The organism is Paenibacillus sp. OAS669, from assembly GCF_014873645.1.
Classification (GTDB): domain Bacteria; phylum Bacillota; class Bacilli; order Paenibacillales; family NBRC-103111; genus Paenibacillus_S; species Paenibacillus_S vulneris.
In genome coordinates, this window is the sequence record NZ_JADBDR010000003.1 from 402,165 (window position 1) to 517,507 (window position 115,343).

At 44.3% G+C, this 115,343-nt stretch carries 100 protein-coding genes, 6 pseudogenes and 2 riboswitches (1 of these 108 only partly in view); of the genes and pseudogenes, 81 read left to right on the plus strand and 25 right to left on the minus strand.

What is annotated here, in order from left to right; genetic code table 11:
• Window positions 1-162: 162 nt before the first annotated feature.
• From GGC63_RS09695 to GGC63_RS09720, 6 genes are all read left to right on the plus strand, one after another.
• The gene (locus GGC63_RS09695; RefSeq protein ID WP_192702110.1) at window positions 163-1,122 is read left to right on the plus strand and encodes an AraC family transcriptional regulator; all 960 of its coding nucleotides are present in this window, start codon (window positions 163-165) and stop codon (window positions 1,120-1,122) included.
• Between the two features lie 350 nt (window positions 1,123-1,472).
• Entirely contained in the window at window positions 1,473-2,372 is a 900-nt protein-coding gene (locus GGC63_RS09700) for an SDR family oxidoreductase (RefSeq protein ID WP_192702111.1), read from the plus strand.
• Between the two features lie 239 nt (window positions 2,373-2,611).
• Window positions 2,612-4,090 (plus strand): copper amine oxidase N-terminal domain-containing protein, encoded by a 1,479-nt coding sequence (locus GGC63_RS09705; protein WP_192702112.1) that lies wholly within the window; start codon window positions 2,612-2,614, stop codon window positions 4,088-4,090.
• A gap of 53 nt (window positions 4,091-4,143) precedes the next feature.
• On the plus strand, window positions 4,144-4,602 hold the full coding sequence (locus GGC63_RS09710; protein WP_192702113.1) for a GNAT family N-acetyltransferase: 459 nt from the start codon (window positions 4,144-4,146) through the stop codon (window positions 4,600-4,602).
• A 410-nt stretch (window positions 4,603-5,012) separates the two neighbouring features.
• Window positions 5,013-5,867, plus strand: a complete 855-nt coding sequence (locus GGC63_RS09715) for a GNAT family N-acetyltransferase (RefSeq protein WP_192702114.1) — start codon at window positions 5,013-5,015, stop codon at window positions 5,865-5,867.
• 315 nt (window positions 5,868-6,182) lie between these two features.
• Window positions 6,183-7,271, plus strand: a complete 1,089-nt coding sequence (locus tag GGC63_RS09720) for an MBL fold metallo-hydrolase (protein WP_192702115.1) — start codon at window positions 6,183-6,185, stop codon at window positions 7,269-7,271.
• A gap of 85 nt (window positions 7,272-7,356) precedes the next feature.
• Here GGC63_RS09720 and GGC63_RS09725 read toward each other — a convergent pair whose 3' ends face one another.
• Both GGC63_RS09725 and GGC63_RS09730 read right to left on the minus strand, forming a co-directional pair.
• Window positions 7,357-8,214: a sigma-70 family RNA polymerase sigma factor gene (locus GGC63_RS09725; protein WP_192702116.1), complete on the minus strand. Its 858-nt coding sequence runs from the start codon at window positions 8,212-8,214 to the stop codon at window positions 7,357-7,359.
• A gap of 320 nt (window positions 8,215-8,534) precedes the next feature.
• Window positions 8,535-9,401: a DMT family transporter gene (locus GGC63_RS09730; protein ID WP_192702117.1), complete on the minus strand. Its 867-nt coding sequence runs from the start codon at window positions 9,399-9,401 to the stop codon at window positions 8,535-8,537.
• A 198-nt stretch (window positions 9,402-9,599) separates the two neighbouring features.
• Here GGC63_RS09730 and GGC63_RS09735 point away from each other — a divergent pair, with 198 nt between their 5' ends.
• The 3 genes from GGC63_RS09735 (at window position 9,600) to GGC63_RS09745 (ending at window position 13,280) form a co-directional block, all read left to right on the plus strand.
• A complete protein-coding gene (locus GGC63_RS09735) occupies window positions 9,600-10,976 on the plus strand; it encodes a PLP-dependent aminotransferase family protein (protein WP_192702118.1) in 1,377 nt (458 codons plus the stop codon).
• Between the two features lie 200 nt (window positions 10,977-11,176).
• On the plus strand, window positions 11,177-11,509 hold the full coding sequence (locus GGC63_RS09740; protein WP_192702119.1) for an antibiotic biosynthesis monooxygenase family protein: 333 nt from the start codon (window positions 11,177-11,179) through the stop codon (window positions 11,507-11,509).
• A gap of 178 nt (window positions 11,510-11,687) precedes the next feature.
• On the plus strand, window positions 11,688-13,280 hold the full coding sequence (locus GGC63_RS09745; RefSeq protein ID WP_192702120.1) for a copper amine oxidase N-terminal domain-containing protein: 1,593 nt from the start codon (window positions 11,688-11,690) through the stop codon (window positions 13,278-13,280).
• Between the two features lie 96 nt (window positions 13,281-13,376).
• On the opposite strand, the gene gap is transcribed toward GGC63_RS09745, so the two are convergent.
• Window positions 13,377-14,387, minus strand: a complete 1,011-nt coding sequence (gap, locus tag GGC63_RS09750) for a type I glyceraldehyde-3-phosphate dehydrogenase (protein ID WP_192702121.1) — start codon at window positions 14,385-14,387, stop codon at window positions 13,377-13,379.
• Between the two features lie 443 nt (window positions 14,388-14,830).
• Between gap and GGC63_RS09755 the strand changes: the two genes are divergently transcribed.
• The 30 genes and pseudogenes from GGC63_RS09755 to GGC63_RS09900 all read left to right on the plus strand — a co-directional run bounded on the left by GGC63_RS09755 (window position 14,831) and on the right by GGC63_RS09900 (window position 50,770).
• Window positions 14,831-15,331: a hypothetical protein gene (locus GGC63_RS09755; RefSeq protein ID WP_192702122.1), complete on the plus strand. Its 501-nt coding sequence runs from the start codon at window positions 14,831-14,833 to the stop codon at window positions 15,329-15,331.
• 137 nt (window positions 15,332-15,468) lie between these two features.
• Window positions 15,469-15,696, plus strand: a complete 228-nt coding sequence (locus GGC63_RS09760; protein WP_192702123.1) for a hypothetical protein — start codon at window positions 15,469-15,471, stop codon at window positions 15,694-15,696.
• 595 nt (window positions 15,697-16,291) lie between these two features.
• The gene (locus tag GGC63_RS09765) at window positions 16,292-16,768 is read left to right on the plus strand and encodes a GNAT family N-acetyltransferase (protein WP_192702124.1); all 477 of its coding nucleotides are present in this window, start codon (window positions 16,292-16,294) and stop codon (window positions 16,766-16,768) included.
• 105 nt (window positions 16,769-16,873) lie between these two features.
• The gene (locus GGC63_RS09770; protein WP_192702125.1) at window positions 16,874-18,280 is read left to right on the plus strand and encodes a S8/S53 family peptidase; all 1,407 of its coding nucleotides are present in this window, start codon (window positions 16,874-16,876) and stop codon (window positions 18,278-18,280) included.
• A 123-nt stretch (window positions 18,281-18,403) separates the two neighbouring features.
• The gene (locus GGC63_RS09775; protein WP_192702126.1) at window positions 18,404-19,690 is read left to right on the plus strand and encodes a hypothetical protein; all 1,287 of its coding nucleotides are present in this window, start codon (window positions 18,404-18,406) and stop codon (window positions 19,688-19,690) included.
• 372 nt (window positions 19,691-20,062) lie between these two features.
• Window positions 20,063-20,527 carry a DinB family protein gene (locus tag GGC63_RS09780; RefSeq protein ID WP_192702127.1) on the plus strand — a complete coding sequence of 155 codons (465 nt, stop codon included), beginning with the start codon at window positions 20,063-20,065 and terminating at the stop codon, window positions 20,525-20,527.
• Between the two features lie 92 nt (window positions 20,528-20,619).
• Window positions 20,620-21,024 carry a nuclear transport factor 2 family protein gene (locus GGC63_RS09785; RefSeq protein ID WP_192702271.1) on the plus strand — a complete coding sequence of 135 codons (405 nt, stop codon included), beginning with the start codon at window positions 20,620-20,622 and terminating at the stop codon, window positions 21,022-21,024.
• Between the two features lie 345 nt (window positions 21,025-21,369).
• Window positions 21,370-21,777 (plus strand): GNAT family N-acetyltransferase, encoded by a 408-nt coding sequence (locus GGC63_RS09790; protein ID WP_192702272.1) that lies wholly within the window; start codon window positions 21,370-21,372, stop codon window positions 21,775-21,777.
• Between the two features lie 122 nt (window positions 21,778-21,899).
• Window positions 21,900-23,408 (plus strand): stalk domain-containing protein, encoded by a 1,509-nt coding sequence (locus tag GGC63_RS09795; RefSeq protein ID WP_192702128.1) that lies wholly within the window; start codon window positions 21,900-21,902, stop codon window positions 23,406-23,408.
• An 83-nt stretch (window positions 23,409-23,491) separates the two neighbouring features.
• Window positions 23,492-23,542, plus strand: a pseudogene (locus GGC63_RS35330) (hypothetical protein); the annotation flags it as partial.
• On the plus strand, window positions 23,529-23,840 hold the full coding sequence (locus GGC63_RS09805; RefSeq protein WP_192702129.1) for a hypothetical protein: 312 nt from the start codon (window positions 23,529-23,531) through the stop codon (window positions 23,838-23,840). The pseudogene GGC63_RS35330 and the gene GGC63_RS09805, both read left to right, overlap by 14 nt.
• Window positions 23,841-23,979: 139 nt before the next feature.
• Window positions 23,980-24,990, plus strand: coding sequence for an AraC family transcriptional regulator (locus GGC63_RS09810; protein ID WP_192702130.1), 1,011 nt, complete (start codon window positions 23,980-23,982; stop codon window positions 24,988-24,990).
• A 200-nt stretch (window positions 24,991-25,190) separates the two neighbouring features.
• Window positions 25,191-25,982, plus strand: a complete 792-nt coding sequence (locus GGC63_RS09815; RefSeq protein WP_192702131.1) for an SDR family NAD(P)-dependent oxidoreductase — start codon at window positions 25,191-25,193, stop codon at window positions 25,980-25,982.
• Between the two features lie 678 nt (window positions 25,983-26,660).
• Complete coding sequence (locus GGC63_RS09820) at window positions 26,661-27,119, plus strand: GyrI-like domain-containing protein (RefSeq protein ID WP_192702132.1); 459 nt, start codon at window positions 26,661-26,663, stop codon at window positions 27,117-27,119.
• 71 nt (window positions 27,120-27,190) lie between these two features.
• On the plus strand, window positions 27,191-27,580 hold the full coding sequence (locus GGC63_RS09825; RefSeq protein ID WP_192702133.1) for a nucleoside 2-deoxyribosyltransferase: 390 nt from the start codon (window positions 27,191-27,193) through the stop codon (window positions 27,578-27,580).
• 19 nt (window positions 27,581-27,599) lie between these two features.
• A complete protein-coding gene (locus tag GGC63_RS09830) occupies window positions 27,600-28,130 on the plus strand; it encodes a DUF1572 family protein (RefSeq protein ID WP_192702134.1) in 531 nt (176 codons plus the stop codon).
• Window positions 28,131-28,467: 337 nt separating this feature from the next.
• On the plus strand, window positions 28,468-29,757 hold the full coding sequence (locus GGC63_RS09835; RefSeq protein ID WP_192702135.1) for an ABC transporter substrate-binding protein: 1,290 nt from the start codon (window positions 28,468-28,470) through the stop codon (window positions 29,755-29,757).
• Window positions 29,758-29,795: 38 nt separating this feature from the next.
• Complete coding sequence (locus GGC63_RS09840) at window positions 29,796-32,366, plus strand: glycoside hydrolase domain-containing protein (RefSeq protein ID WP_192702136.1); 2,571 nt, start codon at window positions 29,796-29,798, stop codon at window positions 32,364-32,366.
• Window positions 32,367-32,380: 14 nt separating this feature from the next.
• Entirely contained in the window at window positions 32,381-34,507 is a 2,127-nt protein-coding gene (locus GGC63_RS09845) for an alpha-N-acetylglucosaminidase (protein WP_192702137.1), read from the plus strand.
• Window positions 34,508-34,951: 444 nt separating this feature from the next.
• On the plus strand, window positions 34,952-35,902 hold the full coding sequence (locus GGC63_RS09850; RefSeq protein ID WP_192702138.1) for an ATP-binding protein: 951 nt from the start codon (window positions 34,952-34,954) through the stop codon (window positions 35,900-35,902).
• Between the two features lie 116 nt (window positions 35,903-36,018).
• The gene (locus GGC63_RS09855) at window positions 36,019-36,336 is read left to right on the plus strand and encodes a hypothetical protein (protein WP_192702139.1); all 318 of its coding nucleotides are present in this window, start codon (window positions 36,019-36,021) and stop codon (window positions 36,334-36,336) included.
• 129 nt (window positions 36,337-36,465) lie between these two features.
• Window positions 36,466-37,668 carry an MFS transporter gene (locus tag GGC63_RS09860; protein ID WP_225948074.1) on the plus strand — a complete coding sequence of 401 codons (1,203 nt, stop codon included), beginning with the start codon at window positions 36,466-36,468 and terminating at the stop codon, window positions 37,666-37,668.
• A gap of 317 nt (window positions 37,669-37,985) precedes the next feature.
• A complete protein-coding gene (gene yycF, locus GGC63_RS09865) occupies window positions 37,986-38,690 on the plus strand; it encodes a response regulator YycF (RefSeq protein WP_192702140.1) in 705 nt (234 codons plus the stop codon).
• 98 nt (window positions 38,691-38,788) lie between these two features.
• Window positions 38,789-39,715 carry an aminoglycoside phosphotransferase family protein gene (locus GGC63_RS09870; RefSeq protein WP_192702141.1) on the plus strand — a complete coding sequence of 309 codons (927 nt, stop codon included), beginning with the start codon at window positions 38,789-38,791 and terminating at the stop codon, window positions 39,713-39,715.
• Window positions 39,716-39,822: 107 nt separating this feature from the next.
• Window positions 39,823-39,980 (plus strand): annotated as a pseudogene (locus tag GGC63_RS09875) (EamA/RhaT family transporter); the annotation flags it as partial.
• A 432-nt stretch (window positions 39,981-40,412) separates the two neighbouring features.
• On the plus strand, window positions 40,413-40,943 hold the full coding sequence (locus tag GGC63_RS09880) for a hypothetical protein (protein ID WP_192702142.1): 531 nt from the start codon (window positions 40,413-40,415) through the stop codon (window positions 40,941-40,943).
• Window positions 40,940-43,216, plus strand: coding sequence for a chitobiase/beta-hexosaminidase C-terminal domain-containing protein (locus tag GGC63_RS09885; RefSeq protein ID WP_192702143.1), 2,277 nt, complete (start codon window positions 40,940-40,942; stop codon window positions 43,214-43,216). Before GGC63_RS09880 ends, GGC63_RS09885 begins: the two co-directional genes overlap by 4 nt.
• 25 nt (window positions 43,217-43,241) lie before the next feature.
• A complete protein-coding gene (locus GGC63_RS09890) occupies window positions 43,242-48,800 on the plus strand; it encodes an RHS repeat-associated core domain-containing protein (RefSeq protein WP_192702144.1) in 5,559 nt (1,852 codons plus the stop codon).
• A gap of 16 nt (window positions 48,801-48,816) precedes the next feature.
• On the plus strand, window positions 48,817-49,215 hold the full coding sequence (locus GGC63_RS09895) for a DUF4279 domain-containing protein (protein WP_192702145.1): 399 nt from the start codon (window positions 48,817-48,819) through the stop codon (window positions 49,213-49,215).
• A 1,297-nt stretch (window positions 49,216-50,512) separates the two neighbouring features.
• Window positions 50,513-50,770 carry a hypothetical protein gene (locus tag GGC63_RS09900; RefSeq protein WP_192702146.1) on the plus strand — a complete coding sequence of 86 codons (258 nt, stop codon included), beginning with the start codon at window positions 50,513-50,515 and terminating at the stop codon, window positions 50,768-50,770.
• A 1,232-nt stretch (window positions 50,771-52,002) separates the two neighbouring features.
• Here GGC63_RS09900 and GGC63_RS09905 read toward each other — a convergent pair.
• Window positions 52,003-52,479 carry a MarR family transcriptional regulator gene (locus GGC63_RS09905; RefSeq protein WP_192702147.1) on the minus strand — a complete coding sequence of 159 codons (477 nt, stop codon included), beginning with the start codon at window positions 52,477-52,479 and terminating at the stop codon, window positions 52,003-52,005.
• 561 nt (window positions 52,480-53,040) lie between these two features.
• Here GGC63_RS09905 and GGC63_RS09910 point away from each other — a divergent pair.
• A complete protein-coding gene (locus tag GGC63_RS09910; RefSeq protein ID WP_192702148.1) occupies window positions 53,041-53,601 on the plus strand; it encodes a nitroreductase in 561 nt (186 codons plus the stop codon).
• Between the two features lie 142 nt (window positions 53,602-53,743).
• On the opposite strand, the gene GGC63_RS09915 is transcribed toward GGC63_RS09910, so the two are convergent.
• The 4 genes from GGC63_RS09915 to GGC63_RS09930 form a co-directional block, all read right to left on the minus strand.
• The gene (locus GGC63_RS09915; protein WP_192702149.1) at window positions 53,744-55,336 is read right to left on the minus strand and encodes an extracellular solute-binding protein; all 1,593 of its coding nucleotides are present in this window, start codon (window positions 55,334-55,336) and stop codon (window positions 53,744-53,746) included.
• Window positions 55,337-55,393: 57 nt separating this feature from the next.
• On the minus strand, window positions 55,394-56,272 hold the full coding sequence (locus GGC63_RS09920) for a carbohydrate ABC transporter permease (protein ID WP_079912533.1): 879 nt from the start codon (window positions 56,270-56,272) through the stop codon (window positions 55,394-55,396).
• Between the two features lie 12 nt (window positions 56,273-56,284).
• The gene (locus GGC63_RS09925) at window positions 56,285-57,250 is read right to left on the minus strand and encodes an ABC transporter permease (protein ID WP_079912534.1); all 966 of its coding nucleotides are present in this window, start codon (window positions 57,248-57,250) and stop codon (window positions 56,285-56,287) included.
• Between the two features lie 339 nt (window positions 57,251-57,589).
• Window positions 57,590-59,929: a helix-turn-helix domain-containing protein gene (locus tag GGC63_RS09930; protein WP_192702150.1), complete on the minus strand. Its 2,340-nt coding sequence runs from the start codon at window positions 59,927-59,929 to the stop codon at window positions 57,590-57,592.
• A 776-nt stretch (window positions 59,930-60,705) separates the two neighbouring features.
• On the opposite strand from GGC63_RS09930, the gene GGC63_RS09935 reads away from it, so the two are divergent.
• A complete protein-coding gene (locus GGC63_RS09935; protein ID WP_192702151.1) occupies window positions 60,706-61,821 on the plus strand; it encodes an aminopeptidase in 1,116 nt (371 codons plus the stop codon).
• A 349-nt stretch (window positions 61,822-62,170) separates the two neighbouring features.
• Window positions 62,171-62,533: a hypothetical protein gene (locus tag GGC63_RS09940; protein WP_192702152.1), complete on the plus strand. Its 363-nt coding sequence runs from the start codon at window positions 62,171-62,173 to the stop codon at window positions 62,531-62,533.
• Window positions 62,534-63,009: 476 nt separating this feature from the next.
• Here GGC63_RS09940 and GGC63_RS09945 read toward each other — a convergent pair whose 3' ends face one another.
• On the minus strand, window positions 63,010-63,189 hold the full coding sequence (locus GGC63_RS09945; protein WP_192702153.1) for a hypothetical protein: 180 nt from the start codon (window positions 63,187-63,189) through the stop codon (window positions 63,010-63,012).
• A 370-nt stretch (window positions 63,190-63,559) separates the two neighbouring features.
• Window positions 63,560-63,627: riboswitch (cyclic di-GMP riboswitch) on the minus strand.
• Window positions 63,628-63,887: 260 nt separating this feature from the next.
• On the opposite strand from GGC63_RS09945, the gene GGC63_RS09950 reads away from it, so the two are divergent.
• From GGC63_RS09950 to GGC63_RS34420, 8 genes are all read left to right on the plus strand, one after another.
• On the plus strand, window positions 63,888-64,463 hold the full coding sequence (locus GGC63_RS09950; protein WP_192702154.1) for a TetR/AcrR family transcriptional regulator: 576 nt from the start codon (window positions 63,888-63,890) through the stop codon (window positions 64,461-64,463).
• Between the two features lie 87 nt (window positions 64,464-64,550).
• Entirely contained in the window at window positions 64,551-65,768 is a 1,218-nt protein-coding gene (locus tag GGC63_RS09955; protein WP_192702155.1) for an MFS transporter, read from the plus strand.
• A 596-nt stretch (window positions 65,769-66,364) separates the two neighbouring features.
• Window positions 66,365-66,940, plus strand: coding sequence for a dihydrofolate reductase family protein (locus GGC63_RS09960; RefSeq protein ID WP_192702156.1), 576 nt, complete (start codon window positions 66,365-66,367; stop codon window positions 66,938-66,940).
• Window positions 66,941-67,509: 569 nt separating this feature from the next.
• Complete coding sequence (locus tag GGC63_RS09965) at window positions 67,510-68,202, plus strand: response regulator transcription factor (RefSeq protein WP_192702157.1); 693 nt, start codon at window positions 67,510-67,512, stop codon at window positions 68,200-68,202.
• A 35-nt stretch (window positions 68,203-68,237) separates the two neighbouring features.
• A complete protein-coding gene (locus tag GGC63_RS09970) occupies window positions 68,238-69,356 on the plus strand; it encodes a sensor histidine kinase (protein WP_192702158.1) in 1,119 nt (372 codons plus the stop codon).
• Between the two features lie 332 nt (window positions 69,357-69,688).
• Window positions 69,689-71,569 (plus strand): FAD-dependent oxidoreductase, encoded by a 1,881-nt coding sequence (locus tag GGC63_RS09975; protein WP_225948075.1) that lies wholly within the window; start codon window positions 69,689-69,691, stop codon window positions 71,567-71,569.
• Window positions 71,570-71,822: 253 nt separating this feature from the next.
• Window positions 71,823-72,656, plus strand: a complete 834-nt coding sequence (locus tag GGC63_RS09980; protein ID WP_225948076.1) for an amidohydrolase family protein — start codon at window positions 71,823-71,825, stop codon at window positions 72,654-72,656.
• Between the two features lie 17 nt (window positions 72,657-72,673).
• Window positions 72,674-72,964, plus strand: a complete 291-nt coding sequence (locus GGC63_RS34420) for a hypothetical protein (protein WP_225948077.1) — start codon at window positions 72,674-72,676, stop codon at window positions 72,962-72,964.
• Window positions 72,965-73,979: 1,015 nt separating this feature from the next.
• On the opposite strand, the pseudogene GGC63_RS09985 reads toward GGC63_RS34420, so the two are convergent.
• From GGC63_RS09985 to GGC63_RS10000, 4 genes and pseudogenes are all read right to left on the minus strand, one after another.
• Window positions 73,980-74,159: pseudogene (locus GGC63_RS09985) on the minus strand (RNA polymerase subunit sigma-70); the annotation flags it as partial.
• Between the two features lie 98 nt (window positions 74,160-74,257).
• Window positions 74,258-75,055, minus strand: a complete 798-nt coding sequence (locus GGC63_RS09990) for an alpha/beta hydrolase (protein WP_192702160.1) — start codon at window positions 75,053-75,055, stop codon at window positions 74,258-74,260.
• A gap of 87 nt (window positions 75,056-75,142) precedes the next feature.
• Window positions 75,143-75,808 carry a rhamnogalacturonan acetylesterase gene (locus GGC63_RS09995; protein WP_192702161.1) on the minus strand — a complete coding sequence of 222 codons (666 nt, stop codon included), beginning with the start codon at window positions 75,806-75,808 and terminating at the stop codon, window positions 75,143-75,145.
• A 573-nt stretch (window positions 75,809-76,381) separates the two neighbouring features.
• Complete coding sequence (locus tag GGC63_RS10000; protein WP_192702162.1) at window positions 76,382-77,581, minus strand: MFS transporter; 1,200 nt, start codon at window positions 77,579-77,581, stop codon at window positions 76,382-76,384.
• Window positions 77,582-77,704: 123 nt separating this feature from the next.
• Between GGC63_RS10000 and GGC63_RS10005 the strand changes: the two genes are divergently transcribed.
• The 4 genes and pseudogenes from GGC63_RS10005 (at window position 77,705) to GGC63_RS10020 (ending at window position 79,908) form a co-directional block, all read left to right on the plus strand.
• A complete protein-coding gene (locus GGC63_RS10005) occupies window positions 77,705-78,334 on the plus strand; it encodes a TetR/AcrR family transcriptional regulator (RefSeq protein WP_192702163.1) in 630 nt (209 codons plus the stop codon).
• Window positions 78,335-78,551: 217 nt separating this feature from the next.
• Window positions 78,552-78,965 (plus strand): annotated as a pseudogene (locus tag GGC63_RS35335) (GNAT family N-acetyltransferase); the annotation flags it as partial.
• Window positions 78,910-79,483, plus strand: a pseudogene (locus GGC63_RS10015) (chloramphenicol phosphotransferase CPT family protein). The pseudogenes GGC63_RS35335 and GGC63_RS10015, both read left to right, overlap by 56 nt.
• Window positions 79,484-79,695: 212 nt before the next feature.
• Window positions 79,696-79,908 (plus strand): bacteriocin immunity protein, encoded by a 213-nt coding sequence (locus tag GGC63_RS10020; protein WP_192702165.1) that lies wholly within the window; start codon window positions 79,696-79,698, stop codon window positions 79,906-79,908.
• A gap of 154 nt (window positions 79,909-80,062) precedes the next feature.
• Here GGC63_RS10020 and GGC63_RS10030 read toward each other — a convergent pair.
• Window positions 80,063-81,012: pseudogene (locus tag GGC63_RS10030) on the minus strand (IS110 family transposase); the annotation flags it as partial.
• Between the two features lie 12 nt (window positions 81,013-81,024).
• On the opposite strand from GGC63_RS10030, the gene GGC63_RS10035 reads away from it, so the two are divergent.
• From GGC63_RS10035 to GGC63_RS10045, 3 genes are all read left to right on the plus strand, one after another.
• Window positions 81,025-81,363 carry a hypothetical protein gene (locus GGC63_RS10035; protein ID WP_192702167.1) on the plus strand — a complete coding sequence of 113 codons (339 nt, stop codon included), beginning with the start codon at window positions 81,025-81,027 and terminating at the stop codon, window positions 81,361-81,363.
• A gap of 582 nt (window positions 81,364-81,945) precedes the next feature.
• Window positions 81,946-82,533, plus strand: a complete 588-nt coding sequence (locus GGC63_RS10040) for a sigma-70 family RNA polymerase sigma factor (protein WP_318781017.1) — start codon at window positions 81,946-81,948, stop codon at window positions 82,531-82,533.
• Window positions 82,526-83,371, plus strand: coding sequence for a hypothetical protein (locus tag GGC63_RS10045; protein ID WP_192702168.1), 846 nt, complete (start codon window positions 82,526-82,528; stop codon window positions 83,369-83,371). The genes GGC63_RS10040 and GGC63_RS10045 overlap by 8 nt, the downstream gene beginning before the upstream one ends.
• An 844-nt stretch (window positions 83,372-84,215) precedes the next feature.
• On the opposite strand, the gene GGC63_RS10050 is transcribed toward GGC63_RS10045, so the two are convergent.
• On the minus strand, window positions 84,216-84,557 hold the full coding sequence (locus GGC63_RS10050) for a winged helix-turn-helix transcriptional regulator (RefSeq protein WP_192702169.1): 342 nt from the start codon (window positions 84,555-84,557) through the stop codon (window positions 84,216-84,218).
• 152 nt (window positions 84,558-84,709) lie between these two features.
• Here GGC63_RS10050 and GGC63_RS10055 point away from each other — a divergent pair, with 152 nt between their 5' ends.
• From GGC63_RS10055 to GGC63_RS10080, 6 genes are all read left to right on the plus strand, one after another.
• Window positions 84,710-86,152 carry an MFS transporter gene (locus GGC63_RS10055; RefSeq protein WP_318781018.1) on the plus strand — a complete coding sequence of 481 codons (1,443 nt, stop codon included), beginning with the start codon at window positions 84,710-84,712 and terminating at the stop codon, window positions 86,150-86,152.
• Window positions 86,153-86,187: 35 nt separating this feature from the next.
• The gene (locus GGC63_RS10060; protein ID WP_192702170.1) at window positions 86,188-87,123 is read left to right on the plus strand and encodes an NAD(P)-dependent oxidoreductase; all 936 of its coding nucleotides are present in this window, start codon (window positions 86,188-86,190) and stop codon (window positions 87,121-87,123) included.
• Window positions 87,124-87,562: 439 nt separating this feature from the next.
• Window positions 87,563-88,171, plus strand: coding sequence for a rhomboid family intramembrane serine protease (locus GGC63_RS10065; protein WP_192702171.1), 609 nt, complete (start codon window positions 87,563-87,565; stop codon window positions 88,169-88,171).
• A 198-nt stretch (window positions 88,172-88,369) separates the two neighbouring features.
• Window positions 88,370-88,609 (plus strand): hypothetical protein, encoded by a 240-nt coding sequence (locus GGC63_RS10070; RefSeq protein WP_192702172.1) that lies wholly within the window; start codon window positions 88,370-88,372, stop codon window positions 88,607-88,609.
• A gap of 72 nt (window positions 88,610-88,681) precedes the next feature.
• Window positions 88,682-89,557: an isochorismatase family protein gene (locus GGC63_RS10075; RefSeq protein WP_192702173.1), complete on the plus strand. Its 876-nt coding sequence runs from the start codon at window positions 88,682-88,684 to the stop codon at window positions 89,555-89,557.
• Between the two features lie 645 nt (window positions 89,558-90,202).
• Window positions 90,203-90,658, plus strand: a complete 456-nt coding sequence (locus GGC63_RS10080; RefSeq protein WP_079912831.1) for a DinB family protein — start codon at window positions 90,203-90,205, stop codon at window positions 90,656-90,658.
• 183 nt (window positions 90,659-90,841) lie between these two features.
• On the opposite strand, the gene GGC63_RS10085 is transcribed toward GGC63_RS10080, so the two are convergent.
• From GGC63_RS10085 to GGC63_RS10095, 3 genes are all read right to left on the minus strand, one after another.
• The gene (locus GGC63_RS10085) at window positions 90,842-91,138 is read right to left on the minus strand and encodes a hypothetical protein (RefSeq protein WP_144027975.1); all 297 of its coding nucleotides are present in this window, start codon (window positions 91,136-91,138) and stop codon (window positions 90,842-90,844) included.
• A gap of 165 nt (window positions 91,139-91,303) precedes the next feature.
• A complete protein-coding gene (locus tag GGC63_RS10090) occupies window positions 91,304-92,323 on the minus strand; it encodes a phosphotransferase (protein ID WP_192702174.1) in 1,020 nt (339 codons plus the stop codon).
• The gene (locus GGC63_RS10095; RefSeq protein WP_192702175.1) at window positions 92,324-93,499 is read right to left on the minus strand and encodes a glycosyltransferase family 4 protein; all 1,176 of its coding nucleotides are present in this window, start codon (window positions 93,497-93,499) and stop codon (window positions 92,324-92,326) included.
• A gap of 173 nt (window positions 93,500-93,672) precedes the next feature.
• On the opposite strand from GGC63_RS10095, the gene GGC63_RS10100 reads away from it, so the two are divergent.
• From GGC63_RS10100 to GGC63_RS10120, 5 genes are all read left to right on the plus strand, one after another.
• Window positions 93,673-95,022, plus strand: coding sequence for a serine hydrolase domain-containing protein (locus GGC63_RS10100; protein ID WP_192702176.1), 1,350 nt, complete (start codon window positions 93,673-93,675; stop codon window positions 95,020-95,022).
• 107 nt (window positions 95,023-95,129) lie between these two features.
• Complete coding sequence (locus GGC63_RS10105) at window positions 95,130-95,573, plus strand: hypothetical protein (protein WP_192702177.1); 444 nt, start codon at window positions 95,130-95,132, stop codon at window positions 95,571-95,573.
• 46 nt (window positions 95,574-95,619) lie between these two features.
• Window positions 95,620-96,048, plus strand: coding sequence for a phosphotransferase (locus GGC63_RS10110; RefSeq protein WP_192702178.1), 429 nt, complete (start codon window positions 95,620-95,622; stop codon window positions 96,046-96,048).
• A 26-nt stretch (window positions 96,049-96,074) separates the two neighbouring features.
• On the plus strand, window positions 96,075-96,530 hold the full coding sequence (locus GGC63_RS10115; protein WP_192702179.1) for an NUDIX hydrolase: 456 nt from the start codon (window positions 96,075-96,077) through the stop codon (window positions 96,528-96,530).
• A gap of 178 nt (window positions 96,531-96,708) precedes the next feature.
• Window positions 96,709-97,641 carry an NAD(P)-dependent oxidoreductase gene (locus GGC63_RS10120; protein ID WP_192702180.1) on the plus strand — a complete coding sequence of 311 codons (933 nt, stop codon included), beginning with the start codon at window positions 96,709-96,711 and terminating at the stop codon, window positions 97,639-97,641.
• Window positions 97,642-97,723: 82 nt separating this feature from the next.
• On the opposite strand, the gene GGC63_RS10125 is transcribed toward GGC63_RS10120, so the two are convergent.
• Both GGC63_RS10125 and GGC63_RS10130 read right to left on the minus strand, forming a co-directional pair.
• Window positions 97,724-98,137: a MerR family transcriptional regulator gene (locus GGC63_RS10125; RefSeq protein ID WP_192702181.1), complete on the minus strand. Its 414-nt coding sequence runs from the start codon at window positions 98,135-98,137 to the stop codon at window positions 97,724-97,726.
• A gap of 193 nt (window positions 98,138-98,330) precedes the next feature.
• Window positions 98,331-98,756 (minus strand): exosporium protein C, encoded by a 426-nt coding sequence (locus GGC63_RS10130; protein ID WP_079912824.1) that lies wholly within the window; start codon window positions 98,754-98,756, stop codon window positions 98,331-98,333.
• A gap of 263 nt (window positions 98,757-99,019) precedes the next feature.
• Here GGC63_RS10130 and GGC63_RS10135 point away from each other — a divergent pair, with 263 nt between their 5' ends.
• Entirely contained in the window at window positions 99,020-99,886 is an 867-nt protein-coding gene (locus tag GGC63_RS10135; RefSeq protein ID WP_192702182.1) for a copper amine oxidase N-terminal domain-containing protein, read from the plus strand.
• 23 nt (window positions 99,887-99,909) lie between these two features.
• Here the strand turns inward: GGC63_RS10135 and GGC63_RS10140 are convergent, their stop codons facing one another.
• Window positions 99,910-100,209, minus strand: coding sequence for a hypothetical protein (locus GGC63_RS10140; RefSeq protein WP_192702183.1), 300 nt, complete (start codon window positions 100,207-100,209; stop codon window positions 99,910-99,912).
• Window positions 100,210-100,453: 244 nt separating this feature from the next.
• Window positions 100,454-101,485: a BMP family protein gene (locus tag GGC63_RS10145; RefSeq protein ID WP_192702184.1), complete on the minus strand. Its 1,032-nt coding sequence runs from the start codon at window positions 101,483-101,485 to the stop codon at window positions 100,454-100,456.
• A gap of 275 nt (window positions 101,486-101,760) precedes the next feature.
• Window positions 101,761-101,845, plus strand: a riboswitch (cyclic di-GMP riboswitch).
• Between the two features lie 131 nt (window positions 101,846-101,976).
• Between GGC63_RS10145 and GGC63_RS10150 the strand changes: the two genes are divergently transcribed.
• The 10 genes from GGC63_RS10150 (at window position 101,977) to GGC63_RS10190 (ending at window position 110,726) form a co-directional block, all read left to right on the plus strand.
• Window positions 101,977-103,689, plus strand: a complete 1,713-nt coding sequence (locus GGC63_RS10150) for a methyl-accepting chemotaxis protein (RefSeq protein ID WP_192702185.1) — start codon at window positions 101,977-101,979, stop codon at window positions 103,687-103,689.
• A 205-nt stretch (window positions 103,690-103,894) separates the two neighbouring features.
• Window positions 103,895-104,983, plus strand: a complete 1,089-nt coding sequence (locus GGC63_RS10155; RefSeq protein ID WP_192702277.1) for a low temperature requirement protein A — start codon at window positions 103,895-103,897, stop codon at window positions 104,981-104,983.
• Between the two features lie 93 nt (window positions 104,984-105,076).
• Entirely contained in the window at window positions 105,077-106,078 is a 1,002-nt protein-coding gene (locus GGC63_RS10160) for a Gfo/Idh/MocA family protein (protein ID WP_192702186.1), read from the plus strand.
• Window positions 106,071-106,328: a hypothetical protein gene (locus tag GGC63_RS10165; RefSeq protein WP_192702187.1), complete on the plus strand. Its 258-nt coding sequence runs from the start codon at window positions 106,071-106,073 to the stop codon at window positions 106,326-106,328. Before GGC63_RS10160 ends, GGC63_RS10165 begins: the two co-directional genes overlap by 8 nt.
• Before the next feature lie 51 nt (window positions 106,329-106,379).
• Window positions 106,380-106,739 (plus strand): winged helix-turn-helix transcriptional regulator, encoded by a 360-nt coding sequence (locus tag GGC63_RS10170; protein WP_079912820.1) that lies wholly within the window; start codon window positions 106,380-106,382, stop codon window positions 106,737-106,739.
• A gap of 120 nt (window positions 106,740-106,859) precedes the next feature.
• Entirely contained in the window at window positions 106,860-107,408 is a 549-nt protein-coding gene (locus tag GGC63_RS10175) for a cysteine hydrolase family protein (protein WP_192702188.1), read from the plus strand.
• 149 nt (window positions 107,409-107,557) lie between these two features.
• Window positions 107,558-108,166, plus strand: a complete 609-nt coding sequence (locus tag GGC63_RS10180) for an RNA polymerase sigma factor (protein WP_412973858.1) — start codon at window positions 107,558-107,560, stop codon at window positions 108,164-108,166.
• The gene (locus GGC63_RS10185; RefSeq protein ID WP_192702190.1) at window positions 108,141-109,289 is read left to right on the plus strand and encodes a DUF4179 domain-containing protein; all 1,149 of its coding nucleotides are present in this window, start codon (window positions 108,141-108,143) and stop codon (window positions 109,287-109,289) included. Before GGC63_RS10180 ends, GGC63_RS10185 begins: the two co-directional genes overlap by 26 nt.
• A 38-nt stretch (window positions 109,290-109,327) precedes the next feature.
• The gene (locus GGC63_RS34890; RefSeq protein ID WP_264082023.1) at window positions 109,328-109,456 is read left to right on the plus strand and encodes a hypothetical protein; all 129 of its coding nucleotides are present in this window, start codon (window positions 109,328-109,330) and stop codon (window positions 109,454-109,456) included.
• Window positions 109,437-110,726 (plus strand): ABC transporter substrate-binding protein, encoded by a 1,290-nt coding sequence (locus GGC63_RS10190; protein WP_225948079.1) that lies wholly within the window; start codon window positions 109,437-109,439, stop codon window positions 110,724-110,726. Before GGC63_RS34890 ends, GGC63_RS10190 begins: the two co-directional genes overlap by 20 nt.
• A gap of 78 nt (window positions 110,727-110,804) precedes the next feature.
• On the opposite strand, the gene GGC63_RS10195 is transcribed toward GGC63_RS10190, so the two are convergent.
• Together GGC63_RS10195 and GGC63_RS10200 are read right to left on the minus strand one after the other, a co-directional pair.
• On the minus strand, window positions 110,805-111,566 hold the full coding sequence (locus GGC63_RS10195; RefSeq protein WP_192702191.1) for an SDR family oxidoreductase: 762 nt from the start codon (window positions 111,564-111,566) through the stop codon (window positions 110,805-110,807).
• Between the two features lie 62 nt (window positions 111,567-111,628).
• Window positions 111,629-112,009 (minus strand): MerR family transcriptional regulator, encoded by a 381-nt coding sequence (locus GGC63_RS10200; protein WP_192702192.1) that lies wholly within the window; start codon window positions 112,007-112,009, stop codon window positions 111,629-111,631.
• A gap of 307 nt (window positions 112,010-112,316) precedes the next feature.
• Between GGC63_RS10200 and GGC63_RS10205 the strand changes: the two genes are divergently transcribed.
• Window positions 112,317-113,168: a hypothetical protein gene (locus GGC63_RS10205; RefSeq protein WP_192702193.1), complete on the plus strand. Its 852-nt coding sequence runs from the start codon at window positions 112,317-112,319 to the stop codon at window positions 113,166-113,168.
• A 408-nt stretch (window positions 113,169-113,576) separates the two neighbouring features.
• Here the strand turns inward: GGC63_RS10205 and GGC63_RS10210 are convergent, their stop codons facing one another.
• Window positions 113,577-114,353: a YheC/YheD family protein gene (locus GGC63_RS10210; RefSeq protein ID WP_192702194.1), complete on the minus strand. Its 777-nt coding sequence runs from the start codon at window positions 114,351-114,353 to the stop codon at window positions 113,577-113,579.
• Window positions 114,354-114,865: 512 nt separating this feature from the next.
• Here GGC63_RS10210 and GGC63_RS10215 point away from each other — a divergent pair.
• On the plus strand, window positions 114,866-115,343 hold the start of the coding sequence (locus GGC63_RS10215; RefSeq protein WP_192702195.1) for an ABC transporter ATP-binding protein. It continues 632 nt past the right edge of the window; 478 of the gene's 1,110 nt are visible here — the first part of the coding sequence; its start codon is at window positions 114,866-114,868; its stop codon lies beyond the right edge, outside the window.

Consider the following 115,343-nt stretch of genomic DNA (forward strand, 5'->3'; position numbering starts at 1 on the left):
GAGTACATCATAAACGATCTCGTTCGTAATTATTTACTACATGCTCACCACCTCCCCTGGGAGGCCCTGCAATACCAGTCCTATTGGTTAGAACCTATCAAATTAGTCGGAATTATTGGATCTTTTAATCAAAATATTTGAATAAAATGGAGATGCGAAACGATGAAGATGCTAAATGAAAATTCGCTTCCAATGGCGCAAGGTAACGCCGACGAGTCGCTGGATGCAGAAATCGGCCGTCTGGCTCGCATGATCCACACCTATACTCCTCATGACGGCACCTTTAGCCAGCGCATCCCCGGTTTGCACGTCTGTCGCTATTCACGAGTAAACGTTGACTGTGTGAGAACCTTCGATTCACCCTCTCTGTTAATCGTTGCACAAGGGGCAAAGGTCATCACTGTGGGGCAGGAGGTCTATCAGTTCGGCCGGGCGCATATGCTCATGTTCCCCGTTGCCCTGCCGATTGCTGTGAAGACTACACATGCCAGTTATTCCGAACCATTCCTGAGTGTTAAGCTGAACCTTGACCCGCAAAGGATTGCTGAATTGGCACTGAAAGTATATCCCCAGGGCCTGCCTATCGTTCGTAATTGGAGCGCCGGTTACGTCATTAACGCCGACTTAGGCATGGTCAAAGCTGTGACGAGGCTAGTGGAGTGTCTCTCCAATCCCAGCGATGCTGAATTGCTTGCCCCTCTCGTGATGGATGAGATTTTGATACGAGTCCTGCGCAGCCCCTTCGGTGTTCATATCGCTGAAATTTGTTTTGCGGATTCGGTCGTGCAGAGGGTTGTGAGGACGATTGCCTGGCTCCGCGACAACTTCTCCCAGCAGATGAAGGTTACAGACTTGGCCAAGATGGTACATATGAGCGAGTCCTCGTTTCACGAGCATTTTAAGGCAGTCACTTCAATGAGCCCGCTGCAATACCAAAAAGCGCTGCGCCTTCATGAAGCGAGGCGTCTGATGGTTTCCAACTCCATGGATGCGAACACCGCTTGCCGGCTGGTGGGGTATGTGAGCACCTCTCAATTTAGCCGGGATTACAGCCGTTTTTTCGGAAGCCCGCCAAGGAAGGACGTCGCCAGATTACGTCAACAAACGCAAATGTCGGAATGACCATAACTGGCGAGAGCTCTGCATTCCTGCAACAGCCTTAATTGGCCGAGGCATTTACGGCCTCCTACTTTTCCTGTGCAGCCCGCGGCCGTAAGGCTTGGCGGGCTATCTTTTTTATCACCTGAATACAAGTCTTATCGGATGATCACACCTACAGATTAATCCATGAGCGGCCAGAGGTCAGGGTGTGTTCTGGAGGATTAGACAAGAAGTGACGAGGAACAGGCAAAGATCCGGGTGGGATGCAGACTATAATGGGTTTATTCTTGGGGCTGGCGGTGTCAATCGTTTTGCTCGCCGCGGGTGATCCAAGTAAATCTACAGCTCAACAACTTAAGGAGGGCTTCATTATGCGTATTTTTGTTACAGGGGCGACGGGCTTCATCGGTTCCGCCGTCGTCCGCGAACTTATCGATGCAGGGCATCAGGTAATCGGCCTTGCCCGCTCAGATAAGGCTGCCGAGTCGCTGACAGCAGTCGGGGCTGAGGTACACCGTGGTGCCCTCGACGACCTCGACAGCCTGCATAAGGGCGCTGCCGCAGCAGACGGCGTCATTCACTTAGGCTTCAAGACGGACTTCTCGAACTTCGCCGGTGCAGTCGCAACCGATCTGCGAGCCGTAGAGACGTTAGGTGCAGCGCTCGAGGGCTCCTACAAGCCATTCGTGTTCACCTCGGGAACTTTGTTGGTCGCATGGTCGACCCCACCGGGGCTACTCGGAACGGAAGAGATCGCGGTCAATGCCGAAGTGCCTCGGGGAGCAGCGGAGAACGCGGTGATCGCTCTGGTGGAGCGTGAAGTGCGATCATCGGTTGTCCGTCTCGCACCGTCTGTACACGGCCCCGGCGATCATGGTTTCGTCCCGATGCTGATCGACCTTGCTCGCAACAAGGGCGTCTCCGCCTACATCGGCGACGGTTCCAACCGCTGGCCGGCCGTTCATCGCCTCGATGCGGCGCGTCTGTACCGCCTCGCCGTTGAATCTGCACCGGCCGGGTCACGGCTGCACGGGGTCGGCGAGGAAGGTGTGCCATTCCGTGACATCGCAGCCGCCATCGGCCGTCACCTAAACCTGCCAGTGGTCAGCATACCCCGCGAAATGGCAGAAGCCCACTTCGGCTTTCTCGGCGCCTTCACGTCGTCCGACAACCCGATGTCGAGTGCGCTGACCCAGTCACGATTGGGCTGGCGGCCAATGCATCCCGCATTGATCCCGGATATCGAACAGGGACACTACTTCAATAACTGAACCCATTAACACTATCTGAGTCTAAGTGGAAGGAAGTCCGTTTGACGGTAGTTCAAAAAAATATCAGGTACCGTCTAGAACTTATTTTCCTGTTCTAGACTGTCCCTGATTTTATATTGGAGTCAGTGCATAGCCATTTTCCCCAATAGAGTCAATCAAACGATTCAGGAAGGAATTTACTGGAGCACAAAGAATAGGAAGGGTATAACTCTCATCATAAAGGAGATTTCATCTTACCCATGAAGAAAACATACGCTTTGAAACTAACCATTGCGCTAACAATAGCTGCTATCGGTTTATCGGCTACGCCGGCCATGACAAAAGCCAGTGCAGATAACAGGGCAGAGATGGGGGCGCTTCCGAGCATTTCCTCCGAAGCTATAACCGTACAAGTAGATGGCAGCCCGTTAGTGCTTGAACAGCCGCCGATCATTAGGAACGGAAGTACACTTGTTCCGCTCCGAAGCATATTCGAAAGACAGGGAGCGGAGGTTGAATGGGACGGCAATACCTCGACGGTGACGGCAAGGAAGGGCCAGAATGTCATTCGCCTTACGGTGGGCTCGAGTACGGCTGCCTTGAATGAAAAGGAGATATTCCTAGAAGCTCCGCCTGTCATTGTTAATGGAAATACGATGGTCCCCGTTCGTTTTATCGCAGAGTCTCTTGGTGCGAAGGTCGATTGGGAGGCCGATACAAGAACGGTCCGGATCACACAGACCGAAGGAGGTACGGCCAAGCCGCCAGTCTCACCCCAAGTCTCCGTCGAGAAGATCGTCACCGGCACCTTTACGTATCCTTGGTACAATCCGTTAAACAGCGGCACGGCCGAAGTGACCAGACTTGATGACGGACGTTATCATCTGCATGTTTCGGTCGTTCACGGGTTCAGCCACAACTTAGGGGAGTTGGACTCCGATTTCACATATGACGGCAAAAATTTTGTGTTTTCTGACCCCGAATACAGCAAGGTTACGATGACGTTTACGGAAAATTCCATTACTATCGATTATCCGGGCTATGGATTCGGAGGATTTAATGCCGAACCTAAAGGAACATTTTACCTGCACAATTCGGGTATTCATGATGCTCCTTTTCTAACGAAGCTGTACACCCGTTTACAACTTCCCGATGTGTATCGGAACGGCTTCTCCGATGTGTTTACCTATTATATAGACAGCACGAAGGAAGCACTGCTTGTCCGGTCTTACAGCAGCATGGACCGCAACAAGGTCATTAGCGAGAATTTGGCCATCTATGATATGAACACGCAAACGATTGAGCCCCTTGGGGAAATCCAAAGCTATAACAAGCAGGAGCTTGGAAAAAAGCTTGCCGCTCTTTCCTTGAGCGAGGAATTCATATACGAGGTTCTGAACAAAGAGTACGCCGATCGCTTCATTGGATTGCAGATGGAGAGATTTGACAACGGGGACCTGACATTAGGCGACCCCGATCAGTTTCAGCTAACGGAGGAAGAAGCTTTCTACATCGTTACGGGGGAAAATAAGACAACCGCTGCCTCCCATAATGTCGGCGACCAGGATAACAACGGATCTTTATATCGGTCAGAGGTTGATCATTCCGATGCTGATAGCGTCACAATCCATATATATGAGCTGGTTCGCCATAATCCAAATGACGAACATACCGCAACTATCGACTGGCTTGAAGTGAACCGCTCCAACGGCAGGGTGAAGAGCATCTTATTTGAGTAAATGAACGACTCACTCAGAAGAGTACAGAATGAGTCAAGAAAGGATGTATTTTGATGGACATTCAAATTGAAAGAGCCTTTGTATCGGATGCTGAAAAAATCCTCTTATTGCAAAAAGCGGCTTATAGGAGCGAAGCTGAACTATACAACGATTACAGTATTGATCCTCTTGTTCAGACTCTCGAACAGCTGCAAAAACAGTTTGAAGACCACGTGGTACTCAAAGCTGTAGTTTCTGATACCATCATTGGTTCTGTTAGAGCAATTGAGCAAGACGGAACGTGTTACATTGGCAAACTCCTGGTGGATCCGAACCATCAAAATAAAGGTGTAGGAAAAAAGTTAATGTATGCTATAGAAGGGTGCTTCCCCAATTCCCGTTATGAATTGTTTACGGGGAGCAAGAGCGAAAAGAATATCGCCCTATACGAGAAGCTAGGATATAAAGCCTTTAAAGAGCGCTTGATATCCCCTGATTTCAGCTTGGTCTATCTCGAAAAGAAAAGCACTTAGGCTTTTGAACTATTGGGGTATAGTTGAGTATATAGGGAAACAAGCCGCCGCGGTGAATTGTTCCCATTCGCATTTAAGGAACAGGGGGCAGCAGTTTTCAAGATCATACGCGGTGAACCGTATCACAAATGACGGCAAAAAGTTCTCATGTATTCATTGTTCCACCTCCTCATTGTGCGCTCCGGTCAGCGTGAAGAACATCATCATGTAGTTGTTGTCGTACAGCACCGCGATTTTGTACGTCTGGAGTCCTTCATGTCGAGCAGCTCGACATACTCAGGGCAACTTCCCGGCAACCCGCCTAACTTTTTTTTCATTAAAATCCCCTTATTTTGTGATATAATCAGGCACCGAATTTTGAGTTTTAACATAATTCCGGCAAATGATCCAATTAAAAGGAGATAGATGAGATGATAGAATTATCACAAGTAGAATATGATAACGTTCTACCGCTATTAAATAATCAAGTGTATGAACCTGTGTTTGCATATTCTATTATTGATCATAATCAGTCTGGAAAAGTGTTTGTCGATCAAATCGAAAATCCTGCCTGCAGTCTTATTATTAATTCTTATGGACAGTATCTATTGGCTGGGAGTGGCGAGAATGAACGCTTCTTGAACGATGTAGCTGAATATTTGCTGAATGAGAAAAACCATTCAAATTACTATGATCTTTATGCTTCTACTCCAGAACTGATATTTCAAATGAGTGGAAGGTTAGCGGGAAAGACAGTAATATTGCACCGATCTTCTTTTGCATTCGATCTATCCAAATATCAATATCTAAAAACTATTCTTAACGAATTGCCTGAACGATTTGTCATGAATAGAATGGATGCTTCTCTCTTCAACAAATATCGGCATGAAATGGACTCTTCTTACAACTCGCTATGGAATTCGGCGAATCACTTTATGGATCGAGGGTTTGGTTATTGCATATTGAAGGACGATCATTTTGCAAGTGTTTGTAATTCTTTTTTTGTTGGTAGGGGGTACGCGGATATCGATATTGTAACTGTGGATGAATACCAGAAACAAGGGCTAGCAACTCTTACAGGTGCAGCATTTATCGAACATTGTTTGAATCATAATCTTGTGCCAAATTATAATTGCGACGCAGGCAATGAACGATCGATCAAATTAGCAACAAAGTTAGGGTTTGTAAAAAATAATGATTATCCAATGTTGTGGTGGCATCAGGACCAAAATATAATAAGTAATTATTTGAGAAGATTCAATTATTCAAACAGCGTGAACTCGTAGCACAAGGAGTTTGTGTTAACGGATAAGATAGATCTGAGGTTCAGAGTTATCTTCATTTTCCTACATTGAAAAGACCATCCTATGCATAAAGATGGTCTTTCTTTAAAACTTGCAGTTACAGACAGCGCGGTGAACCTTATCATAAGTGACGCAAATTTTTAGTCTTCCTTAAGGTTTTAATTTTTGCTCCCGCCCGACAAATGGACGATTAATTGCTTGAAGATCAAGAGACGTTTATTCAAAATTGATTATGGAGACTTGTGAAAGTAAAATATTTAATATCAAGCATCAAAAGGAAGGGATTGCGGGGAGAAAATGATTTGTTTTTTGATATTTTTATTTGTTTTATGTGCTGCAGCATTGTTTATAAATATGCACCCAGTATTCGGTGGAAACCCAAGCAGCGAGCAGAAAGAACGATACACTAAGTTTGATAATTATGTTAATGGGAAGTTTGTCAATCAGGTGCCTACCAAGATGGATATAAGTGTATATGATTACTACTCAATGATTAGGGATTCTATTTCGGGTAGTAAAGACCGCAAGCCTGCCGGTCAATTGCCCGTTTCCAAAATTGATTGGAACCGAATCCAAAGCGAAGAAGATAGTTTAACTTGGTTTGGGCATTCCACTTTTTTACTCACTCTCGATAATAAAAAGATACTTGTCGATCCGATGCTTGGGCCAGTAGCGTCACCTGTTTCTTTCGTAGGAAGCAAACGCTACAGTGAAGATATGCTGCATATTATTGATGAAATACCACTTATTGATGCGGTTTTTATTACCCATGATCATTACGACCATTTAGATTATCCATCTATACGTAAGTTGAGGGACAAGGTTGGCCATTTCTTCGTTCCTTGCGGCGTGAATGCACATTTGATCCGTTGGGGAGTTGCAAAGGAAAGGATCACAGAATTCAACTGGTGGGACGAAACGGAGTTCAAAGGTTTAACCATTGCTTTGACTCCATCCAAACACTTCTCGGGAAGAGGGCTTTTTAACCGAAATACAACTTTATGGGGCGGTTGGGTCATAATTGGAAAACGAACCCGTTTCTATACTAGTGGAGATGGGGGGTATGGTGCACATTTTAAAGAAATTGGGGAAAAGTACGGGCCATTTGATATTGCGCTAATCGAAGGAGGTCAATATGACCGGCGCTGGCCTTGGGTTCATATGACACCCGAAGAGGCTGTAGAGGCTCATGTAGATGTAAACGGGAAAAATATGATGCTCATACATTGGGGTGCCTTTACTCTTGCTTATCATGGCTGGAAAGAACCTATAGAACGTGCATTGGCAGAGGCGTTAAAAGCAAATGTGAGTCTTGTTGCCCCTCCAATTGGCGAGAGTATCCATTTAAACGGAGAGCTAGCAGCTGCTTATCCATGGTGGAGATGACCCCTTAATCTATAACAGTTATATACGGTCATGGCAGCTGGCTCCTTTCGCTGTTTTCCGGACATTAGTTTAAAGAGAGATCTCCTTATGGCGATCTCTCATTTTTTTTGTTATTCAATTCTACCCAGTCCTGTTTAGGTTGCGTTGAAAATTTAGAGTGATCAATAGTTTCGTTGTCAAAAACTATTTTTTCCATTTCCATTTTGAAAACTGGATTGTTATCTTTATCTAGGAGATTCATCTTTAACATCACTCCAGTTTTTGACTCAACCCAGTATTGATAAAAGCTTGCATGTTGTTTTTCAGCTACATAAGTATTAAGTAGGCCAATTAAAACCATTGCTTCCCGCCCAGCAATCGTTTCTTTCCCTAGTATCGTATAATTCGGCAGAAGACTTTGCTCATCGATCGTCCAAAATGCATAGTTTTGGGGAAAGACCATTTCAACTTTATCATAAGCTGAAGCTACATCTCCTCTTGTGATCCAATTCATATCTCCATTTTTATCCTTATAAAATCGTGTCTTTGGAGTATTTATTAATGATGATTGATTATTAATGGCTTCTTTTCGGTAATTTACTTCGCTTTTCCCAGAATATACTTCCAATCTAGTGCTTCCATCCGTAATAGTAGTAATGCTCTTGCTAGTTACTCCATCACCTTTTCGAACAAAGATTACTTTTTTTAAGAAATTTTTCCTTTTATAGTCATAAGCAAGATTACGGGCAATCTTAATTAACCAAGTCCTAATAGAACACTCACCGCGAAATTTCTCGATATTATAGAAAGCTTTAATAAAAGTATCTTGCGAAATCTCATCCGCTAAATCTGTACTTCCGGTTAAAAAATAAGCATAATTCCAAATATCTTGCCCGTAGGTTTGCATAACATCACGAAAGTTCTCTATCTCCAATTTTGATACATATCTTAATGTTTGTTCCAAAAGTTTAACACCTCCTTACAATATATTAGACTTATCGAGAATTGATGAGGTTCCCTTAAATCCACATTCATAGAATATTTTGTTTTCCGTAGAAGCAGATAAGAGAGTAATGATCTGAGAAGCTCCACCTTTAGGTAGGGGAAGTTGACCGAAATCAAACAAATTCAAAAAGGCAGGCAAAAGATTCTTGAATCATCACGACTTTTTCAGCTAACGGCATACAATAGCCCTATAAAAAAAACACAACACAGCTGCCGGTATGGGTTGGAGCCGTGTTGCGAATGTGTAGAATGGATTCAATTAGAGCCAACGCCGGTAAACTATTTGGTTGCAAACCGCCGTGCGACCGCCACGCACAGTACGACCCCCATATTTACAATAAAGATGGGCCAGCCAATCGATTCATGCAGAACGAGAGCTGACAGCAAGAGGCCGAAGAAAGGCTGGAGAAGCTGCAGCTGCCCGACCGCTGCTATTCCCCCCTGGGCAAGACCGCGATACCAGAACACGAAGCCGATGAGCATGCTGAACAAAGAGACGTAAGCAAGGCTCCAGAGTGCCGGACCACGGATATTGGCCCACGAAACCGGCATGAAATACAACGAGAGCAGCAGCATAACGGGAAGCGACAAAACGAGCGCCCAAGAGATGACCTGCCAGCCCCCTAGCCTCCGTGAGAGGCGAGCCCCTTCCGCATAGCCGTAACCGCACACGATAATAGAAGTCAGCATGAACCCGTCACCTACCGCCGAAGCTGCAGCCCCTTGGGTTAGGGCAAATCCTGCCACGAGAAAGCTGCCTAAAGCGGATAAGAACCAAAAGATGGGCCGTGGACGTTCACCGCCCCGAAGCACGCCGAAGATTGCTGTCGAGAGCGGCAGAAGCCCGATGTAGATCATAGCATGAGCGGATGTGACATACTGAAGTGCCAAGGCGGTCAGCAGAGGAAACCCTACTACTACGCAAAGGGCTACTAACCCTAGCGGAACGATGTCGCTTCGTACTGGACGCTGCTGCCTGAAGAGGAGGAGCAGCAGTCCTGCTAATATCCCGGCAGTGGCAGCGCGGCACACGGTAAGGAACAAAGGATCAAAATCCATCACGGCCAACCGTGTTGCCGGCAGCGAGCCGCTGAAGATGAGCACCCCTAGAAAACCATGGATCCAGCCGCTTGTTGTTGTCTTCATTACAAACACCTCAAATGCATCTTTTTTGAATACAAAAATGCACCGACACATGGAAATACAAGGTACGGAGAAAATGAAACTACACTTTTGTATGGTATTTTGTATTATAATAGGTACAGAATTGTATGAATATCGGAAAATATCCCATCTGTAAGGGTACAGAATTAGAAGATCTTTTTTGTGGCTGGAGGAAAAGGTATGACAAACAAAAAGGAATCCATTAAACAAATCATCCGTTCGGATATAGTCAATGGTCTGCTAAAACCTGGGCAGAAGCTGCCCTCCATCCGAAAGCAGAGTCAAGAATTCGGCTGCAGCCTCAACACCATTATTAGTGTTTATGAGGAGCTTGAACATGAATACCTGATTTACTCCCGCCCGAAGAGCGGTTATTTTGTCGTAGCCAAAGAAGCGCTTCTTCCCTTGCTGCAAACAAAACGAATCGATTTTGCATCGGCGGCCCCCGATCCCGCGTCCATACCTCAAACCGAATTTCGTCAATGCTTGAACAAAGCGATGGAATTATTTGAGGCGTCCATTTTCACCTATCCCGATCCACAAGGTTTGCTTTCTCTGCGCGAGGAGATCGTGAAGCTATTTCAGCAGCAGCAAGTCTTCTCTTCGTCACGGCAAATTTTTATCTTTTCGGGCGCTCAGCAAGCTCTTCATCTTCTATCCGGGATGCCTTTTCCTAACGGAAAAACGAACATTCTGGTCGAGCAGCCAACCTATTGGGGAATGCTTGCTGCGCTAAAGACACAAAAACAAACCGTCATCGGCATCGAAAGAACTCCGAACGGGATCGACTGGGCAGCACTGGAGCGTCATTTTCAAAGCAATATGATCAAGTTTTTTTATACCATTCCGCGCTTCCATAATCCGTTAGGCACTTCTTATACAGCAGAAGACAAACAGCGGCTGGCGGAGCTTGCCAAAGCGTACGACGTTTACATCGTAGAGGACGATTATTTGGCTGATTTGGAGAGCAACAGTAAAGCAGATCCTATACGCGCTTACCATGGTGCTAGTCATGTCATTTATCTCAGAAGCTTTTCCAAAGTCATGCTGCCTGGACTAAGGCTTGCCGCAGCAGCAGTGCCTGATTCATTGATTCCTTCGCTCCAATTGCATAAGCATACGGCGGATCTGAGCACTTCTGTGCTTTCCCAAGGGGTACTGGAGATTTATATGAAGTCCGGGATGTATGCTCATCATGCGAAGCAAATGAAATCGTTGTACCATCATCGCATGAACCATCTAAGGGAAATTTCGCAGCGATTATTGCCTGAGGAGTGCCTATATTCCATCCAATCCAGTGGCGGGCTCTTCACTGCCGTACGCATTCCGCCGGATTCCCATGCAGAGGAATTGGTCAAGCGATTGGAGGATCGGAGAGTGGACGTATTTCTGTCCGATCAGCAGTTCCTGTCCTCCTTCCCCAAGCTGAACTTGCTGCGTCTCAGCATCATTCGGACTGATGAGCGTGATATAGAAGAAGGCATCCGCATCATTGCCGAAGAACTGGAGCATGCCCGGCATACAAGCAGTTCCCTTAAGCCAATCTTTCGTCTATGATATTAATTATTACGGAATGAGAGGGAAGCGACCATAATTAAGATCAGTACTTTTACCAAACCAAGCTAGGTTTTAGCCTAGCAAGATGGGTTTGTGTAGCAAATAGCTTCAACAAATTTATTGCCGATGGTGAATTTCCAGCCCCTTATTCAAAGCAGCTTCTTAATCAAGTTAATCCAAACCTAATGCAGGAGGAACTTATGAGTGGAATTGCAAAAACTCCCCAGCCGCCTTACTATGCGGTTATTTTTACATCCGAGCTTACAGCCGGAGATCATGGATACGGAAAAATGGCAGACAAGATGGTTGAACTGGCTTCCACACAGCCGGGTTTTTTGGGTATAGAAAGCAGTGTCCGTGATCAAGGGGGGCTGGGCATCACAGTTTCCTATTGGGAATCCCTAGAATCAATAAAGAATTGGAAGGATCATGCCATGCACAAAGTTGCGCAGGAAAAGGGAAAAGCGGTTTGGTATCAACGATTTGCTCTAAGAGTGTGTAAGGTCGAGCGGGATAATTTCTTTGAAATGTAATCTGTCATCCAGCAATAATTGCAGCGAAATTGATTGCAGCGGCAGTCTAGGACTTAGCTCTCGTCCATGGCTGCCGCTATTCTTTGTCCGGAGGTTAGCGGTCGGGGAAACTCTATGAATCTCATAAAAACTACTTGCTAGAAGTAATATTTTCCATTTATAGTAGGAGAGATCATAGATGAAGAGGGGGATGACATTGATGTATGGTTGGAGCAAGAGGGGAATCGTTGCACTGTTGGTCGCGCTGCTTGTGCTGGCAGGCTGTCAACCGGTCGACGGATTTGACCCGGTGAAGCTGTTTGATCAGGAAATGGGGCTTGAATCCTATGAAGGGTCCACTTCTCTGAAGTTTGAATTTGATATAGACTCCGATAAGTTCAGCAAAACGGATGAGCTCGGGATTGGCTATCCGAGGCCTTATCTGGAGGGCTACGAGCTGTTAAACGGCTTGGAGCTTCGCTTGAACGAGCTGAAGGTGAATAAGAAGTCTGGTACCGTTTCCGGTAAAGGCTTGCTGACCAAGGCTCAGCTTCAAATCCCGTTTGAATATTCGGTGCAAGGGGATAAGGCGGTTGTTCAAGTGGAGGGTGCACGGCATCCGATTACCTTACAGCTTGGAACGCTTTCTGATGAGTTGCCTTACCGCGTGAGTAAATGGATGCAGTTGGGCAGGGCATCGACGCCGTTATCTGAAGCGGTCAGCGAGCGGGAACGCGATTTGACGAAGAAGGGGCTTCAGCTACTGGTCCGCAATCTGCCGAATACGGATAGCCTGTCTATTCAGCGCAATCAGGTAGTTGAGGTCCATGGCAGCCAAGCGACAGGAACAACTGTGGCTTTTGATGTTATGGGTACCCAGATGCCGGACCTGTTCAAGAAATACTTACGCTCACTAACCTTGGATGATAAAGGGCTGCGGGAGCTGGCGGGCAGCTTGTACGACTACCTCAAGGATGAGGAAGCGCTCGGGGGCCGGTACCAGGAATGGTTTACCGATAAAGAAATTTCGGTAGAAGGCATTTATGGTGCCGAGAAGTTTCTACTCGCTACACTGTCTTCCATCGTAACAGCGAAGCAGCAGGAGATTCATATTTCTCCGGATACGAAGGTGCATCTCGATATGTTCGTGGACCCGCAGCAGTTTGTAAGAAAAGCAAGCTTGAACGTCCAGTTCAAAGATGAGATCGGCGGACTTAAGGGCGGGAAGGTGCAGTTCCAGATGGAGCGTTGGAATATGAATGGCTCGGTTCAGCCTTCGGCTCTCGCCTCGCAGGATGCGATAGATATCGCCCAGCTTAGTACTCCGGAGGCGTTCATGGAGCAGGTGGATGAAAACTCCGCATTGTATACGTTCTTGAAGCGTGATTTGAAAATAACGCGCAAGCAGTTCATCCTGTGGCTGACGGAAAAGACCGAATTCGATACGATGGCAGAAGAAATGTACGATTATGATTATTTACCGTCTTATGGCTTTACCTCTGACGATGTAGCTTATGGACAAGCGCGTGAAATAGCCGAGAAGCTGGGCTATAAAGCGGAATGGGATAGCGAGAGCAGCAGCGTCGTGATCCATACAGGCAAGAAGGAAATCCGCTTTATGCCAAATAGTGCGACGGCTCTTGTCAACGGCCAACAGGTCGATATGGGTCATGAGGCGCTATTCATCCATGGAGTCTATTATGTGCCGGTTCGTTTCCTCGTCGAACAGCTGGACGGAGAAATTCACTGGAACCCGGATGAGCCTTTCATGCTTACAGTGACCAAAAATTGATGGGCTTTCCAGTGGCCAGCATAATGATGACAGCGGGACCTTAGGGTCCCGCTGTTTTTGTTTGCCGGACAGAAGTCGGCCTTCCTACGTCGCGAGTTATAAGCCTTTTTTAGCAATGTACTGGGTAAGATTAACCACACGATTGGAGAAACCCCATTCATTATCATACCAGGAGAGGACCTTTACCATCGTACCATCGGTTACTAATGTAGACAGGGCGTCTACAATAGAGGAGCGGTCATCCCCTTGATAATCAATAGAAACCAAAGGAAGCTCACTGTAACCGAGAATACCCTTCATGGAGCCTTCAGACGCTTCCCTGAGCGCATGATTGACATCATCGACAGTAACCTCTTTGGATACTTCAACGTTTAAGTCTACAATACAGACGACTGGAGTGGGCACGCGCAGAGAATAGCCATTGAGCTTCCCTTTGAGCTCCGGCAGTACGGAACCAATAGCTTTGGCTGCGCCTGTTGAAGTAGGAATCATGGAAACGGCCGCCGCCCGCGCGCGTCTTAAGTCGGAATGAGGCTGATCCTGAATATGCTGATCATTCGTGTAGGCATGGACGGTTGTCATCAGGCCATGTTTAATTCCAAATTGATCATGGAGCACTTTAACGAGGGGAGCTAGAGCATTTGTCGTGCAGGAAGCATTTGCAATGACATGATGCTCTTCGGAAATGTACTTTTCTTCATTTACGCCCATGACGATGGTAATATCTTCATTCGTTGCAGGTGCCGAAATAATGACCTTTTTCGCTCCTCCCCCCGTAATATGCCCTTCTGCCTTGGCCTTATCTGTAAATCTTCCCGTCGATTCAATGACGATTTCAACTCCAAGATCTCTCCATGGGAGCTGTGAAGGTTCTCGTTCAGCCAATACAGTGATTTTGCGGCCATTCACATAAATATGACCGTCCGACGCAGTGACCTGTGCCGATAATTCACCTTGGTTGGAATCAAATTTCAGCAGATGGGCTAACGTTTCAGCGTTAGTCAGATCGTTTACAGCTACAACCTCAATTTCCGGATGATTTAATGCTGCCCGAAACACATTACGACCAATACGGCCAAATCCATTAATTCCAATTTTGACTGTCATACCATTACCTCCATTTTTTTTTATTATTTCAAGGCAAATACGGTGATTTACCGAGAAAACAACTAAAGGGACTTATTTAGTCCATATAAGACAAATTACGTCCCACTGTGGCGTGAAGTGATCCATTCAAATGATCCGAACAATTGCATAAGGGACAATTATTGTCCCTATAAGACAAATTACGTCCCGGTTAGCTATGAACAAATCACTAAAGCAACTGCTTTATCCAAATGTAACTTAAAATTCATCTGTTGTCTACTCCCATCTGTACCGTTTTTTTTAAATACCATTTCCTTAAAAGAGCAGGTGGCTTTCAAAGGGCAATTTGTAAATAATGGATAATTTGCGTCGAAAGCAGCAACTATCTCCCTTGTCTGACGTATTTTAAAGAGAATAAGGTGACCATAGAGGAGGCGTGAACAATAGGAGCAGCGGCGATAATCATGAACGGGCTTGCACTCATTTTAGGAGTCATATTTGGAGTGCTGCTTTATAATTGGAAAAGTAAAGCGGTAAGCAAAAGGGCCGGCTGGATCTGGGCTTGCTCTGTTTTTGCTGGAATTATGATTTTCTTCAACGCCATTATAGGAATCTCCAACCATATGGACGAGAAAAGAATGCAAGAGGCATTTTCCATGCTGGACCAGCAAATGATCAAAGAAGGCAACCCTAACAAGGAATCAGGGGAAAACCTGCGTTTAACCATCAAAATGGCTACAGTAACTAGAACGATCGATCATCATGTGTATGTCGGTAATTTTAATAAAGCTAAAGCCTTCAAAGGAAAAGTACATGTCATGCTTTATAAAGATAATAAAATAATAGCAGAAGATACGTCGCTCGAATTTACGCTTATGCCGGGGGAGAAGAAGAAAGTCAACATTTTCAGCGGCCCCAGAAACTATGACTCGTTTAAATGGGAGTGGATCGGTGAGTTGAAATAAGCCGGGCTTGTCGGTAAAGTGGGTCCATATTGTCGTAAAAAAAATCAAGTCAACGAAATTGTCCTTTCGATAAAATCATTTCTAGCTGGTTAAGGAGTGATTCTACGTTTAAGGAGGTTGAAAAGGAGGGGGGTGGAGTGCAAACTTTTGATACGAGTCAAATCAACAACTTATTAACTGGAGTTGGTCTAGCTTGTGAAATCGAGTCTGTCTGCGAAAAGAATCGTGCTTTTATTAAAGTGAAGGTTATAGATCAACAAAAATATTTGAATAGGCACGAACCAGACTTGGCTAGATTTTTTTTTGAGAAAATAGATAACTTTGGAAGGTTGGCAAGTGAGTGGAAATGCGATAATCCGTTATAAGCGAAAGGAAAGATGACGGGTAGATAATTTGGCAAATACCTGGAGTTTATTCGGTATTAAATTAAGGGCGGTTAGTGTTGAGGGGGATTTCATTACGGGGACGATAGCGTAATTCCGGGCACAGAGCAATAGAATTATAAAAAGCATCTGTTCTCCAAGGAGAATATTCAACTCGTTGCCAAGGAGCTTATTCATAAACTGGTGGAGCTAAATGATTTGCGAAGTGAGATGGCCTTCAAACTTATTATGATATTGAAGCCTTCAGAAAAAAATGGAAGCATTTCCCGAATAAACTAGGGGCTTTTTATGCCCACGTGATAAATATAAGAGGAACAAAAAACGCCACATAGATGTGGCGTTATCTTTTTTTGACATAATTTAAGCAAGGGGGCCATTTTCAGCTCCTTACAATAGTATTATAAACGACAGAAAAATATAAGTCTACATTATTTTGGGAATTTTTATTATTCTTTGTTTACGGGTGAGCGTTAATTTGCCCCCAATGTTGAACAGACAAAGGAGCGTGTAACATGGACGAAAGTTTTTGGAGTATGCCAATGGAATATCTCCGTGATAATGAAGGGAGGAGCCATGCATGATTACGCTCAGGAAAATCACACTGGATAATCGGCGTGCCATATTCAACCTGGAAGTTTCGGAAGACCAACGCCGCTTCGTTGCCTCCAATCTCTCAAGCGTGGCCTCATGCTATGTCCTTGCAACCAATGGGGGACATCCATTTCCATTCGCCATATATGCGGGTGAGCAGCCGGTTGGTTTTGTTATGTTGGTTTATGGAGTCACTGGATATGATGAACCATCAATTGCTGAAAGCAGCTATTGCATCCTGCGACTGATGATTGACAAGCAATACCAGAACCGGGGATATGGTCGGGAGGCCATGAAAAAAATCTTGGAATTTATCCGCACCTTTCCGGCGGGGTCGGCACACTATTGCTGGATCCCTTATAAACCCGATAACATCCCTGCCAAAAAGCTTTATGAAAGCTTCGGCTTCCTTGACAACGGTGAAGTTTTCAACAACGAGTCAATAACGGTATTGCGGCTCTGATCCGCTGCCAAACTTCTACAGGTACCGAATCAGTAGCCTTGTTATATTACTAGGCGATTGAGAGCCAGTAGTTCATCATAATTTCACTATGGAGGATAAGCTTTAATGGTCCAAGTACCGGAACCGATATGGAAAAGAATCGGGCTTCCAAGTCCACCAAATTACCAAACAGCCGGGCAAGGTATAGGGATTATTATTTTGGATGAAATTACACCAAATTCCCTTGTTAGTCATCTCGGGAATCGTTTAATCCAAGTTTGCGTAGATGATAATTTTTTGGTTACGTACCAAGAACCGGCCATGCTTCCGGAAATCCCCTTAACTAGGTCGACAGAACATGGAATGATGGTGTTACAATTGTTAAGTCATCCGCCTTTGATTAAAGAAAATATAATTTATGCCGGGTTGGCTCCCGCAGCTACTTTTATTTTTCTTTCCACTACGTCTCCTGAAAAAATGGAAGCAGGGTTGAACTGGATCATGCAACGTAAGGGGAAATGGAATATTAAAATTCTGTTGAATTTGTTCGTTCCTGATACGACGGATATAGGAGCGATGAGACCAACGAATCAGGATTTGAGAGTAAAAGCAATACAATCATGTATCGATGAGAGTGTACTAGTTGTGGCTGCAAATGGCAACTCAAAGGCACATAATAACTTACATCCTCTAAGTTTTTTTACTATCGGGGGTTACGACGATCAGGGGAAGTCCGACTCACAGTATCATAGGCCTCATCCTTCAGTGCCCGTGGGACTTAATGGGGATGGACATTTTAGGCCGGATCTTGTTGCTCCGTTCACGTTTTTGCCTGTCCCCTTACATAAAAGGGAGGCAAGTAATGCCGCTTTTTCTTACTTTGGCGGAAGCTGTGGTTCCGCTGCAATAGTAGCTGGACTATGTGCAAGCATGCTCTCTAATTTTAAAGAAATGGATGTTAGGGATCTTCGGAAAACACTGACAGATTCTGGAGAGTTATTAACCCAAAATGTTCCACTACGGAAACTAAATGCCTTAAAAGCAATGATGAATTTACAGCGAGATGCTGGCCTGCTTGATAAAAATGATATATATGATGGAACCATTGATAGGGCAGTAGGATTAACCCGGCTTATTGACGACCATGAAATAAAACGAGAGGACTTAAAAGAAATCTTGAAGGACCCGTCACCAGTCATTAGGAAAGTTGCAATATACGGATTGGGGAAACCAAAAAACGAAGAGGAGAGAAACGCCTATTGGTATAGGTTTTGGGATTCCCCAAAAGATACGGGAGAAAGCATATTATGGCTAAACCATTTATTGATTGGAGCCGATAGGAATGAGCTTGAGAAATGGATCAATTTACTCCAGTGTAGCTTAGCAGACGTTACGATAGTGGTTAATCAATACCTGGAAAGATTTTATCCTGACGCACCCAAAATACAAATTGGCTCCGATTTGAATATATTTGATTGTGATTTGAAGGAAGTATATCGATGGTACGATGCTTTCGTGAAGGCAAAGAAGTGATAAGGAGTTCGACAAATCACTCATGGTTTGCAATAGGCAAGCAGATCTTTAGCAATCTTGAGTCTGTTCAAGGTTGCTTTTTGCTATATACTAATGGGAGAGTATGGAATAAAGAGGAGACAGATGGACGTAATGGATGATGACAAACAGAGACAAGACCGTCGTGCGGAATCGATAGATCAAGCTGCAGAGGATGCGGTAACCCGTTATTTGGAGAAAAAACGACGCGCTGAGCAGGCTACTAATGAGGTGTTCGAACGGTATAGTGCAAGAAAAGAAGAGGCTCGTCAAAGAGCGGAAGCCGTCATTCAGCGGGTCGATGAGACTCGTCGCAACACTTATGAGCATATGGAACGCCAGGCTGACCGCATCCTGGAACATCGTGAGGCGGAGAGGCTTGCCCGTGAGCAGCGCATGGAGCAGTTAATTATTCGAGTACGCGAAGCGGAGCAGCGGCTGAAGGCAGAGATTGAGCAGAGGGCGGCACTTACGCTGGAAACCGTACAGCTGGCCAAGAGACAATCGCTAGAGCGAATCGAGCGTGAGGCCGAACAAGCAGCTATGCGTTATATCGAAGCGAAAAAGTCATCGGGCGGAAAGGAAACGGCCTGGATCGATGAGGCGATGGAACGGCTCGAAATGAAGCGGCAGCAGGCGAAGGCGGAGGCAAACCGGTTGGCTGATGAGATTATTGCCCGTGTCAGGGAACTTGAGCGGTTGACGCAGTTTGATGTGCGCGATCGGTCGGCTTATTTGCGGGGAAGAACAGCAGGGATACTCAATGATGCGGACGTAGCGCAGTATGAACCTGGAATTATTGAACGGTTTGGTACCTTTTTAAGTGAAATTTTGGGAAGGCTGGTCTGCGTGCCGTTCGAAATCATAGAAGCATTGACGGGAAACAAAATGATCGGCAGGATTGGCAAAGCTGTCGGCGGCTCCGTTGAGCGTTCCGGTGTAACGGCTGCCAAAGCGGTCCAAGGTGCAGTTGACGTCATTCATGGCGTTATTGATGATGACGACGAGATGATAAGACAAGGTGCCGATAACCTAAAGGAAGCGGGCTCACGCGTCCTGCAAGGGGCGGTGAATACGATTGAACATACAGCCCGCAGCATCGGACATGTTGTCAGCGGCGATCCATCCCGTATGGGTCGCGGGGCGGAGGGATTGCTTACGGCAGCCGCCGTTATTGCAATTCCAACGGGACTAGCCCTGGATTTGGGCGACTTCGACCTTGATCTTGATGGTAACGATTCCAGCGAGGCAGGCATACATCATGTAGATCCGCATGAGGTAAGTGGTTATACGAGAGCCGATGGGACGGAGGTAGAGCCGTATCACCGCGGCGGAGATGAAGGGTATGACAGAACGAACCCTGACGGAAATCCGGATAATAATTTAAGTTAAATTCACAATACCTATGTATTTGCAAGAAAAAGGTGTCCGAATAACCAACTTAGGTGAAGATAGAATTTATAAAATTTCAGGGCTCCGCACAAAGTACCTGAATCTGCATTGAAGGCCATACATAGCCCCACTATTGTGGGGTTATTTAAGTTAAGGGGGCATTCTTTTAAGCGAATGGAAGGTACAGGACTGATTTAGCTTCAAAGGAGTATGTTGCTAAATTACACTCCTCCGGGTTCCTGATCCGATAAATTCTCCAATAATCATTACTGAAACCGATCAATTGCATCGGAATTTCGTGATTGTTGCTTTGGGGTGGCAGAGGTATGCTTTAGATGTGAACAGAACATCCCATATGAGGAGGATTTAACAATGACACAATCAATTATCCATACAGGAAAAGTGCTTCGTCAGATCGTCATCGGCCAGCTACAGGGAGTAGCGGAGACACAGATGGACATTCAACCGGAGGGCTTCTCTAATACGGTACGCTGGAATATCGGACACATGGTTTATTGGATGGATAAGTACGCTTCGCTAAGCTTCGGCTTCCCATCTGACATTCCGCCGCAATACGAGGCATTGTTCAACTCCGGAACGAAGCCTTCGGATTGGACAGTGACACCTCCATCGAAGGATGAACTGATTGGGTTGTTAACGGCACAGCTGTCCCGTCTCTCCGAACTGACACTTCAAATGCTCGAGCAGGAGCTGCAATCCCCGTTTGCGATGGGGCCGTTTCAATTCAATACGGCCGGCGAATTGTTTAATTTCGCTTTGATGCATGAAGCCATTCACCTTGGGGTTATTTCCAGCCAGCTTAAGCTCGTCAAATAAGCGAATGACCTAACAAGACCCGAATCAGGAGGCGGTTTATGATGACAAAATCGAACGTGAATACCGGTGAAGTACTACAGCGGGTTTCTTCCTTGCAGAAAAACGAAGGATCGGTACCATCCCGAACCCTGGGAGTATTTGATGCTTTTAAGAAGGCTTTCGAAACAGGAGATACCGCAGATTTTCTTAATCAGGTTACGGAAGATTTTCATTTCTCCGTTCCGCTCCCGTTGGAGGGATGGAATCACGAGCAGCAAGGCAAAGAACGGTTCGAGGAATTGATCAGGTTCGAGCGCTCGGTATTGCAGGTGCATATGACTCCGCTCATTGAGCTTGAGAATGAGAGCCGGGGGATGGTGGTGTTTCGTGCAGAAGGGGCTCTGAATGGTCTGACTTATCGCAATGAGCTTGCAGTTATCTTTGAGTTTGAGGCGGATCGGATCCGTTCCTTCCGCGAATACGTAGGCATGCCGTTAAAAAACTACGAGACCGCGTAATAGCTTAGGAGAGAAAGAAGGTTGCTGCCGCAGCTGTACGGGTCCTGGTCACATGCCATTCAAGGTAACGCGACTTCTTCAGTGAAAGGAAACAGCGACAGTCAAGGATGGGTACTCATCTATGACCGTTGCTGTTTCCGTATTTTGTTTTAGTCTGATCCTGCTATTACGACTCGTCTAACGGGTCTATGTTCCAATTCGGAATACAGCAAAGTCTGGAGAAATAGATGCGGCATGTAAAAGGGTGCTGCGGTATTAAGCGAGGCGGTTGATTCCATATAGAAACAGGACTGAGCAAGCGCCGCTTTTGACCTGACAAATCAGAAAAGAGGAGGGGACCATGTGCTGAAGATTCAATATGCTGATGTCACTGATTATGATTACATCAAGGAACATGACCATCATGTGCTGGAGAGTCTGATCGCAAGGAAAATAAAAGAAAATGAAATATTGATCATACGAGATCAGTCGAACGTAAACATGGGCTGGTTAAGGTACGGTTACTTTTGGGATAGCATTCCTTTTCTGAATATGATATGGCTTGATGAGCAGTATCGAGGGAAAGGCGCAGGGAAAGAAGCAGTGCTTTTTTGGGAACAGCGAATGAAGGAAAGAGGAAGCGGCAAGGTCATGACCTCTACTCTTGCTAATGAACAAGCGCAGCATTTTTACAGGAAATTAGGATATAAAGATTCGGGCTGCTTATTGTTAGAAAATGAGCCTTTAGAGATCCTGCTTGTGAAATCCATTTAAGGAAGACGTACACATAGAAGCTGCCGCGGGCGATAAAGCCAGCATAAATATTCTTCCTACGCATCTGTAACTAAACCTGCATAGGAACGTCTAAGGATATAAACAGGAAAAGAGGTCCGTTTATGCTAAAATTTGTATCGGGCTTGTGCTGCGGTTTATTCGTTGCAAGTGCTTCTGTTGCCTTCGCGTCAGATTCTATCCAGGCGGTACTATTTCCTGCCCATTTCGAAATCAATGGAAGTCGGGTTTCTTTAAACGATGATTACAAGGTGCTGAATGTTGACGGCCATGCGTACGTACCGATTCGATTCGTAGCGGAGAATTTGGGTGCCACGATCGATTATGATCAGGATACGCAAAAGATTTTGGTTAAAAATCGTAGCCTTGACTTATCGGACCCGGATCACAAAGGGATATGGGCTGGTAATTTAATCCTAACTAAAGACGGCGGCAGCACCAAGGTTACCGGTCAATTGAAAATGGAAGGTGTAGGGAATACCACAAATACTGTTGGGGCGACCCTTACCTTTTACAATGATAACAATGAAAAAATCGGTGAGGCTTCCATTCATGGAGATGATTTTGGGGTAGACGCCCAAACTTTCGTCTCCGAGGGCTTAGGGGATTTTAGATCGTATTCGACAGTGAACCTCCATGTTAATCATGTAAACGGCCATGTAATTAGTGCGGCTCCAGGCATCGTGTATGAAAACAAAAAACACAGCTTCACCCTCAATCTTCCTAAGAGCTGGGAGGGGAAATATGATGTGGCGGAAACCATAGACGAGACTTCCACATTCGAAACCATTTCTTTTATCGACACAGCAAACAAAGGATATGGGGGAGTAGTGTTTTCGATTGGTATCTGGACCAAGGACGATTGGAGTCGCAATGGGCAAGCCGCTATGGAGGCCGGGCATGTATCGAAAATCGCTGAACGGGGAGATAAAGTGTTCACTATCATCCGTCCGGGTGATGTGCAGTATGATCCGCATAATGAGAAGTTAACGGCGGAATATCAATTGATGTCGAGCTACGTAAATACGATAAAAACCAGCTTTCATGCAAATGGAAGTCTTACCGACCGTGAAGCAAAAGAGATTCTCAAAGTACTTCTGCCGAAGGCTGAATTTATCGTTGCAGGAATGTTTAACGGATCTGGATTTTTCAACATCGATCGGACGCAAACGATCCCGGGTGAAGAAGCTTACTGTCTTGTAACAGGCATACCACAGCAAAGCGGAGAATCGCCGTCGGATATGATGGATAACGTGAAATCCATAGCGGATTTGAAAAAAGCAGTAGAGGACGTATTTATAAAAGAGATCGCTCAACAGCTATTTTATAGCCGATATTTGGAAACGGAAGATAGGGGTCTTCCTCTATATAAGGATTATGAAGGGCGGATGTATGTCAACTCCATAAATGGAGGACACGGGTGGGCGACAAAATTTTTAATGGATACCGCCAAGATAATAAGCCAAAAAGATAATGTAGTAGAAATTGCGTTAGATACTATAGTACTTGATGAGCCGTACGGTTCCCTGATTATAAAAATTAAATTTGTTAACGGCAAATGGATGATGGCATCCGGACTTGATGATATGGTCTATGATAGATGGATCCGCTGATAAGAAATGATTCGTGTGGAGCTGTCTCAGGGATAGCTCCTCTTTGAGTTCACCCTGACTATCAGGGAAACGGTGTCGGAAGTTGTTTAATGAATAAAGTCCTCCGAAGGATTTTTGAAAATGGATTTAAATGAAGTAAAAATAGCGTTGTTTGTAACGGCAAATTTGAAGGCCATCCTTTGCGGGATGGTCTTTACTGTATTTGCAAAAACAAAAAAAGAGTCCCGAAATTTTCCAAGACCTTATTCAACATCATATCAAACGGAGCATATGGAGCATATGAACTGGCAATTGCGAGTAGGCGGTTTATGCTGGCTTATAAAGACATTGCGATGGCTTGTTTATGGTGGTACAGATGTAATCCCCGGATCAGAAGCTTGGATACCAGGTCTGGTGAAGGATGTGGAAAATCTGTACCAGGAGATGGTATAACACTTCTGAGATTCCCTGGCAGCTTCACAAGGATTATGCTTTTCCTTCACGGCATATTAGAATGAAGATAAGAACAATTTGGGGAATACTTATTCACAAAGGAACGAGTAGCCAGGCAGCTAAAGGAGATTCATACGTAATGAAATCGGATCGAATAAAATTCCCGCCGGGGTTTTGGACGGGATTGCAGCAATTGGGAATTGCCCCGCAGGACGTGGCCCGCAAAGCTCGGCTGCCGCTAACCATTATTACCGAATCAGCTGAAGTCACTACTGATGAATATTTTAGAATCTGGCAAGCCTACTCCGATCTTATTGGCGACACGGCCATCGGAATCATCAAGCTTGTGACTGTTTTTGAAACGACACAATACCCGCCGACCGTCTTGGCGACTTACCATGCTCGCGACTACCGCGATGCCCTTAGCCGAATGACCCGCTACAAACAATTATGCCCTCCTGAAAGCTTGCGTATCACCGAGGAGGGTGAGAGCTGTACCATTGAATTGGAATGGATGTGCAGCGGGCCAGCCGGACCGCCCGTCTTGATTGGAACCACGCTTGCTTTTCTTCTGGAGCTGGGTAGACGGGGGACGGGCCAGCCATTAGCTGCAAGGTCCGTGGAATTTACTCACTCGATGGGTGATGTAAAGGCCCTTGAAGCTTACTTCGGATGCCCTATCCGGATTGGCGCAACCGGTAACCGACTGATGCTGCATCGAAGAGACCTGGACCGCCCCTTTATTTCGTATAACAGGGAGCTGCTGGAGATTCTGACTCCCGTATTGGACCGATCCTTGGATGAACAGCGCAGCCGATCCATCACTGAGACGGTCAAGTGGATCTTGAAGCGCAGCCTAACCGGAGGGCGTCTAGACATTCACTACGTGGCTAGTGAATTAGGCATGAGCGATCGTACCCTGCAGCGGCGTCTAACTGACGAAGGGGTGACGTTCAAGGAGCTGCTGACTCAGGTCAGGCATGAGCAGGCACGGGAATACTTGGCAGATCGTAGGCTCGAAATTAAAGAAGTCGCTTTTTTAATTGGATATGAAGATCAGAACTCGTTTTACCGCGCTTTTCGGCTTTGGGAAGGGGATACTCCTTCCAATTGGCGTTCCGAATATTTAAAGGCACATCCTCCGTTATAGAATCCGCGCCTACTCCTTTCTATACTGGACGGTATTTTCCAGGCTTCATGATTTGGCGGGTTAAACAAGAAGTTTGGCGTGGCGCGCTAGTTACCGAACGATCCAGACCAAGTAATATAATCTTTATCCAACCCACAAGGGTTCTAAGAAGAAACTTCAAATCAGCTTGATGTGAATGACAACAAAAGGAGACTTAGGTTATGGATATGGGATTAAGGAACAAAACAGCTTTGGTAACTGGATCGACGAAAGGGATAGGGAAAGCCATCGCGATTGAGCTTGCGAGAGAAGGAGTCCATGTACTTATTAACGGACGGAATCCGGAAGAAGTGGAACGAACCGTAATGGAATTGAAGTCGGAGTTCCCTTCTACCTCTCCGCAGAATGCCGCAGCCGATCTTGTGGATAGACAGCAAAGAGAAGCATTATTTGAGAAATATCCCCAAGTTGATATTTTGGTTAACAACATGGGGATTTATGAAATCATGTCCTATGAGGACGTTAGCGATGAAGTATGGGAAACCTATTTCCGGACGAATGTCCTTGCCGCTAATGGATTAGCTAAATTGTATCTGCCTGGCATGTTGAAGAATAATGATGGAAGAATCATCTTTATCGCAAGCGAGGAAGCAATCATGCCTTCAGGACAAATGCCTCAGTATGCGATGACCAAATCCATGTTATTATCGCTATCCAAAAGCTTATCTAAACTAACCAAAGGAACGGAAGTCACCTCCAATACGATCCTGCCGGGACCAACGCTTTCTGAAAATGTATATCAAATCATTGATAGCTTGTTTCCTGGTGATATGGAATTTTCAGAAAAGGAGAAAAAATTTATGGCAGCTAACCTGCCCCAATCCGAAATTCAGCGGTTCATCAGGCCTTTTGAAATCGGCAGGCTGGCCGCATTCATATGCAGCCCTTATGCATCTGCATTTAAAGGTTCTCCTATCCGTATGGACGGGGGCATGGTACCTACCTTGTTTTAGCATAAGTCCTATTAAAGCGGCCCCACTTTTGCGCCCCACTTTTGTGGGGCTTTTTTTATTGCCAGGACTCACGGACAGTCGGTGCGCATGCCTTCTGCATTTTCAACCCTCTTGTTTTCGGATTTGCCCAAGAATCCTTTTTCGAAGATGAATACCATAGGATATCCCTTCAAAGGAGTTGATAACATGGCCCGCTTTCCAGATGTCGTAATTATTGTTCGATCCAAGAAAAATTTTGCGAATATCGGCAGAATCCGGATTATCGGAAGTGCAAAGCCTTGCCAGAGATTTATTAAAGTAGGAGCCCCAGTCAAAGATGCTGTATTATGCTTGCTCCAACATGGATTTACGATTGTTGAACAAGGAAATGTCGGTGTTTTTTTCCGGATTCGCTAATTACCGTATGAAGGACCTGGCTGATTTTGAGGGATTTTCAGACTCCAACCATGCCTGGTTCTATTCAGGTTGTATAAGAACAGCCTCATGCGGGTACACTTTTTTCTTTACAATCGAACATATATTCGGTATGATCTATATGTATGGATAAATATTCCAATACGCATCCAACCGGACATATTTGCGAAGGAGAAAGTAAGGCAGCTTTTTGACATCCGAATCTTGCTGTGTGTGCTGGTGCTGATAATACCTGGAAAGGTGAGGGGCTATATGGGGGAAAACATGATGACGAAGCAAGTAGTTAAATCCTTTAGCTTAATAGGCATTAGGGGTGAGTGTCTTTATAAGGATTTTTCCACAGCGTTACCTGCAGCCAGAGCCAAGCTAATCGAGAAATATAATTCGAATGGGACAGTTGAGCTCATCTTCTATGCGATGCCGGACGAGAGTCCGCATCCTGAAAGACAGGAAGTCTTCTACCTGGGTGTGGAGTATAATGATTCCATACCGCCAGGAATGGAGCTTAAAGCAATTGAGAATCAATCCTTTGTCATGACAACCTATATGGGGGCCGTTACAGATATATGGAAGGGCTACCAGAAGATCAATGAATATATAAGAAAAAACGGATGGGTAGAAGACCGGACTTCTTTTGTTGTGGAACTTTATGATGAACGGTTTAACAATACTTCCGACGATAGTGAGATGGAAATTTACATACCGGTTAGGAAAAGCGATTGATCATTAAACCTTATACATGCGGTTAAAGACTATAGAAAGGGTCTCCGTCGCAATTAAAAGAGGGACAGTTCATGAAATTTTACATAGCGTCCAGCCTTAAAAATATAGAGAATGTCCGGGTAGCTGCAAAAAGCCTGAAATCTCACGGGTTGATCCAGACATATGATTGGACAAACCATTCCAATATCGATTCTATAACCAAGCTGCGTCAGATTGGCCAGGATGAAGTATCTGGTGTTTTGGATGCCGATGTGGTCATCGTAATGATCCCCGCGGGGAAGGGCAGCCACGTAGAGTTAGGTATTGCTTTGGCTGCAAAAAAGAAGATCGTTTTGTACTCTTCAACAGATGAAATTAATGATATGAAAACAACCTGTTCTTTTTATCATTTAAAGGAAGTTGAACAGATCATCGGTCCGATGGACGAGCTGATAAACACGGTCTGTCTTTTCATAAAATAGTGGAAGGGACCTTATCGCTATGAAACTAAACACACTGGTTCTAAATGAAATGAATAAGCAGCTCAAACGAATAGAATCCTGTTTGAAGCTTCTCTCAGATGAACAAATATGGCATAGATGTAAGCCCAATATGAATAGCGTCGGCAACTTATGTCTTCATTTGGCGGGGAACGAGTACCAACATATTGTCAGCGGTATTGGCAAAGCCCCCTTTAATCGGAACAGATCATCCGAATTTACCATCAACAATGGAATGTCACGTGAAGATTTGCTAGAGCTGCTTAACGATGTAAGGCGGCAATCTTCTAGCATAATAGAAGGGATTACAGAATCAGATTTAACAACAAACATTACCATACATTATTCGGTTGAGGATTGGAACAAAATGGTGGTCCGCCCCGCGTTTGAAACTAACGCCCATTATTCAAGAGATATAGAAACGATACTAGTTCAAGTATGTGAGCATTATAGCTATCATGCTGGCCAAATCGTTATAATAACCAAATTATTGAATGATAATCAGGACAACATTACCGGAACGTATCATTGAGGTACATCCGCCTTTGAAGCCCGTGAAAATACCACTAAATATAATATATTTCATGGGTTTCAATAGCGGCTGGAGGGGTATGTCCCACCGGAGTATATTGTAATAGTTCAAGCTCAATAAGTTTTTCGACGGACTCGCCCCACTTTGGTGGGGTTATTTTGCATGCCGCGGACAATGTAGCGCTTCAAAACGGACTAGGATAGATCGTATTTAGGGAATTCCATATTATGGATAATTTTTATTAGAATGATGTGATTTATGTAAAGCCATTACACAGCGGAACGCTTAGAATGAGGTGGAAAGGTGAAGGGACTCATCTATATAAGGGAGGAAGCATATGGTTCAGCGCCGCTGTTGGGTAGGTTTATTGATGGTTTGGATTGTGTTCATGCTATCGGCATGCGCTCCACTAGGAGGAAATGCAGAGAAGGGAGGAAGTCAGGATGATCCGTCCAAGCCGGTCACATTAAAAGTGTTAGGCGTCATTACGTTCTCCGACGAGCAGTGGGACAACATTTTTGTCAAGCCGATTCAAAAGAAGTTCCCCCACGTGACCTTGGAACGACTGAACGAGAAAAACTACAGCGAACGCTTAACCTCAGGGTATGTCCCGGATCTGATCGTCACATCGTTTTCCTCCATCCCCAGTATGATTGATCTGAAGGTGGTCGGCGATATCGGGCCTATGATGCAAGCATATCATTTTGATACCGGTATCTTCGATCAGCCTATTGCCGACATGTTTAGAACCTTTCCTTCACTTCAGTTTGCAGGCTTGCCTATGTACAAAAACCCGAAAGTGCTGTTTTATAACAAAGATATTTTTGACAGGCTCGCCGTTCCTTACCCTAAGGATGATATGACCTGGGATCAGGCGGCAGAGCTGGCCCGCAAGCTGACAGCTTCGATAGATGGCGTCCCTTATATGGGACTTCAGCCTGGAAGTGTGTCTCACCTGGCAGGGCAATTATCGCTTCAACAGGTTCATCCGCAAACGAATAAAGCGGCTATCAATTCGGATGGCTATAAACAGTTGTTTCAATTTTTGAAGCAGCTTCAGACGATCCCGGATATGGATCTGGCTAAGGCCAATTCGGATGCGTTTTACAAAACCCGCACCCTTGCCATGTACGATTATTGGACGACAGACGGCCTGATTCCGCTGGAAGAAGCCTCTAAGGCGGGGAATCCGATGAACTGGGACATGGTCACTTCGCCTGTATTTGCCAATAAGCCGGGCATTCATTCCATGCCGGACGTTCATGTCATGTTAATGTCCTCGATGAGCGAGCACAAGGAGCTTGTATATCAAATCATGTCTCTTATCGCATCCTCCGAAGAGGCTCAAACGGAATTTGCCAAAATCGGCAGAGTCCCTGTGCTGCGGGATGCCAAAGTGTTCCAGCATTTCGGAGAAAATTTCGCCAGTGTCAAAGGGAAGCATTTGGAGGCCATTTTCAAGACAGGCTTTGCGCCAAGGCCGGCCCCGTCTGCTTATGAGGGTTTGGCAAGCAAGCCGCTGAACGATGCCTTGAACCGTGTCTACGCTGAAAATGAAGATATTAACACGGCTCTTAGAAAAGCGGAAGAGGAAGCCAATAAAGCTATCGAAGGGGCAATGAAGTAGCAGGGGCTGCTAATTGAAATGGAACAGGAGCGGGATTCATGGACAGCGCAAATAGAAAACGGCTGTGGAAACAGCAAATTCTTGAAATCGCTACCCAGGCGGAAGAGCCCTATTATTTATTCGGGGAGGAGAGGAATCGGCCGATTCTATGGCTTCAGGATTTTCCGGAAGATTGGCTGGAGCGCTCCCAGCGTCGCAAGTTTGCAGCTGTTGTGCGGCCGGGAGAGTTCTATGTGCTGCAAATCGTCTTGTTTGCCGCTCGCTGCTCGCTAATAGACGTGCAAGCAGAATTCACGGATCTGGTATCCTCTCAAGGCTCGCGCATTCCTGCTTCCGGAATCGAGTGCTTTGCCATGGGAGGCATGGATGCGTACGGACAGCCGTTTAAGAAAAAAGTTACTGTCCGACAGGGAGGCGTTCAGTCGCTGTGGATTGGAATTTCCGTTCCCAGAGATGTGCCCGCGGCTTCGTATTCCGGAGTATGGACCTTTTCGGCTTGCGGCAGCATTCAGCCGTTTACCGTAAAGCTAACGGTAGCTGGCCAGCCTCTGGACGATGCCGGAGACAGCGAGACGTGGAGGCATTCCCGTCTGCGATGGCTGAACTCGGATCTGGCTATCGACGAAGAAGTGACGGCACCTTACATTCCGGTTACCTGGAAGGATCGGAGGGTGGGCTGCTTAGGCAGAGAGCTGACCCTTAATGACTATGGGTTCCCCGAAGCAATTGAAAGCCGGTTCAATGACGCTGTAGATGGACTCACGGATGTTGGGAAGCCGATTCTTGCAGAACCGATTCGTTTTGCTGTCCAAACCCCGGAAGGAGAGGCAGTCTGGGAGAGCAGAGGAGTACGCTTCGAGAGACAAACGGACAGCCGAATTGGATGGTCTGCCCAAAGTCATTGCCCTTCGTTCGAGATGAGGTGTCAAGGCGAGCTCGAATACGATGGGTACGTCCATTATGAAGTAACCTTGAAGGCGAAGAAGACTGTACATGTCAGCGATATGTGGCTTGATATTCCTTATGCTCCGGGTGCAGCACGTTATGGAATGGGACTCGGGCATAAGGGAGGCTTTCTTCCCGAGCATCTGGACTGGCACTGGGATCCTTCTAAACATCAGCATGCGATGTGGATTGGTGACGTTAATGCGGGCCTGCGGCTCCGTCTGCTCGATCCAGAAGGCCGCAGACCGTTCGTCAATATTTATTACAAGCACCGTCCCTTAACGGTACCGGATAGCTGGGGGAATCGAGGCAAAGGCGGCGTCAAGCTCTTAGATCGGGAACATGCAGCTGTATTACGCGCTTATAGCGGTGAACGAATGATGGAGCAGGGAGAAGAGCTGCGCTTCGTCTTTGATCTGATGATCACTCCGCTCAAGACGATAGAGATGAATGCCCATTGGAATAACCGGTATTTGCATCGGCTGGAGGGTAAAGCGGTGATGGAGCATTGGCAAGAACAGGCTCTCGCTAGCGGCGCCAATATCATCAATATCCACCATGGCGCGGATGCCCATCCGTTCATTAATTATCCGTTCCTGGAAACGGAGACTCTTGCCCGGTTCGTAGCGGAAGCGCATAACAGGAATCTGCAAGTCAAGCTATATTATACCGTGAGGGAAATCAGCGATCATATGACGGAGCTGCAAGCGCTCCGGAGCCTGGGGGATGAGATATTTCCAAGGCCGAATCCGGATGTGGTCACTTCTTTATGGCAGGGCGATGCGGCGAAGTGGGTTCGAGAGCATCTGGGGGATGACATCATTCCTGCGTGGAAGCATGAATTTAAAGCAGGAAAATACACGGGGGAAATCGATGCGGCTATAGTAACGGACGGGACTTCGAGATTGGTCAATTACTATGTGGAAGGCTTGAATTGGCTGCTGAAGCATACCGATATGGACGGCCTGTATATCGACGATACGGCCTATGATCGTTTCACGATGCGGCGTGTCCGCAAAATACTGGACAGGACGAAACCGGGCTCCTTGATCGATTTTCATACATGGAACCACATGAATGAAAGGGCGGGCTTTGTAAATAATGCCGACTTATATATGGAGCTCTTCCCTTATCTCGACAGCCTGTGGATCGGGGAAGGGTTCAAATACAACGAGGTCCGTCCCGAGTATTGGCTAGTTGAAATCAGCGGCATTCCCTTCGGGCTTATGGGGGAAATGCTGGGTGATGGCAACCCTTGGCGCGGCATGATTTACGGGATGTCCAATCGGCTTGGCTGGTTCGGTCATAGCCCGGAGGGGCTCTGGAAGCTATGGGATCGTTTTGGTATCCAGGATGCGCAAATGCTGGGCTACTGGCATCCGGACAATCCGATTGCGCCTAGTCGCAAGGATGTAGCTGTTACCGTATACCGCAAGCAGGATCAAATGCTCATTGCTGCGGCCAGCTGGGCGGACGAACCGCTCCAATGCTCCCTTCATATCGATTGGGGGCAGCTTGGCTGGGAGCCCGACTCGCTATGTATCGAAGTGCCGGCGATTGACAATATTCAAGATTCGATAGCTTTGGAATCTTTGCAAGCCATACCGCTGCAGCCGCAGCAGGGATTGATCATTATCGTCCGAAGCGGAAGCGGGAACTTATAGGAGGAGACAAGCTAATGACAGGTGCTGTAAGAAATAACGTTGTGGATAAAGAAGTCGTAGTAGGGTTATTGCATCGTCTGTTGGGCGCGGCTTATGCCGAGCAATTTGAGCTGGAAGTGATTGCGCAGGACCAGGGACGCGATGTGTTTGAGATTGAAAATAAGGGGAAGAGAATCGTGCTGCGTGGATCGAACGGTATCAGTCTCGCTTCCTCGCTTCACTGGTATTTAAAATACAGCTGCCATGCGCATATTTCCTGGTCAGGCGATCAGTTGTCGCTGCCGGACCAGCTGCCGCCCGTAATAGAGGCTGTTCGTAAAATAACCCCTTATCGTCATCGATATATGTACAATTTCTGTACCTTTAACTACACGATGACCTGGTGGGATTGGAAGCGATGGGAGCGGGAAATCGATTGGATGGCGCTGCACGGCATTAACATGCCTCTTGCCGCAACGGGACAGGAAGCGGTCTGGATGGAGACAGGGCGCAAGCTGGGGCTGTCCGACGATGAAATGCTCAAGCATTTGACAGGACCGGCTTACCTGGCCTGGCACTATATGGGGAATGTCGACGGTATGGGAGGGCCGCTTCCAACAAGCTGGATTGAAGGGCAGAGAGAGCTGCAGCTGCAAATTCTGGAGCGTGAACGCCAGCTCGGCATGACGCCGGTGTTAGCGGGCTTCTATGGTCATGTGCCTGCCGCATTGAAACAGAAGCATCCGGATGCCAACATCCTGCAGCTGAAGTCATGGTTTGGAATGCCGGGCATTCACTTCCTGGACCCGCGGGATCCCTTGTTTGACGAAGCGGCCGGTCACTTTTACGAGGAGCAGAAGAGGCTTTACGGGACGGACCACTTGTACGCGATGGATTTGTTCCATGAAGGAAAATCGCCTGACACCTCGACGGAGTATGTCACCGAGTCGGCAAAGGCTGTTTGTCAAAGCATGCTGAACCATGATCCGGATGGAATCTGGGTCATGCAGAGCTGGTCGATGTCCGAGCCCATTGTGCGTTCCCTTCCGAAGGAGCATCTGCTGATGCTGGATTTGCATGCGGAGAGCAATGCCAAATGGAAGCAGTCTCATGCTTTTTACGGAAAACCGTGGATTTGGTGCATGCTGCACAACTTCGGTGCGCGTAACGGGATGTTCGGGGATCTGGATTCGTTGGCGCAAGGTCCGGCACAGGCGCTGCATGACCCGGGGAGAGGGGATATGGCGGGGATCGGCTTTGCTCCTGAAGCCATTGAGGAGAATCCGGTTTTTTACGACCTGCTGAGTGAAATGATTTGGCGGACAGAGGCTCCCGATCCGGATGAATGGGCAGCAGCCTACTTGCGGCGCCGCTATGGCAGACATAATGATGCAGCAGTAGAAGCATGGCGCTTGCTTCGCAAATCGGTCTATTCAAAAAATGCTAATTATGAATCCGTTGTTTGCGCCAGACCGAAGCTGGAAATTAGACGAACCTGCAACGGAACGGTAGTTCCTTTCTATGATGTGCGGGTGCTGCTGCGCGCATGGGAGGCCTTGCTGGAAAGCGGGGAGGAATTGCGGGCTTCCATCAACTATCAGTACGATTTGGTGAATGTAGGACGGCAGGTATTATCAGATACGGCAAGGCCGCTGCATTTGAAGATGATTGAGGCGTTCACCCGAAGGGACCGTACGGGATTTCAAGAATATTGGAACGCATTGGAGGCGCTGATCGTCGATCTGGAAGAGCTGCTCGGCACCAATGTTCATTTTCTTACCGGCCCATGGATAGACCGAGCGAAGAAGTGGGGAAATACACAGGATGAGATAGCGCTTCATGAGTTCAATGCCCGCACGATCATTTCCACCTGGTGGCCCGAGGTTACCTTTGACGACTATGCACACAAACAGTGGTCCGGCATCATGGCGAGCTATTACTTGCATAGGTGGAGACGATTTGCCGCCTGCCTGGAAGCCTCCATCGACGATCCCGATTCTTTCGATCAGCAAGCCTTTGACAGGGAAATACGCGAGTGGGAGGTCAGCTGGATGGAAGGAAGCGATACCTTTGCGTTGGAAGCTGCAGGAGATCCCGTAGACGTATCCCGGCGGTTGTTCAAGACCTACGCCGATATGGTTGAACGCTTTTGGAAGGGATGATCCTATTCTGGACTTTTTCATGATTCGACTTGGGTAGCTTACCATTTATACTCTGTTGTAACGTCTCTGGATGACGGGTTTTAGAGGCTTGACCTCGTAGCAGCCCATCGTCCCGGGGCGTTTGTTTTTTGCAAAGGCGGTGCTCGGAAAATCTGACAGGAGATGTTAGCCTAAGAAACGCTGCTGGGGAAGCCTGGTAACCGCATTAGGCTAAGGTGCAGGAATACGCGGCAGGATGTCGAAGATAAGATTAGCCTAAGCCTAAGAAAATCGGATAAGAATGGAGAGCATATGATAATTAAAAAGCCGTTAACGGACATCATTCCTGAATTATTTGATCTTCCTGGTGGTATATCTGTCTCGATAGATGCAAGCTGCAAAAGAATTATACATAATGCCACGGCTGCCGAGTTTCTCCGAATCAAATCAGGAGGAGACTTCTCGATGTCAGCGGACGACCCGCCTTCAGTACTTGCCTTCGATGAACATGGAAGATGTCTGACTGCAAAAGAATTAACCTTACAGAAGGCTATATTGGAAGGCAAGGAAAATAAGCAAGTCGTAGAACTGGTGTGGCCTGACGGGGTTCGAAAAATCGCAGTCTGGAACAGCAAACCGATATTCAACGAACAAGGTGAAATTATTGGGGCTGTGTCCATTTCCGAAGATATTACCGATTATATGCTTGAAAAACGGCGGCTGCGTGAATCGCAGGAGCGGTTAAGGATCGAATTAGAGAGGATGGATCGATTAAACCATGTAGCGCAGCTGGCCGCAGGCATCAGTCATGAGGTCAGGAATCCTCTAACCACGGTGAAGGGCTTTCTGCAAATCATGCATTCTAATTTACAGAGGGTTGATGAAACGATCGTTAACCTGATGATCGAGGAATTAGATCGTGCGAATGAGATCATTTCCGATTTCCTGTCTCTTACCAAGGTCCATAAGAAGGAATTAAGCCAAGATAATATATGGAACGTCATTGACCGGATGCTCCCACTTATAGAGAATGAGGCTTTCATAGCGAAAAAGAAGCTGGTTTTGAAGCGGACTAAAGTATCTGATGTCATGCTCGATTCCAAAGAGGTCAAGCAGCTCATATTGAATCTGGTGAGAAATGCTCTCGAGGCCATGCAAATCGGGGGCACTGTCTATGTCGAGACGCTGGAGACTCCATCCTGCGTAGAATTGCGAGTTACAGACGAAGGGCCGGGTATTCCAAAACATATTTTGGAGCAGCTGGGAACCGGAACCCCCTTTGTTACGACAAAGACGAACGGCACGGGAGTAGGACTTGCCATTTGCTATGACATTGCAAAACGGCATAATGCTCACATGGATATTGAAACGAGTTCAATGGGAACGATGTTTAAGATACAATTCCCGAAGCTTTGAAAGCTGCAGCCGATTCATTGAGCGATAACGATAGTTTCATAGTGAAAATAAGGCGCGTCTGCACTTAGCAGGCGCACTTTTGTTAACAGTACTTATGGAAAATAAGGAGGGTACTTATGAAGGAAGAAGAGCAATTTCTGGGGTATATAGGAGACTATAGGGTACACGATAGCAAGATTGAAGGTATTCTTTGTGAGAACGCCAATGCAACTGTCACTTTGAGAGGCTACGAGGGAGAGCTGATAACAGTTCATTTTTATGGAGTTCAAAATATGCATTTCAACAGACCGATTGGCATGATGCTCTACTCCATAAGTGAAATGAAAGCAAAAGAGCCCCTCCGAAAGTTCCTTTTTGCTAACTGGTATGAAGAAGATGATGCTTCGTTTGAAATCCTAGCCGAGCGGGTGGAGTTTACGGTTCAGGAAAAATGAGTGGTTTCCTTTCCCGAACTTCCCATTACTTACCTCGAGGTTACTAAATGGACTTTAATACAGTTCTTGTCACGCATCCTCTGATTAACTATGATTGGATATACATTGACATAGGGCGGAGTGATCACTTTGGGTAATGCTGAGGCAAGTTATCGAATTCCTCTTTTTTGCACCGTGACCCTGCTGTTCTGGTTTTCCATGTATACCTGCGTTCCGATTTTGGCCTCCTATGTGGAGTTTCTGGGGGCTTCCCACCAGATGGCCGGCTTTATTGTCGGCATGTACGGGCTAAGCCAGATGCTGCTGCGGATTCCCGTGGGAGTGCTTTCCGACCGCTATCATAAGCGCAAATTGTTTATTCTGTTCGGTCTGCTGTTCTCCGTGTTGGCCGGACTGGGCATTCTGATCACACAGGAGATTACCTGGATACTCATTCTGAGGGCACTTGCGGGTGCGGCGGCAGCAACATGGGTCGATTTTACCATTCTGTTCGTAAGCTATTTCAAGAAAGAAGACACTACTCGAGCGCTTGGAACGCTGTCCTTTTATAATTCGACCGGACAGATGCTCGGTATCCTTCTCGGCGGATGGTTCGCGGACCGGTTCGGGTGGGAGTCCTCCTTCATCATCGGTGCAGCGGTAGGGATGATAGGGCTCGTGGGTGCATGGTTTCTGGTTGAAAAGGTGGATAAACATGCGCAAAAAATTACTTTCGAGGGTGTCCTGGATGTTGCGAAGGATCGGACGCTGCTTACCGTTTCTTTCTTGTCCATTCTGTTTCAGGTACTGACCTTCGCCACTGTTTTCGGCTTCACGCCGGTGTTCGCCCAATCGCTAGGAGCCACCAAGCTTGATATGGGGCTGCTGACCTTCTTCTCCACGTTTCCAACCGCGTTAGCCGCCTGGATCGGAGGGAGGCATCTGGCGCAAAAGCTGGGAGAGCGAAACACGATCATTGTCGGTTTTATCATCAGCGGGGTGTTTACCGTGGCGATACCATTCACCCCGTCGCTCTGGGTGCTTATGCTGACGCAAGCTTTGGCCGGCTTCGGAAGAGGCTTTACTTCTCCTGTGCTGATGTCGTTGAGCATTAAACATATGGATACCGGCAAACGTGCGACGGCAATGGGATTCTACCAGGCGATTTACGGCTTGGGGATGTTCGGAGGTCCCATCATCATGGGAATCGCAGGAGATTGGTTTTCCCTGGAGAACGGCTTCCTGATGGTCGGAGCTCTCGGCTGCGTCACTTCCATACTGGCTTACCTGATGCTGAATAGGGCAGGGGCTGGAACAACTGCGCCTCCGCGCACGCGCGAAATAGCGAAATGAGGGAAAAGACCTTGACCGTTGTCTGGTGAAGGTCTTATTTGCTGTTTAGGACAAAAGGATGAGATCGAGTGGAAAGCGCTTTACTGAGTTCAATGCTGGTACTTTCCTAATTTGACGGGCCATTATCTGTTACATTATTAGAGAGAATGGGAGAAGCATTTTTGAGGTACAGACATGCAGTCACGAGAGCTGGATAAAAGTAATGCGGTCGGCTCTATAATTTAGAGCCGTGTTTATGTTTTGTTGCAGTCAAATGGGGTGAAATGGAAGATTTGGAATATTTATTGTCGAATTATACATGTGAACAGGGGGGATTGATGGTGCCAACAATTATGATCGTTGAAGATGAGAGACCCATTTCAGATATTATTCTATTTAACTTAAAAAAAGAGGGCTACGAGGTTATCTGTGTCGATAATGGTAACGAAGCGATAGAACTTGCCATAAGCCATCCGCCTGATTTAATGCTGCTTGATCTTATGCTGCCTGGTTCAGATGGAATCGAGGTATGCCGAGTGGTTCGCCAAAAGCATCAATTCCCGATTATCATGCTTACTGCAAAAGATACCGAGTTAGATAAAGTGTTGGGGTTAGAAATAGGTGCAGATGATTATGTGATCAAACCGTTTAGTAATACAGAATTATTAGCCCGAATCAAAGCGAATCTTCGTCGTAACAAAGCAAACGATAACAAGGATAAAGCAGACGAGCCGATGATTATTGTGGATGAATTAAGCATCGATCTCAGTAGATATGCTGTGTCGAAACAAGGAAAAACAGTTGATCTTACTCATCGTGAGTTTGAATTGCTGCTTTATCTATCCAAGAATGTCGGCAAGGTATTTAGTCGGGAACATTTACTCCAGCAAGTCTGGGAATTCGATTATGTTGGGGACATGCGAACCGTTGATGTAACCGTTCGCCGTTTACGAGAAAAGATTGAAGATGATCCATGGGTACATAAGTACATTATCACTCGACGCGGAATAGGTTATACCCTGCGTGATCCCTTACAAGGCTAGCAATCATGAATCGTCAGCAAGTCTTGCGGCAGACATGCGCATGCTGCTTGTAAGGAGGCGAGCTTTATGCTCTGTATCTCTAGCAGGAGGTAATTCTTATGAATGTAGTTCAAGACATTATAGAAGAACAAGACCTTGCCATAACACATGTTGAAGAGCTAAATGTGGGCTTTTCTACTGCAAAAAAATATATACTCTTTACAAAAGATGACGAAGCGCAATATCTTCTGAAAATTTACGGTATTGAAAAAACAGAGAGACGTAAAAATCAGTTTGATCTAATGAACCAGCATTTCAATAACCATGTATCATGTCCAAAACCTGTCCAATTCGGTGTTAACGATAAGCATCAAGTTTGCTACATGATCTTGTCATACCTTAAAGGTGGGAGCGGCGATAAAACCATATCTCATCAGAGTGTAGAGGAACAATATAGTTTAGGGGTTTTGGCAGGCAAGGAACTAAGAAAGATTCATTTCATTACTCCGCCTCAACCTTTTGACTGGTATCAAAAAAGGACGCTCAAGTATCAGAAAAAAATGGATGAGTGTAAGAGACTAGGTCTTACCTTTTATAAGCAGGCATTTATTGAAAATTATATTCATGATCACCTTCATTTCATCAAAGATAGCTTAGTTACGTTTCAGCATGATGATTTTCACCCTCAGAATATGATTGTAAAAGAGAATGGGGCTATTAGTATTATTGATTTCGATTCCTATGATTGGGGAGACCCTTTTGAGGAGTTTTTCAAAATACCCAAATACACAATTTATACAAGTCTGTACTTTGCTAAGGGTCAAATTGAAGGCTACTTCGAAGGGAACATACCTGACACGTTTTGGCGAAAATACAACTTATTTGTTGCTCTAAACCAGCATGCAAGTCTATTAGGCGGCGTGCACTCGAATAACCTAGCCTATGTCCAAGAAAGAACTCGCTCCATTATTGAAACACATGATTTCAATAACAATGGTGCCCCAGACTGGTTCACCAATTTGCCTAAAGGAACTATTTTTTCTTAGATACTGACAATGCTCTAAGTATGTTTTTATACTAAATTTTCGCCACACAAAGGCCGTGCTAGTCAGTTGTGTGGTTTTTTGCGTTCAAACAAGGAGGATGATTTGGGATGAAATTATGGCATTATGCTCTGATTGTTTTTTTGGGAGGCTGTTGTTAGGGGGGGGGTCTACTTTTGTTAAATTGGCCTATGCAGCGGGCTTCACAGTATCAGCGGTGGTTGGAGGGCAGGGTTTTATCGGCGCTGTGCTTACTTGGCTTGTTGTTACCAAGTCTAGTGATTTTGGGGAGTTTAATTCCAAAACAGGGGTTTTTTTAGAAATTGTTCAGTTATTTCTGCTAACCTAAGTTATCTGGAAAATTATTCAAAGGGTGCTGGATTTGTTTATACAAACAAGCCAAGTTTGTTACCATGCTACTTTGATCCTGCTTTTGTGAATAGGTTATTGTAGTGAATAAGGCCTACTTACAACAATTCTGTCGTATTTATTCGACAAAATCATACATTTTACACCCGTATACAACTATGATTTGACAAATATATAATAATTCAGTCAATAAATAAACAGATATGAAAATAATGTATATTTATTGATGGATTTTAACTCAATTTACGATGGGGAGAGATCTATCATGACGATTTGAAGTTTTGAAATGTTCAGAAAATAGATTATTGACATTATATGATGAGGTGGAAAAATGAAAAATAAACTTTTGAAGTTTAGTCTTATAACAATAATGGGTGTATCGGTTCTAGTGTTTTCATCACCCATAGTCCTTTCAATGGTAACAAGCCCCGCAAACCAGAGTAACACCTATGAATCTCAAGATCAGGATACATTATATAAGAAAATATCGCATGACAAAGAAACGCAACAGGAAGAAGAACATAAGAAGAAAAGGGAACAACTCTCTGAGCAAATGAGAAAATGGGCCGAGCTTCAAAATAATCAAAAGAGTTTATCTGAAGAAAAAGCTAATAAAACCGAAAAGCAACAACTAAAGGCCTTGAAGTCTGACCTCCATTCTTCAGGTGCTGAAGAATATGTCATTAAGGCGGAGGATGCATTGAACAATAATGATATAGAAACTGCTTACGCAAGTATTAGAGAAGCTCTAAAACTAGATCCATCAAATGCAAATATAAAAAAAATGTTTCAGGAGATATATCGAGTTTATAGCGAACAAATTGTTGCTAGTCGCAATGAAATCATAGGAGGAACAAAATGAAAAGGATATTGGCAATATTATTAATCATTTCGTGGCTTCCTTTACTATCGATACACACAGGTGAAGTACATGCTAGTTCGAATACGATATATAAGCTTAAACCAAAATATTTACTTACGGACTTTAACTTCGAGATGATTGCATCAACGATAACAACAAATGATAATAATTTCTCTGTTGTAGGAAATTTTCGCACAGACAAAGATATGAATGGTACTTTTTGGTCTACTTTAGATAAACATAGCCATAGCAGTTTGAAATATCCTACGAATCCCAACTTTCGAAATGTAGTACTTGAATATAATTATTCAATATCTGGATATACCGAACGAATGAATTCTGAAAATGCACCGGTATTAACAATCGAGACGAATAGCGGGCAAATATATTACATAAGGTTATGGAACTATGTTATAGATCGCCCACTCGATGACTGGGAAGTAGGTGCAAGCGATTATTTTGGAACTACCATTAATTTTCCTGAAGGAAGGACGCCAAGAGGGGCAAGTGGAAAATCAGGTAAGATACAAATTGATTTTAATAACTTATACGCAGGATGGGCCCCATATCAATGGGAACCTGGTATCACAATTGACCCAGAGACCGGGGAAGAAATCACGATTGATACTTGGGTGCCTACATCAGAATGGGAAAAGGTGCCTGTAAATGATATAAAAAGCATCATGTGGTCTTTTGTACCTATCAATTACAATTGGCAATCGCAAGATATGAATTACTTATCTGATTCTATGGAATTCCAGGTGGATTTTACAAATTGGGAAGTTTACGGGAATACTTTCCTAATGAATGAACAGCCTAATAAGCCAATCTCGCAGGTGCGACTTTGTGATGATTATGATGATATATACAACCTAACACCAGAAAGGGTGGTAAGCGAGTATGGAAAGCTTGGATATGGTGGTATTGTCAATTTTTACGTAGGTGCTTCTCATTACTATGACAAAAAGTTTGATGGTAGCGACATGGCCATGAAGACTAATTATCCGTTTAATAAAGCGTTTAAAGCCTGGTATTCAAGCTACATTCAGCAATTGAAAGCCAATAATATTGGTATTATTCATTCTATTTCAATGGAAAGCGTTGATGCCCCGCCTTCTTGGTGGCAGCGCACATGGGATAATAGACCCGGCTATACAATGTGGACACCTGTGCCAAGATTACTGAGTTTTACCAACACTGAATTACAAGCATTCTATAAAAGTTACGTATTGGAACTCGCAAAAATGTCGGATGAACAAAACATTAAACCAATGATCCAACTTGGAGAACCATGGTGGTGGTTTCAGGAGAATGAACCAGAAAAACCGCCGACTTTTTATGACCAAGCAACAAAAGATTTGTATTTGGCTGAAAAAGGTGTTCCAATTCATGAGTTTCATTCAAGCACAGAATCGGTTGAAGGCCATGAAGATATGTTGCTGTGGCTGCAAGCGAGGATTGGGATATTTACACATCTGCTTAGAGACACTGTAAAAGAAGCCTATCCTGATTCTCAATTTACAGTATTATTTTTTACACCGTCTGTTATAGATAAGAATCGTGTTCCTAAAATGATGAGTATTGTAAACTTTCCAAAAGAACATTGGAAATACCCAGAACTCGATTTCTTTATGTTGGAAGATTACGATTATATGATTTTTAATGAGATGGAAAAACATAGACAATCTATGACGTTTGTACAAAATGAACTGAACTATCCTGTAGATAAGATTCATTACTTCTCGGGGTTTGCTTTAGAAGATACTGACCAGGTATGGTCGAATATCGATCAGGCTGTAAATGACGGATTTAATCAAGGTTTTAAGGAGGTTTATGTTTGGGCATATACACAGATTAAACGAAGAGGGTGGGTGCAACCGGATATTATCAGATCAACCGTACCAACCGGAATCTATCGACAACCGTTTTCTGTTTCTCTAAGCACCTCGGATAACGCTCAAATTATATACACAGATGATGGCAGTGATCCATCGCTAAGCAATGGGAAAGTGTTTACAACTCCTATCCCAATAACAAATGATACTAGGATTAAAGCAATAAAGGTTAAAAACGGATCTTTTAGAAATGTAGTTGAATTTGATTATTACTTTAATCGAAGCACTTATCAGTACAACAGTAAAAATCAATTGACTGAAATGCAATTTTACCGAAATAACAAAAGATTTAAAAAGATATTCCAATATGACGATAATGGAAGTTTAATTAAGCAAGCCGAAAGTGAAGTTGTAAATATGTGGGGCAATCAAGAATAAACATTGCCAATTTATTGGAGGAACTATGATAAAAAAAATAATAAGTAGCGCACTATCATTCGTTTTTTTTGCTAGTACTATAAATCCTATTTATGCTGCAAGTAATCAGGACGGCAGTCAAATTTACAGTTCGTCAAATTCTGTTTCGACAGTAACATACGATGTTTACTCGGAAAGTCCGATAGAATCAGAACCATTACCTTTTACACAGCAACAACTTGCTGAAATGAAAACAACGTTTACACCACAAATGTGGAATATGGCTGTTTATTTTTATCCTGAGTTATTTAAAACATTGCCAGAAAATCAAAAAAAGGACACCCTTCAATTTAATTTCAACACGTTCATTCAGCAATATGAACAATTAAACGAGGGCGAAAGAGATAAATTAAACCGATTGACACCGCTGGTTGAAATTTATTACTTAAGGAAGAAAAATCCGCAAGCTTACGATGCACTGATTTATTCTGATCTTGAAAAAAATTCTCGTACCATCGTACAAGCTGTTTATTCAAAAAGCGGAAGCCTTAAAGCTGCCACTTCTTTGAATTCAAATTCTCCAAGCCAAACGTTAGGCGAAATCAAACCCTTTACGTTTCAGGAGAACACAGATCAACTAGTTGACCCGATGTTTCGGACCAGCAATCAAAAAGATGTAGATGTTCATTTATCGGGTTTACATGGTCTAGATGTTGATTTAATCCGTTCGTACAATTCCATGAATGCTAAAATTACTCAACCTGATTATAACCTATCCGGCAATATACCAAAACCTATAACAAACCAAGACCGAGGATTTATTGCAACAGGTTGGCAATTGAACATTCCTACCCTAAAAATAGAGCAAAATTATGACTATATTGGGTGGTATTCTGTTCCTGGTGCCATTAACGATCCTTCTTCACCATATTATTTGAAAAATTTCTATAGTAGAGAGCATATTGATGCAAATTCAAACTTAACTGATGGGTGGTACCCAAGAATCACATTTACATTGGATGATGGCTCAACTTATGAATTCCGAGATAATGTTTCTGATCAACCTTTCAATCAACCTTATAAAAATGCTAATTATACCGTTGATGAGAATAATGTGTATAGGTTGACGGTAAACGATCAAAAAATATATGAGTTCGTGCCTAAGGGGAATGAATGGGTCGTTTCATCTATTTCAAACAGACTGGGTGACCATATTCAATATCAGTTGTATTCTGATAAAACGCTCATAACGGATACAGTTCAAAGAACAATTGAGATAACGTATGATACTGGGAATGCTCCAATTCATATTAGTGGTATTACTGTTAAGGATAATAGCGGCAAACTTATTCGTAAAATAAGTTATAATGTACAATCCCGCTTATTTAGCGGATCGTTACGCAGTTTTATTCCTAGTGTTGGGGCGTATCAGCCATCACCAATCACAGTTCCCTATGCTCAATTGAATAGTGTGTATGACGCTGTTGGAAATAGAACTCTTAAAAATTACACCTACTATGAAGTAGATAGTAAAGGTATCGCAGACTTTAATTTAGACGCCGAATATCAATTTCAAGTACAATCTGATCTTAAAACGCCTGTACTTGATGTTAATAAAGGTGGATCTGAAGCAAATGGCTCCGAGGCATCAAGCATTGTAGAGAAAGATAAGGGAACGTATGGAGAAATTGCCTACCTACTTTTAAATCAAACAACAACAGATACAGGTTTAACAAGTCAGTTTATGTATTCTACCTACAACCCGGTTTGGGCGAATCAATCGGATTATAAAGTTCGGGACAGATTGAGGGGGTCTACAAGAAGCTATCTGGATATTTGGGGACTTACTTATGTTGGTTATCATCGTGTTCAATCTGTTATTTTAAGTTACACGGATTCGGATAGCACAAGTAAGATGCTAGTAATAAATATCCATGATAATGCCGATGGGAAGGCAAAGGAGGTTTGGAATTATCCTAAAAATGCTTCAGGCAGACTCAGTTCAAGCAATAGCTTTCGAAGTGGGGATATTTCAGAAACAACGTTTTCTACAGATCTGGGAGATTTCACTGCAACCCACAGTGTAGGTATGCAGGCAAATGGATATTACGATAATTACGGAATTTACCATAATAGACCGACGAAACTTGCTTATGAATACGATGAAGGCAATGGTTTAATCAATCAGATCAATTCTACATCGGGAAATAAAGTATTGGGCTACGCACCGAAGGTCGTAACATCGTACAAATATGAAGCTGATGGAAATAAAGATAATACGAAACCGACGTCAGTTTATCGTTTTGACTCGGGTGCATCAAGTGATCCACGTTCACAAAACGTAAAAGACTATTTGTGGGGTAAGTCGGATAACAAACCTGCCAATATCCATAATTTCGCAAATGCTTCTAATGTTCAATATGACACTTTTGGGATGGTAGTGGCTGAAGAAGATGAACTTGGAAACCATACTGAATATGCTTATTCGGGTCCATACCGTCAAGTAAGTATGATCAAAAGGACATCAAGTGATGGTAAACAGGAGGTGCTACTGAGCTACGTTTATAATGGTAACGGAACAATAGCGAAAACAACAAAAACGAGTAAATATCGAAATCCCGAGAACGATACTTTACAGTCGGATACATTAATTACCGAATATCTTGCATACAACAATAAAAATCAGCCGACAAAAATCAAAGAAAATGGTTCTGGAGACCAGTTTGGCGCCGCTATTCCAGAAACCATCACAGATTTTGAATACGATCCGTCTGGATTGCATATCACAAGAGAAAGCAAAAAAGTCAAGTTGGCAGAAGGTCAACCGGATTCTGAAGTTGTTGTACAGTACGAGTACGATAATCAAGACCGATTAATAAAACAAATTTATCCAGATCAAAGCAAACTAGAGTATGGTTACGATTTTAAAAATCGAGTCACATCGCAAATGTTCATACCTTCTCCAGTAAATACAGATTCGGAGCGCAAGGTTACGCTTGCGTATGACGATTTGAACAGAGTAGTCACAAAAACATTGCCAGACAAAGAGCAAATCATTACTTATTACAATCCCTATAGTTTAGTAGAAAAAGAGCAAAGAAAAGTCGGATCAACACTTCGAACTATTGTTGCAAATAAATATTCGCTGTCTGGAAAACTTTTAAAAGAATCTTACCCCTATGGGGAGATTGACAAAAAGACAACCTATTTATATGGGAAAAATGGACAGATTTCTGTTGTAACAAATGCATTAGGTTTACAAACTCAGACCTTCTATGCCAATGTTGCTTATGCAAGCGATAATGGTACTGGATATTTGCAGAGTACTGTTAAGACAGTAGAACCTGATGGAAAAGAAACGTGGAATTACATGGATCGATTCGGTCAAGTACAGCAGATTACAGAGCAAAGTGAAACTAAAAATAGGACGACCCAATATGTGTACACTCCCTTTGGTAAAGTTTCCGAACAGAAAGTGGTAGCTGGAGGGGTTACTCAAACAACAACATATGGCTACGATGCACTAGGAAATTTGATTTATGTTAAAGATAATGCCGGTCAAGTTAACAAATATGTATACAATCGATTGGGTGAAGTGATCGCAACCTATGTGAACGGCAAGTTAAAAAAACAAAAAATGTATAATGGCAATGGATGGTTGTTATCTACGGCCGATTCTGAGGGTTTAAGTGAACACAATCAGTACCAAGTTACCGGCCTTCTGGATAAACATATTGATAAAAAAGGACAGACCTATCAATATACGTATACCCCATACTGGGAAGAGAAGCGAGTTTCCATTTTCGGGGAAAGTGGCGCAGAAGTATATTGGCGGAATAAAAGTTATGATAAGGATACGCGCCTTTTAGCAGGGATTGAAAATAGTGAGAATGAAAAGTTGTCGTACTCCTATGACGAATGGAAAAGAATGAAGAAGCAAACGGTTGTCGGAAGAGACTATGGGTTTGGATACGATGCAGTAAATGACAATCTAATCAAAATTACATTCCCGGATGCCAAAGAGGTCGTTTACACTCATGATAAACTGAATCGGATAGCAACAGTGGACTACCCAGGAATGGGAACAGTGAAGTATAATTATGACATTGCTAACAATGAAAATACGTACACTGTAAATTACCCGGGGAACCAGCGTCAGCAAAGAAAAGTTGATGCATTTAAAGAACTATTATCACATTCGCATCAAATTAACGGCTCAGTAACGAGAACCGAAACCTTTGGATATGATGGATTCGGTAATATTACGACGTTAAGCAAAAACAACCAAACGTACAAGTTTGAATATGATGGTTTAAATAGAATTGCAAAGGAGATTTTACCCCAAAGTCAGAACTTGTACCGTTATGATGACCAAGGAAATCGACTAACGCTAGAAAGTGATACCGTCCCAATTCCTGAACAGGAAATGTCGGAATTTAAGTATAACGTAAATAACCAGTTATCAGATATTGATGACAATGCGGGCATTCAATCACACTATTCCTACTATGGGGATGGATTGAGAGCGTCAAAACTAGTAAATGGAGTTATGACACGTTATGTTTATTTTAATGGTAAAATAATCGACGAACTGGATGGAAATGGTAACTTTAAGGCGAGGAATATTTGGGGTAATGAACTGTTATGGCGGCAGGATCAGATTTCAAACAAGTCGGGATATTACTATTACAACGGTCATGGTGATGTAGTAACCATCAAGGATGCTGCGGGAAACGACATCAATACGTATGAATATGACATCTGGGGAAATGTGTTAAGTAAGAAAGAAGGGATGAATAATCCTTATCGGTACACAGGTGAACTTCAAGATGACGAAAGCGGATTGATTTACTTAAGAGCGAGATACTATGATCCTGCGGTCGGCCGGTTTATTAATGAGGATACGTATGAAGGGGATATAAAAAATCCGCTGAGTTTGAATCTTTATACGTATGTGCATAATAATCCGCTGATTTATATTGACCCTACAGGGCATTACTGTGTTTCCAAAGATGGTAACCATGCACATGAAGGGCAATGTAATAATGGTGATGGAGCACTTACTGGAAACAGTGCTTCAAAATATTTAGGTGATGATAAGGATTTCCAAGGTCAGCCTATAATTGAAAATGGAGTATTAAATGGTTATTTGGGTGTCACGGGGGCATTCCTCCCTGAAGAAATGAACTATTGGAGCTATGCATACACGGAGTGGACAAACAAAAATAATAATGATTTATATTACAAACTTGATAGAGGTACTCAAGAAACATTCAGAAAGCAACTATTGCAAGGCTATGTAGGTGGTCAGATTGAACAGGGGTTCCCTGACTTTAAAGAGGGATACGTTTGGGGAGCTACTCTTGGAAGAGGTGGGCTATTAAAAAGTGGTCTTAGTAAGACGCTTAGGTCAATTAACAAAATTGATGATAAGCATTTGAAACGACAGGGAATAGATGCTCATGAAGTTAAGAGAGACTTTTTAGGAAGTAAGGCACAAATCTCCCGATACGACTTGTATGTAGACAAAGCCACGGGTGAAGTTCTAATTTTGTTAAAAGGCGGTAAAGGGGATAGAATCCACACTGGAATTTTTATAAAATAACATGAGGTGAAGGAAATTGAGCACCAAAGTATCAGCAGAATTTTCAATTATTGGTGACACATTTGACCCGAAAATTGTGACGGATATGCTTGGATTGAATCCTACTGGTTCATATGTTAAGGGAGAATTGGTAACTGGGAAAAACTTGGTTAGAAAGGAATCATGTTGGTTTATTAAAACAGAACATGAGCCATCACTTGACGTTAACGAACAGCTTGAAAAAATTATAAAGTTAATAAATGGTAGGAAGAAGAAACTAATTGAGTTGAGAAATCAAATAGTAGTTGATTACAAATTTTTTATCGTAATTAAGATTGAGGAAAACCAAGTACCTGCTATATTTCTGTCAAGCGATATTGTTGAATTTGCAGGTAATATACAAGCTGAAATTGAATTTGATGTTTATATTCATTAAGGTTAACTTTCAACCACAATGCGACTAATCATCGTGTTGTGGTTCTTTTTTATCTTATCGCCGAACGGCGGCTAATCTGAAAGACCCCACCCAGTGTCGAACGAATCGGAATCGGGTAGCTCTCCCTTGATTTAATAATACATAGTCAGTTCTCTCGGTAAGCGAGGTGCCGTCGTCCCACTTTTCCGTAGGCCGCTGTTTGACTTAACATGAACAAAGACTGGGGTGGCCTGGTGGTGTGCCGAGAGAATCTGAATGGCTCACCACATGGCGACGAATGGGGCGTAAACCGCCCAGAAATCGCCATAGGTGGGCGCTACTGATCTGACGTGACCGTTTGCTTGTTCCGAGGATAGAAATGGGAATCTGCTCGGTTTATATCGGCTGTAACCACTCGCCCCAACCAGATTCGACAAGCGATGGGGACGGGATGATTGGATTGAAAAAAATTGATAGAACTTTTCGATCAATTCCATACGATTGATAACCTACTGGTATAGAATGGTATATTTCCTGCGAAGAAACGAATAAATATACGGTCTAATGGCTGAGCGATGGATGGATTCTATGGAGAACGTGACATGCCCTCCTATGTGGGAAATACAGGGTTCTTATGGGAATGTTCCATCGTCCACGAGAAAAACGGTACTGTCGGGAGTTGGCGAATACGCCGTATAAAAGTGCCGACGATATTCAGAAGTGGGCTGAATTCACACCTGAACATCTGGCTCTCCCATGAGAATCGAAGGGAAAGGAAAGGGGCGGAGCGAAGCGGAGTCTTTCGAGCGAAGCGAGGAGGTCACAAGCAGGGAACGAGCAGCTTGAATATCCGTGGGCAGCCCATGCCCATAGAAGCCTGGGCTGCTTCGGACTATGGAAATCCAAGGGATGGAAGTGCTCTGCTCCTCGCTATCGCTCGGAGTGACTCGCTTCGCTCGTCCTTTAATTCTTTCTATACGAGGTATCTGGAAAAAATCGAAATGCTATGATCTTCCGCTGTTCTCTGGATGGTAATTATTCCCCACACGCCCCCGTTGGCGACGTATGGACGTAGAACGTCCCGTAGTCGCTGACGGGGGATTTTTGCGTATTCGGGAAGGCTTTCCCCCAGCTCCTTATGAATAGCCTGTTACGGCTTGTTTAAATGGGCTGTAACCATACTCCTTCCCTGCCCTCTTACAGGAGATTCTGAGCGCAGTGAGGAGATTATTTCCCCTGCCACTATTTTTCATGTGAATCCCAGGAGTACACATGCATCCCCCCAGTTTATTTACTGTAAACGCCCCAATGGGGTGCTATGAAACCGAGGAGGGCCTTAACAAACAACGGATACGATGACCTTGACTTTGCAGTTGAAAGTAAAGTAATTATACATTTCTCCACAGGATTAACCGAAGTCCCATTTTCGGAATTACTTAAGAATGATATGTTAACTGAGTGGTTAATTTTTAGGAAGAATTTACCTCTCGATGAGGAAGCAAAGGATATGTATTATATACTTCTAAATATATACAGCACACTTTATAACATTAAGTCGGATTATGATAAAAAATAAATTACTCTTAAAGCCATAATGCGAATAACCCTTGCGTTGTGGTTATTTTTTCTATGTTCGCCGCGGCGGATGTAATAACGTTTCTGGTCTTGCTTATACAAAAGTATCGTCATATTCAAACGCATAAATGGTAAGATTGTTCCTTATGGGACAAAAGGTGGAGTTAGACTGGATGTAGTCGAGTATGCGAGTGATGGGGTAACTATCAATAATGTATATGATTTGAAAACTGGCTCAGCCTCTCTTACTCAAAGAGAATTAACGATATATTAAATAACTTACCTAATTCTGCTCCTATTCACCAAATTACCCCTTAGGAAAGGATTGCCTGAAATGATTGATAACAAAAGTATAAGAAAAATATTAATACAGCAGTTCAAACAATTTACACAACAAAATGATTTCTCATTCTATAAGCCAAATATGAGAGCAAGCAGACATCTTACACATAATAAATTTTGACATTATCGCTGACAGAGTGTATTACTGTTTGGGTATTCAGCCATTATATGTACCAGAAAACAATATTGTTTTAAGCTTTGGCACTCGTTCTGAGTTATTTGTAGGAAACAATGAAGAACAGTATGCTAATTATTTTAATGAACTAACTCTTTTCTTGAATCAAAATGGTTGAGGTGGTTTTCAAATTACGGTCAACCTGACGGAATCATTAATTTTATTGAGAAATCTACTGACGATTCTGAATTTCAAGTACTAGGTTTCGCTCATTTCTTACGACAGCTTTATTTAGGATTCAGCTACCTATACATTGGTAGATTAGACTCAGGAGTTAGTGCGCTAGAAAAGGTAGAAGATATACTAAAAGAGGATAACAGAAGTTGGGCAAATGAAGTGAAGCAACTTGCTCGGTCAGTGAGAACGTTGGTTCAAACTGAACCGAGTGTAGTGAATAAAAAACTGGATGGGTTTGTTTCTCAAACCAAACAAGCTCTAAAAATAAAATAAGGCTTTTCTCGGCCACAAGCGATTAACCCTCGCATTGTGGTTTTCATTTATTTTTGGGCGGGATTGCCAGCAGTAACCTCCGCTCTGACCATTCAGACAAGAGATCTTTGCGTGCTCAGAAGATTGATTGTTAGAAAATACAAAAAACGGCTGTTCACATAAACTGCACCCTGAATTGTTAATGAATTTTAATAGTTCGGGGTGCAGTTTCTATTTTGGATGGCAGATATCGACTATTAGGATGGGTCTGATTTTCTGTTCAAGCTTTATCGATAGAAATCAATCAGATCTCCAAACAGTCGTTTAATCAATTCAAGCTCAGCTTCGGTATATTTTTCCAGGAACTCGTACATTCTCTGCTGTTCCTTGGTGTGGAGCTCGTCATGAACAGCAAAGATCTTTTTACCGACAGGAGTCAGCCGAAAATATACTTCCTTTTTATTATCGCTGAGCTGGGCCCTTCGTACCCAACCCGCCTTCAATAATTTATTGGTGACCTTAGAGGTGTTCCCTTTGCTTAAGTTTAACGCTTCCGCGATCGATGTAACATTAATCGGCTCCTGTTCTCCAATGCATGCAATGGTATGCAGCTCCGTCATGTTCAAACTTAATTCAACGCCTATATGCTTCCGAATTTCCTCAAGATAAGATCCGGTTATCCATGATTCATATTGCTCTTTTTGCTGAAGAAACTGAATGAAATGTTCAAGAATTGCGCTTTTATTTGCCTTGATTGAATCCATGATTCAACTTCTCCTCGACTATTTTGTTTGTTATTATATCATAAATTTTTTCCTAAGAAACAATATGGGATACTGGTACAAGGGTACGATGATTAAAAGCCATACTACCCTGAGAACATGTCCAGTTCCCTAGCTGAATAAGAGGTTTATATGACGACGAATATGGAGGTTGACACCAAGAAAAGGGGGAGTTACAATAGTATTGTTTCGTATGAAACAATAAATTAGTGTGATGTTGATTGGCGTATTTTAATCCTTTTGTTTTATATGTTATTTTTTTATTCATGTGAAACAATTTATTGTGATGAAGGGGATTTTATACCGCACAATGTCTATATGGCACTCATTCGGCCTGGTTAGGCATATTGCCTGGGCAATATCCCTTTCGGAATTGAATCCACTGCAAATGGTAAAGGAAGGCACAGATCGCTGGCGGGGAAAAGCCGCTGAATAGACCTTTATGTCAGACAAAAAAGCGGATTGCGGCGGATATTAAAACAAGCTGCCGGCGGATCGGTACAGCCGGCCAGGGCCGCTGATTGCAAAAGGAGAGTGATTGTCATGAGTATCGCCAAGACGATTCGGGAGAGAAGAAGCATTCGCACATTTAATCGGAACCCTGTACCTCGTGAATTGGTGATTCAATTGCTGAATGACGCTGTGTGGGCTCCGAATCACGGGATGCGGGAGCCATGGCGTTTTATTTATGTGGACAGCGACGGCGGCAAGACACGTCTGGTTGACCTGATTACGTCTGCATCCGGCAACCTTAAGCGGTATCGTCTGCTGCCATCCAAGCTTAAGGAGTTCATGAGAAATAAGATACTTGAAATTCCCGCGCATCTGATCGTAGTGATGAAGGAAGAGAAGAACGAGCACAAGCGAAATGAAGATTTTGCCGCAGTTTGCTGCTTCATGCAAAATTTTCAACTTCTTGGCTGGGAGAACAATCTCGGCATGATATGGTCTACCATCGAGTTCATATTCGATCCCGGGTTTCAAGACGGACTGGGCGTGCGGAAAGACGAACGTATCGTAGGTATCCTTCACATGGGCTTCTTTGACAAAGCACCCCGCCCAAAGCCGCGTACACCAGCCGAAAAGAAGCTGACTCTATGGTAAAAGCTGTGGACAGTGCGGGATGTGAACGGAAATAGTAGGAGAAGGGAAGATCATGACGAAGTTGGTGGCAGGTCCAATGCACGGCTGCCGGCATGAACCGGCAGCCGCGTTATTAATTCGAATGCTCCCACTACCATTTCGTTTAACGTTTTGTGTACCGCTCATAGGCAGCCTGCTGGATTTTCAGGACACTATCCAGACCGATCTTCTCGATATTTTTGACATAGGCGTCAAACTTGTCAAGCGGTTCGGCCCCCATGATAAATTTGTTCACCATTTCATCCTTGTATGTCGTTATTTCCGCGAATTTGGAATTGAGGACATCGCGCTCTGCCTGCTTAAAGGAAAGGGCAACCGGATATTTATCCTTGATGAATGGCGTAATCGAATCGCGGATTTTTTCAATCTTTGGCGTTACCATGGCATTCTCATAGCGGATGTCCCACTGATAAGCAAATTCGCGGTGGCCGAGTTCGTACATTTTAATCAATGGGGATTTGTTAGGGTCTTTCATGATCAAGTCAGTGTATTTCGGTTGATTGTTCTCCATTGTGTACGTTTCGCCGAGCTTTCCGAAATTCATTGCCAGCTGTCCTTCCTCGCTGTAAAACCAATCGTGCATTTTGGCAAGTTCCACCTTGTACTTGGATTTCGAGCTAATGGCAAAGCCGTTCTTGATTAACGTTTGTTGGCTTTTCGTATATGCGTCCCCAGAGGGGCCTTTAAGTGGAGGAATGCCAATCATATTGACATTCGGCTCGGCCTTTGCAACTAATTTCTCCAAATATTCGATGCGCGGGAACGAATCAAATGTAATACCCGATTGTTGATTCGTGAAGCGCGATTCCCAAACCTTCTGGTCGTTCGTAATGTACTCCTTGTCGATTAAGCCTTCGCGGTACAGCTTCGCGGCGAAAGCGAGCGCATCCTTCAGCTTTGGATTCGTATAGGTGTATTTAACCTGGCCGTTCTCAACATAAAAATCTTCCTCGAACGACACGCCGAAAGGCTCGACGAGCGCTAACAGCCCTTTGAGCTTATTGCGCGTTGTAAACGGGATTTCATCGTTCTTTCCGTTGCCATTCGGGTCCTTTTCCTTAAAAGCCTTCAGCACCTCGTACAATTCATCCGTCGTCGTTGGTGCCTTCATACCGACTTTATCCAGCCAGTCCTGCCGGACGATTTGCAAATTGATGGTTTTGACCGCGGAGATTTGCGGGAAGAAGTAAATGTTGCCGTCATCCGATTTGATGTCTTTTAGGATTTGCGGATTTTTCTCCATAAGCTTTTTGAAATTCGGCATATATTGGTCGATCAGCTTGTTAAGCGGTTCGAAGGCCCCATTTTCACCGCCCTTATTGAGCAGGTCTGGAGTCGCTTCCATCATATCCGGAAGATCGCCGCCGGCCAAGGTTAAATTAAATTTCTCGATGTAGTCCTTCTCGTCATTGGGGGCTTTTAGCCACTTGAAATACACATTGGTCTTTTCGACGATTGGCTTCATCCACGGCAGATCGTTCGATTCCACCGACTCGGTTCTCGGCCGCATATAGACATTGACCTCGATTTTCTTGTCCAGCACTTTACCGCCGACTGCCGTCTGTCCGCTTGGGTCATTCTGGGATTCTTGGGTTCCTGAAGCCTTCTGATCAGAGCCTCCGGACTGGCACCCGGATAGCGTCACTATCAGCGCGATGGCGCTAATTATTCCTTTGGTCCACTTAGAATTTGTCATAGCTGCAAAACCTCCCTTATCCTTTTTATCAGGGACGCAAATCCCTTGATTTCGCGGTTAGCCTTTGATCGATCCCATCATGGAGCCCTGCACAAAATATTTTTGTATGAACGGATATACGAGTAAGATTGGCAGGGTTGCGACAATCAGTGTCGCGTATTTGATCGATTCGCTGAGCAGATTTTTGTCGTCATGGACATCTACCATTACTTGATCGGTCTGGTTCTGGATAACGATGTCGCGCAGCAGGATTTGTACCGGAAACAAGTTTTCATCGTTCAAATAAATCATCGCGGGGAAAAAGCTATTCCACTGGTTTACGGCATAAAACAGCCCGATGGTTACAAGTGATGGCACCGACAGCGGCAAATAAATACGCAGCAGCGTCTGCATCGCGGAACATCCGTCGATACGAGCGGCGTCCTCCAGCTCTGCGGGAATTTGCTCGAAAAAAGTGCGCTGGATGAACACGTAAAATGATGCAACAGCAGTCGGAATAATGATCGCCCATATCGTGTTTCGCATCTCAAGCGCGTTCACGACAAGGTAGGTGGGGATCAGACCGCCGCTAAAGAGCATCGGCAAAAGGATAAAGCCGGTGAGCAAATTTCGCCCGGGGACTTCCTTCTTCGAAAGCGGATAGGCAGCCAGCACTGTAAGAAAGAGGCTCACCGCGGTCCCAAGGACTGTATAAACTACGGTATTGAAGTAAGCGCGTCCGAGCATCGGAAATTCGATGACCCTTTTATAAGCTTCCAACTGAAACCCCATCGGGATAATGCCTATTTTTCCTTGCGAAATATAAATCTGCTCACTGAGTGAAGCGGCAAGCACATATAAGAACGGATATATGGTGATAGCCACGACAAGTCCCAGAAACAGCATATTAAGCGTGTTGAAGATCAGGCTTCCCCATGTCAAACGGCGTAGCGGCATTGTTTGTCCTCCTTACCAAATGCTCGTTTCCGAATATTTGCGTGCCAATCGGTTAGAGATCATCAAGAGCACCAGCCCCATCACGGACTGGAACAACCCGACGGCGGAAGCAAAGCTGTAATTGGCCTCTAGGATACCCCTCCGGTAAACATAGGAACCGATTACATCCGCCGTTACATACGTGTTGGGGTTGTATAGTAAAATAATGAGCTCATATCCGGTTTCCAGCATGTGTCCAATTTTAAGCAAAAGCAAAATGATAATCGTTGGTGCGATGCCCGGCAAGGTGACATGCCACATTTGCCTCCAACGGTTCGCCCCGTCGACCTTCGCCGCTTCGTACAGCTCTGTATTGATTCCTGTTAGCGCGGCAAAGTAGAGGATGGCTGACCAGCCAAGCGTCTTCCACAAATCGATGGAAGTGTAGATCCACCAAAAATACTCCGGCTTCTGAAGAAAGGCAATCCGCTCTATACCGAACTGAACGAGCAGGTTGTTAATGAGTCCGACGCTCGGAGACAAGAACGTCACGGCCATGCTCGCAACAATGACGGTGGAGACAAAGTGCGGTAAATAGCTAATGGTTTGAACGGATCTTTTGATGAAGGCGTTGCGCACTTCATTCAATAGTAATGCGAAAACGATCGGAGCCGGAAACACGAATACCAGGTTCAGCAGATTGATTATCAGCGTATTACGGATCAGCCGGGTGAAGTAAATTGAATCGAAGAAATCGATGAAATGCTTGAACCCGGCAAATGGACTTGCCAAAATGCCTTTGTATACGTTGTAATCCATAAAAGAGATCAAGACGGCCATAATGACGGGAGCATAGCGGAAAATGACATAGTAAATGAAAGGGAGCAGAAACATGAGGTAGTAAGGCAGGGCTTTTTTCATCGTTTTTCGCCATTGTGACGGATTGGCAGCCGTGGACGGGGCCACGGAATGGGGAACAGCGGCTTCGGGCTTAGCCATCGAACGAAACGCCTCCTTTCGGTAAATGGATGTTATCAAGTGAGTAGTTTTCAGTTTCGTGTCCATAATGTAACCGTTCACAAACGATTTTTCCATCTCCGATTATTTAGAACCATCCCCATTTTTTATGATAACAGGGGCGATTTGTTTGGATTTATAGGCTAATCTTGGGGGAGGATGCGATAGACGGTTTAATTGGTTTGCTTTCGAAGGGGCTATCGAGTCTAGCCGGGAAAATATGCAAAAAAACGGCCGGCCCCGTCGTCTCTTAAAGAGGAGGGCCGGCTAAGTGAGATACAAGTGATAGCTCCGGTTGAGACGTGCATACGATGGACCCCTTCACTGACGGAACTGTCCTGGCGTGACGCCTTCATGACGTTTGAATACGCGGATAAACGTGTTGGAGCTCGTAAAGCCGACCCTCTCTGAGATGTCCGCCACAGAGTGGTTCGTGGTCTGCAGCAGCAGCTTGGCCTGCTCGATCCGCTTCGAGTTGACGTAATCGACGAAGCTCATGCCCGTGATATCTTTAAAAATGCTGCTTAAATACGATGAGGATAATCCAAGTGCTTCTCCCACGACCGCTAGGGACAAGTCCCGGTGGTAATTGGTCCTAACAAACTGTTCAACCTTCCCGAGCAGCTGGGTGTATTGGCCTTGTTTCTTACCTTGAATCCATTCACCGATGATTCTGAATGCCTCTTCAATGCACTGCTTTTTGTTCTCAACGCCAGGCTGTAAGTCGAGTTCACGGTATAAACTGAAGGAACGGCCGAATATTTCCTCCGTAGTGGAACCGATTTCATAAATCGTCCGGACTGCAGTCCCGGCAAGCGCGTGAAACAAATGGTGAACAATTTCCGGAGTTGGAGGGGCACTCTCCAGATTATCCTTCCACAACACTTGCAGAAGCTCTGATAGCGTTGTTGTGCTGCCAGTTTTCACCGCATTGATGATTCTTTTCTCCGTATCAAAGGAATATATGTAAGAACGATCGGGTAGTTTGCTTACTTCATCCACGTAGATGACGCTGCCTTGTCCCTTGACTAGTTTGTATTCCAACGCGGTCAACGCATCCACATAGGAAAACGGTACATCCTCCACCCGCTTGTACACATTGCCTATGCCGATGGTAAAGGTCCGCCCGTGCTCCCGTATGAAAAAGTTGGTCACGCGGCATATCAAATCGCTGATCAGCTCCGGGTTCGGATTCCGGGAATCGAGATTGACGATAGTGACGATTTTATTGACACGCTTTTTTATCGATTTGACTGCAAAATGCTGCGGTTCTGCGTCGGTTTTTGCAGCCATTTGATCAATCATGCTTATAATATCGGGCTCATGGGGACTGAGCTGCTCGTCGACGGAAAAATCCACCGTCTCAAACACGATGATCTGGTACGCATCGAAGACGAAGGGAAGCTGAAGCTTCTCTGCGGCCTCGGCCATTTTCTCTGAGGAAACCCGGCCTTCTATCAAATCATACAAGATCTTTTGCTGCAGCGCAGGCAGATTTTTCTCGAATTCGCCCTTCAGCTGATGGTTCTCGAAGTATACGTAATTGATGATCCTGTCAATAAATCCGAGCTCATCCTCCTTACGAATGCCTGGCATTTCGTCCTTTTTGCGTTCGAACAAATTCATATAAGCTATGATATTGTAAATTGGCCGGTACATCCGTTCTGTCAAAAAATAGGAGATAATAACACCGACTGCGAGGTAAAGTACGGCAGCAAATAGCGTGAACTGCCTGAATTTGTTCGCTTTTTCCGTAATAAATGCGGTTGGCACCGCACTAATGTAAGTCCACCCATTGACATAAGACGAGGTGAATACGATCTGGTAGCTTTCGCCGGAGATTTTTTCCTCAAGGTACCCTTCTCGAGTTCCTTGGGCTTTCACTTTATCCGCAATAATCCCTTTGACGGAATAGATCCGCTGATCATGCTCGGAGCGGACGGAGCTGTTGATCACAAGCTGGCCCGATGCGTCTATGGCGTAAATAAATGCGGGGTACGGGTCGCTAGTGCTTTGCAGCATATTTGCCAGGTCTTCGGTTTTGACGTTCATGTACAATATCCCGGTTGGAGATACTTCACTGAGCGGAACGGTTCGTGCAAACGTAATTACGGACTGAGAAGCATCGGAAGAAACGACGTCGAACCGCCCCATGAACGTGTAGCCGAAATGCCCCGTCTCTATTTTTCTCCAGCCTATCTCAGGCTTGGTGGTATAAAGTTGGCTGTAGAAATAGTCCGAATTATATTTCGATTCGTGGTTCAGGACAACAGGGTACCGGTAAGGTTGCAGCCATATATCGGAGATCAGCGGGTTGGCGAGTTTGACGCTTTTCAAATATTGTATAACATCCAGAAACAGCATCTGATCGAGGTTCCATGTTTGTTCAGACAAATAGAGGGCGCGGCGGATTGGATTTTGCAGAGAAACCTGGAAAGATAAGACGTCCCACGATTCGATTGCCCGATCGATGTTATTTCGCGCCTGTTCAATATATTTATTATTGGAGGTGACCACTTCTTCAATCAGCAGGGAAGATGATTTTGAATAAGAGACGTAGCCAAAGATGAGGATGGTGGAGATGATAAATGCATTAAAAATAACAAGCATTTTGACAAAAATGCTTTTATGCTTAAATGTTTTTAAGCTTTGTGGGAACATGCTCGTGGACAACCCCCTACGAACCGGATGGAGACGTACCATTACTTAATCTACCAATAATTGTAGGGCACCAGTGAGTTTAATGTAAAGCGCTTTAATCTATAATTATATTCTTTACATGGCATATCATGCAATGCTTACTGAAACACTTCTGATTGTTACGCAAACCACCATTCCCCTCGGATCCATTTGTTTACCCCGGATGCCTACTGTACAATTAACGGAGTGTAGTTGAAGAAGTACCTCGCGAGCCGTGAGGACTCTTGCAAGGCCTTATTTGAAACTAATACACATCCTATAAGTCGGGGATGGCTATTCCGACGATCAGGTGGACATTAAAACCTCTTGCCAATCGGGGAGAACTCGAAGCTAATGTATATCCACATCGGTTTCGTCATACCTTGCATGCAAGCTCCTTGATAATGGAGCACCATTAGACTTCATTCAAGGCTGAGCGGGTTGGTGTAAATGCTGAAAGAAGCGGACACGCGATTCAAACGTTTGTTGACGAATCGATTTGGATAGCAGATAACTGGTCAAAACTTAAAACCATTTTTTATGGAACTAACGGTACGTTAGTGGGATAATAAGACATGAAGGCGTCTGATCGAATCGATCTGATGCTTTTTCTTTTTCTCAACTAACGGGCAGGTTAGTTATAACACTTTTATGATGCATTATACTAACATAAAAAGGAAAAAGAGGATCGATCTAGAATGCATAAGTTAACAGAATGTGCTTGAATTAAACGTTTTAAACGATAAAGGAGACGTGCCATGAAAGATCCAAGAGTTGAACAACTCGCTAAAAATTTTATTGAATATTCAGTAAAGCTTCAACGAGGAGAAAAACTATTAATTGAGGTCGATGGATTGGAAATTCCTTTGGCAAAAGAATTGATAAGACAGGCTTATTTTGTTGGTGGAACTCCATTCCTATTAATAAATAACCATGAGTTATTAAGAGAGATATTAATTAGTTGCAATGAGGAGCAATTAACAGCAATGGCATCCTACGATTCAAGTAGAGTAAAGGATATGCAAGCTTATATCCTCATTAGAGCCGGAGAGAATATGAGTGAATTGAATGGTGTTCCTCCTGAAAAGATGGCGCTATTTAGAAAATATTATTCACAAAAGATCAATGGCAGACGTTACAGCCATACGAAATGGTGTATTCTTCGTTATCCTAATCATGCTATGGCACAGCAAGCTAATATGTCCACAGAAGATTTTGAGGATTTATATTTTAACGTTTGTAATCTTGATTATTCGAAGTTGGATAAAGCAATGGATAATTTAGTAACGTTGATGGATAAAACAGATAAAGTAAGGATTAGTGGTCCTGGGACTGAGTTAAAATTCTCAATTAAAAATATGTCTTCATATAAAGATGCAGGGATTATGAACCTTCCGGATGGTGAAGTATACACAATGCCAGTAAAAGAGTCTGTTAATGGATACATTTCCTATAATACACCTTCAATTAAAGAAGGGTTTACATTCGAGAACATTCGATTTGAAGTTAAGGATGGCAGAATCATACATGCCACAGCGAATGATTGCGATAGATTAAATAAATTATTAGATATTGACCAAGGATCTAGATATTTTGGTGAATTTGGAATTGGACTAAATCCATTTATAGAAAAACCAATGAAAGATACTCTATTTGATGAAAAAATATGGGGCAGTTATCACTTTACTCCTGGATGTGTACCTAAAGGAACACCTGGAAATAATAATTGGTCAGAATTACACTGGGATATTGTAAATATTCAGCGTTCTGAATTCGGTGGTGGAGAAATATGGTTTGATGATATCCTGATTCGTAAGAATGGAATATTTATTCCTGAAATATTACAAGGATTAAACCCAGAAAACTTAAAGTGAAACTAATAGGTAGGATAGTGCTAACCATTTCTCGAAATCTTTTTACGTTGAAGAAGAATTGTTTAAAAGAACAATAATGCGAACTTAGGAACTGTTCTATAACTAATTAGATAACGGAGCGCCATTAGGTTTTATTCAAGGCATATTGGGGTATGAAAAAGCATCAACCACTCAGATTTACACCCTGCTGCGCGGGGGACGCCGTGGAGAACCTACCGTCGTTACTTTTAGTTTTGTAGCGGCGGGTGTCATATTGAGCCACCGTTCAACTAAAGGGCGGGATACTTCGATGCTGTCACGAATAGATACGGAAAGCGAATTAGTATGAAAATAGCGAGGTCATAGGCCTATGGGGGTTAATTCAAAAGGAAGACGCAAGTTAGAGTATTGCGACAAGACGTATTATTGGAATGTTCACCAAGATGCAGAAGATTACGGACGAATCAATCTTAGTATTGTTTCAGAGGATAAGAAGTTTATTGTTTCATATCATGTGGCACAAACAGACTATGATAAAACACCGCACATTGTGGTAAAAGGAATGGAGTTTGCAGGATTAGAAAATCACCCTCATAAAGGTTGGGTAAGAGTACAAACTCCAATTTGGGATGACCGTATCGTTACACCAAGTCTTGTGAAGACAATAATCGAATGGTGCTTGCGTCCCAAAGTTCAACTTATTTTTGTTGATTGTGAAGGCAAAATTATATAACTTTTACATCAATAGTCATCATGATAAAGCTGCCGTTTTGGTATTATCCCCTTTAAGTAAACAGTGCTAAGAAAGCGCACTACAGTGTACTTGGAGGGGAGTTTTTATGAGGAAAAGAAGTAAGACATACGACGTGGATGTTCATCGACGATAAGAGGGGATTTAAGACTGTCGCAAAAGCACTCGGCACTAACCATAAAATGGTTAAAAGATGAGTTGCACATTTTTAAAGAGAAGGCTTAGCTGGCTTGAATGAAAAGCGTGATTAAGCTTCAGGAGTGGCGAAGGGGCGTCGAAAAATACAACCAATGAGCCAGGAAGAGGAACTTATCCACTTATGCGCGGAGAATGAATACCTGGATCAGGGGCTTTTATTGTATTTGTCCGCTTCCGTGGAGGATTCGTCAGGCTGTGTTACTTATCCTTCGGTGAATATAACAAATGTAGCAGTAAATAAACGATGGATCCAGTTACGTTTACCGTCTGCCGACGCTGCTTTTACGCCCCAACGCAAACCCGTTCTTCCATGCATCAAGCAAAAGAGTCATTATGTTCTCTTTTGTCTCCTGATCCCATCTGTTGATCAATCCAACGGTGCTACGTTCGGAGTCAGAGAGCTGCCGGCCGATTGCATTCTCAATCGAATTGATGTTCATTGCGAAAACCTCCTTTTTCGTCTGCGTGGTCGTCAAACGATCGTGCACTTACCGGCATCATTGTCGTCCATCAGCCCAATTAGGCTGGTGCCCAGCCCCAGCACGTTTAAAATGTATTTAATCTCGATTTGATAAGTATCGACAGATTTCTTAAATAATTATCCTGGTTTGTCATACAAACATTCAGTTCATCGTTGGTTTGCAAATGAGTTGGGGATGACAACGGGTTTGCCACAAGCGTATTTATATCTATTGAAATATTTTGATCAACCCATGATTGGAAACGATTTGCTGGGATACCTAATGCATTGATAACATGTTCAATATTTAGTGTGGACTTCATTTAAGATAACCCCCTATAGATAAAGGTGGTCCGGTTGCACTACTAGCTCAACCAAGTCCAAGTGCCCAAATATAGACGTGGTTTCATTGCTTACCTTGGGACTATAGTAACAAAATTTTCTTATTATTTCTGTTTCGTATGCCACAGTTTTTCAGTTATTTTAAGAAATGCGAATCTTTTTACCTATTTTTGGAGTTGTTATGTATTCTTTGCTAGACGATTAAAGACATGGTGTGTAGGGTATAATCGAAGCTAGTTTTATCCCAGCCTGAGCTAACTTTCATATCTGCAGAAAATACTGGACTTATCGTTCCAGAAAAGTATATACTGTACCTACAGAAACGGAGGGAGAGCCATGGGACGCTACAAAGAGTTTGATAAAGAAGCGGTGCTTCATAAAGCGATGCTCGTTTTTTGGAAGAAGGGCTACGAAGCGGCAAGCATTCCCGATTTGCTGGAAGCTATGGATCTTAGCAGATCAAGTTTGTATGAAACGTTCGGGGACAAGCAAACGCTGTATATCGAAGCGATCAACTGGTACAAGAAGTGGAAGCAATCCAAACGGGACATCCTCGTTAATGCGACATCCGCCAAATCGGGAATCCGACAGTACTTCGAGATACACATCGATTCCGCCTTGGGCGGCGAGTCGCCGAAGGGCTGTCTCATTACTAATGCAGCGGTCAGCATTGATTCGCCAGATGAGCAACTGAATGTGTTGATCAGGGAGCGGTTTGACGAGTTGGAGAAATCCTTCTACGAGCTGCTGCGCAAAGGTCAGGAGACGGGAGAAATCATGCCTGAGAAAGATATCAAGACTTTATCTTATCTGCTCACAAACCTGAATCATAGTATAAATATCGTTGCGAAGGTGCAGGGTGACCGCGGCAAGATGCAGCAGATGATAGACATGGTAATGGAAATGCTATAAAACATTTTTTTTTTTTTTTTTTTTTTTTTTTTGCACATTCCGGAACGACTGTTCCAGAAAATTTCTGGTAAGAAAAGGGGACTTTCTATGCATTCAGCTTCTATTCCAACGGAAAAATTGGTCTCGCCAGCGCTGATTTTTATCCTAGCAGCCGCTTGCGGCATCATAGCGGCAAATCTTTATTATGCTCAACCATTGATAGGCTCGATCGGTTCGGCCATCGGACTCTCCTCCGGAGCTGCCGCCCTTATCGTTACGTTGACTCAAGTCGGCTACGGGATCGGCTTGTTATTTATCGTACCGTTGGGAGACATCCTGGAAAATCGTAAGTTGATCGTTTCATCATTGCTCCTTACTGCCGCCGTTTTGACAATTGCCGCTGTAATCAAAAGCGCCATCCTGTTCCTAACCGCTTCACTCGTGATCGGAGTAGGTTCTGTAGCAGCACAAATCCTTGTGCCGTATGCGGCTCATCTTTCGCCAGAAGCTGTGCGCGGTCGCAACGTGGGCAACGTCATGAGCGGGCTGCTTCTGGGGATTATGCTCGCGCGTCCCATTTCAAGCTTGGTGGCGGAGTATATGGGCTGGCGCGCCATATATTTCATCTCCGCAGCATTGATTTTCGCGCTGGCTCTTGTATTGGCAAAGGCATTACCCTCAAGGAAGCCTTCGGCCGCTACAGCTTACCCGGCGCTGCTGCACTCCATGCTGCATCTGCTGAAGGCGACACCGGCATTGCGCCGGAGGGCAATTTATCATGCTTGTGTATTCGGAACGTTCAGTTTGTTTTGGACTACAGTTCCGTTGGTACTGACAAGTCCGCCGTTCCATTTCACTCAGAAGGAGGTCGCTCTGTTCGCATTAGTCGGGGTAATGGGGGCAATTGTGGCGCCAGCGGCGGGCAGTATGGCAGACCGTGGATGGGTTCGCCCGGCTACGGGATGGGCATTGGGCATCGTCATTTTTTCCGGGCTGCTTCCCTTGCTGGTTCCATCAAGTTCTGCACTCGCAGTCCCCGTCCTCGTAGTTGCGGCGATTTTACTTGACATGGGGGTTTCCGCCAACATGGTTCTCGGGCAGCGGGTGATTTTCTCTTTAGGAGCGGAATTTCGCAGTAGGCTTAACGGTTTATATATGGCGATTTTCTTTCTAGGGGGCGCTATCGGCTCAGCGGCAGGGGGATGGGCTTATGCGATGGGGGGCTGGGAGGCGGCACTGCTGATCGGAATCGCCTTACCGGCCATCGCCATGGCGTATTATGCGACGGAGTTTTCGAGATTAAGGAAGGAAAATCTCATTGATTGAGGAGCACAGTTGAGTAATCCACATGTTCTAAGCTAACGGCAGACGATAGCTCAATCATGGTACGACGGCAGCCGGCTTGACGCATCGGCAGCCGTCTTCCGTTGAAGCAATGGGCAGGATACCGCAACAACGACTAAATTTATGCGTTATAACTAGTGATAAACTTTAATAAGGGTTAGGGGGATATGGATGAGCGAAATCATAACCAAAGCTATATTATTCATGCTATATCTTCCAGTATTAATATGGGTACTTGACTTCTTTAAAGGGCAACTATTTATTCAAATTACCTTACTTATTATCTTTTCTGTTTGCTATTCAATTATTGAATCAAAAGTAATGTATTATGCCAAAAGCATTATACAAAAAATGGGGGGATTCTAAATTTTGAATGGTGAGTTTTACAGTATTTCTTCGAAAAAAGCTTTAAGCTAACAAAGACGATCATGGGATGATCAGGGAGCAGATTGCCGCGGCAGCTGCTCTTTCTGTCATTAAGCTAAAGGGCAGATTAGATTAGCAATCTGTAAGAAACAATCCGAACTGAAATGTCTTAAAATATAGTTTATGAACAGAGATTGGAGGGCGTTATCGAAATGGCTAAACTGATCTACCCTATTAACGTATCTTTGGACGGTTACATAGAGGACGAGCGCGGCAATCTCGAGTGGTCGATCTCCGATGACGAGGTGTTTGCGTTCTGGACTGACTTCCAGCGGCCGATTGGCACCTACCTATACGGGCGTCGAATGTACGAGTCGATGGTGTACTGGGAGACGGCGAACATCAAAATGAACCCGTCCAGCGGCGATCAACCGGAGGTAATGCGGGACTTCGCGCAGATTTGGCGAGCTGCTGAGAAGATCGTGTTTTCCCGGACACTTCAGTCGGTTTCAAACGCTAGGACTAGGATCGAGCGCGAATTCGATCCTGATGCGATCCGGAGGCTGAAGGAGTCTTCAGGAGCCGACATTACGATTGGCGGCACCGAGCTTGCTGGGCAGGCGATGAGCGCGGGACTGATCGACGAGTGTCATCTGCTTGTTAATCCGATCGTCTTGGGTGGAGGTAAGCGAGCATTGCCGGACAACCTCAGCATGCGGCTCGAGTTGCTCGGTGAGCGCCGCTTCCGATGCGGAGTTGTTCAGCTTCACTACCGCGTGATCGTCTGACCGTGACACTAGAGTGAAATTCAGGAGATACGTTTTCGGGCTTACTTTAATCAAGTGAAATTTACGCAATCCGGAAGTTATGAGCGGCTTCCATTTTTAAACTAAGGGGCACGCTAGCTATATAACGAACTAAGACGCGGCAGCCGGCACAAATCGGCAGCCGCTTTATACTAATTGGCAGGATAGTTCAATAACGTGCCCACAATTGTTAGAATCAATTAACATTAAGGGCAGTTGGCTTGAATTCAACTGCTGTTATTTTTCAACTGGATAATTTAACCGGACCTCGAAACTGGCAGATTGGTTTAGGGGTATTTGTCATAATAATGCATCTATGTTACGTTGAATTTGGTGAATGAATCCATAACTGAACGCTGGAAACACTATTCACACCACAAGAATCGGATATAGAAAATAATTTAAGCGTTGTTTATGACAGTCCGTTCTGTGGAACCATTATGCAAATTGTTTCAAGTAACAAGTTTGTCCATTGCCGTCTTGCCTTTCGTACTATTTGTGTAAGATAATGGCATGAGCCGCTTAAATTTCAGATAAAGGAAGACGATTTTATGTTTGGAGCCACTATACTTCTGGTTGATGATGAGAAGGAAATCACCAATCTTCTGGAAATTTATTTGAAAAATGAAGGATTTCATGTGTGTACGGCGAGTGACGGTGTTGAGGCTTTGGAAATTTTACAAACGACTACGGTTGACTTGATCATTCTAGACGTCATGATGCCTCGTATGGACGGGATTCAAGCTTGTATGAAAATACGCGAGGAAAAGCAGATGCCGATCATCATGCTATCCGCTAAAGGCCAAGAGATCGATAAAATTACGGGATTAAGCATTGGAGCGGACGACTATGTTGTTAAACCATTCAGTCCTCTGGAAATCGTTGCCCGGGTCAAATCGCAGCTTCGCAGATTCATGCAGTTCCATGCGAATCAAGCAAAGGATGAAAGTGAACTGGTGATCGATGATCTCATCATAAATTTGAAGACGCATAAAGTGTTTGTCGATAACAACCAGGTCAAGCTGACGCCGCGTGAATTCGCTATTTTGCAAGTGCTTGCCCAACACCGGGGCAACGTGCTAAGTATGGAGCAAATCTACGAATCCGTGTGGAACGAGCCATTCTACGAATCCAATAATACGGTTATGGTTCACATCCGCAAAATCCGGGAAAAGCTCGAAAAAGATCCAAGCGCCCCGCAGTACATCAAAACCGTATGGGGAATAGGCTACACGATCGAGTAGTCTACAATATCATAAGGACGGATTGGAGTTCGGACGTGGAAATAAAATTCATCAATACGATGCGCTGGAAATTTATATTGCTGTTCGTGCTCAGTATTGCATTAACTGCCGTCACCGAACTTATCGGTTATCGGCTATTTTTGAAGCTTGTTTTTGTATGGCCGTTCTCTGCGCCGACGCGCTGGGTCGTCAATCATATTGGCTCCACGCCGATCATGATTATTTCCGGCTGCGTGCTTTTCCTCGTCTATTTCTTTGTGCTCAGCAGTAAAGTTTTTTCGTATTTGGAGGAGATCACACGGGGGCTGCAAGAAATATCCCAGGGCAATCTGTCGTATGAAATTACGACCAAATCCTCGGACGAATTGGGTGTCTTGGCGGAACATTTTAATCATATGACCAAGCAGCTGCGGAAGTCGATTGAAGAAGAGCGGAATGCCGAAAAAACCAAAAACGAGCTGATCACAGGGGTATCCCACGATCTGCGCACTCCACTCACCTCGATTCTCGGTTACTTGGAGCTGATTGAGACGGATCGCTATAAAGATGAGGTGGAGCTGCGGTATTACATAAACATCGCCTATGAAAAAACGAAAACCTTAAAAAAGCTGATCGACCACCTCTTCGAGTATACGTCGCTAAGCGGGCAAGGCATTCAGTTTCAAATGAAAAAAGTAAACATCCTGGGCTTCCTGAAGCAATTGGCGGAGGAATTCACCCCCCAGTTAACAAAAGCAAACATGTCATGCCGTTTGACTGCCCCGGACGATAGCTTATATGTGCTTGCCGACGGCCACCAATTAATGCGTGCGTACGAAAATATTATATCCAACGCGATTCGTTACGGAAGCACCGGCAAATCTATCGATATCCGGATCAGCAAGGTTGAAAATGAGGCTGTCGTGGAAATCGTCAACTATGGCGAACCGATTCCCGAGCGTGATATCCCTTATATTTTCGAACGATTTTATCGAACCGACAAATCAAGATCTTCACAGACCGGAGGAACCGGGCTTGGGCTGGCCATCACGAAAAGCATTATCGAGATCCATGGCGGATTGATTTCGGTGCGGAGCAGCCGCAAGGAAACGGTCTTTGAAACCAGACTTCCCATATACGAAAATGTATCTCCAGGATCACAAGAAGGCCGCTAACCGGCCTTTTTTTTACACGCCAGAATTTATAAATTTCGGGGCTCCCGCAAAGTACCTGAATCGGCTTCGAAGCCAAGGCCCCACTTTGTGGGGTTATTTTAGTTTGCGGCATTTCTTAAGTTTTATTAAGAATCATTTAAGCGCCCGCTAAGCGCCTGCATAAGGAACATTAACATTTCTCGTTTATACTAGACGACGGCAGGGATAATGAAGTACCAATCCTGCTATAACAAATAATATAGGCAGAGGTGTTCATCATGTTTAAAAAAAGGGCTCAGTTTATAGCGGGGGCGATATTCATAGTGTTGCTTGGACTGGGGATGGGATGGTATATGAATTCGTTAAAAAACGGCGATGCAGGAGTTCATGTGCCGCAGGCCGGGAATGTGAAGCGCGAGCCTCAGGCCGTTCAATCCGTGGACAAGTTGAAGGAGAGTTATGACGTAGTGGTTGTCGGTACGGACCCCGAGGGGATTGCAGCAGCTATCTCAGCGGCTCGCAACGGGCTGCAGACACTGCTGATCGACAGCCGGAACCGGCAAGTTCTGGGTGGGCTGATGACGGTCGGGTGGTTGAACAGCATCGACATGAATTGGGACAAAACATCCACGAAGCTGCCGGGAAAAGAGCAGGATTATTATAACAAGGGAATTTTTACGGAATGGTACAATAAAACGGAAGGCCATTCTTTTGATGTAACGACGGGAGCCGATGCTTTTTACGACTTGGTTAAGGCGGAGAAACATATAGATCTGTATATGAAGGCTTCCTCCGTGGAGCCTATTGTGCAAAAGGATGGGGCTAACGCAGGGGTCCAAGGCATCACTGTCGGCTTACCGGACGGAACGAAGCAAAAAGTACAAGCAAAAGCCGTCATTGACGCTACCCAAGACGCAGATGTGGCGGCCGCTTCCGGAGCCTCGTTTACAATCGGCCGCGAGGATCTGGGTGATGAAGCATCGCGAATGGCGGTCACCGCGGTATTCCGCTTGAATAATATCGATGATAAGGCATGGAGCTTGATTGCCAAACGGTTAAATGGAGACGGGGACAGCAATACCGGCGTCAGTAAAATGTCCGCATGGGGCTACGGCAAAGAAATGAAGGGCTACGAACCGCTTAACAAAGAACGCGTGAAAATGCGCGGTCTCAATATTGGCCGGCAGCTCGACGGGACGATTCTGATCAACGCCCTGCAAATCTTCGGAGTTGACGGCTTGAATCCTCAATCCGTCAAGGAAGGAATGGATATTGCGAACAAAGAAATCCCGAATGTCGTTAACTACTTGAAACAATTCGAGGAGTTCAAAAATATTGAATTCAGTGGAATCGCTCCGGAGCTCTATGTTCGTGAGACACGCCATCTGAACGGCTTGTATCGTTTAAGCGTCATCGATTTACTGGAGAACCGGGACCAGTGGGATCGCATCGCCTTCGGCTCTTACCCTGCAGATATTCAACGAACTTCTCCGAATGATAACGGGTCTGTTGTCGTGGATCCATTGAAATATGCGGTACCGTTCCGCAGTATCGTTCCGAACAATGTGGACGGGATTCTCGTCGTGGGAAGATCCGCAAGCTACGATACGCTAGCACACGGCAGCGCACGTGTCATTCCGGTCGGTATGGCCGAGGGCCAAGCAGCGGGTGCCGCCGTCAAGCTGGCGATCGAACATGGAATTACTTTTCAAGCGATGGCCGAATCGAAAACGCTGATAGCCGAGCTGCAGAAGTCGCTTAATGATCAAGGCATGGACCTGAAGCCTTATACGACCGAAAAGATGAGCTTTATGAATCATAAGCAATATGATGGCCTGAAAGCCGCCGTTTACATGGGGCTGGCTGTGGGCTCGTATCATAACGAGGCGTTTAAACTGGACAACCCTTCCAATATGCAGCGTATTGTGAATGAGCTGAATATCATAAAGAAAAAATATAAGCCATATTTTGCGGGAAACCCTTCTGAAGCTCTGAAAAATGTGAATGAACCTGCGAAGCAAGCATTGACCTTGGAGCAAGCGAGCTATACGATTGCATTAGGAGCAGGGCTTCATACGACCAGGGAAAACGCTCAGGCTGAATTATTAAGCAAGGGGCTTGTTACCAAATCCACCATTGCACTGATAACAGACCCAAATAAATTGACAGATGGAGATGTGTTCATGATGCTCAAAGATGCCGTCGAAACATTGGCCGGTGTTCGTTTCAACTGACACTATCTTTTGGCAATGCCGTAGCGGGGTGCGATAGCTCATTAATGATACCATGTCAGCCGGCTTTCACGGGGGACGAGACTTTTTGTTCAGGGACAGTTTGCCACCATGGCAACTGTTCTTTCTGCCATTAAGCTAACTGGCAGTTATCTTCGATGGATATGTACTCTTGAAAGGGTAAAATTACAATATTAATGTTGATGTTGCTTGAAACAATAAAATCAAATGATGTGAATGCATGGGAGGGTTTAAAATGTTTGGATCACTACCTCCAAGTTGGAAGACAGATCGATTGTGTATGGAAATGCCTATTTTACTTTGTATATTTGTTGTATTTGGATTGACATTCACTGGATGTTCCTCATTAATGCGCAAAGTAGTAACAATCGTGCCCCTAACAGAGTATACGCCGAAGCCGAACTTGGAACTAATTCAAAACATTCGCAAAAACAAAGATCCTCAGAATGAATTGTTTGAGGTATATCGTGATCTTACCGTCATTGATATTCATAACCACGATGCTGGAAATCCGAATGCGATAGAAAAGTGGGGGAAATATGGAATTGACCGAATCGTATTATTCGGGGATATTTCAGAGCCTAGCGCTCAGATCACGGATCAACTATCTTGGCAGCAATATAGAAGAGAGCCGTCACATGTTTATCCTTCCTTCGCGGGATTCCCTATTTACGAAGATGAGGGTTTAACCATCGTACGTGATAAATTAGAGCAGGGTTATTTAAATATTGGTGAGATCGCAGCCGCATCCACCAATTCTCCCGTTGTTTCAAAAGTAAAGTGGAAGGCTCAGCACCCAAACGACGGGAATTTCCCAAAAATCTATGAATTAGCAGCAAAATACCGTGTTCCGATTCTTTTACATATAGATCCGCCTAATGGTTCGCCGATAACACATCTGGAGGAGGCTTTGGACCAGCATCCAAATACGAATATTATCTTTGGACACGCTAATGCTTACAACTCTCCCAATAATATTAAAACCCTTCTCGAAAAACACTCTAATTTGTACATTGATTTTTTTTTGCTGGGTTTACTGCTTATAACCCTGACAGCTTCAATAAATTAAGGGATTTTATACCACTGATGGAACAATACCCGGACCGCTTTATGTTATCAACTGATTCAGGTTATGGTTTGACCACTGAACAAGCAGCCAATGCATTATATGAAACCATTGATTTGCTTTCCGCAGAAACAGCACTTAAGGTCGCCTATCAAAATTATGAGAGATTAATCGAGCAACAACCGCCGACTGATACCCAGATCCAGAGAATCAAAGAGTTATCCTCCAAGCTTGGTAAAACAGAAAAATATCGTTTGAATAAACGTCTGGCGAACGAATTGATTTTTAAACTCGAAAGTGAGCAAAAATGAAACTACACTAGTCCTTGAGGCAATCACAAAAGGATGGGATGGACTTGAAAATTGCTATTACAGACATGAGGACCTTATCACAAGAAATGGAGTTTTTTGAACGGGGACGATAGTACTGCGGTGGATCCGATCCACTGCTTATTCGCATTGCTGTGAAAGTCAGTAGAACAAACGGGTAGTTTTGTCGGAAGTGATAATATTTGAGGATCGAATATAATAATTTGTTTCGTACTATGGGAAAAGAGTAGACTTTTCATGAAAGTCTTTATTAAGAGGCTTTTAATTCTAATTCTAAGTTCATATATCCTGTTCGGAGTTATTGATAACTTGGTATCCTAATTATTTCACCCCCAGTTTAATACGCAAAAAAATATATAGAGAAACAATATTCAACCAAGCGCGACCAGGATATGCATTATTAAGCGGCGCTGGATTTGGAGGTAATGGTAGTAGATGTACATAGATAATAAAGTTTTAGACTCACGATGTTGATCTAATCAGTTTTCTGTGTTGCTAAAACATCTGCCTTCGTAAAATTAGTTTTAGACTAGCCTTGTTAAAAGAGTAAAAGGCAGTCTAGGACTCAATAATAAAGTCCTAGACTGCCTTTATTTCATTGACCTAACGTACCCTTTACTTCATTAGACAGCATTCATTAAATCCTCTCAGCTACAAGCCATGTTCTTGCATCTTCAGGTTATCAAACGGGGCCGATGGCATTTGCTTGGATTCAGAAGGAGTGGTGTGGATTCTTTCAGTCCCTTACGCAGAATAATGCTCTAGCACCATTATAACGGGGTGTCCTTTAATAACAGGCTACCGCCTAGATCCGCCTCTATATTTCGTGTAAATGCGCGGTTGAAGACGGGTTGGATGTGACGCTTACTGTTAAAGTGTTGGCGAGATCTTTCTATGCTATAATCTGGCTGAAATTGCTACAGAGCAACTTAATTATCTAGTAGGGGTAGTACCAGCGTAGCTGACACCACCCGCAAACGCATGGATTAAATTGGGAAATATCCAGGTTCTTATATATCTTTGACCGCTCAATTTTAAGCTGCACCTTATCTACGACATCATCAGCCTCTGAAGCAAGGATGTCGATTCCGATCGGATCGTGCAGCGAGATATCTTTACACGTCTTCTTTAAGGAGCGCAAATGCATCAGAATCTCGTTTTCAATACACCGCGAGTGGCTAGTTTGTTTTGAAATGCCGTCGATTGTTATTGAAAGTAGTATTCCTCCAAAATTTACACCTGCATAAATTGCTGTTATCTTGGGATCGTTTTGATCTACTTAATAAAGCCTTGCTTTCGAAGCCAATTTTCGCATAAAGCTGTCCAACTAGATGCCTCAGGATGATCAGCAGCCAAGCATAGTCCGTGTCTACCGCTTTCATATACATGAAGCTCGAAAGGTACCTTTTTGCGGCGTAAGGCGGCTGCAAACATCAATGCATTCTCCATCGGTACTTTTTCATCTTCTCCCGTGTGCCAGATAAACGCCGGAGGTGTGAACGAAGTCACCGCATTCTCTAAGGATAGTTTTTCAACTAAAGCCGGGTCTGGCTCGCTCCCCAACAAATGATCTCGAGAGCTTGAATGCGCAAACGGAGCCGTGAAGGTTATAACCGGATAGCAGAGCACCATTAGATTAGGCTTGCAGCTCTGTCGGGCTATAGGGTCAACAGCATCCGGGTCTCCATCGTGAAATAACGTTCCTGCAGATGCAGCTACATGTCCCCCTGCTGAAAATCCAAGAATCCCTACACGCTCGGGATCGATATTCCATTTCGTTGCGTTGCTCCGTATGAGTTGTATGGCTCGTTGCGCATCGGACAGCGGATGCGGGTGAAGATAAGGTGAAACCCGATAATGTACAACCAATGCCGAAATACCGAGTGTGTTGAGCCATTCGGCTATCGGAGCTCCTTCTTTCCGAGACCGTCCGCTATATCCGCCGCCGGGACATACAACCATCGCTGAAGATGTGTCATCCCCTTCGACAAGATACGGAACTAACACCGGCTTGTCCTTCTCCTCTTCTCCTAATGCTCCCGGAGTACCGTGTTCCCACAATAATAATTTCATCTTACTATCCCCCTATAGTAAAAACACCCTGGCTTGAAAATGTAAATGGTGCGTCCTCAAGAATTCGAATCGCGCCTTTTTGCTGGTTTATGTAACAGGAAGCTTCAATTCCTTACATCCTTCTATAATCAATTTTGCGATTTCTTTAGCTCCGTAGTCTGAAAAATGGGTGTCATCTTGAACTCCTTCCGGATAATTCTCATGCTCTCCAGGCTGAAACCAAAGAAACAATTGTTTGGACCGCTCTGCTCCAAACCTTTCAAGTAAAATTCTGCTTTTGGCTGTCAAATCAATCAGCGGCACATTGTTTGCCGATGCGAGTTGCCTCATCGCATCCGGATAATCTCCATGAGATTCCTGAAATACTCCATCTCCATCGAAGCTTCTGCACTGCACAGGTGTTATCAAAACAGGCTGCGCTTGATGCGCTCGGGCCGTATCGATATATTGCTGTAAATATGACTGGAAAGTGCTGTACGGTTCTGTAAATCTTTTTTCATCCAAATGCTTATCATTGTGACCGAATTGTATTAATAAATAATCCCCTGGACTAATCGAACGGTCAATCGCATCTAATCTTCCTTCATTAATGAAGCTCTTTGAACTGCGGCCGGAGGCAGCATGATTATGTACTTTGACACAGTTATTTAAAAGTCCTTCTAATACTTGTCCCCACCCTGCTCTCGGCGCTCTTGAGGAATCGTAGGAAGATAGGGTTGAATCTCCGACTATGAAGATCGCAATCTGTGACACTCTAAACCTCCGTTTACCTTTTTTCCTTTAATTATACAGCTCTTTTCGTTACAAATAAATTATTCATTTCCAATCCCTTGAAACCTGCTTAATGATAGACACCCCGTTATAATGGTGCTAGAGCATTATTCTGCGTAAGGGACTGAAAGAATCCACACCTCATAAGGCTCCCATTAACATCAAAATACTGGCAGGCGTATATTCTTAAACTACTGCCTGTTAGAGTAATCCCCCATCAGTAGTCAATACTATATTTTCTCAGTCTTAAACATTATTCTCAAAGTCTAATACTTTTCTAATCAGTCTAGTACTTCCAAACTTAATTAGTTAGAGACTCACGTTGTTGACCTAACCAGTTTTTTGAGTTGCTAAATCAGCTGCCTTCGTAAATTAGTTTTAGACTAGCTATTAAAAGTGCCAGAGGCAGTCCAGGACACGATAATAAAGTCCTAGACTGCTTCTGTTTCATTGACCTAACGATAACCGTTAGCGCAATAATCTACGAAGATCTACGAAGTACTTTAATCCATTTGGGATCGTAAGCTTCGCTTATTTGGATCCCCGTGTTTATTGTTATCGGGGGAAGGCGTGTCTCTTTGCTCTCCACGCGATAACCAAAGCAACAAGCAGCAGAATCAACAGCACTCCTGGGAACGACTGTACTCCGACGAGCTCAAGCAAGGCACCACCTACAACGCCTCCACCAGCGATGGCCAAATTCCATACCGTGGTATTAATCGGCATTGCGATATCAACGCCTTCTTCACCGCTTGCATTGGCTTGCGCCGTTTGCAGTAGCGTAGCGGCACCGCCGAAAGTCAGGCCCCATAACGCCACTGCTGTATAGACCATCGGTGCCGATGTACCGCCTAGCCATAGGGCAACGGACGCAAGAGCAAAAACCATCAGGCTGATTAATACAAGCGGGCGCAGCATACGGTCAATTATCAGGCCGACAATCCAGATTGAGATAAGTGCGGCTAATCCAAAGACGAGCAAGACAAGATCGACGCGCCCTGAGAGTCCAGAAGGTTCGAGAAACGGCGAAATATACGTATATAGAATATTGTGTGCCAACATCCAGGTGAACACCACCATGAGAATCGAACGTAAGCCAGGCATAACAAACACTTGCCTTACGGTCATTCTTTGATTTGCAGGTTGTCCGGGATAATCCGGTACTTTGTACAGCACCCACCCAATTAAAACAAGAGCGAGAAGAGACATGAGTCCGAATACGGCACGCCAACCGATCAGGTCACCAAGTAAGGTGCCAACCGGCACCCCGAATGTAAGTGCAATCGGCGTTCCTACCATCGCGACAGCCAAGGCGCGTCCTTTTAAGGCATCTGGTACCATACGCCGCGCGTAACCGGCAATCATTCCCCATGCCGCGCCAGCGGCTACACCGGCGAATAATCGAGCGACAAGCGTCAAAGCATAGCTGGTTGATAAAGCGGTAATAGTGTTGAAGACTAAAAATCCCGCAATAATGGCGAGCAGCAACGGACGCCGCCTTAACCCGCCGGTAAACATGGCGAACGGAATGGCCGCCACAAGTGAGCCGATCGCATAAAGGGTCACGAGCTGTCCAGCCATCGCTTTTGTAATATGCAGCCCTTCTCCGATTAACGGCAGCAACCCTGCTGGAATCGTTTCAGTTAAAATACAGATAAATCCTGTCATTGCAAGCGCCAGCAGGGCAAACCACGGAAGCCTGGCAGGGATGTTGGCCGATTGGACCGTATCCGTAGAAGATGAATATCGTGACATACTAGGTTCCTCCTTAAGATGAATCGAATTGTGGATCGATCATTCCATATGTTAGATGAACTAGATTCACTTGTCAATGACTTCTGGATCAATTAGTATAAAATTAATAAAGGAGGTCATGTCATGCCACGAACGGGACGCCCCCGCGCATTTAATCGTGACGAGGCTGTTACTGCCGCCATGCATCTATTCTGGGAACACGGCTTTGAATCCACTTCACTTGCTCAGTTGCGCGCTGCGATGGGAGATATATCGGCGGCGAGTTTTTATGCAGCGTTCGAATCCAAGGAAGCACTATTCCGCGAAGTGGTTGATCAATATATATCAACTTATGGACAGGTTTCAGAAAGTTTTCGGGATACAAGTTTACCCCCTAAAGCAGCCATCGAGCAGGGATTACGGCGGTCGGCAAGGATGCAGACAGAGAGGTCCCACCCTTTAGGCTGTCTGTTAGTTTTGTCCGCTGTAACCTGTTCTCCTGAGCAAAATCGCATACAAGAGATGCTCTCCAAGGAACGAGTAAAGGTCCGCAACTGGCTGAAAGATTGTATAGAAAGGGCCGTAGCAATTGGTGATTTGCCCGATTCTACGGATATCGCCATGCTGGTTACCTTATTTGAAACATTTCTTCGAGGAATTTCGACACAAGCCCGGGACGATGTTTCATACGAGGCAATTGACGCTGCAATAACTCAACTGATGAGTGTATGGGATGTGCTGCCGGCAAAGAAGGGGGATCGGGGCAAGATTTGAAAGACGACAAGGTAGGCGATTGTCTATGTGACGGAACTTATAATCCAAGATCTGGGAAGCAGATAACTGCCCGTTAGTTTAACGGCCCCAGTCTAAAACTTTATTATCCAGTCTAGTACTTTATTAATCAGTCTAAAACTTTGTTATCTCTATACAGTGGAAACATAATCATTACCATAAACAATGAAGGTGCTAGCAGTATGAAACACATTTCAACCCGCTTGCCATATATCTGGAAAATACTATGGTAGGCTTTGCGATTTATATCGTAATCGATAACGGCATTGGCGAAATTGATGCAATTATGATTGACCAACACTATCAGGGCAGAGGGTATGGAAGAAGTGCCGTGATTGACTTGATAAACTTGCTTAAAGATGAATATCAATGTAAAGAGGTAAGACTTAGCCACAGAAAAAAGAATGACATTGCATCCAAACTCTATGAATCATTAGGGTTTGAAATTATTTGCAGGATAGTTCAATTGTTTCTCGAATATTTTCAGAGTTGGATAATTTTATTGACTTTGTTAATATCTGAAAGATACATAAATCTATCATGTGAGGGTGATTCGTTTGAAGCAAGGAATCATTGTGTTGATGAACGGAACTTCAAGTTCAGGAAAGACTAGTATTTCTATTGAACTGATGAATCAGAAAGAGATTCTTTTCCATCATTTATCAGTAGATGATTTTATCAAGGATTTTTTTAAATATTGAACCTAAAAGAGAAGTAGATGACCAAGTTGTCGCACAAATTACTTTTGATCCCTTAATCTCACTGTACTATTCGAAAATTAAATTGTTTTCAGAAATGGGTTTGAATGTAATAGTTGATACTGTAATTGAAAATGACAAGTGGTTTAATGAGTGTCTTGATGTATTTTCTGATCAGCCTACATTATTTGTAGGTGTAATATGCTCGAAAGAAGAACTCATAAGAAGAGAGCAAACAAGAGGAGATAGAAATATTGGTCTAGCAGCTTCCCAGTTCAGCAAAGTATATTGCATTGATGAATATGACCTCGAAGTAAATACTGAAGAGTTGAATCCAATAGAATGCGCCGAAAAGATATTAAGTTTTATTAAGTCCAATAAGGAATACTCGGTATTTAAGAAATTAAGTAAAAGAAATGCTAGTGTTTCCTAGATGGCGTATCCATCAGATAACACCATATTCAAACATTGGGGCTATCGCTCCTCGGTCTGCCCGAGGGATTTCGGAATTAAGCTAGCGGGTACGCTAGCTTAAAAAAAGACACAGCTGCCAACATGGATCGGCAGCCGCGTTACGCTAGCGAGCCGTATAGCGCAGTGACTACGTATAATTAATTAATCATCATTAAAGGATTGGTGACCGTAATGAAGGCGCTATGTAAAGAGGAATTGATCGAGTTGGTAAGAAAAATTATGAAAGTTGAAGGTAATGAAGAAGAAATCGATAGTATGATTGAACTTCTCAAGTATAGCGTCCCACATCCTGAAGTTAGTGATTTAATTTACTGGAATGAACATGAACTGACAGCAGAGCAAGTCGTTGAACAAGCACTAAGTTATAAACCCATTCAACTATAAACATTGAGCATGGCGTTGAACTAAAACCAGCTAATAGTTTAACATTTTTCTCTTAAATTCGTAATGAGTAAGGTCTATACTGTTAAATGGTCATACCTAATAACCTTCCTTATAGCTGCTGGAAGGTTTTTCATCTGTATGAGAAGTGTGGGTTTTAAGCTAAATCAAGGAACGGTTCTTTCTTTGTTAATAGGGCGTAAATCCAGTGAAGGAGCTTGTTTATACAAGCTACAATGGCAACTCGGTACGGTTTTCCTTCTTCACGCTTCTTATCATAATATTCTCGAAGCTTTTTATTTCGGGAATTCCTCAGCCCGCATAAAACCGCCGGATACAGGCTATGCTTCAGTTGCTTAGAGCCGCGCTTAGTGATCCCGTTAGTTGTTGCTGTAAACTTCCCAGATGAAATACACTCGGATCAACACCTGTAAAAGCGACTAACTTCTTGGCGTGATTAAACCGGTTGATTTCCCCGATTTCGGACAAAACCATTACTGCGATTTTGCTGCCGATTCCGGGAATCGACTGGATAATCATAAATTCTTCAACTTCATTAGCAAGAGCATCGATCTTATTTTCAAGCTGGGATAGGTGCTCTTGATATTGAAGGAGTAGGGTGATGTATAACTCAATGCTAACGAGATGGCTACTGTAGACCGTCTCCTGAAAAGGGTTATTCGCGGCTGCGATTAGAATAGCTTTAGCCTTTTCATTGGCCCAGTTCTCGGAACGTTTAGGGCAGAGGCATGCGATTCTGTCTGTAAGTTTCGTTAATCCAGCTTTAAGTGCAGTTTTGGACGTTGGAAATTCCCTTAAGACCGACAAGGAGACCACGAAGTAAAGATCCCCAAAGATCCCTTTATAATCGGGGAAGACCTGGTCTAAAACCGACTGGAAATGAAGCTTAGCCTGGATATACATATGAGTAATGGATTCGTGCTGCCGAGTCAGGTGACGAAGGTTGAGCAGACCAATACCTCTTTGTTTATGCTTCTCAAATTCCTCTTTGTAATAGAGTTCGCATAGCTGGTAGGCATCTACAGCATCTGTTTTCACCTTGCGGAGACTGGACTTCTTCGCTTGGTAAGATACGCGAGCAGAAACGGAGAACGATTAATGGACATTTGCTTTTATGATAATAAAGAGCTTGCAGCAAACGAAAAAGGTATTATTTCAATTGACAGAATGTACTGCTTAAATTTCAATGAATTTATTGAAGCCACATGGGAACAACTTCAGCAAGTTTACTTGGTCTTGCCACAATGTCTTGTTAAGCCGCATCAATGTCCTATGTGGTTTGGTGAGGAAGGAATATCACCTAACTACCTATACGCTTCAGTTGAACCCTCAGGATTGCAAATCGTCGGAGAATTACCAATCGAACAATGGGAGCTATGGGAGAAGGCATTTCATACACAACTTTCGAGGTTCTCATTCCCTTCATTTGAATGTTAACTTGCTAAGGTAATAGGAGACGGTTGTGTTCATCTAGACATGACGACAGTCGGTCAGAACTATTAACTGCAGAATACTTTATTCAGAATCGATCATCTACCGTCGCTAGAGGAAGTCCGCAAACAAAGGTTGAAAATTGACCGGGTTACCGTCTTTGCAGAAATGATGGTGCAAAAGGCCAACTTACCATAAACGAGAACGACCGTCCTTATGAGTTTGATGGTAGAATCTATATTAAGTATATATGAAAAAGGGGTATTAAAGCCGGATGATAGAGAATCGGACCAGTCGAAGGCAACACCACCTACATGGGCAGCCTTCAACAACTGGTGAGTGCCCTGAGGGCCGACTTAACCAGCGGTATGTGGATCAAATCTTGAATCCGTGAAAAACAATTAACGCCGTTATAGTGGATGCGGGTTTCCAGCGATTGCTGGTGCCCGCATATTTTTTCATGCTCTATAATAGTGACTTGAAGAAAAAAACGACCGCTGCTTGTTAAGGGATTTCATTAAGCGGCGTATTAACATACGTAACCGGCTTGCTTGGATGTAAATAAAAGCAAAGGAAGGAGGAAAGCGAGTGGAGAGCGTCCGAGTAAACAAGGACATACTCAGGGGGCGAATGGACAAGCTCCGTGCTGCCGGAGAGGTCCTGTCAACCGAACAATTTTCCCGGATTTATGAACAGTACTTTAACCGCGTGTACAAGTATATTTACTACCGGATTCAGAATCAGCATGAGACGGAGGATGTTTGCAGCCAAGTGTTTGAACGGGTTATTGTCAATTACGGCAGCTTCTCGGAGGAAAAAGCCGTATTCGAGGTGTGGTTGTTCGCCATAGTACGGAATGCCGTCACCGATTACTTTCGCGCCCGGAAAAAGAGATTTCATTTCTCCTTGGACTCGATTACCGAGCTGATCTGGCCGAAGCCTTCTCCCGAGGAGCTAGCCATCCAGGTTGACGACCATCAGGCGCTGTTTCAAGCGCTTGCCAAGTTGCGCGACAAGGAACGCAACATCATCGCCATGAAGTTTGCCGCCGGTCTCAAAAACTCGGAGATTGCGGGACTCATGGGAGTAAGTGAATCCCAGATCGGTGTCATTGTCTACAGGAGCTTGAAGAAGCTGCATAAATTTTTAGGGACAGGGGGGTTGATGGATGAATAATAAACAAGACCTCAAAGCATTCGAGGATGTGATCGATTTGCTTGAAAATACAAAGCTTGATAATCCATTGGCGAAAGAGCGGATTCACAGGTGCCTGGTACATAAGATCGAGACGCAAACCATTTCACCGAAAAATACGATGAGGGACGGGATAACAACGATGAATAGAACATGGAAAACGGCTACTGTGGCTGTACTTGGTGTAGTGCTGATTGGCGGAGTGCTGTCTACAACCTCCTATGCCCAAGGTATGATGCAATCGATCTTGGCGAAGTTTCAAGTAGGCAATATGGACATCATTCAAGTCGATAAGGAGCTTCCGGCGTCTGCCAAAAATGCCTCCGCCCAGAAGCAAGGTTCCGAAACCGATAGAGTGGAGCTGCCGCCGCTGCCGACGATGACCGTGGACGAAGCCCGTACCGCCGTGGGAATGAACTTCCCGGCTCCATCCTGGATGGCTGACTTCAAGTATGTCAACACCGTCATTCACGGTAAGACGATGGTAGAGGTGCAATACGCGCAAGGCGAAAAATCCGTGAATTTCTTGATTTCGCAAGGCGGCAAGAACGGAATTGAAACGACCGGCGAAGTGAAAACGGAAATGATCGATGGGACCCAGCTGTATTTTGCAAATGGAATTGTTATCTGGGAGGACAAGGGATTTACGGTGGAGATGTATGCGATGGATGATTTCGATGCGGATACGCTGAAGAAAATCGTCAAGAGCTTCGGCGTTGGCAAGCCGTTGACGCAAGAGCAAATTAATAAGTCACAGTCCAATGTAGACAACTTGATTCAAACGCAGCGAGCGGCTCCGGCTCCTGCGGCTCGTCAATAAAAATGGACTCAAGACGTGCAGCATTTGTTATCTTCCAACTGTTTATGCGTGAATACGTTGATAAGAATGTTGCAAGGTTTACAATTTAGCCGGGAGGCACAAAAAACATCATTCAAAAAATGAATGATGTTTTTTGTTTTTAATAAATGCCCGTTTCGCGCAACGCGGGCGCGGGGGGAAGTGCTATCAAGTTCTTGTCATTTATGTACTTTAAAAGCTTACCACTCTTTAGCTGATTGAGACATGGGCATTGCTCAAACGCTCGCGTAAGGCATGTGCGCGAGTTCCGTCTGGTAGTCGCAGAGCAACATGGGGGACGAAGCTCTGTGGGTGTGTGTCTGAAGCACTGAGCGTCGTTTTTTCGATCGGGCGTTCGAAGAAATTGAAGCCCCTACGTTGTCGTCGTTTGGTTTGACGAAAATGAGACAATGCCTGCGGCGTCCCTGTTGGGACGGGGCGTTACGCTAAGCGAAAATTAGATCAAAGAAGCCGGAAATTCCGTACGCTAAGGAATCCGGTTTATGTGCTATGTAATATGGGAAATCAACTTTTAGGGTAATGCCAGCGAAGCTGTTACCAAGTGCCAACCCTCTTATTCGTAAATTACTAGAAATACCGGTGGTATAATTCCCTGCGCCGCTCTCCACGTAGCTGGGCATATATTTGGGTGGTTGATGTTTTTTCTTATAAAAAGCCGACACTAATCCTATCTCGAAATCCAAGAAAATAGATTTTTGTTGATAGGATTAGTAGATCACCGGCTTTTGGTCACCCTTTCTTTACTGGTGGAGTAACTATACGACACTCCCTATATGGAATCAATATCCATGTATCTCTTGCCCTTTTAATTGCTTTCGGGATAACGCTCCTGGATGTATTTTTCCCCCCAGTCGCACATATGATCAATGATTGTTTTCAGTGTCTCTCCTAGTTTGCTCAATTCATAGATAACCTTTGGCGGTATTTGGTTGTAAATTGTCTTATCGATAACCCCGTCCTCATGCAACTCTTTGAGTTGTTGCGTTAACATTTTTTGCGTAATGTCGGGTATTAGCCTTTTAAGTTCACTCGTTCTTTTCGGTCCATAGGTTAAATGGCATAAAATCAGCGTTTTCCACTTCCCGCTGATGACGTCTATCGTGGCCTCTATAGGGATATTATAAGTTGGTTTTTGGCGAGGCTCCATGTAACATTTCCTCCTGTCAACATAGGTACTTTTTAGTACCCATGCTACTTGTTTCTCTCTATATCACAAAAAAGTGCGTACTTCCTTCTTTTGATTATAGGATATATTATCTTTTTGTACCAGCGCCAACTACAAAACAAGGAGGGAAACAAGTGAGTGCAATAAATGAATCCATGACGCCAAAAAGTTCGAACAACAAAATCGCTTGGGGATTGTTGTTCGTGCTCTGCGGGGCGATATTCCTTGAAGGAATCGACGTATCGATGATGGGCGTAGCCTTGCCATCGATACGCGCTGAACTGAGCATGTCGGTTAGCGAGCTCAGTTGGGTCATGAGTGCTTATGTTCTCGGCTATGGAGGCTTAATGCTGCTCGGAGGCCGGGCAGCGGACTTGCTGGGTAGACGGCGAATGTTTTTGACCTGGCTTGCCATATTCCTTGTTTTTTCCGGCCTTGGCGGGCTTGCAACCGCAGGGTGGATCCTGATTGTCGCCCGGTTCGTTACGGGAGTAGCCGCTGCATTCATGACGCCTGCCGGTCTCTCGATCATCACGACAAGCTTTCCGGAAGGTCCACATCGCAACAAGGCGCTTTTGGCTTACGCGGGAACCGCGGCGGCTGGATTCTCACTGGGTCTTGTCTGCGGCGGTTTGTTGACCGAGCTCAATTGGCGATGGGTGTTCTTTGCGCCGGTCATTTTAGCTTTTGTAATTCTTCTTGCAGCCATCCGTCTCATCCCGCGCTTGGGCCGCCCGGAACGCTCGTCTCAAGGCTTCGATATCAGCGGAGCGCTCACTGTAACGAGCGCGATGCTTCTGCTCGTCTTTACGGTAGTTCAAGCACCAGATACGACATGGGGCTGGACAATTGGCACACTTGTCGGTGGTCTCACCTTCTTGGCCATCTTCGCCGTCATCGAGCGTCGATCGGCGTCACCATTAATGCGCCTTGGCATTCTGCGTTCGAGCTCCCTCGTGCGAGCAAATCTGGGCGCGATGTTGTTCGCCGGTTCGTTCTTCGGATTCCAGTTCGTCGCCGTCCTGTATCTTCAGGAGCTTCGCGGCTGGTCCTCGTTTGAGACCGGACTCGCCCTTCTTGCCATCGGCGTCGACTCCGTGCTCGCGCCGACCCTCACGCCGCGTCTCGTCAACCGCTTCGGCAATGTTAGGGTCATATTCGGCGGGTTTTGTCTTGCCGCAGTTTCCTATGCTCTTTTCATGCGGGTTGACCTCGACTGGACCTATGCGGCAATGTTTCCTACGATGATTCTTCTCGGCACCGCATTCGCTCTGACCTATGGCCCTCTTACCATCGCAGCTACCGATGGCATCGTAGAAGAAGAACAAGGGCTCGCCAGCGGACTGCTAAGCTCATCGTTCCAATTTGGCTCGGCACTCGGACTGTCGGCAGTGACTTCTGTCAACGTCGCCGCTTCTGCAGAACAATCGCCTCTAGCCATGCTGGATGGGTTCCGAACCGCACTTATCGTGCCCGTTACCGCCGTCGTTCTCGGCGCGATCATTATTACATTCGGTCTTAGGGAGCCCTCCACGTTCCCTCACGGGAATCAGACAGATCAAGCCGATGCCCTGTAAAATCATCATAACTATACTTGAAAGGGGCTTTTCACATGAGCCAAATTAACCCAAATACGCAATTGCTTTCGAAAGAGAACGAATCAATTAATCGCCAGCCAGTGACAGTCATTGGCCTGGGTATGTTAGGTTCGGTCATGGCTAAAGCGTTCCTGAATCATGGACACCCGACGACCGTATGGAATCGCTCGGCTAACAAAACAGATGTTCTTGTCGCCAGAGGAGCTGTCCAGGCAGCCTCAATATCCCAAGCGATTTCAGCTAATCCGCTTGTGATTGTATGTGTATCCGACTACGAGGGTGTACGCGAGATTCTCGATGCAGGAGGTGATGCTCTTTCGGGCCGCGTCGTCGTCAACATCAGCTCTGGTACGCCGGAATTGGCACGCCAGATGTCCGAATGGGTAACAAGTCGTGGCGCCGATTACCTTGACGGCGCTGCAATGAGCGGCACTCGTCTGGTCGGTCAGCCTGAAGCAGTCTTCCTCTACAGCGGATCGCCCGCTTCCTTCGAGAGCCATCGATCTACGTTGGCGAGTCTCGGCGGTGCCACGCATCTTGGAACAGACCCTGGTCTTGCCTCACTCTATGATACGGCTCTATTCAGCCTCATATGGGGAACTCTGAGCGGTTTCTATCACGCTGTTGCCCTTGTCGGCACAGAGAAAGTCGATGCATCGGCTTTCTCTTCTGTAGCGACGGAATACTTGCCTTTTGTGAGCGGGCTGATGACGAATCACGCCGGTCAGATCGAAAAAGGGCATTACCCGGGAGAAGACGGCACGGTCGAAATTCACTTGGCTGCGATGGAACACCTCCTGCATACCAGCCAAGCCAATGGGATCAGAACAAATATACCTCAGTTCTTCAAGACGCTTCTGGAGGGGGCCCTCACGGCAGGACACGGCGAGAACGGAGTGGCTAGCGTGATTGAAATGATTAAACATTCGGCATCGAAAAGTGCGCAATAACAATCCATTCAGAAAACGATAAAAATAGGCTGAGTTCAAGATAGTAGTTACTTAGGAAGCTATTTTCTGAATTTCGTCCATTTTTGATATAATTGGGATGTAAATAATCGTGATAGGCTAGCCAGCCATGCGAAACCATTATGGTTTCACTCTGGCGGCCTATTGCCGGTTGTGTGGGACATTATACGTTTCTTTTCTTTCTGATACGTGGGGAGACTCAGCAGTCATAAGGAATGTTAATCAAGATATTGTTATGCTTAAAAAATGGTTGGAACTAAACCCAATATTCTAACGGGATACGAGAGTTCATTACTACTTAGTGCCAGGCTGCCGACACCAACGGGAGCCTTTCCTTACCTATCGGGCACGATTAGAGAATAGGGGTAATATTGAGAAGCTAGAACATTAATCTTTCCGCAAGTCTTCGAGGTGAGATATTGTGAAAAATTATTTTCCAAAAATGGCGATATTGCTGATAAGCATATTTTTGATCGTATTTGTGGTAGATTCTTTCGTCCTCAACGGACTCTTACATCAATGGGGGACATTAAATAAAGAGAAGTTGTTTTTGGATTATCAATGGTGGAGGGTTGTAACTTCTTCATTTTTCCACACGGGAGTCGTACATATTTTGGCTAATAGTCTAGCGCTGTATTGCTCAGGAGTACTTATAGAATCAAAAATCAGGAGCAGTTGGTTTTTGTTGGTCTTTTTGATAAGTAACATTTTAGAACAAATTATTTTTTCCTTTGTTTTTTCGCCTACCTCATCTGTTGGGAGTTCCGCCGGAATATTTGGTTTAATGGGTATAATAGTATTATTCTGTTTGAGAAATAGAGAATTTTTTGTAAAGCATATTAAGAGTCGAGAAATGGAGTATTTGATAGGATATTGTATTCTCGGAAATGTTATAGGTCTAGGTGGTTTTCATTTTGATAGGTTATTTGTACATGCGGTTGGCTTTACTATTGGGATTGTACTAGGTATTGTGTCAAAACCGTTTTTGAACTTAATGCCCAATGATAAGACATCAAACAATATGCGGTAATACGAACAGTGACATTATAAGCTCATTTTGGGGGATTTTTCGGATGTCATCAACTGCGACGCAGCTGCTAACGGGCAGGTTATTGCAACCATACTCATTGGACATATTACATAAAAAGGAAATTGAGTTATTATCACGAATATCACTGGAATTGTTTTGTGTTCCAAAACCAAGTTTTTTTCGTGAAAGGAGTTAATTATGGATGGCCTCGTAGGATTCTTAATTTTAGGTGCGTTGTTTGGAATATTTGTTGCTATTCAAAAACTTAACTCAAATATCATAACTCAAATTGACCAAAACGAAAGGATTATTGAATTATTGAAAGAAAAATGCAAGAACCATTCTGCTGACGGTAACGATAGTTCAATCAGACATGACGGCAGCCAGCTAAAATTGGTTGCCGTTTTCGTTGAAGTAACAGACAGTTTAACACAATGATCCGACTATACAAAATGAAGATAAATTGGGTTACAAGTTTAGATCAGGATAGAAGGGAATGATTAGGGAAGTATGAAGTTCACCATTAACTTAGAATACACCCCAATGTCACCAGTTCCTAATTTACCGTTCACAGAATCAAGCTTTAAACGTATGGCATCACAATACACGTTGGATACGGAAGAAATCGGAATTGCCCTCGTTGATATTTGGAACTTCGGTTGGGAGAATGGAGCCATCGTACCAGAATTGGGTTTTGAATTGAGTACAGAACGCGGGGTTTCGCATGCAATACGAAAACGGCAAATAATTGAAGAAGTCATTGCACCTGCGGTTAACGAATTAAGGCAAATGGGGGTTCAAATATTTCATTGTAATCATCCGTTTTTTTTAGAAAAGTACCCTCAATGGATTGATTCTACTACAATTGCTGAAAGAGAACGGCTTAGAAGATCCATGCAAGAAACTAGTTCTGAGCAGTTAACTACGGGGGAAATAGAGATATTTCCGCCAAAAGAATGGGTTCAGCATTGGCAATCCCAGCATTCGAATGAAATCAATAATTGGGAATGGTTGAAACAAAATGACAGTGTCTACGAGTTCATAGATATTGCAGAACCCGCCAAGCCGCAAGAGGATGATTTACTTGTTTATGACCATGCCCAATTTCATAGGCTTCTATCAGAAAGACGAATCAAAGTTCTATTTTATATGGGATTCGAAACTGATATATGTGTTCAATATAGCGATTATGGTATGAAAAACATGAGTAGTTATGGTTTTATGTGTAATATTGTTCGCGATGCGACATCAACTTTCGAAACTGCCGAGACATTAGACGGATTGTGGAAAACCAAAGTACATATTGCTTATATAGAAAATAAATATGGGTATTCAACTACATCAAGTGCCTTGATCGAATCAATAAAGAAAGCAATAAACCAGTGAGGGACGTGTACAATACTAATAACTAGGGAGCAGATCGCACGCGACAACACGTTGAAAAAGACGCAACCACTCATTTTACTAAAAGGGGCATCAGTTTAGTGAAGAAAAGATGGTGCTGGATATCTCTTGGTTCACAGAAATTACGTTTGCAGAGTTCAGCCTGAATTTGGTGAAGTGGTATTCAGAAATCGTTGAGTCGGGATTGAACTAACGGAGAACGATAACGTAGCGATGAAACCGAGATCAATCGCCTGTTTTGTTTAACGAGGATTTTCTTAACTACGAGGCAGAATAACAACGTAACTTCTAGTGAGTGAAAACGTATAGATGTTGGTGAGAACATTAATCGGATGTGATGTTATGAAGTATCTTAAAGAGAACTTCAGTGACATATTAATTGGAGGATTTGGGTTATACGCTCTATTTAAAGGGATAATGGGGCTGATAAACGGAAGAATTACACTAAGCCAACGAGGTGGAGGACAATCAACAATTCTATATCCAGAATCGATTGAAATTTCATTTTATTTTCTTGTACCAAGCATTTTTACATCTAAGGTTACGGAACGATAGCTTAATTAGTCATTCAAATAATTAAACTAACGGATAACAAGTTATTGATGAGACGAAGAGGGGGAAACCGAAATGAAGACGATCAAGTGCATGATGGACCACCTATACTGGGCAGACGGACGCATTTTGGATGCACTCGAGCAGAGCGAGACGAAGAACAAGGACCTTCTGAAGCTGGTTCGGCACGTCGCGGTCGCGGAACGAGTCTGGCTGTCCCGATTGCAGGGCAAGGCCAGCGCGCAATATTCGTTGTGGGAGGAAGCGGAAGACCTGTCGGCAATCCGGACGATGTTCGAAGAAAACGCCGAGCAATATCGTATCTATATCGAAGAACTCGAGGAATCCGGGTTGGACGAGATGGTCGACTATGCGAACCAGAGCGGGGTTCCATTCCGAACGTCCGTCCGGGACATCCTGTTGCAGGTCCTCTTACATGGGCAATATCACCGGGGACAGATCAACCGGGCACTTCGAATCGAATCGGCAGAGCCTGCCCAAGTCGATTACATCACGTTCGCGAGGCTCTGACAGGGCGTAATAATCACCATTACTCGGAATGGGATTGGCATTGAACTAACAAGGAACGATGACTCAACAGCAGGCAGCCGCAATACGGCGGGAATATGGATCTGACAAAATGGCGATCACTCTACGGTTTGGAACCGGGAGCGATCGCCATACTAATACAGTAAGGATTCAATGTAACGCGTACTAAATGGGATTGTTGTCCTTCATGAACGATTTGGCCAAGCTATCAGCATACCGATCCCTTGTATGAGGATCCTCGTAATCTTCAAGAACATCGATGAGATATTCCTCCCCGGGTCTATATGCTTTGAAAATAAACTTCTCTTTATTTTCTATGCGTACATCATGACCACAGTCCTTAAGACATTGCTCAAAGTCTTGTATTGTAGGTTTCTGATGGTCCTCCAAATAAATAAGCCCTCTTAGCAGCCGTGTTCCTGTCTTACTAATCATTTTAAAATGGACGATATGCTCTTTCATTATTATTTTCCTCCAATAAAAGGTATCATCGTTCCATTGTATAGTAATGAAAATTTGAAGTAAGTGATATTTGATACAGACTGGTTCCTAACCGCTTCGGAACGGACGGCGGATTACGCGACAGCATTGGTGCTGTGTTAGAGCGAGCCTTGTAAGCTGGAACAGTTATCTCGCATATTTGTCCAAATGCCTGATAAAGGAGGTAATTCTCCTTTCGTCCTGAAGAACTTGCAGGAATTCGTTCTCCGAAGTTGTTTTATCTTTTAAACTTCTGTGATTAAATTTCCTGAGCAAAAGGTACATCGTTCGAGGAAAACGCAGCCAGACCTTCAAAAGAGCAAAATCTTCTTTTTTGAGCTTGTTAACCGACTGATATCCATCGAGGATGGAACGAGCGATCGCAAAATTCCATTTATGATCCTTACACGAATTATACAGGACCCTATATAAATCGTAAGCGCGTAAGTCGACTCGGAGGGTTTCAAAATCGATCAGATGAGTTCCCGTACTATTTAATATAAAATTAGTCGGTCCACCATCTCCATGACACAAGGTAGCCCTATTTCGGCTTCCACTGCAAATTGCCTTATACTTAGACTTGAGTAAACTCTGAGATGCTGCTTTAGAATAGCCCAAAATTTCATGTCCATGCTGCTTAAGAAGATTATCCATACGCCTGTGGTACCCGTTTTTATAGGCAGTAGTAACATGCTTTTTCAAGAAAAGGTGTTGTCCCCGAATCATTTTTGGCCAGCTACCCAACATGTTAGAAGAACCGGCTTTCAAAAAATCAGCGCTCCGGCCCGCATTATGAAATTTCGCTAAGGCAATTCCGCATGCGCGCATATCTTTACTTGAACGAGGGTTAGGCCATCTTCCTTGTATCCATGGGGTGAGTATATAATTGGTTCTAGAATGTGTTTTTACGAATAATTGTTTCCCTTCCCGCGTCAGTGGCCTTCGCCAGGCGATTTTAGGAAACCCCTTTTTCCTAATTCTAAGGAGTGCTCTATCCATCCAATGCAGTCGAGTCACCGGGCAGGGCATACGCTTTAAGCAATGCATACTGCCATCGCTCAAGACAACTTTATAAACCCCTTTTTGGACATAGTCTATTCGTTTGGCCTTTACCTTAAACTTGGTAAGCAATGCAGCTGCTTCAGGAGTGTAGTTGTTGCTACCCATTTACTTCCTCCTTTTTAGGCGTACAAATAATTTTTTGTATCGCTCGGCTATATCAGGCCACCGATAGCGCCGCGCCATGAGCTTGGCGTTTCGTATTCTCCACTTTGTTTTCGCTGGGTTTGTCAAGACTTGCTCGATCGATGTTGCGATGGCTTTACTAGTAACGTATGGAATGATTTGTGAGTTTCGATGATTGACAAACTCCTTCAAACCGCCGGCTCGAGTGGAAACAAGAGGGTTACCATAAGCCATCGCCTCAAGTGCTGTAAGACAAAATGATTCCCCCTGAATGCTTGGTACGACGACTATACCGAAGGATGCATATTTATGTTTTATTTTATGTGGAGGAATGAAGCCTAAAAATCTTACTTTCGATGCAAATCCTTTACGTCGTGCGATAGCAGCAAGTCTATTTCGATATTTGCTAGAGCCTTTGCCGATGATCGTTAAACTGAGCTTACTACGCTTACGCGCCAACATACCCGTAGCCTCTACTAAAGAGGTAACCCCTTTGGACGAAATCATTCTTCCGACGTAGAGAAGCTTATGCCAAGGGGCTTGCGATGCTTGGGAGGAAGGCGTTATTCCATGGGGGATTACTATTGTCTTTGATGAAGCTTTTGGATATCTCTTCACAATGTTACCCCGCAGCCATTTACTTGGAGCAATGACCCGATCGGCACCTAGAATAATTTCCCTTAAGATTTTTTCCCATCTCTGTCCTGATTCAACTAAAGAGTGGCAAGTGTACACAATGGGAATCCGATACTTTTTCTTGTAAAACAATGCTTCCCTAGCATATTCCAAACTATGCACATGAATAACATCCGGTTTTCTCCTAATATATTTTGAGGCCGCCCGTCTTAAAGAACCGATTTTGTAAGAACGCTTGCTGCTGTCAAAATAAAGTGCAGTTCGGGGAACACCAATTACGAGCAATCCGTTCTGCCGGGTGTACGTTACTTGCTTGCCAGAACCTTGATTCCACACGATCATCTCCATGTTTTTTCTACCCATCGCTTGTGATAGGTTGGTAGCAACAGTTCCAAGACCACCGATGATTAGTGGACTAAACTCCGTTGTCATCACCCAAATGTAAGGAGAACGGAATCCTCCCATATCAGCAACCATCCTTTCCAACGTTTTGATTCGTTCTTCCTTTTGAACTTCAACCAAAAAATATGTCCACATCTATAAATGCGCGAGCTTGTAAAATGGGCTTTCGCATATATTTAGCTAAAACTGCTTACGCATAATTTATGTAGACAACGAAAAAGTGTTTGGACGATGTTGACAAATAGTGATTAGTACATAGTAGAATCCCAATACCATAAAAAGGAGAGGAACTAGTGGAAAAATACGTACTTGATAGACTCGAGGCATACATCGAAGGACAGGTAAGTGTAGATGGTTTCTGTGGAACTATTCTCATAGCCCAATCAGGTAAATGCCTAATATGTAGAGGATGGGGATTGGCTAATCGAGAACATTTAATACCAAATCGAGTGGAGACAAAATTCCGTATCGGATCTGTTAGTAAACAATTTACAGCCGCAGCAATCTTATTGCTTCAAGAGCAGTGTAAATTATCTATCAATGATCCATTAAATAAGTATATACCCGATTATCCAAATGGGGATAAAATCGAACTCCATCATCTTCTTACACACACTTCAGGAATACCAAACTTCACTAATCTTCCAGAATTTGGATCCAAAGCTCGAATTTATTCCCCTCCCGAATCCACAATAATGCAATTTAAGCAGCATCCATTGGATTTTAATCCTGGGGAGAGATTTTTTTATAGTAATTCAGGGTATGTAGTTTTGGCACGTATTGTGGAGCTTGTTTCTGGACAAAGCTTCGGTGATTTCCTTGATGAGTCCATTTTGCAACCTTTGGGTATGTATAATACTGGTAGTGATCGTAACGAAGCAATACTGCTGCAACGTGCTTCCGGTTATAAAGTGTGGGGGAACTATGTTCATGCAGACTTTATAGATATGTCTATAATGACGGGAGCGGGTGGACTGTATTCAACAGTAAAAGATATGTATTTGTGGGATTGCGCCTTATATACAGATACGTTTCTATCTAGCGAATCACGTGACTTGATGGTAAAACCTCATGTTAGAGTCAATGATTCAACTAGCTATGGATATGGGCTAAACATCTCAAATGAAGGCATTATAAAAAACTCATTGAAAATACAGCAGATTATTGGACATAGCGGTGGGATTGACGGATTTATGACCGAGTATCAAAGATTTGTTGATGAAGATTTGACGTTTATAGTTATGTGTAATGTCCATCCCTCTCAGCCGGCAGTTATTTTAAAGGATCTGGCTCGCATAGTACTTGGGGAGGATGTTTCTATTCCTCATCCACACGAGTTGATTGAAATGGAGCATACTATTCATATTAATTATACCGGCCAGTATACCAGCGATAATAAGAAATTTAGCCCTAAAATTACATTGGATAACGGTAAATTATATATATCGTATGAGCCGTGGTATAAATATGAACTTAGGCTCATAAATAAGCGCGAACATGATGCAATAACTTGTTTTAAAACTGTCGGAGCACCTGGAAAACTGGAGTTTTTGCACGATGAGGGTGGTGCAGTTATAAAAGGGGATTTTTATTTATTTGGAGGAAGGATCCCCATCACTCCTGTTTCATTAGGCAGTTTGTAGTATTGTTATAAAAAAACTTTATCTTTCTTTTAAATAAAAAATTTTAAAATATTCAATTATTAAAGTTATTAGCGAGAAAAGATGTGAAGGAAAAAGGAGGGTAATAAATGACTGCTTATAAAAAACCAGCAATGGAAATTTCCGAAGTACAGGTTGTATTGAGTAAATATTTTGGTTCAGATGTGACTGGGATAACGCCATTAAAAGGCGGAAATTTAAGTACGGTTTTCTCCTTCACGGTTTTGGAAAAAGAATACGTGATTAAATTTAGCGATGTAGCGGGGAGTTTTGAAACTGAAAAATTTATTTCAACCCTCTTATCATCCCAAGGGATTCCGTTTCCCCCTTGTGTCGGCCTGGGCAATTACAAATCATTGAACTATTTAATTTCAGAAAAGATAGAAGGACATAACCTAAAAAGCTGCTCTTTTGAGCAGCAACATAGAATGATTCCGGAAGTCATCCAGATTCTAACACGAATGAATCACGTGGAGATAGGAAGCACCATAGGTTATTTATGGATTTGTAAATTCGAGTGGCAATGGCGCTAGTGATTCTTGGAGGGGACATATCATTACTTCTAATGCAGAGGATCAAGTGGGGACCTTCTGGGAAGACTGGTACAGCTTATTCAAAACTTTTTGTCTGGAAAAAGATGTGTTTGATGAATGTTATAACCGTTTGTTAGCTTACTCTATCTATAATGAGCCACATCGTTATTTTATTCATGGTGCTTTCCATCAGTGGAATATTTTATCGGATGGGCAACGTATAACCGGAATTATTGATAGTAATGGGAAATGTGAGGATTTTCTTGTTGACCTTGCAACTTTAGATGGGCACATGAAAGGATTCGATGTGATCCAAAGCTACCAGATTTATCAGGAACAGATGGATATTCCTATTCCTAATTTTAATGAAAGATTGATTGGAGCTAAGTACTACAATGGATTGATAGGCTTACGCTTTTATGCAAAGATGGGATGGAATGATGCATATTTCGAACTTCGCGACGAGCTTTTTTAGGATTAATATAACGAAGGTGGATAGCGATGGGATACATCCAAAACATACGAAAAAAAATTGGTCATGACAGGTTAATTGCTGTAGGGGCAGGTGTTTTCGTTTATAAAGATGGAAAAGTGCTTTTACAGAAGCGAAAAGATAATTTGTGTTGGGCATTACATGGTGGTGTTGTTGAATTAGGTGAAGTGGTCGAAGACGCTGCTAAGCGTGAGCTATTTGAGGAAACAGGCTTAGTTGCCAATAAACTTGAGCTTTTAGGGATCTTTTCAGGTGATGATAGGATGTACACATACCCCAATGGTGACGAAGTATACTTAATCGGAATCATTTATGTGTGTAATGATTTTTCAGGGGAGTTATTATCAGATACCGACGAAACGCTAGAGCTTAAATGGTTTGATATTGATAATTTGCCGCAGGAAATAAGCCCACCTAACATTAAGCCTCTGGAATCGTTTGTTCAATTTATTAAACGCACATAACATGTATTTGTTAAGCGATCGGAGAAAGATAAACTGGCGCCGCGGGACCTGCACCTGATCGTTGATGACGGGCTTTTAGTATAACGAAATATTTCTCATCATTTCATCCAAAAGTTAAGTTGACATTGACACAGTGTCAATGTTTTATGATACGGGGGAAAGGAGATGAGAGATCCGAATGAAAGAAAATGATCGAAGTGAGACTGTAGCAAGCTATGATTCTGGCACAGCGGGAGTTAACCTCCCGCCGGTGAGTGTCATCGGTTTAGGCATGATGGGATCAGCTCTAGCCCAAACGCTCCTGAATGAAGGACATCAGACGACCGTCTGGAATCGCACGCCAGGCAAGGCTGATGCGCTTATGAAGCAGGGGGCGAAGATCGCGGGTTCCGTGAACGAAGCGATTACAGCGAGCCCGATTGTGGTGATCTGCGTAATGGATTACGGAGCCGTACATGAGATTCTTGAGGAGGCGGGTGAGTTATTGGCCGGCCGGGCGATCGTAAACCTCACAAACGGGACTCCGGCACAAGCCCGTCAAACAGACTCTTGGGTAACCAGCCGGGGTGCCGAATATTTGGACGGCGGGATCATGGCTGTCCCGCAGATGATCGGAACCTCCGGCGCACTTGTGCTGTATAGCGGTTCGGAAAAGGTTTTCCAAACCTATCAGCCGACGCTACAATGTCTAGGGGCCGCGAATTATCTTAGCGATGACCCCGGGTTGGCTGCCCTATACGACTTAGCACTGCTAAGTGCCATGTATGGGATGTTCGGGGGGTTCTTCCATGGAGTTGCTATGGTCCGTTCGGAGCAGATCAAAGCGGAAGCGTTCACGTCCATTGTGATTCCCTGGCTTCAGGCAATGTCGGCCTCTCTGCCTCTGTTGGCGAAGTCAGTTGATGAAGGTGATCATCTAACGAACGTCTCCAGCCTTTATGTCAACCAGGCGGGATTTATTAATTTCATTGACGCGTGTCGAGAGCAGGGCGTGAGTACGGAACTGATGACTCCGATTCAAGAATTGATCAATCGGGGGGTTGCAGAAGGCTACGGTACCGATGGACTTTCGAGGCTAGTTGAGCTTATCCAGAAACCTGTTTCGGTTTAAACGATTGCCAGCAGCTTGTCGGAATTTTAGAGAAAGGTCAGTTCTAGACCATAGAGATGGCCTTTTCTATATCCTTTTTAGCTCATAGAGTTTGGCTTGATTGTTCAGCGGAAGCGATCGCTGTGCTTATCATCGCTTTCTGGCCTCTCATTTTTTCAATACGTTGCTCGAGTTTGCGCTGTACCGTAGTCATCGTTTGAATTTGTTGGACGATCTCTGCATGTTTTTCCTCATAGGCTCCGAGCATTTCCTCACAGAACTCATCACTATCATAGGCATCTAAATTTTCATGGCACTTTAAAATTTCAAGAATTTCCTTCGTTGACATACCGAGTTCTAAATAAATTTGTATTGTTTTGATTCGCTTGATGTCAGCCTCGTCAAATTCCCGATAATCATTATCTAAACGCTTTGCGGTCAGCAGCTTTTGCTTTTCGTAATACCGGATAGAACGGGCGCTGACGCCGGTTGCTTTCGAAAGCTGGCTTATTTTCATCGGATAGCCCCTTTCATAAAGATGGTATTTCTATTATATAGGTACCTTCCATTACTTCCAAGCATTGAGCGAAGCGAGCAAATCATTTTCAAAAAAAAAGCAGCCCACTCCCTTGCGGAACGAGCTGCTTTTTCTCACTTAGAAAATCTATTGCTGATGCTTTTGTAAGCATCTTTCAGGCATAGAGGCGCTGTTAATTTCTGGTTTTAACAGCTAATCCACTAAACGATATAGGCCCTACAACATCCACTCTTGTATTTGCAGTAAGATTTTCTGCCGTGACTGTGTAAGCATGGGCACCTGCTTTTACATTTCTATCTTCAGCCTGGAAGGTAACGATATAATTTTGTTCCGAACCCGTAGATTCGATGCCTTGCTGCGTGTTGAAAATTTCTGTATTATCGCGGAAGACTCTAAAACGAATCTGCGCAATGCCTTTGATACCTCTGACACCAATGGAAGCTACCAAATCTACACGATTCGGTTGAGAATTCGCTGGAATCCGTATAGGGATCGATGCTATGCCGGATTTTTGCGGGGAACGCCGAATAGTGAACGATCTGGCCGGGTTGAATTTACTAAGCGGCTGGACGGCTGCTTTATCAAGAATACGTACCAAAAATATCAGCTCCTCTTTTTTTTGATACATCAAGATATGTAAGAGATTAGTAAAATGATTGGACAAACATTTAATAGAAGCTTCTTTTGGAAATCTCCACTCATGCCGATAACAGACGGGTTTGAAATAAAAAAATGGAGCCCTTTTAAAGAGCTCCACGTAGATTTATCGCGAATTTTCATTTTCCATTATATGGGTTACCAATGACATAGGGTATAATAAGACTCAGAAACTAAGAAGTACTTACAACAAGGGGGATTAGAATGGTAATTAAAAAAACAAAGCTAATTGTTTCCTTATCGCTTTTGATAATAGGTTTGTCGAGTTTTGGGATTAAAGACATTAACGCATTGGAACAAAAAATACTTATTTATCTTAATGGCCAAGAAAAGACAGATTGGAATCCTCAATTCATAGATGGACATGTGTATGTACCAGCTAGGTCTATTGCTGAATCTTTAGGTGCTAAAGTAAGTTGGGATGACCAAAGACATGCTGTAGATATTAATGCCGACATCAAAATGATTGCTTCTATTCCAGAGGAAGAAACTTACCTGTACGCTTTAAATAAAGCTGATAACTTGTATAAAGAACTAATATTAAGTATCAAAGGTGTTAAAAAAGTTTTCAATTGGGACACCATTGCTATGATAGAAGATTTACCGCAATTGTCTTATTTGGATTTGAATAATGATCAAAAGAAAGAGTTGGTTATTATTTTAAGCCAAGGTCATGGCACAGGCTACTCTAATGAAGCTATTCATATTATTAATCCTGAAAACTTTACGGAATATAATATAGAAAATCCGCTAGATATCGTTAAAAACAATGTCACAACAAGAATCATATCTGATACTGAAGTTGAGATACAAATAGGTGATGCGATTTCCAAAATAAATGTAAAGGATGTCCCTTATCAATATTCCCAACTGTTCCCGACTAACATTTCTGAAATTAGATATGAAAATTTTATTCAATATGAAGTGTCCAATAGTACAATAAAAGCAGCTGTTGGAGTCGAAGGAGATTATTTGAAATCTATAGGGGATATTGTAATCGAATATTCGTTTAAAGATGGCGGGTTTACAACGAATAATATTTCATTTAAAAAAACGAGCTTGCCTAATTAAGTTTGAAACATAACCAAGTAGAATCATTTGCTTTTACCAAGGTACACCAGCAAACTAATTACCGACAAAATCGCAACGATAATAAACATAATAAAAGAAACAGGGTCGCCGCCCATGGATAATGCATCGGAGAGAATTCCTATTTGATAAGTCATAAAAGCGGATACTAGTAGACAAATACATAGGATAAGGCTGATGGTAAATCCATTCACTAATGGATAGTGCTTCTTCTGGAAGAGGATCACTAGCAAGGAGACAATAAGAACAATGATCAACAATAGATAGATCGGTCTAAAGTTGGTAAAAATATTTGCACTCTCCATATAATCCCCCTGTCATCTGCAATGTGAATCCCGTTTTTTCGATGCATCTTTACTATTATTCTTCGAACCTCATTATTAGTATATTTCTTCCAGAAACAGATGACAAATCCGACAGAGAGATGTTGACCTTCCTTCTTCATTCGTCTTATTACATCGAATAATAAAAAGCACTTCTCTACCCCTCTCGAGAGTAAAAGAAGTGCTCTTTGTACAAACCTAACGTATCGTTATCCGAGCGCAGGTTTTAATAATTTGTAAATTCAGGACCGGTATATTCAGTAGGAATCACAATTTCACCAGATTGGATTTTATCGGCGAAAGCTGCAATTTTGTCCTTCACATCTTGTGGAACAATAGGTGACAGCACAAGTCGAACGGCATCCGGATTCTCAAGTCCGATTTTTTTCACCGTATTTGGCTTCCATGTGCCTTCCGTCAAATCTTTAATTGCTCCGTATACAGTCAGGCTTGCATCCGAAATCGCAGATCCAATGAAAACATCAGGTGCATCGGCATAATAATCGCGAACGTTAGCGAATTGGTATACGCCGTTCTCGCGTGCCGCTTCGGTAACGCCGTTACGGGCCATGTTCAGCATGGTGAAGATCATATCCGAACCCGCGTTAATTTGTGCTTGAGCGACTCTTTTCGCTAGATCAGCATCTTCCTGATTGCCCGTAAACGTGGTAAGGAGGGTTGCGTTAGGATTGGTGTGCTTCACACCGTCGGCAAAGGCTGCGCGTCCCGCTAGGCCGGGACCTACGCGTGCGCCGGAAATATGGGAAACTACGTTGGTTTTAGTCAAAAGTCCTGCTGCAGCGCCCGCCAGCCATGCGGATTCTTCCTGCTTAACTTGATAGCTGGACAGGTTGTCGCCGGTCAAATTCGTTTGTGTATTCACAAATTTTATTTTTGGAAATTCTTTGGCTACGAGCTTTACTGCTTCCGAGCTTTGCCCTGCATGAGCAATGATCATATCCGGGTTTTTCTTAGCCAATTGACGCAATGCATCCGCGATTTGTGCGGTATCATGCGGGATATTTTCCACGTAGGTCGCTTTGATTCTGAAATCCTCTTCTGCCTTTACCAATCCGCGGTAAGCAGATTCCATAAAACCGCCATCCTTGGATGAACCTGGAATCAACAGGGCGACTTTAGCCTTTTTATTATTGGTGTGAGACGGGTCCTTGCTAGCTTCTGCAGTAGCTAAACCGGATGTAAATACAAGTGCCATAGCCAAGCTCGACAAAGCCAATTTTGAAAGAAGTTTTTTCAAGATGTACCCCTCGTTTCCAAAAAGTAGTTTTGTCCGGACAAATCAGAGAATAAACTAGACTTCATTTTTTGTCAAATTATGCCGAAAAGAAATAGAGGGGGTGAAACAATTTTCGTGGAAAAACGTCATTTACAGGCCTATTTTCCCTAGAGCAACCATGACGATTATCCTAAAATTCGACATTTCGGTACGTAAAGTAAGTATTTAGTTTTAGTAAAGAGGTCTTGTATTTTTCAAAACGCTATATTATACTTTGGCCAAACGATATACCCATATCACGAAAAAGGCAAACTTCTCGAAAGAGGGGGACGCAAAGCTTCGGGCCTAAGGATTTTGATCTACGGCAGCCGGGCCACCGAAAAATGGGGGGAAGTCCATCCCTTTTTTTGGGGATGGACTTTTTTTGCCGCGTCAAAATGTTTGAGTTCTTTAAAGTGATAAAGCGTTTAGTGTCTCATTACACAAATATTTCAATGGGGGATGCTTGGATCATGAAGTTTATCCAGAACTTGCGAATCAAAACGAAAATAGGCGGAATGCTGGGGCTTTCCATCGTGTTCCTGCTCATTATCGGCATTACAGGCTATTTCGTCATGGACAAGATGGCTAACAATGCCCGCGTTATGTACGAAGAAACCTTGATCCCGAATAGTCTTGTTGAAGGGCTTCTGTTCGGTAATTCGCAAATGGATTCCTTGCAGCTTGAATTGCTGCTGGCGAAAGATGAAGCGATTATTAAACAAATTCAACAGCAAATTACTCAAACCCGCGATAAAAATCAGGCTATACGAAAAAATCTCGAACAAATCACGTTGTCCCCGAGAGCACAGGAGCAGTACCAGCACTTCGTCGATTTAATCCCTAAAAACAACGATGCCAAGAAAAAAGTAGATGAATTGGCCGTTGCCAACCAAAAAGAAGCGGCGCATAAGGAATATGTAAATTCGTTCAAGCCGATCCGTGCGGAGATGATTCAAAGCCTGGAGAACGTTGTTAAGTACAATGAAGAGGATGCCAAAATCTTTTACGATAAAAGTATTGAAAGCTCCAAGGTGGCAACCTCCATCATCATTGTTGTTACAGTGCTTGCCGTTGTTCTTTGCTCCTTGATCGGGTATGGCGTTGCTAATATGATCACCAGACCGGTCCGCAGTATCCAGCAATTGATGGCTAAAGCGCAGGATGGGGACTTAACGGTTAACGCTACATACCAATCCAAAGACGAAATCGGTCTTCTTTCGAAGGATTTCAACGGAATGATCGCGAGCCTTAGAGAAATCATTGCGAAGATCGTCTTTGAATCTCAGAACTTGTCTGCAAGCTCGGAGCAATTAGCAGCGAGCTCGGAGCAATCCGCCCAAACCACCCATCATGTCGTTGCGGCCATTCAGGACATTGCCGGAGGCGCAGATCAGCAGATGCAGAGTACTACCGAGAGCGTGAGAGCAATGGAAGAGATGGCGACCGGCATCAATCGGATTGCAGAATTTTCGGGCAACGTATCCGCCATGTCCATGGAAGCTTCCAAGGAAGCTGAGGAAGGCAACATTTCGATCCAGAAAGCCATGTCCCAAATGGATATGATCCGGGAATCCGTGAGCGATTCAGCCAAGGTGGTTAATCAACTGGGGAAACGTTCCGATGAAATCGGTCAAATTGTCGATGTTATTACTGATATTTCGATGCAGACCAATCTGCTTGCGTTGAATGCCGCCATTGAAGCCGCGCGAGCGGGCGAACACGGAAGAGGCTTTGTCGTCGTAGCCGACGAGGTTCGGAAGCTGGCGGAGCAGTCGCGGCAATCGGCGGAGCAGATCGCGGAGATTATTCAGCAAATTCAAGGTGAAACCCGTTCTGCGGTGATCGCCATGGAGAAAGGCAGCAAAGAAGTAGAGCACGGAACCGTGATCATGCAGGAAGCGGGAGAAGCTTTCCGCAACATTATGAATGCGGTGCAGCAGGTTGCTTACCAGATGCAGGAGGTCTCTGCAGCATCAGAGCAAATGTCGGCAGGCACCGAGGAGATTACTGCTTCTCTCCATGATATGAGCAGCATTACAGAAGCCGCCTTCTCGAAGACGGAAAGTGTAGCGGCCGCCTCAGAGCAGCAGCTGGCTACAATGGAAGAAATTTCGGAATCCGTGAATGCATTGACGCGGATGGCTCAAGAGCTGCACGAGATGACTTTGCGCTTTAAGAGCTAATTGCCCCCAGCCGGAGGGGATACATATCAAACCGCTGTTGGTTCTTTAACCGGCAGCGGTTTTTGCATATTATCCTATTCATAATCGGCTGCATCATTTAAGATAGGGGTAGCAGACAAAATCTGATGGAGGGCTCAGCTCATACAAAAAGCAAAGGAGCATAATAATGAAGGAACACACTAAGGGGCACCAACTCCATGCAGCGATTGCCGATAAAAAGGTGACCTGGCTGGAGCTGTTTTATGATTTACTTTTTGTAGCAGCCGTTTCAAAGGCAGGTCATGTCTTGCTGCATACCGAATCCGGCTCCATTCCGGCAGAATACTTAACGAAATTTTTCCTCATCTTCGTTCCAATCTGGTGGGCATGGGTAGGGCAGTCGCTCTTTGTCAACCGGTTCGGGCAAGATATCTTTTCCCACCGAATCTTGCTGATTCTGCAATTATTTTTTGTATTGATCATGACAGCCAGCCTGTCGGTCGATTTTGACCAGTACTACGTTCCATTCTTAACAGGTTATGTGGGTTTAAGAGCTATGACCGCCGTCCAATATCTTTCGGTCCATAAGAAAGAGGAAGCCGGAAGAAGGACCACGGCCCGTTTTTTAGGAAGCAGCTTCTGGGTAGGTTTGGTGATCTCAGCTTTATCATTATTCTTTGACTCCTGGATTCGTTATGCCGTTTTGTACGCGGGAATTGCTGTAGATATGTTACTCCCCTTAATCGGCCGGAAGTTCTTGGTCAAAAGCCCGATCCATACGCACCATTTATTAGAACGCTTCTCCTTGTTTACACTCATTCTTCTAGGCGAATCGGTCGTCAGCATCCTTTCCGTATTGCAGTCGAGCCATTGGACATGGCAGACGATTTTATTTGCATTGCTCACGTTTCTATTTATTATCGCGATGTGGTGGCAGTATTTTGACAATGTCGAAAAAAAGGTGGACAAGACGCTGGAGACAGCAGGCCAGACGATCATCTATGGCCATTTATTTGTTTATTCATCCCTGTGCATGATCGCTGCTTCGATCCAACTGTTATTTTTGGAACAGCTGCATTATAAATATATGCTATGCTTTATTTTTGGATCGGTATTGCTCTACTTCTTTTCCACCTCGCTGGTCTTCCACAGATATAGACACAGCCATCAAAGATTGCGGATCTCTCATTTGGTGTTATTCTTAGGAATGCTTGGCGTATTTTTTGCAGCGGATTTGTTATTCATAATGCCCAATACCATCATCATTGGAGAATTGATGATCTTCTTTGTGGTCTATGCTAAATTAACGACTTGAGCTAAAAAGCGTTGGGCCAACGGGACATGATAGCTTATTAATAAGCAACAACGACGCAACTGCCGTTACAAAATAAGAATAGAGGTGTCTATTATGAAAGTAGCGATAATCGGTGCTACCGGGCACATTAATTATGTATTCGGCGGGCTGCGCGAGCTGCCGGACGTCACGCTGGCCGCCGTATCCGTCGGATCCGCAGGGGAGACGCTGGACAAGGTCATTCATACCGCAAACAAGGAGGGTCATTCGCCCTCCGTTTATGAGGATTACCTAAAGCTGCTGGATGAAGTCGAACCGGATATGGTTGCAGTCGCGTGTCATTTTCACGACCATGCCCGAATTACAGCGGAGGCGCTGCGGCGAGGCATCCACGTGTTTGTTGAAAAGCCGATTGCGACGACTCTGGACGACTTGGCTATGCTGCGCGAGGTTTATGCAGCTGCAAAGGACAAAGGCGTACATCTTGCCGCGATGCTAGGCATTCGGTATCATCCGGCTTTTTTGACGGCATGGCATGCCGTTAGCGGCGGCGCGGTGGGTGAAGTGCGGCTGCTGCAAGCGCAGAAGTCATACCGGCTCGGCCGCCGGGGCGAGCCTTTTACGAAGCGGCATACCTATGGAGGCACGATTCCCTGGGTCGGCAGCCATGCTATTGATTGGGTCCACTGGTACAGCGGCCAAAGGTTTGAAACGGTGTATGCGACTCATTCCACCTTATTTAATGAAGGGCACGGCGAGCTGGAGCTCACGGCACAGTGCCAATTTACGATGTCCGGCGGAGCCGCCGCCTCGGTCAGCATCGACTACTTGCGGCCGAACGAAGCGCCGTCGCACGGCGACGACCGGATTCGCATCGCCGGAACCGCCGGCGTGCTCGAGGTCCGGGATCAGCAGGTATTGCTGATCAATGAGCGGCAAATCGGCGTGCAGGAGCTGCCGCTGGTGCCCAAGCGCGAAATATTTGCCGACTTCGTGCGGCAAATTAATGGAGAAGGGCGCTGTCTGGTCAGCGCCGACGATTCCTTTTACGTGACGGAAGCTTGCCTGCGAGCGCTCGTATCGGCCGATGAGAAACGAGTCGTTCATTTTGAATAAGCCTAGAAATAAGAAGCTGCTTCTGTTGGTTATTTCCCTGTTTCTGCTCTTACTGCCCATCCTTTTCATGGTTGATTACAATAGGGCATTAAACGATAGACCGCCGCTTTTTGCAATCAAGACACAGGTATACAAAGATGGAGGAACATCCATCTATTTAGGAATTGGCTATCAGGTTATCGACTATAACCAAGTAGACGGAAGAAAGGATATTGTTTTTAAATCGGTTTTCGTTTCTAACGGAAGCTAGGTTCCCTATCGGCTAGTGAAAACGTAAGTTAGTTAAATAGAGGTGAGTTCTATGATCATTCGAGAGAAATGTTCCTGTCCGCTAGAGATTGTTCATGACATTATCAAAGGCAAGTGGAAGACGATGATCGTCTTTCAATTGAGAAGCGGGAGCTTGTCCTTAGCTCAACTGGAGCGGGATATTGACCAGATCACCCAGAAGATGCTGCTACAGCATTTAAGAGAGCTTCAATCCTGCGGGATCGTTGATAAAATCAAAACGGAAGGTTATCCGCTGCATGTTGAATATTATCTGACGGACCGCGGAAGAAAGCTGTTGGATGCGGTACTGATTATGCAGGAAATAGGCATTGAATACATGGTGGAGCTGGGGCAAACCGAGCTTCTTGACCGCAAAGGCATCAGTTATTAAGAAATTGTATCCATGGCAAAATCCATACCCACAAAAAAGTGGGTAATTCACGGTTCACCTTACCGATACTATAATACTTTTCAGAACCAAATTTAACTACAGGTAAAGGAGCCGTGAACCATGACTACAGCGTTACTTATAGTAGATATTCAGAATGATTATTTCCAAGGAGGCAGAAACGAGTTATTCAATACCGATAAAGCGGTAACCCATGCACAAGAAGCCTTGTCGTTGTTCCGGGCGAAGAGTTTGCCAGTCACTCATATTCAGTGTATTCTCCTGGAGGAGAATGCTTCATTTTTCCTGCCCGGTACCGAAGGGATTCAAATTCATGAAGGAGTATGTCCCTTATCGGATGAAAAGGTGATTGTTAAACATACTCCGGACAGCTTTTTTCAAACGGAGCTGCAACATCATCTTGACTCGATGAATGTAACGCGGTTAGTCATTTGCGGCATGATGAGCCATATCTGCATTGATTCGACTGTGAGAACCGCACACCGCCTGGGATATGAAGTCATCTTGCTCGGTGAGGCTTGTACCACCAAAGATTTAGTATGGGATGATACAGTCATTCCTGCAAAAACCGTTCATGATACTTTTATGGCCTCCTTGCAGGGTACCTTTGCCCAGGTCATAGAGACCAGCACTCTTCGCGATATGATATAATAGACTTTCTCATTTCAATTATATACAAGGGAGCGGATCGCTTAAGGCGGCTGCTCCCTATTTTAATTAACCTTAACCCAGATTTCACTCCTGTCACAATTCGGGCTTCACGGGTCGTTTAATATAGTAATGCCGGCAAACATCAGGAGGTGATCCCATTGGAACAACCAAGCCCCGGGGCACAACAGGTTGAACATCATTCAGAAGCGATCGATGCTGCCATAGAACGAGTGGTATCAGGCGATAAACAAGCGTATGCCATTATCATTCGCGAATATGAAAAGAAAATTTATACTTATTGCTACTGTATTCTGAAAAGCCGTGAGGGAGCGGAGGATGCGGTACAGGAAATATTTCTAAAGGCGTATCAGAATTTGTCCCGTTACGAGAAGCAGGCATCCTTGCTCACATGGCTCTACAAAATTGCGTACTTTCATTGTGTGGATCTTATTAGAAAGCAGAGCCGCTGGCACCGTCTTCTATCGCTTTGCAAAGAACGGCTGTACTTATCGGCTCCAACGTATGTTAATTACACCGAGCAAGCTGTCAATGAAATGCTGATGCATCTGAACTGGGAGGAGAGGAATATTTTGCTGCTTCGAGTGGTAGAACAATACAGCTTTGAGGAAATAGGCACAATTATGGGCTGCAAACCGGCAACTCTGCGTCAGAGATTCGCGCGGCTTCGAAAAAAACTAATCAACCAAAGGATACAGGAAGGAGGTGCAGCCAATGGGGAAGTGGCCGAACGAACCTGAATCATGGAATTTGCTGCATATCCGACGCACCGTTCAGAGGATGGAGATGCCTGTCAACAGCTTCAGCGACAAAATAATGAGCAGGCTCGAGGAGCCGACATTCACTGCAAACAAAAGCAATCGTATGCGAAAGGCATTCATGGTTACTTCAGCAGCAGCGATATTGGGAGTCTGCATCATCAGCAGTGCTCTTGTTTCGCCGGCAATGGCAGCATCTCTGAAGAATGTTCCGTTGATGAGCAGCATCCTCAAGCTAGTGGGAGATTTCACAGGCAATGCCTTCACATTCAGCAAGCCAGAGCCGTGGAGCATGGGGGAAGATTCCGGGATGACGTATAAGATGGACGGGTCCGAGTACAGTCAAATCATGCTGAATGCAAGAGGAGAGCTTAAAAATGTTCATCTGGATGTGAAGTGGAGCGATTTGAAGGACTCCTACAAAAAAGAGATGGAGGCGGCACTGCAGCAAGTATTCCCTGGCCAAAATATCGCAGTCGATACCGTGGGGATCTCGGTACAATACGGTCTCCCGGATGATTCACCTATCAAAAGCGGCGCCTTGTATCTGAATACCCGTGTCAATAATACCTTCATCGAGCTGGAGAACGGCAAGCTGCACAGAGTGGTTAAGAGCCTTGCAAATGAGGAAGTAGATTTGGATGCGCTAAAGACGGCTGAATCCGTATTTGTCGGCAATGGTCTGGAAGGCTTGAAGAAAGGGCCGTTGAATAATCCGCTATTGATAGTCCAGGACGGCAAGGAGGCGTATGAGTTTCATTTTGCCGCTTCCGATAAGTTTCCGGTATTTGTTACCGTGGAAAAGGGAACCCGCAAAATTCTCAAAGTAAATGCAAGTGACCTGCAGGACAAGATAGACAAGTTCCCTGACGTCTTCGATACCATAGAGGGATATACCGAAGCTGAACTGTTGAAAAATGCGAAGGTCCAGGCAAAGCAATTATTGAAAATCGATTTGGAAGGCTATCAAGCAGCCAAGGATCCTAAAATGATGGCCGTCGTTTATTTTACCAAATCAGGCGCACCCACGGTGATGGGTCAATATAATTCAAAGGGACAATTCTACAATTTGGAATATGACGAACCGATCAGAAAAGCTGAATAGTTAGACTTTAGCTAATCTTCAAAAAGGGATGGATAGTAATGAAATTAGGTCGACTGGGGTTAACCGCCGGATTGGTGTTATCCGTCATGATGGCGGGATGTGAATTCCGGCAGCTTAGCCGGGACGGGAGGAGAAAAGTCCTCCAATATGGTAAAACCGCTTGGTAAAGACGAAAAGGCGAGTATTAAAGTGGCTTATTACGATAAAAATTCTTTTCTCCAGATGTACGGAAATATGTTTTCTGTGAAATATCCGAATATAGATGTTCAGGTTGTCTCCATGCAGGATACGAGTGGTCCGGGCTTTCAGAAGCTCATCGATGACGAACAGCCGGATGTGCTTATATTCCATTCGCCGGAGAGATTTAAAGAATGGGCAGAACAAGGGAGGCTTTATCAGCTGGACCCTGTTATCCGCCAGGACAAGTTCGATACGGAAAACATTTTGCCTAACGTCGTGGATCTGCTCAAATCGAAGGGCGGCGGTAACATTTACGGCTTGGCCCCGTCCTTCTACAGCCAGGCACTGTTCTACAATAAAGATTTATTTGAGAAATTCGGTGTGCCGCTCCCGCACAATAAAATGAGCTGGGAGGAAGTGCTTCAGCTGGCCAAACGATTCCCGAAGGATGGACATGGGAATGACCGTATCTACGGATTTGCCAGGAATTCTGCCGATTGGATTGTAAGCGAGAATAAGGCTCTTGGTTACTATTTAATGAACAGCATCGGAACAACACACGGATTAGAGGATATGGATCCCGTTAAAGGGACGGTGACTCTCCAATCGGAGGGGTGGAAGCATGCACTTGGTTTGGCCGCAGATGCTTTAAAGTCGGGAGCGGTTTATACCGGTAAGACAAGTGATCCGGCCGATTCGAATGAGGCTTGGCTGAAACGAGACTTGTTCGTCACCGGCAAGGTCGCCATGACTCTGGAATCTCCTTATATGATTAACAACATTGTGCGGGCTAAGGAGGAACTGAAGGATGTCAATCCTGTCAATTGGGATATCGTTACGGTGCCGGTCGATCCGAAGAATCCCGATGCTTCAAGCACTATAGACGTATCCGAAATTTTCGCAATCAATGCCAAATCATCCAACCCGAGAGCGGCCTGGGAGCTTGTCAAATACATTAACAGCGACGAAATGGCCAAGCAGTTGGCCAAGACCGAACAATTCGGCTTTCTTTCAAGAACCGCTTATGTGAAGGAACGGGATGGCCGTGATTTGGAGCCATTTTATATGCTGAAAATGAGTAACCGGGGTCTTCAAGCCGGGGAGCAGGTACCTTCGGAGTTTTATGCAACCTTCAACGAAATGGCGGGAAACGAGGTCCAGCTGGTAGTTGACGGAAAGAAGTCCGTAGATGAAGCGCTGAACACAATGCAGACTAAGGGTCAGGAAATCTATAATACAGTCAAGCAAAAACAGTAAATGTTTATGAATTAACGTGCTTCACAGAAGAATATATAAGGGCTGCCTGGGCAGCCCTTAGTCTTTTTGTAAGTGAAGTTATTCGATAGAATTTTTCGTGGATTTATACATAGTTTCTGTGTATTCGTCAATTTCATCTCGCGACATGCGTAAACGATTTACCGAAGTACCATAGCCAATTTCCTTCTTGCCCTCTTCCAACCCCTTGAAAATTCCATCTGCGAATGCATCTAAAGGTTCCCCTTGCGTATGCAGCCCGGCCCCGCCTAATTCCGTATTCACTGCCGGAGGAGCAACCTCAATGACTTCAACAGACGTGTCGGAAAGCTGGTGTCGTAGACTCATTGTAAAGGAATGCAGGGCTGCTTTCGTCGCTGAATAAATCGGAGCAATCGCAAATGGCGTAAAAGCTAACCCGGATGTCACGTTAATGATAGCCGCTTCTTCTTTTGCTGCCAAAAAAGGAGCGAACAGCATGGAGAGATGGAAAGGTGCTTCCAGGTTAGTTGTGATTTCTTTACTGAAATAACTCCAATTGCTCCTAGCGTCCGCTTTTAATACATTGAAGCGTTGTTGGATTCCTGCATTGTTAACTAATACATTCACTTCCGGATAGTTCGCAGTAACCCAATCAAACAATGCTGAACGTTCGGATTCAATGTCCAAATCAATTACACGGGTAATCAGGCTGGGGAATTGTTCTTTCGCCTTTTGAAGCACCTGTTCACGTCGGCCGCACACGATAACACGATTTCCCGCTTTGATAAAGCGTTCTGCAAAAGCTAATCCTATTCCAGTGCTTCCGCCTGTAATAAGGATTGTATTTCCTGAAAGCTTCATTATGAGTTCCTCTTCTCCATAGAGTTCTTTGATTCATTATTTAATTATGTCTGATATTCGCCTTATGATTCTTCTTTTCTTTCCTGCATTCGTTTTGTATAGCGTGCAATTTTAAAGTTAATTCCTTCCATGGCCTCCGTCATCAGCGAGATTTCAGCCAGCACGGCCTGCTTGTGCTTCATCATCATTTCTAGCCGCAGCTGGATTGTGCTTTCTCCCTCAATTACCCAATCAATATACTGCCTGATACTACTTATGGGCATGTGCGTGTTTTTCAAACGAATGACGGTCTCAAGCAGCGATATTTGATCCTCTGAAAATAACCGCCGGCCAGCTTCATCGCGTTCGATTAGCGGAAGCAACCCTTTCTTTTCATAATAACGCAGCGTGGATTCCGGAATATTAAGCTTGGCCGAAGCCTCGCTAATGGAATAGTACTTCATCTGAAGGCCTCCAAAAATGGTTTCTTTCATTGTCGACAAGAATAGGATACGACTTAAACCATGGTTTAAGTCAATAATAAATATTAAAGTCTGCTGGCTGCTGTCCCTAGATGATAGACAACCGATTAATAAGGTCGTTTAAATTTGTTAATAAAGTTATTTAAAATGGGGCTATCGTCGTTCAGCTAATTGGCAGTTTTCTTCAATGGATTGTGCTAAAATATGGATAAAATGAAAGGGTAGTGGATTGTTTATCCTTAATAGAGAAAGTTAAGAAAAAGAAATATAGAGAATTGGAGGCCATCTTTTGAAAAAGCCCTTTGATGAAAAAACCTTGCCTCTCGATGTAAGAAAGCAATATAAAGAAAACAGGAAGGTTCCTTGTAACATCCTAGCCTATTTGGAGGAACACTACCACGACGAACAGATGGAGAATATGCAACTTGCACTTTTTTTCAGTTACATAGAGATTGAATGCGCAACCACAGTATATGTGGACGAAGTGGGAGAGGTTTTGAAAAAGGCTCGGGCAAGACTAGAAAGGTTTTCCGAATCCCCTCAAGTTGTCTCTTTTCTAAGAGAGTTAGAAAAGCTTGAGCGTCTGGAAAAGCGACGAAGAAATCGACTGGACAAGCTGCTGACGATGGATTTCGATTCTTTGGACCTGAGTGAAAAAAAGGATGTCGCCTATGAGTTGTCGGATTCTAAGAATACGGAATGCAAAGCCCTCGCGGCCCAGTATTTTCTGAAGTTGTATCAGGAAACGAAGAACCTACATTATTTTTGTAATTATGCTTCAACCCTCTATCGCTCAGGACAGAAAAGGGAAGCGATGGAAGCGTATGAAAGGATAGTAGAGTTGTTCAAGACGGAGGCTTACCCAAACAAGGGTTGGGTCATGATGACAATCCATGCAGATCGAATGGACTTCTTTAAGGAGGAACGACTTGCCTTCCGAAAGCACTGGGAATCAGCAAAAACGGATCCTTACCTTAAACAGGTTACTTGTGAATTCCCAGGTTATCTTGGGTACCTAACCAGCTTTGCAGAAGTAAGCCTGCAATATGGTTTTTTCGATATATGTGATGAGCTGGTGACCCTTCTGAAGAAGAATAAGTTGCCGATACCGCCAAAGGTGAAAGCGTACTACGGAGGGTGATGAACGATTTTATCAGAAGACAAGAACATAGTTCATAAGAACTCGCATTCAATAACGAGGGAGCAGTTCGATTACACCTGATAACATAATAAAAAACCAAATCGCTTTAGCAACAACAATATATCGAAGAATTACTATACGGGTACTGACGAAGCGGGCGGCGTACTCGTCATCACTTCACCAGCGGTAACCCTTAGCGGAAACACGGTAGACGACAATTAAAATCCAACGTTTATCCAATAAAAAGCCCGTCAGCCGAGCTAACGGGTAACAATAGTATAAAAATCCAACGATGGCCATATATAGGAACATTTGTGTAAATGTTCCTATATATCATTTCATTTTACAGACCCCCATTTTTTCACCTTTCCCTTTGACAACCCGGGCTATCGAATGCCCTCGCACTACTTATTTTGCGCTTTTCCTGCCATAGCTGCGGGCGTAACGCATCATCCGGTCGTATGCTGCTCGGTCGAACTTTTTGAACGGATGGAATTGAGGATGGTTGCTGTTCACTTCCAACACCCAAAGCCACCCGCTTCGGTCGTAGGCGAAATCGACGCCCATCTCGTGCATACCCGATCGTTTGGCGCTTAGCGTCCGTACGACGTCCAGCGCTTTGCGGGTTAAATGCCGGATGCGCGCCTTGCCTTGTTCTTCTGACAGTCCTTTTCGATTATGCAGCGACTCCATCGATATTAGTTCTCCGCCCTGATAATAATTGGTTGTAATCATGCCCGCCTGTCCGACTTTGGCTGCCATCCCGGTACATGTCCAGCTTCCTCCCGGCTTACGCTGCACCATAACGCGAATGTCGTACGGTCTTTCTCCCACCTGGTCAAGAAACACCGTCTGCTGAATAATCATTCGCCCCTGGCGTTTCGCCTGTATATGCTGGAAAACGGAAGACGCTGAATTGAACGGGCTGCTCCGTTTGCCCCGCTGCGAGGAACGCAGCTTGAACTCGCCTCGCGCCTGCGTCAGCTTGAAGATGCCGATTCCGTGCGAACCGATATCCGGTTTAATATAAAGCGAGGCATGGCTAGCCAGCATCTTTCTCATATTGGGGAGCGTGAATAGCCTTGTATGGGGAATGTTATTTTTCAGCGAACGATTCGCGGACAAATATTGGCAGACTCGCAGCTTGCCTCTAATAGTGCTGCTGCGATAATTCTTTTTGAACACAATGAATCACCTCCCCACTACTATATGACCGGCTTGGCGGAAATTCGTGTGTACTTGTCAAATTCCGCGAATGGCCTCTAGCTCCGACAGGAAAGGGTGGTTTTGTGAGTACAGGAAGCTCACCTATATACAGAATACAATATAATAATAATTTACAGGTTTCGGTTGGCAATCCTTTGATTCTACCGGGAGCATAATGCAGACGCCGTGGCAGCTGTGTTACACTATTCCGTCTAACGGGCAGGATGCCTCCATTTTGCCCCAACAGTATGCTACTTGATATAGGTTTCATTCAGTTGATGCCACGATCAATGTAGATGCATTTATAATTACTTTACATGTGCATAACACTCCGATAATGAACCTGATGTATGCTAAATACATTGTACCATTTGGGTGGGAGACTCTGAGAAAACCCAAAAGTAAACAGGCGTGAAAACAGCCTTGTTTCTTTTGATTTCCAGGGTCTTTTTGCTTATTCGCAGCATTTTGAAGGCTCAGGAGGTTATGGAATGGCCAAAATAATGATCAATCATTTATATAAGAAATATAGCAAGGACAAGCATACGGTGGTAAAGGACTTCCATATGGAAATTGAAGATAAGGAATTTCTTGTGCTGGTAGGACCGTCGGGGTGCGGGAAATCAACGGTTTTGCGCATGATTGCGGGACTTGAGGATATCACCGAGGGAGAGATCTATATCGGGGATACCCTGGTGAACCATTTGCCACCTAAGGACCGGGACATTGCAATGGTATTTCAAAATTATGCGCTGTATCCGAATATGAGCGTTTATGAAAATATCGCTTTTGGACTGAGGCTGCGTAAGCTGCCGAAACATGAGATTGATCTTTCCGTGAAGCGGGCTGCGCGCATTTTGGAATTAGACGCGTACTTAGACCGCAAACCGGGACAGCTGTCCGGCGGACAAAGGCAGCGTGTGGCCTTAGGGCGCGCAATTGTCCGTAATCCGCAGGTATTCCTGATGG

Bases quoted from the DNA above. Each gene is read 5' to 3' on its own strand.
- GGC63_RS09695 (WP_192702110.1), top strand. From the start codon at position 163: ATGAAGATGCTAAATGAAAATTCGCTTCCAATGGCGCAAGGTAACGCC.
- GGC63_RS09700 (WP_192702111.1), top strand. From the start codon at position 1,473: ATGCGTATTTTTGTTACAGGGGCGACGGGCTTCATCGGTTCCGCCGTC.
- GGC63_RS09705 (WP_192702112.1), top strand. From the start codon at position 2,612: ATGAAGAAAACATACGCTTTGAAACTAACCATTGCGCTAACAATAGCT.
- GGC63_RS09710 (WP_192702113.1), top strand. From the start codon at position 4,144: ATGGACATTCAAATTGAAAGAGCCTTTGTATCGGATGCTGAAAAAATC.
- GGC63_RS09715 (WP_192702114.1), top strand. From the start codon at position 5,013: ATGATAGAATTATCACAAGTAGAATATGATAACGTTCTACCGCTATTA.
- GGC63_RS09720 (WP_192702115.1), top strand. From the start codon at position 6,183: ATGATTTGTTTTTTGATATTTTTATTTGTTTTATGTGCTGCAGCATTG.
- GGC63_RS09730 (WP_192702117.1), bottom strand. From the start codon at position 9,401: ATGAAGACAACAACAAGCGGCTGGATCCATGGTTTTCTAGGGGTGCTC.
- GGC63_RS09735 (WP_192702118.1), top strand. From the start codon at position 9,600: ATGACAAACAAAAAGGAATCCATTAAACAAATCATCCGTTCGGATATA.
- GGC63_RS09740 (WP_192702119.1), top strand. From the start codon at position 11,177: ATGAGTGGAATTGCAAAAACTCCCCAGCCGCCTTACTATGCGGTTATT.
- GGC63_RS09745 (WP_192702120.1), top strand. From the start codon at position 11,688: ATGAAGAGGGGGATGACATTGATGTATGGTTGGAGCAAGAGGGGAATC.
- gap (WP_192702121.1), bottom strand. From the start codon at position 14,387: ATGACAGTCAAAATTGGAATTAATGGATTTGGCCGTATTGGTCGTAAT.
- GGC63_RS09755 (WP_192702122.1), top strand. From the start codon at position 14,831: ATGAACGGGCTTGCACTCATTTTAGGAGTCATATTTGGAGTGCTGCTT.
- GGC63_RS09765 (WP_192702124.1), top strand. From the start codon at position 16,292: ATGATTACGCTCAGGAAAATCACACTGGATAATCGGCGTGCCATATTC.
- GGC63_RS09770 (WP_192702125.1), top strand. From the start codon at position 16,874: ATGGTCCAAGTACCGGAACCGATATGGAAAAGAATCGGGCTTCCAAGT.
- GGC63_RS09775 (WP_192702126.1), top strand. From the start codon at position 18,404: ATGGACGTAATGGATGATGACAAACAGAGACAAGACCGTCGTGCGGAA.
- GGC63_RS09780 (WP_192702127.1), top strand. From the start codon at position 20,063: ATGACACAATCAATTATCCATACAGGAAAAGTGCTTCGTCAGATCGTC.
- GGC63_RS09795 (WP_192702128.1), top strand. From the start codon at position 21,900: ATGCTAAAATTTGTATCGGGCTTGTGCTGCGGTTTATTCGTTGCAAGT.
- GGC63_RS09805 (WP_192702129.1), top strand. From the start codon at position 23,529: ATGGATTTAAATGAAGTAAAAATAGCGTTGTTTGTAACGGCAAATTTG.
- GGC63_RS09810 (WP_192702130.1), top strand. From the start codon at position 23,980: ATGAAATCGGATCGAATAAAATTCCCGCCGGGGTTTTGGACGGGATTG.
- GGC63_RS09815 (WP_192702131.1), top strand. From the start codon at position 25,191: ATGGATATGGGATTAAGGAACAAAACAGCTTTGGTAACTGGATCGACG.
- GGC63_RS09820 (WP_192702132.1), top strand. From the start codon at position 26,661: ATGATGACGAAGCAAGTAGTTAAATCCTTTAGCTTAATAGGCATTAGG.
- GGC63_RS09825 (WP_192702133.1), top strand. From the start codon at position 27,191: ATGAAATTTTACATAGCGTCCAGCCTTAAAAATATAGAGAATGTCCGG.
- GGC63_RS09830 (WP_192702134.1), top strand. From the start codon at position 27,600: ATGAAACTAAACACACTGGTTCTAAATGAAATGAATAAGCAGCTCAAA.
- GGC63_RS09835 (WP_192702135.1), top strand. From the start codon at position 28,468: ATGGTTCAGCGCCGCTGTTGGGTAGGTTTATTGATGGTTTGGATTGTG.
- GGC63_RS09840 (WP_192702136.1), top strand. From the start codon at position 29,796: ATGGACAGCGCAAATAGAAAACGGCTGTGGAAACAGCAAATTCTTGAA.
- GGC63_RS09845 (WP_192702137.1), top strand. From the start codon at position 32,381: ATGACAGGTGCTGTAAGAAATAACGTTGTGGATAAAGAAGTCGTAGTA.
- GGC63_RS09850 (WP_192702138.1), top strand. From the start codon at position 34,952: ATGTCAGCGGACGACCCGCCTTCAGTACTTGCCTTCGATGAACATGGA.
- GGC63_RS09855 (WP_192702139.1), top strand. From the start codon at position 36,019: ATGAAGGAAGAAGAGCAATTTCTGGGGTATATAGGAGACTATAGGGTA.
- yycF (WP_192702140.1), top strand. From the start codon at position 37,986: ATGGTGCCAACAATTATGATCGTTGAAGATGAGAGACCCATTTCAGAT.
- GGC63_RS09870 (WP_192702141.1), top strand. From the start codon at position 38,789: ATGAATGTAGTTCAAGACATTATAGAAGAACAAGACCTTGCCATAACA.
- GGC63_RS09880 (WP_192702142.1), top strand. From the start codon at position 40,413: ATGAAAAATAAACTTTTGAAGTTTAGTCTTATAACAATAATGGGTGTA.
- GGC63_RS09885 (WP_192702143.1), top strand. From the start codon at position 40,940: ATGAAAAGGATATTGGCAATATTATTAATCATTTCGTGGCTTCCTTTA.
- GGC63_RS09890 (WP_192702144.1), top strand. From the start codon at position 43,242: ATGATAAAAAAAATAATAAGTAGCGCACTATCATTCGTTTTTTTTGCT.
- GGC63_RS09900 (WP_192702146.1), top strand. From the start codon at position 50,513: ATGAAACCGAGGAGGGCCTTAACAAACAACGGATACGATGACCTTGAC.
- GGC63_RS09905 (WP_192702147.1), bottom strand. From the start codon at position 52,479: ATGGATTCAATCAAGGCAAATAAAAGCGCAATTCTTGAACATTTCATT.
- GGC63_RS09910 (WP_192702148.1), top strand. From the start codon at position 53,041: ATGAGTATCGCCAAGACGATTCGGGAGAGAAGAAGCATTCGCACATTT.
- GGC63_RS09915 (WP_192702149.1), bottom strand. From the start codon at position 55,336: ATGACAAATTCTAAGTGGACCAAAGGAATAATTAGCGCCATCGCGCTG.
- GGC63_RS09920 (WP_079912533.1), bottom strand. From the start codon at position 56,272: ATGCCGCTACGCCGTTTGACATGGGGAAGCCTGATCTTCAACACGCTT.
- GGC63_RS09925 (WP_079912534.1), bottom strand. From the start codon at position 57,250: ATGGCTAAGCCCGAAGCCGCTGTTCCCCATTCCGTGGCCCCGTCCACG.
- GGC63_RS09930 (WP_192702150.1), bottom strand. From the start codon at position 59,929: ATGTTCCCACAAAGCTTAAAAACATTTAAGCATAAAAGCATTTTTGTC.
- GGC63_RS09935 (WP_192702151.1), top strand. From the start codon at position 60,706: ATGAAAGATCCAAGAGTTGAACAACTCGCTAAAAATTTTATTGAATAT.
- GGC63_RS09940 (WP_192702152.1), top strand. From the start codon at position 62,171: ATGGGGGTTAATTCAAAAGGAAGACGCAAGTTAGAGTATTGCGACAAG.
- GGC63_RS09945 (WP_192702153.1), bottom strand. From the start codon at position 63,189: ATGAACATCAATTCGATTGAGAATGCAATCGGCCGGCAGCTCTCTGAC.
- GGC63_RS09950 (WP_192702154.1), top strand. From the start codon at position 63,888: ATGGGACGCTACAAAGAGTTTGATAAAGAAGCGGTGCTTCATAAAGCG.
- GGC63_RS09955 (WP_192702155.1), top strand. From the start codon at position 64,551: ATGCATTCAGCTTCTATTCCAACGGAAAAATTGGTCTCGCCAGCGCTG.
- GGC63_RS09960 (WP_192702156.1), top strand. From the start codon at position 66,365: ATGGCTAAACTGATCTACCCTATTAACGTATCTTTGGACGGTTACATA.
- GGC63_RS09965 (WP_192702157.1), top strand. From the start codon at position 67,510: ATGTTTGGAGCCACTATACTTCTGGTTGATGATGAGAAGGAAATCACC.
- GGC63_RS09975 (WP_225948075.1), top strand. From the start codon at position 69,689: ATGAATTCGTTAAAAAACGGCGATGCAGGAGTTCATGTGCCGCAGGCC.
- GGC63_RS09980 (WP_225948076.1), top strand. From the start codon at position 71,823: ATGTTTGGATCACTACCTCCAAGTTGGAAGACAGATCGATTGTGTATG.
- GGC63_RS34420 (WP_225948077.1), top strand. From the start codon at position 72,674: ATGGAACAATACCCGGACCGCTTTATGTTATCAACTGATTCAGGTTAT.
- GGC63_RS09990 (WP_192702160.1), bottom strand. From the start codon at position 75,055: ATGAAATTATTATTGTGGGAACACGGTACTCCGGGAGCATTAGGAGAA.
- GGC63_RS10000 (WP_192702162.1), bottom strand. From the start codon at position 77,581: ATGTCACGATATTCATCTTCTACGGATACGGTCCAATCGGCCAACATC.
- GGC63_RS10005 (WP_192702163.1), top strand. From the start codon at position 77,705: ATGCCACGAACGGGACGCCCCCGCGCATTTAATCGTGACGAGGCTGTT.
- GGC63_RS10020 (WP_192702165.1), top strand. From the start codon at position 79,696: ATGAAGGCGCTATGTAAAGAGGAATTGATCGAGTTGGTAAGAAAAATT.
- GGC63_RS10035 (WP_192702167.1), top strand. From the start codon at position 81,025: ATGGACATTTGCTTTTATGATAATAAAGAGCTTGCAGCAAACGAAAAA.
- GGC63_RS10045 (WP_192702168.1), top strand. From the start codon at position 82,526: ATGAATAATAAACAAGACCTCAAAGCATTCGAGGATGTGATCGATTTG.
- GGC63_RS10050 (WP_192702169.1), bottom strand. From the start codon at position 84,557: ATGGAGCCTCGCCAAAAACCAACTTATAATATCCCTATAGAGGCCACG.
- GGC63_RS10060 (WP_192702170.1), top strand. From the start codon at position 86,188: ATGAGCCAAATTAACCCAAATACGCAATTGCTTTCGAAAGAGAACGAA.
- GGC63_RS10070 (WP_192702172.1), top strand. From the start codon at position 88,370: ATGGATGGCCTCGTAGGATTCTTAATTTTAGGTGCGTTGTTTGGAATA.
- GGC63_RS10075 (WP_192702173.1), top strand. From the start codon at position 88,682: ATGAAGTTCACCATTAACTTAGAATACACCCCAATGTCACCAGTTCCT.
- GGC63_RS10080 (WP_079912831.1), top strand. From the start codon at position 90,203: ATGAAGACGATCAAGTGCATGATGGACCACCTATACTGGGCAGACGGA.
- GGC63_RS10085 (WP_144027975.1), bottom strand. From the start codon at position 91,138: ATGAAAGAGCATATCGTCCATTTTAAAATGATTAGTAAGACAGGAACA.
- GGC63_RS10090 (WP_192702174.1), bottom strand. From the start codon at position 92,323: ATGGGTAGCAACAACTACACTCCTGAAGCAGCTGCATTGCTTACCAAG.
- GGC63_RS10105 (WP_192702177.1), top strand. From the start codon at position 95,130: ATGACTGCTTATAAAAAACCAGCAATGGAAATTTCCGAAGTACAGGTT.
- GGC63_RS10115 (WP_192702179.1), top strand. From the start codon at position 96,075: ATGGGATACATCCAAAACATACGAAAAAAAATTGGTCATGACAGGTTA.
- GGC63_RS10120 (WP_192702180.1), top strand. From the start codon at position 96,709: ATGAAAGAAAATGATCGAAGTGAGACTGTAGCAAGCTATGATTCTGGC.
- GGC63_RS10125 (WP_192702181.1), bottom strand. From the start codon at position 98,137: ATGAAAATAAGCCAGCTTTCGAAAGCAACCGGCGTCAGCGCCCGTTCT.
- GGC63_RS10135 (WP_192702182.1), top strand. From the start codon at position 99,020: ATGGTAATTAAAAAAACAAAGCTAATTGTTTCCTTATCGCTTTTGATA.
- GGC63_RS10140 (WP_192702183.1), bottom strand. From the start codon at position 100,209: ATGGAGAGTGCAAATATTTTTACCAACTTTAGACCGATCTATCTATTG.
- GGC63_RS10150 (WP_192702185.1), top strand. From the start codon at position 101,977: ATGAAGTTTATCCAGAACTTGCGAATCAAAACGAAAATAGGCGGAATG.
- GGC63_RS10160 (WP_192702186.1), top strand. From the start codon at position 105,077: ATGAAAGTAGCGATAATCGGTGCTACCGGGCACATTAATTATGTATTC.
- GGC63_RS10170 (WP_079912820.1), top strand. From the start codon at position 106,380: ATGATCATTCGAGAGAAATGTTCCTGTCCGCTAGAGATTGTTCATGAC.
- GGC63_RS10175 (WP_192702188.1), top strand. From the start codon at position 106,860: ATGACTACAGCGTTACTTATAGTAGATATTCAGAATGATTATTTCCAA.
- GGC63_RS10185 (WP_192702190.1), top strand. From the start codon at position 108,141: ATGGGGAAGTGGCCGAACGAACCTGAATCATGGAATTTGCTGCATATC.
- GGC63_RS34890 (WP_264082023.1), top strand. From the start codon at position 109,328: ATGAAATTAGGTCGACTGGGGTTAACCGCCGGATTGGTGTTATCCGTC.
- GGC63_RS10190 (WP_225948079.1), top strand. From the start codon at position 109,437: ATGGTAAAACCGCTTGGTAAAGACGAAAAGGCGAGTATTAAAGTGGCT.
- GGC63_RS10195 (WP_192702191.1), bottom strand. From the start codon at position 111,566: ATGAAGCTTTCAGGAAATACAATCCTTATTACAGGCGGAAGCACTGGA.
- GGC63_RS10200 (WP_192702192.1), bottom strand. From the start codon at position 112,009: ATGAAGTACTATTCCATTAGCGAGGCTTCGGCCAAGCTTAATATTCCG.